Annotated in this window: 81 protein-coding genes, 2 tRNA genes and 1 pseudogene (1 of these 84 cut by a window edge); 45 read left to right on the forward strand and 39 right to left on the reverse strand. The window is 37.3% G+C overall.

What is annotated here, in order from left to right:
* The 4 genes from AC2S94_RS15195 to AC2S94_RS15210 all read left to right on the forward strand — a co-directional run.
* On the forward strand, positions 1-879 hold the 3' portion of the coding sequence (locus tag AC2S94_RS15195) for a DUF368 domain-containing protein (protein WP_484629395.1). The gene continues 138 nt to the left of window position 1, outside the view; the window shows 879 of its 1,017 coding nt (coding positions 139-1,017); its start codon lies beyond the left edge, outside the window; it ends in the stop codon at positions 877-879.
* A complete protein-coding gene (locus AC2S94_RS15200; protein WP_484629396.1) occupies positions 876-1,604 on the forward strand; it encodes a shikimate dehydrogenase family protein in 729 nt (242 codons plus the stop codon). The genes AC2S94_RS15195 and AC2S94_RS15200 overlap by 4 nt, the downstream gene beginning before the upstream one ends.
* Positions 1,605-1,723: 119 nt before the next feature.
* Positions 1,724-4,051 (forward strand): DUF349 domain-containing protein, encoded by a 2,328-nt coding sequence (locus AC2S94_RS15205; protein ID WP_484629397.1) that lies wholly within the window; start codon positions 1,724-1,726, stop codon positions 4,049-4,051.
* An 8-nt stretch (positions 4,052-4,059) separates the two neighbouring features.
* On the forward strand, positions 4,060-4,686 hold the full coding sequence (locus AC2S94_RS15210; protein ID WP_484629398.1) for a class I SAM-dependent methyltransferase: 627 nt from the start codon (positions 4,060-4,062) through the stop codon (positions 4,684-4,686).
* Here AC2S94_RS15210 and mazG read toward each other — a convergent pair whose 3' ends face one another.
* The 4 genes from mazG to AC2S94_RS15230 all read right to left on the reverse strand — a co-directional run bounded on the left by mazG (position 4,687) and on the right by AC2S94_RS15230 (position 7,576).
* Positions 4,687-5,460: a nucleoside triphosphate pyrophosphohydrolase gene (gene mazG, locus AC2S94_RS15215; RefSeq protein WP_484629399.1), complete on the reverse strand. Its 774-nt coding sequence runs from the start codon at positions 5,458-5,460 to the stop codon at positions 4,687-4,689.
* 95 nt (positions 5,461-5,555) lie between these two features.
* Positions 5,556-5,631, reverse strand: a tRNA-His gene (locus tag AC2S94_RS15220).
* Positions 5,632-5,691: 60 nt separating this feature from the next.
* The gene (gene bshB1 / locus AC2S94_RS15225) at positions 5,692-6,408 is read right to left on the reverse strand and encodes a bacillithiol biosynthesis deacetylase BshB1 (RefSeq protein ID WP_484629400.1); all 717 of its coding nucleotides are present in this window, start codon (positions 6,406-6,408) and stop codon (positions 5,692-5,694) included.
* A 19-nt stretch (positions 6,409-6,427) separates the two neighbouring features.
* Positions 6,428-7,576 (reverse strand): trans-sulfuration enzyme family protein, encoded by a 1,149-nt coding sequence (locus AC2S94_RS15230; RefSeq protein ID WP_484629401.1) that lies wholly within the window; start codon positions 7,574-7,576, stop codon positions 6,428-6,430.
* Between the two features lie 173 nt (positions 7,577-7,749).
* Between AC2S94_RS15230 and AC2S94_RS15235 the strand changes: the two genes are divergently transcribed.
* The 4 genes from AC2S94_RS15235 to AC2S94_RS15250 all read left to right on the forward strand — a co-directional run bounded on the left by AC2S94_RS15235 (position 7,750) and on the right by AC2S94_RS15250 (position 11,563).
* The gene (locus AC2S94_RS15235; protein WP_484629402.1) at positions 7,750-8,796 is read left to right on the forward strand and encodes an NAD(P)-dependent alcohol dehydrogenase; all 1,047 of its coding nucleotides are present in this window, start codon (positions 7,750-7,752) and stop codon (positions 8,794-8,796) included.
* A gap of 2 nt (positions 8,797-8,798) precedes the next feature.
* On the forward strand, positions 8,799-9,176 hold the full coding sequence (locus tag AC2S94_RS15240) for a PH domain-containing protein (RefSeq protein WP_484629403.1): 378 nt from the start codon (positions 8,799-8,801) through the stop codon (positions 9,174-9,176).
* A 154-nt stretch (positions 9,177-9,330) separates the two neighbouring features.
* Complete coding sequence (hutI, locus tag AC2S94_RS15245) at positions 9,331-10,566, forward strand: imidazolonepropionase (protein ID WP_484629404.1); 1,236 nt, start codon at positions 9,331-9,333, stop codon at positions 10,564-10,566.
* 1 nt (position 10,567) lies between these two features.
* Positions 10,568-11,563: a formimidoylglutamase gene (locus AC2S94_RS15250; protein ID WP_484629405.1), complete on the forward strand. Its 996-nt coding sequence runs from the start codon at positions 10,568-10,570 to the stop codon at positions 11,561-11,563.
* On the opposite strand, the gene AC2S94_RS15255 is transcribed toward AC2S94_RS15250, so the two are convergent.
* On the reverse strand, positions 11,564-11,932 hold the full coding sequence (locus AC2S94_RS15255) for a DUF1622 domain-containing protein (RefSeq protein ID WP_484629406.1): 369 nt from the start codon (positions 11,930-11,932) through the stop codon (positions 11,564-11,566).
* Positions 11,933-11,935: 3 nt separating this feature from the next.
* Positions 11,936-13,561, reverse strand: coding sequence for an alpha,alpha-trehalase TreF (gene treF / locus AC2S94_RS15260; protein ID WP_484629407.1), 1,626 nt, complete (start codon positions 13,559-13,561; stop codon positions 11,936-11,938).
* Between the two features lie 101 nt (positions 13,562-13,662).
* On the opposite strand from treF, the gene AC2S94_RS15265 reads away from it, so the two are divergent.
* Positions 13,663-14,121, forward strand: a complete 459-nt coding sequence (locus AC2S94_RS15265; RefSeq protein ID WP_484629408.1) for a GNAT family N-acetyltransferase — start codon at positions 13,663-13,665, stop codon at positions 14,119-14,121.
* A gap of 62 nt (positions 14,122-14,183) precedes the next feature.
* Positions 14,184-14,993, forward strand: coding sequence for an MBL fold metallo-hydrolase (locus AC2S94_RS15270; RefSeq protein WP_484629409.1), 810 nt, complete (start codon positions 14,184-14,186; stop codon positions 14,991-14,993).
* Positions 14,994-15,684: 691 nt separating this feature from the next.
* Here AC2S94_RS15270 and sucC read toward each other — a convergent pair.
* Positions 15,685-16,878, reverse strand: a complete 1,194-nt coding sequence (sucC, locus tag AC2S94_RS15275; protein WP_484629410.1) for an ADP-forming succinate--CoA ligase subunit beta — start codon at positions 16,876-16,878, stop codon at positions 15,685-15,687.
* Between the two features lie 225 nt (positions 16,879-17,103).
* Here sucC and AC2S94_RS15280 point away from each other — a divergent pair, with 225 nt between their 5' ends.
* The 6 genes from AC2S94_RS15280 to AC2S94_RS15305 all read left to right on the forward strand — a co-directional run bounded on the left by AC2S94_RS15280 (position 17,104) and on the right by AC2S94_RS15305 (position 22,849).
* The gene (locus AC2S94_RS15280) at positions 17,104-18,282 is read left to right on the forward strand and encodes an MFS transporter (protein ID WP_484629411.1); all 1,179 of its coding nucleotides are present in this window, start codon (positions 17,104-17,106) and stop codon (positions 18,280-18,282) included.
* Between the two features lie 91 nt (positions 18,283-18,373).
* Positions 18,374-19,609, forward strand: a complete 1,236-nt coding sequence (lysA, locus tag AC2S94_RS15285; protein ID WP_484629412.1) for a diaminopimelate decarboxylase — start codon at positions 18,374-18,376, stop codon at positions 19,607-19,609.
* 192 nt (positions 19,610-19,801) lie between these two features.
* Positions 19,802-20,464, forward strand: a complete 663-nt coding sequence (locus AC2S94_RS15290) for a hypothetical protein (protein WP_484629413.1) — start codon at positions 19,802-19,804, stop codon at positions 20,462-20,464.
* A gap of 113 nt (positions 20,465-20,577) precedes the next feature.
* On the forward strand, positions 20,578-21,474 hold the full coding sequence (locus AC2S94_RS15295; RefSeq protein WP_484629414.1) for a CHAD domain-containing protein: 897 nt from the start codon (positions 20,578-20,580) through the stop codon (positions 21,472-21,474).
* Positions 21,475-21,506: 32 nt separating this feature from the next.
* Positions 21,507-22,286, forward strand: a complete 780-nt coding sequence (locus tag AC2S94_RS15300; RefSeq protein ID WP_484629415.1) for a cyclase family protein — start codon at positions 21,507-21,509, stop codon at positions 22,284-22,286.
* A gap of 5 nt (positions 22,287-22,291) precedes the next feature.
* Positions 22,292-22,849, forward strand: a complete 558-nt coding sequence (locus AC2S94_RS15305; protein WP_484629416.1) for a 2'-5' RNA ligase family protein — start codon at positions 22,292-22,294, stop codon at positions 22,847-22,849.
* Positions 22,850-22,854: 5 nt separating this feature from the next.
* Here the strand turns inward: AC2S94_RS15305 and AC2S94_RS15310 are convergent, their stop codons facing one another.
* From AC2S94_RS15310 to AC2S94_RS15330, 5 genes are all read right to left on the reverse strand, one after another.
* A complete protein-coding gene (locus tag AC2S94_RS15310) occupies positions 22,855-24,102 on the reverse strand; it encodes a cation:proton antiporter (RefSeq protein WP_484629417.1) in 1,248 nt (415 codons plus the stop codon).
* 53 nt (positions 24,103-24,155) lie between these two features.
* Complete coding sequence (gene trhA, locus AC2S94_RS15315) at positions 24,156-24,821, reverse strand: PAQR family membrane homeostasis protein TrhA (RefSeq protein WP_484629418.1); 666 nt, start codon at positions 24,819-24,821, stop codon at positions 24,156-24,158.
* Between the two features lie 86 nt (positions 24,822-24,907).
* Positions 24,908-26,020 carry a sensor histidine kinase gene (locus AC2S94_RS15320; RefSeq protein ID WP_484629419.1) on the reverse strand — a complete coding sequence of 371 codons (1,113 nt, stop codon included), beginning with the start codon at positions 26,018-26,020 and terminating at the stop codon, positions 24,908-24,910.
* A 1-nt stretch (position 26,021) separates the two neighbouring features.
* Positions 26,022-26,786: a LytR/AlgR family response regulator transcription factor gene (locus AC2S94_RS15325; RefSeq protein WP_484629420.1), complete on the reverse strand. Its 765-nt coding sequence runs from the start codon at positions 26,784-26,786 to the stop codon at positions 26,022-26,024.
* Positions 26,787-26,989: 203 nt separating this feature from the next.
* Positions 26,990-27,553, reverse strand: coding sequence for a hypothetical protein (locus tag AC2S94_RS15330; protein ID WP_484629421.1), 564 nt, complete (start codon positions 27,551-27,553; stop codon positions 26,990-26,992).
* 312 nt (positions 27,554-27,865) lie between these two features.
* On the opposite strand from AC2S94_RS15330, the gene AC2S94_RS15335 reads away from it, so the two are divergent.
* Positions 27,866-29,233 carry a short-chain fatty acid transporter gene (locus AC2S94_RS15335; protein ID WP_484629422.1) on the forward strand — a complete coding sequence of 456 codons (1,368 nt, stop codon included), beginning with the start codon at positions 27,866-27,868 and terminating at the stop codon, positions 29,231-29,233.
* A 359-nt stretch (positions 29,234-29,592) separates the two neighbouring features.
* Here the strand turns inward: AC2S94_RS15335 and AC2S94_RS15340 are convergent, their stop codons facing one another.
* Both AC2S94_RS15340 and serA read right to left on the reverse strand, forming a co-directional pair.
* Positions 29,593-31,428: a DNA/RNA non-specific endonuclease gene (locus tag AC2S94_RS15340; protein WP_484629423.1), complete on the reverse strand. Its 1,836-nt coding sequence runs from the start codon at positions 31,426-31,428 to the stop codon at positions 29,593-29,595.
* Positions 31,429-31,587: 159 nt separating this feature from the next.
* Complete coding sequence (gene serA, locus AC2S94_RS15345; protein WP_484629424.1) at positions 31,588-33,480, reverse strand: phosphoglycerate dehydrogenase; 1,893 nt, start codon at positions 33,478-33,480, stop codon at positions 31,588-31,590.
* Positions 33,481-34,018: 538 nt separating this feature from the next.
* Here serA and AC2S94_RS15350 point away from each other — a divergent pair.
* The 5 genes from AC2S94_RS15350 to AC2S94_RS15370 all read left to right on the forward strand — a co-directional run bounded on the left by AC2S94_RS15350 (position 34,019) and on the right by AC2S94_RS15370 (position 41,004).
* Positions 34,019-34,867, forward strand: coding sequence for a universal stress protein (locus tag AC2S94_RS15350; RefSeq protein WP_484629425.1), 849 nt, complete (start codon positions 34,019-34,021; stop codon positions 34,865-34,867).
* A gap of 159 nt (positions 34,868-35,026) precedes the next feature.
* Positions 35,027-35,167, forward strand: a complete 141-nt coding sequence (locus AC2S94_RS15355; RefSeq protein ID WP_484629426.1) for a hypothetical protein — start codon at positions 35,027-35,029, stop codon at positions 35,165-35,167.
* A gap of 233 nt (positions 35,168-35,400) precedes the next feature.
* Positions 35,401-39,348, forward strand: a complete 3,948-nt coding sequence (locus AC2S94_RS15360; protein ID WP_484629427.1) for an AsmA family protein — start codon at positions 35,401-35,403, stop codon at positions 39,346-39,348.
* Between the two features lie 54 nt (positions 39,349-39,402).
* A complete protein-coding gene (locus AC2S94_RS15365) occupies positions 39,403-40,122 on the forward strand; it encodes a class I SAM-dependent methyltransferase (RefSeq protein ID WP_484629428.1) in 720 nt (239 codons plus the stop codon).
* Positions 40,123-40,326: 204 nt separating this feature from the next.
* Positions 40,327-41,004, forward strand: a complete 678-nt coding sequence (locus tag AC2S94_RS15370) for a type 1 glutamine amidotransferase domain-containing protein (protein ID WP_484629429.1) — start codon at positions 40,327-40,329, stop codon at positions 41,002-41,004.
* Between the two features lie 75 nt (positions 41,005-41,079).
* Here the strand turns inward: AC2S94_RS15370 and katG are convergent, their stop codons facing one another.
* Positions 41,080-43,377, reverse strand: coding sequence for a catalase/peroxidase HPI (gene katG / locus AC2S94_RS15375; protein WP_484629430.1), 2,298 nt, complete (start codon positions 43,375-43,377; stop codon positions 41,080-41,082).
* Between the two features lie 74 nt (positions 43,378-43,451).
* Here katG and AC2S94_RS15380 point away from each other — a divergent pair, with 74 nt between their 5' ends.
* The 9 genes and pseudogenes from AC2S94_RS15380 (at position 43,452) to AC2S94_RS15420 (ending at position 49,226) form a co-directional block, all read left to right on the forward strand.
* Entirely contained in the window at positions 43,452-43,601 is a 150-nt protein-coding gene (locus tag AC2S94_RS15380) for a hypothetical protein (protein WP_484629431.1), read from the forward strand.
* A gap of 351 nt (positions 43,602-43,952) precedes the next feature.
* Positions 43,953-44,696: a phage integrase SAM-like domain-containing protein gene (locus AC2S94_RS15385; RefSeq protein WP_484629432.1), complete on the forward strand. Its 744-nt coding sequence runs from the start codon at positions 43,953-43,955 to the stop codon at positions 44,694-44,696.
* A 39-nt stretch (positions 44,697-44,735) separates the two neighbouring features.
* A pseudogene (locus AC2S94_RS15390) lies at positions 44,736-45,227 on the forward strand (tyrosine-type recombinase/integrase); the annotation flags it as partial.
* On the forward strand, positions 45,227-46,150 hold the full coding sequence (locus tag AC2S94_RS15395; RefSeq protein WP_484629433.1) for a hypothetical protein: 924 nt from the start codon (positions 45,227-45,229) through the stop codon (positions 46,148-46,150). The pseudogene AC2S94_RS15390 and the gene AC2S94_RS15395, both read left to right, overlap by 1 nt.
* Before the next feature lie 32 nt (positions 46,151-46,182).
* Positions 46,183-46,563: a hypothetical protein gene (locus tag AC2S94_RS15400; RefSeq protein ID WP_484629434.1), complete on the forward strand. Its 381-nt coding sequence runs from the start codon at positions 46,183-46,185 to the stop codon at positions 46,561-46,563.
* An 82-nt stretch (positions 46,564-46,645) separates the two neighbouring features.
* A complete protein-coding gene (locus AC2S94_RS15405) occupies positions 46,646-46,921 on the forward strand; it encodes a helix-turn-helix domain-containing protein (protein WP_484629435.1) in 276 nt (91 codons plus the stop codon).
* 39 nt (positions 46,922-46,960) lie between these two features.
* On the forward strand, positions 46,961-47,752 hold the full coding sequence (locus AC2S94_RS15410; protein WP_484629436.1) for a protein rep: 792 nt from the start codon (positions 46,961-46,963) through the stop codon (positions 47,750-47,752).
* A gap of 6 nt (positions 47,753-47,758) precedes the next feature.
* Positions 47,759-47,983 (forward strand): hypothetical protein, encoded by a 225-nt coding sequence (locus AC2S94_RS15415; protein ID WP_484629437.1) that lies wholly within the window; start codon positions 47,759-47,761, stop codon positions 47,981-47,983.
* Positions 47,984-48,128: 145 nt separating this feature from the next.
* Positions 48,129-49,226: an acyltransferase family protein gene (locus tag AC2S94_RS15420; protein ID WP_484629438.1), complete on the forward strand. Its 1,098-nt coding sequence runs from the start codon at positions 48,129-48,131 to the stop codon at positions 49,224-49,226.
* 260 nt (positions 49,227-49,486) lie between these two features.
* Here AC2S94_RS15420 and AC2S94_RS15425 read toward each other — a convergent pair.
* A tRNA-Ser gene (locus AC2S94_RS15425) sits at positions 49,487-49,571 on the reverse strand.
* 273 nt (positions 49,572-49,844) lie between these two features.
* On the opposite strand from AC2S94_RS15425, the gene AC2S94_RS15430 reads away from it, so the two are divergent.
* Complete coding sequence (locus AC2S94_RS15430; protein WP_484629439.1) at positions 49,845-50,870, forward strand: M28 family metallopeptidase; 1,026 nt, start codon at positions 49,845-49,847, stop codon at positions 50,868-50,870.
* 58 nt (positions 50,871-50,928) lie between these two features.
* Here the strand turns inward: AC2S94_RS15430 and AC2S94_RS15435 are convergent, their stop codons facing one another.
* Entirely contained in the window at positions 50,929-51,570 is a 642-nt protein-coding gene (locus AC2S94_RS15435) for a protein-L-isoaspartate(D-aspartate) O-methyltransferase (protein WP_484629440.1), read from the reverse strand.
* A 136-nt stretch (positions 51,571-51,706) separates the two neighbouring features.
* Between AC2S94_RS15435 and AC2S94_RS15440 the strand changes: the two genes are divergently transcribed.
* From AC2S94_RS15440 to miaA, 7 genes are all read left to right on the forward strand, one after another.
* Positions 51,707-52,672 (forward strand): Gfo/Idh/MocA family protein, encoded by a 966-nt coding sequence (locus AC2S94_RS15440; protein ID WP_484630922.1) that lies wholly within the window; start codon positions 51,707-51,709, stop codon positions 52,670-52,672.
* A gap of 115 nt (positions 52,673-52,787) precedes the next feature.
* Positions 52,788-53,678: a 3-hydroxyacyl-CoA dehydrogenase family protein gene (locus AC2S94_RS15445; RefSeq protein ID WP_484629441.1), complete on the forward strand. Its 891-nt coding sequence runs from the start codon at positions 52,788-52,790 to the stop codon at positions 53,676-53,678.
* 3 nt (positions 53,679-53,681) lie between these two features.
* Positions 53,682-54,917: a DUF1015 domain-containing protein gene (locus AC2S94_RS15450; RefSeq protein WP_484629442.1), complete on the forward strand. Its 1,236-nt coding sequence runs from the start codon at positions 53,682-53,684 to the stop codon at positions 54,915-54,917.
* 69 nt (positions 54,918-54,986) lie between these two features.
* Positions 54,987-55,646: a YggS family pyridoxal phosphate-dependent enzyme gene (locus AC2S94_RS15455; protein ID WP_484629443.1), complete on the forward strand. Its 660-nt coding sequence runs from the start codon at positions 54,987-54,989 to the stop codon at positions 55,644-55,646.
* Between the two features lie 15 nt (positions 55,647-55,661).
* Entirely contained in the window at positions 55,662-57,035 is a 1,374-nt protein-coding gene (locus tag AC2S94_RS15460) for an exonuclease domain-containing protein (protein WP_484629444.1), read from the forward strand.
* 132 nt (positions 57,036-57,167) lie between these two features.
* Complete coding sequence (locus AC2S94_RS15465) at positions 57,168-57,977, forward strand: ion transporter (protein WP_484629445.1); 810 nt, start codon at positions 57,168-57,170, stop codon at positions 57,975-57,977.
* A complete protein-coding gene (gene miaA / locus AC2S94_RS15470) occupies positions 57,970-58,878 on the forward strand; it encodes a tRNA (adenosine(37)-N6)-dimethylallyltransferase MiaA (RefSeq protein WP_484629446.1) in 909 nt (302 codons plus the stop codon). Before AC2S94_RS15465 ends, miaA begins: the two co-directional genes overlap by 8 nt.
* Here the strand turns inward: miaA and AC2S94_RS15475 are convergent.
* The 15 genes from AC2S94_RS15475 to AC2S94_RS15545 all read right to left on the reverse strand — a co-directional run bounded on the left by AC2S94_RS15475 (position 58,868) and on the right by AC2S94_RS15545 (position 76,926).
* Positions 58,868-63,505: an HYR domain-containing protein gene (locus tag AC2S94_RS15475; protein WP_484629447.1), complete on the reverse strand. Its 4,638-nt coding sequence runs from the start codon at positions 63,503-63,505 to the stop codon at positions 58,868-58,870. The genes miaA and AC2S94_RS15475 overlap by 11 nt on opposite strands.
* 191 nt (positions 63,506-63,696) lie before the next feature.
* A complete protein-coding gene (locus AC2S94_RS15480) occupies positions 63,697-64,419 on the reverse strand; it encodes a response regulator transcription factor (RefSeq protein ID WP_083642999.1) in 723 nt (240 codons plus the stop codon).
* A 4-nt stretch (positions 64,420-64,423) separates the two neighbouring features.
* Positions 64,424-66,004, reverse strand: a complete 1,581-nt coding sequence (locus tag AC2S94_RS15485; RefSeq protein WP_484629448.1) for a sensor histidine kinase — start codon at positions 66,002-66,004, stop codon at positions 64,424-64,426.
* Between the two features lie 64 nt (positions 66,005-66,068).
* The gene (gene coaE / locus AC2S94_RS15490; protein ID WP_484629449.1) at positions 66,069-66,662 is read right to left on the reverse strand and encodes a dephospho-CoA kinase; all 594 of its coding nucleotides are present in this window, start codon (positions 66,660-66,662) and stop codon (positions 66,069-66,071) included.
* A complete protein-coding gene (locus tag AC2S94_RS15495) occupies positions 66,659-67,600 on the reverse strand; it encodes a YbbR-like domain-containing protein (protein WP_484629450.1) in 942 nt (313 codons plus the stop codon). The genes coaE and AC2S94_RS15495 overlap by 4 nt, the downstream gene beginning before the upstream one ends.
* Positions 67,593-68,603, reverse strand: coding sequence for a glycosyltransferase family 2 protein (locus AC2S94_RS15500; protein ID WP_484629451.1), 1,011 nt, complete (start codon positions 68,601-68,603; stop codon positions 67,593-67,595). The genes AC2S94_RS15495 and AC2S94_RS15500 overlap by 8 nt, the downstream gene beginning before the upstream one ends.
* A gap of 79 nt (positions 68,604-68,682) precedes the next feature.
* Positions 68,683-69,504 (reverse strand): enoyl-ACP reductase FabI, encoded by an 822-nt coding sequence (locus AC2S94_RS15505; protein ID WP_484629452.1) that lies wholly within the window; start codon positions 69,502-69,504, stop codon positions 68,683-68,685.
* A 119-nt stretch (positions 69,505-69,623) separates the two neighbouring features.
* Entirely contained in the window at positions 69,624-71,276 is a 1,653-nt protein-coding gene (recN, locus tag AC2S94_RS15510; RefSeq protein WP_484629453.1) for a DNA repair protein RecN, read from the reverse strand.
* A 58-nt stretch (positions 71,277-71,334) separates the two neighbouring features.
* A complete protein-coding gene (gene porD / locus AC2S94_RS15515; RefSeq protein WP_484629454.1) occupies positions 71,335-72,225 on the reverse strand; it encodes a type IX secretion system protein PorD in 891 nt (296 codons plus the stop codon).
* A complete protein-coding gene (gene coaBC / locus AC2S94_RS15520) occupies positions 72,218-73,426 on the reverse strand; it encodes a bifunctional phosphopantothenoylcysteine decarboxylase/phosphopantothenate--cysteine ligase CoaBC (protein ID WP_484629455.1) in 1,209 nt (402 codons plus the stop codon). The genes porD and coaBC overlap by 8 nt, the downstream gene beginning before the upstream one ends.
* A 14-nt stretch (positions 73,427-73,440) precedes the next feature.
* On the reverse strand, positions 73,441-73,767 hold the full coding sequence (locus tag AC2S94_RS15525) for a DNA-directed RNA polymerase subunit omega (protein ID WP_309561327.1): 327 nt from the start codon (positions 73,765-73,767) through the stop codon (positions 73,441-73,443).
* 11 nt (positions 73,768-73,778) lie between these two features.
* Positions 73,779-74,588, reverse strand: a complete 810-nt coding sequence (locus AC2S94_RS15530) for an outer membrane protein assembly factor BamD (protein WP_484629456.1) — start codon at positions 74,586-74,588, stop codon at positions 73,779-73,781.
* A 127-nt stretch (positions 74,589-74,715) separates the two neighbouring features.
* Entirely contained in the window at positions 74,716-75,591 is an 876-nt protein-coding gene (gene dapA / locus AC2S94_RS15535; protein ID WP_484629457.1) for a 4-hydroxy-tetrahydrodipicolinate synthase, read from the reverse strand.
* A gap of 3 nt (positions 75,592-75,594) precedes the next feature.
* Positions 75,595-76,104: a DUF6913 domain-containing protein gene (locus AC2S94_RS15540; protein WP_484629458.1), complete on the reverse strand. Its 510-nt coding sequence runs from the start codon at positions 76,102-76,104 to the stop codon at positions 75,595-75,597.
* Positions 76,105-76,227: 123 nt separating this feature from the next.
* Positions 76,228-76,926 carry a hypothetical protein gene (locus AC2S94_RS15545; RefSeq protein ID WP_484629459.1) on the reverse strand — a complete coding sequence of 233 codons (699 nt, stop codon included), beginning with the start codon at positions 76,924-76,926 and terminating at the stop codon, positions 76,228-76,230.
* Between the two features lie 233 nt (positions 76,927-77,159).
* Here AC2S94_RS15545 and AC2S94_RS15550 point away from each other — a divergent pair, with 233 nt between their 5' ends.
* Both AC2S94_RS15550 and AC2S94_RS15555 read left to right on the forward strand, forming a co-directional pair.
* Positions 77,160-77,915: a 5'-nucleotidase C-terminal domain-containing protein gene (locus AC2S94_RS15550; protein WP_484629460.1), complete on the forward strand. Its 756-nt coding sequence runs from the start codon at positions 77,160-77,162 to the stop codon at positions 77,913-77,915.
* Between the two features lie 3 nt (positions 77,916-77,918).
* On the forward strand, positions 77,919-78,830 hold the full coding sequence (locus AC2S94_RS15555; protein ID WP_484629461.1) for a metallophosphatase: 912 nt from the start codon (positions 77,919-77,921) through the stop codon (positions 78,828-78,830).
* On the opposite strand, the gene AC2S94_RS15560 is transcribed toward AC2S94_RS15555, so the two are convergent.
* Genes AC2S94_RS15560 through AC2S94_RS15585 form a run of 6 tightly spaced genes read right to left on the reverse strand, consistent with a single transcriptional unit; the run spans position 78,831 to position 84,181 of the window.
* Positions 78,831-79,514 (reverse strand): M15 family metallopeptidase, encoded by a 684-nt coding sequence (locus AC2S94_RS15560; RefSeq protein ID WP_484629462.1) that lies wholly within the window; start codon positions 79,512-79,514, stop codon positions 78,831-78,833.
* A gap of 6 nt (positions 79,515-79,520) precedes the next feature.
* A complete protein-coding gene (ligA, locus tag AC2S94_RS15565) occupies positions 79,521-81,518 on the reverse strand; it encodes an NAD-dependent DNA ligase LigA (RefSeq protein WP_484629463.1) in 1,998 nt (665 codons plus the stop codon).
* Positions 81,519-81,533: 15 nt separating this feature from the next.
* The gene (locus tag AC2S94_RS15570) at positions 81,534-82,205 is read right to left on the reverse strand and encodes a VOC family protein (RefSeq protein WP_484629464.1); all 672 of its coding nucleotides are present in this window, start codon (positions 82,203-82,205) and stop codon (positions 81,534-81,536) included.
* Positions 82,205-82,807, reverse strand: coding sequence for an LOG family protein (locus tag AC2S94_RS15575; RefSeq protein ID WP_484629465.1), 603 nt, complete (start codon positions 82,805-82,807; stop codon positions 82,205-82,207). The genes AC2S94_RS15570 and AC2S94_RS15575 overlap by 1 nt, the downstream gene beginning before the upstream one ends.
* A gap of 3 nt (positions 82,808-82,810) precedes the next feature.
* Positions 82,811-83,656: a peptide chain release factor N(5)-glutamine methyltransferase gene (gene prmC, locus AC2S94_RS15580; RefSeq protein ID WP_484629466.1), complete on the reverse strand. Its 846-nt coding sequence runs from the start codon at positions 83,654-83,656 to the stop codon at positions 82,811-82,813.
* 36 nt (positions 83,657-83,692) lie between these two features.
* Positions 83,693-84,181: a GNAT family N-acetyltransferase gene (locus AC2S94_RS15585; protein ID WP_484629467.1), complete on the reverse strand. Its 489-nt coding sequence runs from the start codon at positions 84,179-84,181 to the stop codon at positions 83,693-83,695.
* Between the two features lie 28 nt (positions 84,182-84,209).
* On the opposite strand from AC2S94_RS15585, the gene ribD reads away from it, so the two are divergent.
* The 4 genes from ribD to AC2S94_RS15605 are packed head-to-tail and all read left to right on the forward strand — an operon-like array spanning position 84,210 to position 87,328.
* A complete protein-coding gene (gene ribD / locus AC2S94_RS15590; RefSeq protein WP_484629468.1) occupies positions 84,210-85,253 on the forward strand; it encodes a bifunctional diaminohydroxyphosphoribosylaminopyrimidine deaminase/5-amino-6-(5-phosphoribosylamino)uracil reductase RibD in 1,044 nt (347 codons plus the stop codon).
* Positions 85,246-85,854, forward strand: coding sequence for an HAD family hydrolase (locus AC2S94_RS15595; protein WP_484629469.1), 609 nt, complete (start codon positions 85,246-85,248; stop codon positions 85,852-85,854). The genes ribD and AC2S94_RS15595 overlap by 8 nt, the downstream gene beginning before the upstream one ends.
* Positions 85,851-86,723: an EamA family transporter gene (locus tag AC2S94_RS15600; RefSeq protein ID WP_484629470.1), complete on the forward strand. Its 873-nt coding sequence runs from the start codon at positions 85,851-85,853 to the stop codon at positions 86,721-86,723. Before AC2S94_RS15595 ends, AC2S94_RS15600 begins: the two co-directional genes overlap by 4 nt.
* Positions 86,720-87,328 (forward strand): IMPACT family protein, encoded by a 609-nt coding sequence (locus AC2S94_RS15605; protein ID WP_484629471.1) that lies wholly within the window; start codon positions 86,720-86,722, stop codon positions 87,326-87,328. Before AC2S94_RS15600 ends, AC2S94_RS15605 begins: the two co-directional genes overlap by 4 nt.
* Here AC2S94_RS15605 and AC2S94_RS15610 read toward each other — a convergent pair.
* Positions 87,325-87,723 (reverse strand): acyl-CoA thioesterase, encoded by a 399-nt coding sequence (locus tag AC2S94_RS15610; RefSeq protein WP_484629472.1) that lies wholly within the window; start codon positions 87,721-87,723, stop codon positions 87,325-87,327. The two genes, AC2S94_RS15605 and AC2S94_RS15610, sit on opposite strands and share 4 nt — an antisense overlap.
* Positions 87,724-87,928: the final 205 nt, after the last annotated feature.

Genomic DNA, 87,928 nt, shown 5'->3' on the forward strand with positions numbered 1-87,928 from the left:
TCACTGCAAAAAGTGAATCTAAAAGCATTTAAACTGCTTATTTCAGGAAGATTTAGAAGTCTTTACCAATATATCAACGGGAAATTTATTTTCCTGCTGATCCTGGGTATGTTGATAAGCTATTTCAGTGTTTCAAAAGTTCTGGATTACCTCATAGTTCATTACGAATTATATGTCTGGTCTGCTTTCTTCGGAATGATTATCGGTTCCATTTATTACATCAGTAAGGATTTTGATGAATGGGATCGCAATTCCGTGATCTGCGCGCTTGTTGGCGTTATCGTAGGAATAGGAATTAGTTTCCTGGAACCTGCACGAGAGAACGACAATCTTTGGTTTGTTTTTGTGTGCGGAATGATCAGTGTTTCTGGTATGACGCTTCCGGGTCTCTCAGGAAGTTTTATTTTAATTCTTCTGGGAAATTATGTGTTATTATTAGTGGATTCGGTAAACGCGCTTTACGATACCATGGCGCAAATAATCCTTTGGGATTTCAGTTTTATGGCCGATCCTGAAAGAATGCGCATGTTACAGGTACTTACAGTATTTGCAGTTGGTTCCCTTGCCGGACTTGTTTCGTTAAGTCATTTACTGGGTTATGTACTGAAAAAACGAAAAAAAGAAACCTTTGCCGTGATCATTGGTTTTATAACCGGATCCCTTGGCGTAGTATGGCCATGGAAAGAAAAAGTGTATAAACTTACAGAAGCCGGCGAACCTCTGATAGATCGTGAAGGCAATAAAATCATTGATAATTATGACAGGTTCTGGCCTTCTTTTGAAATTGTTGAAACCTGGCTAGCTATATTCTTCGTTCTCGTTGGAATTTTTATAGTTCTTGGTCTCGCCTGGTATGAAAAAAGAAAATCTAAAGCATGAGAACTTTCGGATTAATAGGAAAAAATATAGACTACTCTTTTTCCAGAAAGCATTTTTCTGAAAAATTTGATAAGGAAAACATAGATGCGGAATATAAAAATTTTGACATACAGGATATTTCGCGATTTCCGAAGATGATCAAGAATAAGGTTATTTCCGGCCTGAATGTCACTATCCCTTACAAAGAAGAGATCATGCCATATCTGGATCACCTTGATGCGCATGCGAAAAGGATCCAGGCAGTGAATACTATTAAATTTGAAAAAGATGGTAGTTTATGCGGATACAATACAGATTACTGGGGATTCCTGGAGTCTATAAAACCTCATCTTCAAGAACATAATTCAAAAGCTCTAATTTTAGGAACTGGCGGAGCTTCCAAAGCTATAGCTTATGCTTTTGAGATACTCAATATTGAGTTTAAATTCGTTTCGAGAAACCCTAAGGAAAACGAATTCAGCTATTCAGAGCTAGATGAGAAGATTTTAAAAGATCATCAACTAATCATTAATTGCACTCCCCTTGGTACAGTACCAAATACGGATAAATGCCCGGAAATCCCATTTCAAAATATTTCTGAAAAACATCTTATTTACGATCTCATCTATAACCCTTCAGAAACTAAACTGATGAGACTCGCCTCGGAAAAAGGAGCTAAATGCATCAACGGACTTCATATGCTGGAACTTCAGGCAGAAAAGGCCTGGGATATCTGGAATTCATAATTACGGCCGTAAAATACCGGATTCCATCCTCATAAATAAAACCATTCCCTTGTTCAATTTTAGGGGAGTTGTTATCTTTCAGAATTAATAGAGCATGAGGAACCTTAACATTGAAAGATATGTCACAGCAAGAAAATGAAAACAAGAAGAAAAACCTTTCCCCCGAAGATTTAGACAAAACAGAGAATACCAAAAGATCTGAAGATACACCTTCTGCGGAAAGCAATGCGGAAAAGACTGATAAGCCTGTGGGTCAATCAAAAAAAGAGGAATCTAAACCATCTGATTCAGAAAAAACTGCAGAAGAATCAACAGATCATGAAGATGCCATGCTTCAGGAATCTGAAACAGGAAAAGCCACTTCAGACAAAATTTCCAGAGAAAAGAAAAATCCCGATGAAGATCCATATACTCATATGGAAGAAACTGAAGATGTGGAAAATCCTTTCTTTAAAGAACCTAAATTCACCGGCGAAAAATCTAATAAAAAGAAAAAGAAAAAAGAAAAACTTTCTGAATCTACAGATCATGAGGATGCCATGGTTTCAGAATCTGAATCCAGAGCGCTGGCTAAGGAAAATGATGATGATGAAGAGGACGATATAGATAGCGATCTTGGTGACGCCGTGGTTGGTGAGAATAAAAAATCATCTGGAAATTATGAAGAAGATATGGATGATGCTGTCGCTGAAGACAGTGAAGATGAAAGTGCCAACGAGCGTCATGATATAGAAAAGAAAGACTATCATTCCATGAGCAAGGATGCTCTGGCTGATGAGCTGGAACGACTTCTAAAAAATGAAAAGATCCAGGCGATCAAGGAACATGTCGCGGAAATTCGTGCTGAATTCAATGCGAAGTTCGATGAGGAAATGGAAGAGAAAAAAGAAGAATTTCTTGCTGATGGCGGGAATATCATCGACTTCCACTACTCTACACCGCTAAAAAAGAGATTTAACTCATTATATTTCGATTATAAGGAACAACGTAATAATTATTACAAACGCCTCAAAAAGGACCTGAACGAAAACCTTCAGATTCGACTCGATCTTATTGAAGAGCTCAAAGGATTGATAGACGTTGAGGAAAATATCAATACCACCTATAATCACTTTAAGGAAATCCAGGATAAATGGCGCACCGCCGGACCTATACCGCGTGACCGCTACAACAATGTCTGGAATACCTATCACCACCATGTAGAGAATTTTTATGATTTTCTGCACCTGAACAGGGAGTTCAGAGATATGGATTTTAAACATAATCTTGAACAAAAACTGAAGGTGATAGATCGTGCTGAAGAGTTGCTTCAAGAGAAAGATGTAAACCGAGCATTCAGAGAACTTCAGATGCTCCACAAAATGTGGAAAGAGGAACTGGGACCTGTAGCCAAAGAATACCGCGAAGATATTTGGGAAAGGTTCAGCACAGCTACTAAAAGTATACATGACAAGCGCCAGGAATATTTCAGCCAGTTAGACGACCAGTATGAAAAAAACTGGGAACGAAAGCAGGAGATCATCGAAAAGATCAAGGAAATAGCAGATCAAGACTATGATAGTCATAACAAATGGCAGCAAAAGATCAAGGAAATTGAAGCGCTTCGAGAAAAATTCTTTAATGCAGGAAAAGTGCCGAGGAGTAAAAACCAGGATACCTGGACTGCTTTTAAGGAAAATGTTCGCAGTTTCAACAGGAAGAAAAATGCTTTTTATAAGAATTTAAAAAAGCAACAATATGATAACCTGGAAAAGAAAAAAGAATTAATCCAGATTGCTGAAGATAATAAAGACAGTGACGATTTCAAGACGGTGACGCCGTTAATGAAAAAGATTCAGTCTGACTGGAAAAAAGTTGGACATGTACCAAGAAAGGATAGCGACAAGGTTTGGAAACAATTCAAAAAGGCCTGTAACCACTATTTTGACAGGTTGCATGCCCAAAAAAATGAAGACAATAAAGAAGAAGTCGAAGCTTTTGAAAAGAAGAAGGAAATTCTTGATAAAGTAAAGGCCATGGAACTTTCAGGCACCAAGAAAGATGATCTTGCCAAGATCAAAGAGCAAATCAACGCCTGGAAAGAAATTGGTAAAGTTCCTTACAACAAACGATTCATCGAAGGTAAGTTCAATAAGGCCCTGGATCAATTATTCAAGAAAATGGATATTGACAACACCAAGGCTGAAATGATGAAATACGAAAATAAAGTTCAAGCTTTGGATGATGCAGATGATGACAAGCGGATTAGAAACGAACATTATTTTCTAACTAAAAAGATTCAGGAAACGAAGGCAGAAATAAGACAGCTGGAAAATAACCTACAATTCTTTTCTAATGTGGATGACGATAATCCTCTGGTAAAAGAAGTTCATAAAAATATCGCAAATCATAAAGCAGATCTGGAAGTCTGGAAGGAAAAACTGGAAAAGATCAAATCGCTTTATTAAAATAAAATATGCCTTGCAGTCTTTGCAATAGCTCCACTCATGATTTTGAAATTTTGAAAGATCGGGCTTACGTGCAATGCACAGGTTGTAAGGCAATTTTTTTGAAACCTGAATATCATCTTTCTCCACAGGCAGAAAAGCTGCGATATAAACTTCATAATAATGACATTGATGATCATGGTTATATCGAGTTCGTTCAACCAGTTATAGACAGCATCAAATCTGATTTTGAAAATGAAAGCCTGGGATTGGACTTTGGATGCGGAACCGGTCCCGTGATTAGCAGTCAGCTCAATAAATCAGGTTATAGCATCAACCTCTATGATCCTTATTTCAGGCCAGATAAGGACGTTCTGAAAAAGAAATACGATTTTATAATTTGCTGTGAGGTCATGGAACATTTTCAGGATCCATATAGGGAATTCCAGTTATTGCACTCTTTGCTCAAACCAAATGGAAAATTGTATTGTAAAACTGCATTATGGGATGAAAGCATCGATTTTCAGAATTGGCATTATAAAAATGACCTTACCCATGTGATATTCTATAATGTCGATACCTTAAAATGGTTGAAAGAACATCTCAAATTTTCAAGCCTTGAAATTGCCAAAGATCATTTCATGTTCTCGGCGTGATCATTGCTTTTTGGCTTCGTTCCAGAAGACATCCATTTCTGCAAGGGTCATATCTTTTAAAGCTTTATTATTTTCTTTCGCTTTTGATTCCAGATATTGAAACCGTTTAATGAATTTCTTGTTCGTCCGTTCTAAGGCGTTTTCCGGGTTTATATTAAGAAACCTGGCATAATTTATCATGGAGAACATGACATCGCCAAATTCAGCTTCTATTTCATCAATATTATCAGAATTGATCTCGTGCTGAAGCTCTCCAAGTTCTTCCTGTAACTTTTCAAATACCTGTTGTGGTTCTTCCCAGTCAAATCCTACTCCGGCAACCTTATCCTGAATTCTATTAGCTTTCACTACAGCCGGTAAAGATCTGGGCACTCCTTCCAGAACACTTTTTTTACCTTCTTTTAGCTTGAGATTTTCCCAGTTCTTTTTAACATCCTCTTCATTTTCAACTTTAACGTCGCCGTAAATATGAGGATGCCTGTCAATTAATTTATCACAGATGCTGTTAGCAACATCGGCGATATCAAAATCATTGGTTTCACTTCCTATTTTGGCGTAAAATACCAAGTGTAAAAGAACGTCACCCAGTTCCTTCTTGATCTCTTCCATATCCTTGTCCAAAATAGCATCTCCAAGCTCGTAAGTTTCTTCAATGGTTAGATGCCTCAAGGATTCCATGGTCTGCTTGCGATCCCAAGGGCATTGCTCTCTAAGCTCATCCATGATGGTTAACAATCTATCAAAGGCTTTTAACTGATCTTCGCGGTTGTTCATAAGGAAAAATGATTTTGGTAAAAGTAAAATTTCATCTTTGGAAATTTGAATTTATTCCACAAAAAAAGCCTCTCTAAGAAGAGAGGCTTTTACAAGGGTGGAAGACCGGTTTCGAACCGGCGACCTCCGGAACCACAATCCGGCGCTCTAACCAGCTGAGCTACAACCACCATTTGATTAGCGGATGCAAATGTAAGTTATTTCAACTATTTCGCAAAGAAAAAATTTCAATTAAATAAGGTCGAATATTGAATTTACCGCCACATTTCTCTCCACATTAAATCCCTCGGCATGGTCTGTATTAATAAGTCTTCCCATATCCTGAGCACGGTAAGTAATGCTATCCAGAAAGTTACTGCTGGAAATTGGTGTTTGAGGCTCCTTGCTATTTTCATCAAAAAACTGTGATTGGTATGCCTTAACCGATTCTAATTTTTTATCTAAATAACCAGAAATATCCACGACAAAATCTGGTTGAAGGTTTTTCCACTGTATATAATGGAAAACATGCTTTGGCCTCCAGGCATCCTGGTTATTCCCATCAAGGATAGTTTCAATTTTTCTGAGTCCGCTTAAGAAACAGGCATCACTAACCAATTTAGCAGCTTTTCCATGATCTATATGTCGATCTTCCACAGCATTACATAAAACTATTTCCGGCCTGTATTTCCTGATGATCTTGATGATCTCCAATTGGTGTGAAGTGTTATTTTCAAAAAAAGCATCACTGAATTCAAGATTATGTCTCATTTTCACTCCAAGAATTTCAGCTGCAGCTTTGGCCTCTTTGTCTCTGATCTCAGCAGAACCTCTCGTCCCGAGTTCTCCCCTTGTAAGATCCAGTATACCTACTTTCTTTCCTCTATCAACTTCCTTGGCGATAGTTCCTGAGCAGCTAAGTTCCACATCATCTGGATGTGCACCAACGGCCAGTATGTCTAATTTCATATCTGTTTATTCTAATATTCTACTTTACTTTTTCAATCGCCTGAGTCAGATCTTCGATCAGGTCTTCTGCTTCTTCAATTCCTACGGAAAATCTTAAAAGATTATTCTTAATCCCCTGTTTTAACCTGTCTTCTTCGCTCAAAAGTCCATGAGAAGTTTTGGAAGGCAGCAGAATGGTGCTTTCCACTCCTGCAAGGCTCATGGAAGGTTTGATCAGGTTCAAAGCTTTCATGAATTTTGAAGCATCTATTTTATCGTTTAATTCAAAAGATAACATTCCCCCAAAACCCTTCATTTGTGATTTCGCCAGTCCATGATCTGGATGATCTTTTAAACCAGGATAAAAAACATTGGATACATCTGCATGATCATTAAGAAATTCGGCGAGTTTTTGGGCATTATCATTTTGAGCTTTTACGCGTATACCCATGGTTTTGATACTGCGCTCCAGGAGCCAAACGGTGTAATCGCTTAAGCTTCCACCGAAATTCTTCGCCATTTGGAAGATCCTGTCTATATATGCTTCGGTAGAAATAACCGTTCCTGCAAGAATATCACTGTGACCTCCCATATATTTAGTCGCAGAATGGATTACTACATCAATCCCGAAATCTATCGGATTTTGATTCACCGGGGAAGCAAAGGTATTGTCTATCATGCTCACCAGGTTATGCTCTTTAGCGAGTTCAGCAACTGCTTTCATATCGGTGATCCTCAATAAGGGATTGGAAGGAGTTTCAATATAGATCACCTTCGTATTATCCTTTATTTCGGCTTGTAGAGATTCAGCTTTCGCATCTTTTGCAAAACTATATTCGATTCCAAATTTTTCGAATTCTTCCGTAGCCAAATTACTGGTGCCTCCATAAAGCGAATCCTGGAAAACAACGTGATCACCAGCTTTCAGAAAAGCCATTAAGGAAGTGCTCACAGCAGCCATTCCGCTTCCGAAGATCAAAGAAGCCTCTCCATGTTCTAGGGCAGCCATCTTTTTAGCCAGAGCTACCTGGTTTGGAGTATTAAAATATCTTGGATATCTCTTGGTTTCAACATCTTCAAAAGCATAAGAGGTAGACATATACAAAGGAGAAACAGCTCCTTTAAACTCATTATCTTCAAGCTCACCTATGTGCGTGCAAATTGTATTGATCCCTTTTGAATTATTCATATAGTTTTTTATAAAATTTGGAGCCCTAATGTACTAAGAATTCTGATAAATGTAATTATGTGAAACTTTTGACAAACTACCATGAATACAGCTGTTAATTAAAGTTAAACCTTCTTGGCGACTCTGGTGATGCTCTCGAATTTGGGTAACTTACCAACTATAAAAATTGAACTATGAAAAATGTAAATGCATACGCAGCAAAATCTAACGATGCCGATCTGGAACCGTTTGATATCGAAAGAAGAGAACTGCAAGATGATGATGTAAAAATTGAAATTGATTACTGCGGAGTTTGTCACAGTGATATCCACCAGGTTAGAAACGATTGGGGAAACAGTAAATATCCTGTAGTTCCTGGTCATGAGATCATTGGCCGTGTAACTGAAGTTGGTAAGAATGTAAAAAAGTACAAAGAAGGTGATCTTGTTGGTGTGGGATGTATGGTAGATTCATGCCAGGAATGTCAATCCTGTAAAGATGATCTTGAACAATATTGTGAAAAAGGAATGACGGCTACCTACAACGGAAAAGATAAACATCTTGGTGGTCACACTTTTGGAGGTTATTCTGAAATGATCATCGTAAAGGACAAATTTGTATTAAAAGTACCTGAAAACCTGGACACCAAAGCTGTAGCACCCCTTCTTTGTGCTGGAATCACCACGTGGTCTCCACTAAGACAATGGAATGTAAAAAAGGGTGATAAAGTTGGCGTAGTAGGTCTTGGCGGACTCGGTCATATGGGGATTAAATTTGCCAGCGCTCTGGGTGCACATACCGTTATGATCACTACATCTCCAGAGAAAGCTGAAGATGCAAAGAGATTAGGTGCTGATGAAGTTCTTATTTCCAAAGATCAGGATGCCATGAAAAAGCATAGAGGAACTTTTGATTTTATCCTGAATACAGTGCCGGTTGGACATGATACCAATCCATACATCGCATTATTAAAACGTGATGCAACCATGACCGTGGTGGGTGCTATCGATGAGATTGACATTCACGGTGGTGGACTAATCATGGAAAGAAAAAGATTAGCCGGTTCCTTGATCGGCGGAATTAAAGAAACCCAGGAAATGCTTGATTTCTGTGGAGAACATGAAATTGTTTCTGATATTGAAATGATCGATATTCAGAATATTAATGAAGCCTATGACAGGGTGATAAAATCTGATGTGAAATATAGATTTGTTATTGATATGAAATCTTTAAAAAATTAAAAATGAGTATACTTTCCTCGTTATTAGGAAATGCCGGAGCTATAGACAACAAAGAGCTTCAGGAGAAATATGGAAAATTACTGATCCCTTCTGAAAAGATCGAAGCCGGGTTTAAAATTATCAGGGATACTTTTGTTTTTACTAATAAAAGATTGATCCTGATAGATGTTCAGGGTCTTACAGGTAGTAAAATTGAATACTTTTCGGTTTTGTATAAAAGCATCACGAGATTTAGTGTTGAAACTGCCGGAAGTTTTGATCTGGATGCAGAATTGAAGATCTGGATTTCAGGAGAACAGGTTCCTTCCATTTCCAAGAAATTCAACAAGAAAGTTGATATCTATGAAGTTCAGAAATTACTAGCGCAGTATACGCTATAGAGCTTTTGAAGGATATTCAGAAAAATTAAAAGCCGCCTTTCCTCTAATTGAAAAGCGGCTTTCATATTTAAAGATATCCCTGGAAAAGACGAATTCTAAACTGAGTTCATATCTTTGTTTTCTAGCATTTGTTGAACGATCAATCCAAAAAAATATGAGATTACTTCTAACCAATATCAAAGAATTACTGCAGGTTAGGGAAAATAATATCCTGAAACTTTCAGGAAGTGAGATGAGAGAACTTCCAACCATAAAAAATGCCTGGCTATTAGTAGAGAATGATGAAATTGCTGATTATGGCTCAATGGATAAATTGCCAGATTTAGAAGCAGATGAAATTATTGATGCAGCCGGAAAGATCGTACTTCCTACATGGTGTGATTCCCATACCCATATTGTTTATGCCGGTAATCGTGAACTGGAATTCGCTGATAGGATCAATGGCCTTAGCTATGAAGAGATTGCCAATAAAGGAGGTGGTATTCTGAACAGTGCTAAAACCCTTCAGGAAACTCCGGAAAGTGAGGTTTATGAACAATCAGCTAAAAGGTTGGAAGAAGTAATGAAATTAGGAACGGGAGCGGTTGAAATTAAATCGGGTTATGGACTTACGGAAGAGGCCGAATTGAAAATGCTAAGGGTGATCAAAAAACTCAAGAAGAATTACGACCTGCCTATTAAAGCAACTTTTCTTGGCGCCCACGCAATCCCGACTGACTATAAAAATGATCCAGATGCCTATATGGATCTGGTTATAAATAATATTCTCCCCAAAGTGGCAGAGAAAGAACTCGCAGAATATATAGATATTTTTTGCGAGCAGGGATATTTCAGCGTGGAAGACACCAACAAACTACTCAGCGCCGCCAGAAAATACGGTTTGAAACCAAAGATTCACGTAAACCAATTTAATGCTATTGGTGGTGTTAAAGCAGGTGTGGATCATAACGCGCTCAGCGTAGATCATCTGGAAGTAATGACTCCAGAGGATATTGAGGCTTTAAAAGGCTCTGATACCATGCCGGTAGCACTTCCCTCCTGCTCGTTGTTTTTGAGTATTCCGTACACACCTGCACGGGAAATCCTTGATGCTGAATTGCCGTTAGCGCTGGCCACAGATTTCAATCCGGGAAGTACACCAAGTGGTAATATGAATCTGGTAGTATCACTGGCCTGTATTAAAATGAGAATGACTCCTGAAGAAGCGATAAATGCGGCCACTATTAACGGAGCGTATGCCATGGAATTAAGTGAAACCCATGGTAGCATTACTAAAGGAAAAAAAGCTAATTTTATTGTAACCAAAGAAATACCGTCCTATACCTTTTTACCTTATGCTTTCGGAACAAATTCTATAGAATCGGTTTATATCAACGGAAAACTTGTGTAATATGAAAGGTTTAAAGCTCTATCATCCTTCAGATATCAAAGATCTGATCTCGAAAAGAAAAGGAGAAGTGAAATTTGGTGAGCAAATGCACTTTGTTCGCGATATTGATAAAATTGATGAGCTTTCATCTGAATATGTTTTGTTGGGGATCAAGGAAGATATTGGAGTGAGTGCTAACCATGGGAAGTCTGGAACTTCTGGAGCATGGGATGTAGCGCTCCAGGCAATAGTCAACATTCAGGTGAACCGGTTTAATGACCCAGAAAATCTCATACTTCTGGGCGAACTGGATTGTAAGGAATTAATGGAAAAGGCTTCTTATTTTGATGATTCTGATCCTAATTATTTTCAGAAAATGGGTGATCTGGTTAAGCAGGTTGATCAGCTTCTGGCAGATATCATTCAGAAAATTATTTCAAAAGGGAAGATCCCAATTATTATTGGAGGCGGACATAATAACGCTTACGGTAATATTAAAGGAGCGGCAAAAGCTTTGAACGACCCAATAAATGTGGTCAATATTGATGCGCATACAGATTTGAGACAACTGGAACATAGACATAGCGGGAATGGTTTTAGCTACGCGATAGAAGGTCAGTTTTTGAGAAAATATACGGTTTTTGGTTTACACAAAAATTACACACCGGAATACATTTTTGAAGAAATGGATAGCTCAGAAAACCTGGAGTATTACCTAATTGAAGACCTGATGAGATTTCCAGACGAAATTTTGAGACGATTTCAGCAATGCCTCGAAATGACAGATCATAAAAAATTTGGATTGGAGCTGGATTGCGACGCGATTGCTGATTTTCCGAGCAGTGCGAAATCGCCTGCGGGATTTTCGGTGAATGCTATCAGGAATTTTATTCAGAGTGCTTCAAAAAGTGGAAACTGCTGTTATTTTCATATCTGTGAAGCTGCACCAGATAAAGCCAATTCGGTACAGGTTGGAAAAGCCCTGTCTTATTTTATTTCAGATTTCATAAGATCCTAATCAGGAATTCTGATCCAATCTGTTTTCTGAAGGTTTTCGCTGCCAGGGAAATCTACCTTCAATTTCCATTTCAATAGAGATGCTCAAAAATGTTCTGATGATCACGATCACTCCCAGCGTTAATACTTTGTTCATCGTTGGTTCAGTAACCACTGTCGCGATAATATCTGCTGCTACAAGAATTTCCAGGCCTAACAAGATACCTTTACCCAATTCCTGCCGTAATAATTTATAAGATCTTATATTCCCATTTTGGCGTGCTGTTATAAATTTCACCAGGGATAAAATGGTTCCGATCAAAATTGTAAGCACTCCGGCAACTTCAATGATCCTGGCTATATATTCAATGTATAATTTAATGTTCTCCATAATTTATTTTTCAGCAGATAATTTCTGATAAACTCCGTTGGTCCAGCCAAAACCATCCTGTGTAGGATATTCTCCACCTCCACTCTCCTTGCTAAGATCTTCCACATTATATTTCTCCAGCATTTTATAAGTACGTTTATAAACGTCTTGATTTAGTTTCAGCCATTTGGAAGTAATATCGGCCGCTAGGTCGTTTTGATCATAATTTCTAAGACCTTTTATCGCCAGCCATTGTAACGGAGCCCAGCCATTGGGTGCGTCCCATTGCTGCCCGGTATGATAAGGAGTTGAAACGAGTCCGCCAGGCTTCAGAAAGGTTTCTTTTATTTTTGAGGCAACCAGCTCTGCCTGATCCTGGCCTGCAATTCGAAAAAATAAGGGACATACTCCGGCCAAAGAAAGCTGCCCTGTAGTCTGACTATTTTTGAAATTATAATCCATGAAAAAACCTTCATTTTGGTCCCAGTAATATTTCAGGATTGCTGCTTTACGCTTTTCAGCCTTAGTTTTAAAATCTGTTGCTTTCTCCTGGTTTCCTGAAATATTTGCAGCTTCAGAAATGGTCATTTCAAGATTATAAATTAGGGAATTGAGATCAACCGGTACAATATCTACCGTATGAATTGTAGACAAATTGAATTCTCCATCTGAATCCTTTTCTAACCAGCGACTGGAGAAGTCCCAACCAGATTCGGCTCCTGCCCTTAAATTTCTATAAACATTCGCTTTGGTAAGATCAGGGTTTTGCGCTACAGCCTCTTCAGCAGTTTTTACATCCTCACGGTAGCTCTCCGGTCTCGGAGTATCATTGTTATCCCAATAGCGATTCATAATTTCACCGCCTGGCATTTTGACCACTCTCATAGTTGCCTTTTCGTTTACCAGGTCCATGCTACCTTTCATCCAAAAATCATATTCGCGTTCCAGCTCTGGAAGGTATTTTGCCAAAACCTGTTCTCCCTTTGCATCTGCCAGAACTTTTACCATCATGGCAAAAAATGGTGGTTGAGATCTGCCCAGGTAATAAGTTCTGTTACCATTTGGAATAAAACCATATTCGTTGATGAGATACGCGAAATTATCTACCATGTTTTGAATCGTTTCGATTTCACCATCTTCCTGAAGGCCCAGCATAGTGAAATAGCTATCCCAATAATAGATCTCTCTAAAACGGCCACCAGGAATAATATATGGATTTGGAAGTGGTATCAATGTTCCTGAAACTTGTTTATCTGCTGGTTTTTTAAGAACGCTCCATAATTTTCTGATATGAGAATTTATGGAAGAGGAATCTGTTTTAAATTCAAAATCGTTTGCCGGTAATTCAAAATGCTGTTTTACAAATTCTGAAATTCCATTTTCTGTGGTATCGTCCAGCATATTATAACGCTGTCTTATCAGGCTAACGTTGTACTGCGGCTTAACATCTACAAAGGTTTTACTATCGCTGAAGATCTCCTGGGTTTGAACATCATAAAAAAGATCACCGTAAAGTTCATCAGGTGGTAATATCTCAACTTCGTTTTCATTTTTTTTCAGCTCCTGTTCGGGATCGGGACCGGATTTGCAGGAAATCAATAGAGATAAAATCAATAGGTATTTGAGGGAAAATAATACAGATCTATTCATACAATTCAATTTGTTCCCCATAAATATAAGTGAATTTAAAGTTTCACAGGTTTAATCTGAATTCTGAAAGTATTTAATAATTTTGAGCCAAAATTCGATTTATGGAAATCATATCGTGGAAGCCAGCATATTCTGAAGAGTTTAAAAATATGAATCTCTACTGGTTGGAAGAGTTCTTTTGGGTGGAACCACATGATGAAGACGTGCTTGGAGATCCGGAAAAATTTATCATCGAACCAGGTGGAACGATTTTCTTTGTCCAGGACAAAGATGAAATTGTTGCCTGTGTTGCTTTAATGAAAATTGAAGATAAAGTATTTGAATTAACTAAAATGGCAGTCAAGCCCGCACATCGAGGAAAAAAGATTGGCCACGATCTTATGAAACACACCATAGATTTTGCTCGTAAATCTAATTGGACAGACTTAATTATTTACAGTAATCGCAAGTTAGAAAATGCTATACACCTTTATCGAAAATTTGGATTTGAAGAAATACCCATAGAACATAATAATCCTTACAGCCGTGGCGATATTAAAATGCAATTAAAGCTTTCATAAATCTTTATTAATTGGGAAGCCACTCCTGCCAGCCTTTTTTACTTTTAGTCAAAATTTTGATTATGAGAAAAATAGCTACTCTATTTGCAATCAGTATATTTATGATTGGTTGTAAAAATGAAAAGAAATCGGATGAACTGAAAGCCGAAAAAGAAATTGCTGAGAACAGAATGTCTCAGGAGATAGAATCTGATTCTAGTTCAATTGAAATTTCTCCAGTATCGCATGCAACGGCGGTATTTAAATGGGGAGGTAAGACATTTTATACAGATCCTGTAGGTGGCGCAGCTGCTTTTGAAGGAATGGATAAACCTGATTTTATTTTGATCACCGATATTCATGGAGATCATTTAAACGCCGAAACTCTGAAAGCTTTGGAACTTGGCGAAACCAAAATGATCGTTCCTGAGGCGGTTCAGAAAAAATTACCTGAAGAATTCCAACCAAATCTTATTGTGATGAACAATGGCGATTCTAAGGATTTGATGGGTTTTAATATTAAAGCGATCCCTATGTATAATCTACCGCAAAGTCAAGATGCCATGCATGTTAAAGGTCGTGGTAATGGTTATGTTCTCGAAATGAATGGAGAAAGACTTTATATTTCAGGTGATACTGAAGATATTCCGGAAATGAGAAATCTCGAAGACATTGATGTTGCTCTAGTTTCAATGAATTTGCCGTATACCATGCCAATTGATCAGGCAGCAGAAGGAGTTCTCGCGTTTAAACCTAAAAAAGTTATTCCTTACCATTATCGTGGAAAAGATGGATTTGCTGATGTAGATAAATTCAAGGAAATGGTAAACGAAGGAGATTCAAATATTCAGGTGGAATTAATGGAATGGTATCCTGAAGGAAATAAAAAATAGACTTCAATTAAGAAGCCGTCTTTCTTTATATTTTTGCATACGTAGCTTGCAAAATTATTGTTGGCTAATTCAAATTTAACAGTATTTCAACGCAAATGCTTTTATGAGAAAGACGGCTTTTCATATTTTCAAAAAACCTTACTTAAATATAGATACTAAATAATTATTTAACAAAATAATTATGGTATAAATCACTGATTATCACATATATTTAACTTTACAACAGTATTTATATTACATCGGAATTTATCTCCCTTATTCCAATTTTTTCTTATCTGCCCCATTGTTTATACATGACAACAGACAACTGTCCTCACTGAACAGCTTCGGCTAAAATTTTCTTTATTGAACTGTATATGATTTATTTTGTATTTAAAAAAGTGATCTAAGCTTTCAGGTCTGGTTTCATTTGATAAGGCCGCCATCTTCACAGTTTCTGATTCTACCAAACTAGCCTGACCAGCAATGGAACAAAAAATAATCGCGATAAGTAAAAAATAGATCCTTTTCATAATTTCGGTGGTTTATTCTATTTAAATGACGAGCGAAAAAATTATTCGTTACAATTATTTTTTATAATTAACATATTGATAGTCAGACAACTTAAATTTGAAAACGTTGAGAAGGAAATTTAATTGCACAAAAAAAGCCCGACATTCCTGTCGGGCTTTTTCATTATATTTTATAAGGACTAGGAAAGTACTTCCTGTACTTTATCTGCAGCTTCCTGAAATTGTACAGCACTGTACACTTTAAGTCCACTGTTATCGATAAGTTCTTTCGCGATATCTGCATTTGTTCCCTGTAAACGAACTATGATTGGCACGTTCATAGCGTCTCCCATATTTTTAGAGGCATCTACAATACCTTGTGCTACACGGTCACATCTTACGATTCCACCAAAAATATTTACAAGGATCGCTTCTACTTTATCATCTTTCAAGATCAATCTGAAAGCTTCTTCAACTCTCTTCGCATCAGCTGTTCCTCCAACATCTAGGAAATTCGCAGGTTCTCCACCAGCTTGCTTAATAAGGTCCATGGTCGCCATTGCAAGTCCGGCACCATTAACCATACAACCAACGTTTCCATCAAGATCTACATAGTTAAGCCCAACTTCTCTTGCTTCAACTTCAGTTGGATTCTCTTCACGAACATCACGCATTTCAGCATAATCTTTGTGACGGAAAAGTGCATTGTCATCTAATGTCACCTTTGCATCAACGGCCATGATAAGATCGTCACTCGTTTTTAAAACCGGGTTGATCTCGAAAAGTGAAGAATCAGATTTTTCGAAAGCTTCGTAAAGGGACATTACGAATTTGGTCATTTCTTTAAATCCTTTTCCGCTAAGTCCAAGGTTAAACGCAATACGGCGTGCCTGGAACCCTAGAAGACCTGTAGAAGGATCTATTTCTTCAGTGAATATAAGGTCTGGAGTTTCTTCTGCAACAGTTTCAATATCCATTCCACCTTCAGTAGAATACATAATCATGTTACGACCAGTAGCACGGTTAAGCAGCACTGACATATAGTACTCTTCCGGCTCGTTATCTCCAGGATAATAAACATCTTCAGCTACAAGAACCTGGTGAACTTTTTTACCTTCAGCAGAAGTTTGAGGAGTAACCAGGTTCATCCCAATGATCTCTCCAGCAATTTCTTCAACTTCTTTTAGGTTTTTGGCCAGTTTTACACCGCCACCTTTTCCACGACCACCAGCGTGCACCTGTGCTTTGATCACGTGCCATCCAGTTCCGGTCTTTTCAGTTAGTTCTTTTGCAGCTTCAACTGCTTCTTTGGCATTTCTTGCCACGGTCCCACGTTGAATGCGAACCCCGAAGCTGTTTAAAATCTCTTTTCCTTGATATTCGTGTATATTCATAATCAGCTATTTCTTCTGTATTAATTATGGAAGGCAAAAGTAACAAATACATACTATTGTACCAATCTTTTTTGAGCTTCTTAACGCTTGACGAATCGTGGAAATACAATATTTCTCAAGGCTTTGCGAAAAACAGTCTCTACACGAAAAGGTTATCGTAGAAAAAACCTTAATTTCTGGTTTAAAAAAGCTTTCTCCTTTAAATTAGACTTTTAATCATTGCTTATGAAAAAGGCTTTACTGGCATTGGCCATTGGTGGATTTGGGATTGGAATGACGGAGTTTGTGATCATGGGAATTTTGCCGGAAGTAGCAGAAGCCTTAGACATATCTATTCCGCAGGCAGGACATTTCATATCTGCCTATGCTCTTGGAGTTGTAGTTGGAGCTCCATTACTCACGATCTTCGGAAATAAATTACCTCCACATAAAGTATTATTAGGCTTGATGGTCTGGTTCACGGTATTCAACACGCTGTCTGCCTTCTCCAGCTCTTACACGCTATTATTGATCTCCAGGTTTCTGTCCGGACTTCCTCACGGGGCATTTTTCGGAATTGGTGCCGTAGTAGCAGGAAAGCTTGCCAAACCCGGTAAGGACGCACAAGCCATCGCAACCATGTTTACGGGATTAACCGTAGCGAATGTAATTGGTGTACCGCTGGGAACCTATCTCGGTCAAAATTTTGAATGGGGTGTTGCCTTTCTTGCAGTTGGAGTTGTTGGTATTTTGGCAGTTTTAAGCGTGAAATTCTGGATGCCAGAATTACCTAATAATGAATCTAACGGACTTAAGAAAGACCTGATAGTTCTTAAAAAACCAGAACTATGGATGGTAATTTTATTGACTACTATTGGCACCGGAGGTTTTTTCGCCTGGTATAGTTATATCGCTCCTTTAATTACTGATGTTGCCGGCCATAATGAAGACATTGTAAGTTATGCCATGATCCTTGCCGGACTGGGAATGGTTGCCGGGAACTTTTTAGGTGCAAAATTAGCTGAAATGTTCAGTCCTATTAATGCGGTGATCATCGCGTTGATTCTAATGGTGATCGCTTTGATTTCCAACACATTTCTGGCTTATGATCAAATAGGTGTTTTGGTGATGACCTTTATAATTCCAGTTATCGCATTCTGTATCGCCACTCCCATTCAAATGGCGGTGATCAATTCAGCAAAAGGGTCTGAAATGCTGGGATCTTCATTGAATCAAAGTGCTTTTAATATGGGAAATGCTAGCGGAGCTTATCTCGCCGGACTTCCCATTGCCTATGGATACGGAATTGTTTCTGCGCAATATGTGGGTGCGGCCATGGCAGGAATCGGAATATTTATAGGGATTGGTGTTATCATGATAAGAAGACAGCAAAAAGCTCGGGTGGAACTTAGTTCATCTTCATAAATAACAAAATGTATAAATCGGTTATATTTGATACAAGCCTTATTCTCTACTGAATAAGAAATTTATTTTTGCTGAAAATATTTAAGAAGAAATGACCCAGAAAGATCTGCTTTCAATTACAAAAGAATTTGACAGCCCGGTATACGTTTACGACGCTGATAAGATCATCTCACAATACCAGAGATTGACCAATGCATTTAAAGTAAATGAACTTAGAATTCATTATGCTGTCAAGGCGCTTTCAAATATCTCCATTTTAAAATTACTGAATTCGCTTGGCTGCGGGTTAGATACTGTTTCTATTCAGGAAGTAAGACTGGGATTAAAAGCTGGTGTAGATCCTTCTAAAATCATTTATACCCCTAACGGTGTTTCTCTTGAAGAGATCGAGGAAGTTGTAAAACTAGGAGCGCAGATAAATATTGATAATCTTTCAATTCTGGAGCAATTTGGAAGCAGGCATCCGGAAATCCCTGTTTGCATCAGGATCAATCCTCATGTGATGGCTGGTGGAAATTCTAAAATTTCTGTAGGTCATATCGATTCAAAATTCGGGATTAGTATTCATCAAATGCCTCACTTAATGAGGATCGTTGAGAATACGGGAATGCATATCAACGGTATACATATGCATACCGGAAGTGATATTCTTGATATTGGAGTTTTTCTTCATGCTTCAGAAATTCTGTTTGAAGCCGCGAGAAACTTCAAGGAACTGGAATTTATTGATTTTGGTAGCGGATTTAAAGTTCCTTATCGCGAGGGAGATATAGAAACAGATATTGAAGAACTTGGAACGCAGTTAACCCAAAAATTTGAAAATTTCTGCAAAGAGTATGGAAGAGAACTTGCCTTAGCTTTTGAACCGGGTAAATATCTGGTTAGTGAAGCCGGAAAATTCCTGGCTAAGGTTAATGTGATCAAGCAGACAACCTCAACTGTATTTGCAGGGATTGATACTGGATTCAATCATTTGATTAGGCCAATGTTTTATGGTTCGCATCATGAGATCACCAATATTTCTAATCCGGAAGCAAAAAACAGGTTCTACAGTGTGGTAGGATATATTTGCGAAACCGATACCTTTGGAAATAATCGTAGAATCGCGGAAATTAGGGAAGGCGATATTTTAAGTTTCAGCAATGCCGGCGCTTATTGTTTTTCCATGGCCAGTAACTTTAACTCCAGGTACAGGCCTGCAGAAGTATTATGGTATAATGGCAAAGCCCATCTCATTAGAGAACGCGAAACCTTTGAAGATCTTACCAGGCATCAGGTGGAAATGAATTTTGATACCTCTCCGAAAGTACTTGCGGAAAAAGAGTAAACATGAGCAGCTGATAAGCTGCTTTTTTATTTATAATCGGATATTTTTATCAGCTAAAAAAAAATTATTGTATAAATCTAATAATCAGATTTTTATAATATAATGCATGAATTAAGTCAGTAAATTTTAGCTCTAAGGGTGAATTTTTCTTTTTTTTGTTAAAATATTTAACAATTAAACCTATTTATCTAAATGAAAATTTTCAAACTAATCCTGGTTCTATCCTGTGCTTTTTATTTAACAAGTTGCGCTTCCGGATACAAACACATTCAACCAGAAAATTTAAACTACAATTCTCAAAAGTCTCAGAAGGACGGAGTTTCATTGGAATACAAATACGACCTTTTACCCAAGAAATACGCAAAAAAAGAAAGAAAATCTGATGTACGCCTGGTTGCCTTTGGAGTAACAAATAATACAGACCGCCAACTTATATTTGGAAGAGATTTCAAATTAGCATTCGAAAGTGGTGGTAATGTAGTTTCACTTTCCAAAGAAAAAACTTTCAAAGAACTAAAGCAGCAGGGTGCCTGGCATTTACTTTATTTACTATTGACTACGGTAAATATTCAAACTTATGAAAGCAATGGAAGGTCTACCTCTACCACTACTATTCCGGTTGGATTGGTTATTGGTCCTGGACTGGCTGGATATAACCTGATCAAGGCTGGCTCCGCAAATAAGAAATTCAAGAAAGACCTTGAAAAATATGATCTAAACGATGCGACTCTCAATCCTGGAGAGGAAAAATTTGGACTCATGGGCATCAGAGCTGATGGTTATGATTCCTTAATGATCAATTACATAGGGAATCCAGAAACTACAGAAGAAGAAATAGATTCTGAAGTAGAATAAACTCATTTTTCTTATAAATCAAGGCCCTCTTTCTAATTCAGATCGAGGGCTTTTTTAATATAATCCTAACCAAAAACTATTTTCTAATAAGTAATTTAAGTGAAAAGTTTCAGATGGATTATAAACTCGACAAAGCACAATCAATACCAGATAATATCAATGCTATTTTCAAGGAAGAAATTTTAGAAAGTATCAAGTCTATTGAGGAACTTGAAATTCACCCTGCTATTCACGACATTAGAAAAAGGTTAAAAAAACTTCGCGCCATGGCCAGATTGTTTCGTGATGAAATGGGTGAAGAAAAATACAAATCCTTAAACACGAGATTCAGGGATCTAGGTCGTGAAATTTCAGACCTGAGAGATCTTACTGCATATTTGGAAACGCTCGAAAAACTCAAATTGAGGTATGGAAAATATTTGTATAAAAGCTTCTTTAATTCTGTCGAAAGAAAACTAACAAATGAAAGATCTGAAATGACCGACACACTGGTCAAAGAAGACTTTTTCCAAAGTTACCTGAAAAAGGAATTACAGAAAATTGAAGATGAAATTGAAGAATGGCCGGTAAGCCGCAATAAAATCGAAATGATCCTGCCGAGTCTAGAAAGAGTTTACCGGCGTGGTAAAAATGCCATGATTAAGGCTTTAAAATCTGGGACTACAGAAGATTACCATGAATGGCGAAAACGAGTTAAATATTTATGGTATCAATTCCTATTACTCCAGGAAACCTGGCCTGAATTTTTTGAGACTCTGGAAGCGGAAGTTCATCTATTAGCTGATTACCTGGGGGACGATCATGATCTTATGCTTTTCCGGAAAAAAGTATTATCTGAAGAATTTGATCTTCAGGACGATGAGCAAAAGGAAATGTTTGAAGCTTTAATCGCTGAATTCAGTGATCAATTAAGAAAAGACGCCCAAACAAAAGGTAAGTTGATCTATGCAGAATCGCCGGAAGAATTTACCAAGAGAATCGGTAAGTATACCAGCATCAACTGGAATTGATTTTATAACTTATAGTATTAAATTCTAAGCTCATGAAAAATGCAATTAAACTTCTGTTTCTGCTGGTTCAGAATATACTTTTTTCACAAAATAGTTTTGAAGATTCTGAAATAATAGATCTTACCCATTCCTTTTCCAGCGAAACTGTGTATTGGGTAACTGCTCAGGAATTCGATCTGGAGGAAGTAGCCAACGGAAAAACAGAAAGAGGATATTTTTATTCTGCCAACAACTTTTCCACAGCCGAACATGGAGGTACTCATATAGATGCACCGATTCATTTTGCGGAAAATAAACAAAGTGTTGATGAGATACCGCTAGAAAACCTTTTAGGAAATGGCGTAAAAATCGATGTTTCGAATAAAGTTAGCTCAAACGCGGATTACCAGATAAGTATTGATGACTTACTCAGCTGGGAAAAGGAAAATGGAACAATAGAAAGTCAAAGTATTATTCTTTTTCAGACCGGTTTTGGCAATTATTATCCTGATCCTATGAAATATCTCGGCACTGAAAATAGAGGTGCTGAGGCAGTAAAAGAGCTGCACTTTCCGGGATTATCCAAAGAAGCTGCGATTTGGCTAATCGAAAATAGAAATATTAAAGCCGTAGGGCTGGATACGGCAAGTATAGACCACGGACAATCCTCTGAATTTGAAACTCACGTGGCCCTAATGACCAGAAATATACCCGCTTTTGAGAATGTCGCTAATCTGGATAAATTACCAGCAAAAGATTTCCAGGTGATAGCTCTTCCTATAAAAATCAAAGGAGGAAGTGGCGGACCACTCAGAATTATCGCAATTATATAAACTTCGTGAATCCACCTAAGCATCCATTATATTTTATCGCAATTCTACCAAATCCTGAGATCACTAAAGAGATTAGAAAATTAAAGGAATACATTCGTGATGAATTTGATGTAAAACACGCTCTAAAATTGCCAGCGCATATCACTATTCAAATTCCTTTCAGGTTTCCAGAAGATAGGCAATCAGAACTCACTCATATACTAGAAGATTTCGCTCGAAGACAGAAAAAATTTCAGGTGAAATTGGATGGTTTCGGGAGATTTTCCAAGAATGTAATTTTCGTAAAAGTCGTAGAACATCAAATTTTCAAATATTTACATGCTGAATTGCAAGAAAGGGTAGACTCTTTTATAACGCTGAAAAGCCATGAGAAATCTTTAAAAATTCATCCGCATTTAACCATTGCGGTCAGGGATTTAAAAAGAACAAATTTCCCAGCGATCTGGGAGAAATTTGAAATGCAGGAATATCAGAATTCTTTCGAAGCAAATAATATGGTTTTACTTAAACATAATGGCAAAACCTGGGATGTGCTTCAGTATTTTAACTTCTCAAAGAACTAAGCAATTCAATCCTCCTTTACGCCAAGTTTTTCAAGTATTTTCCCAACACTAAGTCCCTGTACAAGAATTGAAAACACTACTATAAAATAAGTTACTGTTAAAAATAATTCACGGTGCATTTCAGATGTTAAGCTTAACGCGAGAGCGATGGAAATTCCACCTCGCAAACCGCCCCAGGTCATTATAAGATTTGTATTTCTTACAAAATTTAATTTCTTCTGGAAAAATTTTATTGGAACGAGTAAAGAAGCATATCTGCATATTAAAACCACTGGAATGGTAAAAAGGCCTGCCAGTACAAATTCACCTTCAAAGCTTAACACAAGCATTTCCATACCTATTAAAACGAAAAGGATCGTATTCAAAAGAATATCTATTAATTCCCAGAACTTATCTACATACGTTTCGGTGATCTCAGACATGGTGCTTGACCTCACGGTATCATTTCCCACGATCAAACCTGCAGTTACCATGGCAAGCGGAGCAGAAAAATGATAATGATGTGCTATGGCAGTTCCGCCCATAACTGCAGCCAGGGTGATTATTACCTCAATGTCATAATCATCTATAGATTTCATCAGCCTGTAAGTGATAAATCCGAGGATGCCTCCCACGGCAATTCCGCCTATCACTTCCAGACCAAACAATTCAAGAATCTGGGTAAATCCAACTTCTCCAGTACCTGAAGCTGCAATCTTATAAATGGTTAAGAATACCACTACTCCAACTCCGTCATTAAATAAGGATTCACCCACGATTTTGGCCTCCAGTCTTTTGGGTGCGCCCGCTTTTTTCAAAATTCCCAATACAGCAATAGGATCGGTTGGAGAAATTAAGGCTCCGAATAGCAAACAGTAAATGTAATCTACCTGTAAATTAAATGCCTGAAGTATGTAGAACATGGCTGTACCAACCAAAAAAGTTGATACAAGGACACCAATCGTAGAAAATACCAGCACAGGCCAGCGCTGCACCCTGAGCTGCTCAAAGTTTGTATGAAGTGCTCCTGCAAAAAGAAGAAAGCTAAGCATAACGTCCAGTAATACTGTTTGAAAATCTATGCTTGTAATGATCTCTTTTTCGGCATTTAACAGCGTATCATCAAAGGCGCTTAATCCTAAAACTATCAGACTGAAAACTATCGTGATCAGCATCAAGCCTATACTATTGGGAAGCTTTAAAAATTTGACATTTATAAATCCAAAAAATGATGCCAGGCAAACCAGGATCGTGGTAATTAAGAAATACTCCATTCAAATATTAATATTAATTCAGAAATGACCTGGAAACTTTGAAAAAACCTCTTTCAGGCCACTTTTCCGGAAGGTAAGATATAGAAATAAATGCTCACAAAATGAGCGAACGTTCCCAGAAGTACGAAAATGTGAAAGATCGCATGATTGAAAGGAATTCGATTCTGCATGAATAAAATAGCCCCTATCGTATATGAAATTCCTCCCCCGATAAGCCACCACAATCCAGCTGTAGATAAATTTTCAATGAGTGGATGTATGGCAAATATGATAAGCCATCCCATCGCCACATACATAATGGTTGAAATAAGCTGAAATCTTCCCGCATAGAATAATTTCAGGATTACCCCAATTAGGGCCATGCCCCAGACCACCCATAAAATGGTCCAACCAGTAATTCCATTTAGAGTTACCAGTGCAAAGGGAGTATAGGTCCCGGCGATCAGGATATAAATGGCAGCATGATCCAGGATATTCAGCCTTATTCTTAGTCGGTGTGATTTTGCGCTGTGATAAAATGTGGAAGCTGCATAGACTAAAACCATACTTGCCCCAAAAATTATAAAGCTTACCAGGTATTTAGCATCTCCTATCCTATTCGCTTTTAGTATTAGCAAGACTAAAGCAACAAGACTTAAAATAAATCCAACACCGTGAGAAATGATATTAAGTCTTTCCTCTTCAGGAGAATAATATTTTGGTTTTTTAATCCTGCTCATTTTCATTTAGAAAGATTACTTTAATTTAACTGAAATTGAGCGATTATGCAATAGAAAGCTTAGGTTTATCTTAGAAGTAAATTTATTTATTCAGGAATTTTTATCAGAGTTTCCACACCGTTTCCATCTTCTTTATTTCTTATTTCAAAAAAATAGTTGTCCTTATAAAGATTATGAAGTCGGTCATTGATATTCTTCAGGCCAACGCCTTTTTTCATAAGTTCAGCATGACTCTCGGTAACCTGTGCTCCATCATTTTCCACCTTTATTACGAGCATTTTATCTTCCTGATAAACGGAAACCTCTATCTTAAGATCTGTATGATCATAAGAATAACCATGTTTTATAGAGTTTTCAATTACTGGCTGTAGAAGCATGGCTGGAACTTTTTTCAGCATTAAGGAATCATCAATATTTTTATGAATGCTCAAATGATCTGAAAATCTAACATTGACGATATTCAGATAATATTCCAGGATTCTTAGTTCTTCATCCAAAGTTATCCGGTTACGATCACTGTTATAAAGTATCTCACGAAGAAAGTCGCTGAGATCTGCGATGGTATCCTTTGCCTTGCTGGTATCCATATCAGTTAGAACAGCAATGGAATTCAGGGTGTTAAATAAGAAGTGTGGCTGTAATTGGGAAGAAAGCATTTTCATTCGGGTATTTACCAACTGAGACTCTAGCTTGGAATGTCTCTTTTCAGCTTCTTTCACCTGTCTTAAGTAATAATAAGTGTAGATGATAAAAACCATTGCGAAATAGATCAGAAAATTTAGATCTATCACGTAGATAAAAGCATTGATACTCTTACGTAAATTGAAATCGGCAATATCAATTCTTCCAGCAACAATAGAATAAAAATCAAAGATCAACCTAATAATGAGCCCGATTAAAATGGAAAAAATGGTGTGTATAGAAATGATCTTGACCCATGGATAATTCTTGTTCAAAAATCGCTTGGTACTAATGGCGATTAGCGTCATATAACTCACCACGATTATAAAATCAAATAATAGATTATGTATCAGGAATTCAGACCAAACGAAATTCTCACCACCTTCGTCTGCTTTCATATATATACGCATATAAGCAACCTTTACCACGAGCACCAGGTCAAACATTAAATAAAAACCAGCCAGCAATAAAACCAGTTTAAAATCTATATACTTCTTTTTGATAGTTGAAAGGCTCATCTTAAATACCTATTTTTTCCAGGAATTCCTTTTTGTGGGATTTACTTACGTGGAGTAATTTTCCGTCGGTCATTTTAGCATCGATCTCAGAATAATCTGAATGTATGATCTCGTTCACAAAATTTAAATTGGCGATCGTGGACCTGTGAATCCTCACAAATACATTACTATCCAGGATTTCAGAAAGATTGTTCAGAGATTCTCTGAGAACATATTTTTTTGAGTCCACGAAGATCTCTGCATAATAACCTGATGCCTGTATATATAGTATCTGGTTCGGGTCTACCAACGCCGTTTTATTCCCTTGTTTTACCGGTATTTTTGAAACCGAATTTAGCTGAAGTCCGCCTTTTGAATATTCATGGAAAAATTCCACTAATCGTTTTTCAAAATTATCATTGGCTTCCGTTTTTGTAGTTTCTAACACTTTATTGATGGTTTTAAAAAATCGCTGATCCTTGAATGGTTTTAAAAGGAAGTCGAATGCTTCCACGTCAAAGGCTTTTAAGGCATAATTATCATAGGCGGTGACAAAAATAACAATGGGTTTAGGCGATATTTCCACTTTTTTAAGCACTTCAAATCCATTCATATCTTTCATATTGATATCCAGGAAAATTAGATCTGGCTTATCAGAGTTTATTCTTTCAATGGCCGTGCGACCATTTGAACACTCCCCGATAACTTCAATGGCTTCCACATCTTCAAGAAGATTAAGAACTCTCTTTCTAGCCAGTTCCTCGTCGTCAATTACAAGTGCTTTCATGCTTTACACATCAGTTAGATTATTACAATTTAAAACTATTTGAACATTTTTACTGAATATTTATCACTTTCAGGAAGTTGCAATTGTTTTTCTGTAATGTTTTATCATAATATTCGCTCTTTTTATTCCCATTAAAGGGCTATCAAAATTGAGATTCTGATAGCCCTTACTAAAGCTCAAACTACTAAATTTGAAATTCAACCCTACTCATTATACGCTACTGTAGTTCTCGCCACAGATCTAGGATCAAGCTTAATGTTTCGTTTTTGATTTCCGTTTTCAAGTTTGATCTTGTAAACTTCTTTTTCCAATAAATCCCCGCTTCCTGAAGCGATATATTTATTCGAAGTCATTGTCCAACCTTTATTAGACTTATAAACTTCCCTTCTTACGTCCAGAGGTAACACGATGTCTACGAATTTCTGGTACGTTTTAATCAGTTCGCCTTTGTGATTGAAATCGGCTGATAAATGACCCTTACTACTTTTAAATGTTACCAGGTAAGAGGTATACTTGTCACCATCAAATTCTGCGATGAAGTTATTGATGTCAAAATTAGACTTCATAAATGCGATGGGATCTTCAGAAAATTCTCCTGAATATTCCTCTTCTACAGTGTAAGCGAAACTGTCTCCAATTCGAGTGATCTTGGCATCAAGTGGAGTAAAGCCAACTTTAGCTTCTTCCAGTTGAAGAATTTCTTGTTCCTGAGCGTGACCAACAAAGGTCACAGCAATTAGCAATAAAGAAAAAATGAATGTTTTCATGATGAATGTTTTAAATGATTAATGATTAAACTGTCAATTAATTGATTAATGAAATAATTATAGCACTAATTTACAGCAGATTAACTTTCATTATTGAGGAATGAATCAGAATGACCGCACTAAAGAACAGGACGCATGGAAAAAGATTTAAGCATCAATAAACGAAGCCGATTCAAGTATTAGGTTTGTTTATAGCCATTCGCCGTTCGAATAAGACGTTCGCCGCTTTTTGAAATTATTCTACTGCAAAATGTTCATTTAGGATTGGTTAGAATTACATTTTTTATCTTCCCAAAGAATTACTGAAATATCATGAACACTACCAGATATATTGAACTTATATTTAAAAGATTAATTCCGGCTCCATTCACGCTTGCAGTTCTTTTAAGCCTATTTGCCATCCTTATCGCTTTCTTTTTTACAGGCTCATCTAATGCTGAATCTATGTTGGACATTTTGAGCTACTGGCAGAATGGAATGTGGGATCCGGCGTTACTCGTTTTCGCTGTTCAGATGATGCTCATCCTGGTATTGGGACATGTGTTGGTGCTTTCCAAGCCAGTTTCCTGGATCACCGGAAAATTAACTGGATTGGTTCATGGGAATGCCAGCGCCGTGATCATGGTTTCCGTTTCTACTATGTTGGTCGCTTTCTTCAATTGGGGATTGGGACTCATTTTCGGAGCAATAATGGCCCGGAAAGTTGGAGAGGCTGCGAGAGATAGAGATTTTAAAATTAATTACCCATTAATTGGCGCTGCGGGTTACGGCGGATTTATGGTCTGGCATGCAGGAATTAGTGGAAGCGCTCCTTTAAAGGTTGCTGAACCTGGACATATTAATTCTCTGTTTACTGGTGATAATAGCAGTTTCTTACAACAGTTACCAGATCACATTTCTACCGATGAAACAATTTTTGCCAGCTGGAATCTATTGCTATTCCTGATTTTGTTAATATTAGTGCCTTTGGTTTTATGGTTAGTTAGCGTGAAAGCCGGAAATTCTAAGATCGATCTTCCAAAAGAAAAACCTCAGAAATCGAGTAAACTGATTGAAGGCGCTGAAAAACTCGATAATTCAAAATACCTCAGCTTAATTTTCGGATCGCTATTGATGGCTGCATTCCTGGTGAGTTACGGTGCCAATCTTTTATCTGCCAGTCTTACTCCTAATATGCTGAACTTTTTCATGCTAGCATTATGCATTCTTCTTCATGGTTCATTCGCCTCTTTTCTAAATGCGCTTGACGCAGCGATTGGAGGAGCCGCGGCTATTCTTATACAATTTCCTATCTATTTCGGAATCATGGGGATAATGAAAGAAACAGGACTGGTTGGCGATATCGCTGGATTTTTCTCCAGTATTGCTACGGAAGTTAGTTTACCCGTCTATACTTTTTTTAGTGCGGGGCTGGTCAACATTTTTGTCCCAAGCGGTGGTGGTCAATGGGCTATTCAGGGGCCTATAGTTCTGGAAAGTGCAGTAAAGTTAGGTGTCCCGTTAAATAAAGCAATTATGGCCTTCGCTTATGGTGATCAGGTTACCAATATGTTACAGCCATTCTGGGCATTGCCTTTGCTGGCCATTACCAGGCTCAAAGCCAGAGAAATCCTTCCCTATACATTGATATTAATGCTTTTGGGAATGTTGGTTTATATTACGGGCTTGTTATTGATTTGAGAACTGGAAATAAAAAAGGCTAACTAGAATATTTAAACCATTTTCCAGTTAGCCTCAACAATTATTGTTTAACCAATAACTGTCCTATAAAGATAGGATTAAAAACCGTTTAACTGAGTTAATAAATTGCCAAAATAACTGATTATCAAATTTTTATATAAAAAAAAGGGCCGTGACTATCATTTCAGAATTGACCCTTTTTTCTTTTTCTTAGCTATTTAGTTCAAAAATAAAGGCTTACATTCTATGTGAGATTAAATTAACATGAACTATCTGCTAACAACACATTAAGTTATATTAAAAAGGCCACGTTTTCACGTGGCCTTTACCTTATCTAAGTTGTGTATTGTGTTGTTGTTTTAAAGAGTATCAATGTTAGATTCAATCACATTCTCTATTGCATCCGGGACAAGATCAAAAAAGTCGTAACCGGTAGCTGCTTCAATATCATCTACGGTGGTAAGATATTGAGTCCAGTCTGAAGTTACAGAATTACTATTAGGCATATCTATGGCGATCACCCTGGTAGAAGTAGTCACTCGGTTAACATCATCATCGCCATCAGGTATGATCATAATTACTTTCCAGGTGTTTGATGGAATCTGGATCTTTCCATCAGCCAGATATTCAGCATAACCATTAGAACCATCACCTCCAAGACCATATCCTCCGGAAATGATGTAGATCTCATTTCCGCCAGCTAACATAGATCTGCAATAGCTTTCCAGATTAGCCCAGGCATATCGGTTGTTGCTTGGTGCCTGAGGCATCATATTGGTCATGTAGAAAGTATTGGAATTATCATCTACAGATAAAGTTCTGTCGGCAGATGGGCACATATGCCCTCGGTCAAAACCACTATATTGATAATCTGTTGCTCCAACCTGGTACCATGATGCTGGTAAACTGCTATCTGATCTAAAATCATCCTGTCTTGAAGCACTTCCCAACCAGGCCTCATCCAGATGCCAGCTTACCCAGTTCGCAGTTCCTTTGTCACGGCTATAAGACATCACGTACTCTTCTTTTTCCAGCAGATAGTTATTTGGAAAGTTTATATCTGTAATTGCTGCAGAAGGATTTCCCATGGTTAAGTGAACAGCTCCTGAAATAACGGGATCGCCTCCTCCACCTCCACCAGTGTTTCCTTCAGTTTCTTCAGTCCCGAAAATTGTAAAATCGTCTATGTTGATACGATCTCCACTTCCGGAAAGTTTTACGATTCTGAATCTAACGTTTTCAGAAATATTGATGTCAAAATTTACCGACTGAAGATTTGTAGAAGTTGAAGACTGAGTTCCTCCCACAGTTGTCCAGTTGCTACCCTGGTCAGTAGACATCTGAAATTCCCAGTTACTCGCTCCATCAGTACCGTAAACTGCGTGATTGAAACTTACAGATTGTGCTCCTATTACATCGTAATTCATGGAAAGCATCCCCAAATCCCTAATTCTTACAGATTTAGTTCCGGTTTTTCTATCGTTATCCAATGAGCCTATAAGCGCTTCCTCGAGATACCACGTTCCGGACTGAAGATCAACCGTTCCAGCTGAGTAACTCCCTTTTGAACCGGCTTCATAATCTTCTGTGATATCGATAAGATTACCTGTTGTAGTAACTGGATTTGGCTCTACTACGATATCGTCAAGATTTAATCTATTGCTAGAACCATCAGTTTTACGGATCTCAAATCGAACATTTCCAATTACGTTCAATGGAAAAGTTACCGTTTCAAAAAAACCTTTCTTCACAGAAACTTCTGATCCCAAGGCATTCCATGAATTTCCGGAATCTGTAGAGTAATAAACATGAAATGAAGTCTGCCTGTCTTTATTGTACTTCGCGTATTGCAAGCTGAGTGATTTTGCTCCTTCAGGTAGATCGTAATTCATGGTGATAACCGCATTGGAAACCATTCTTACAGACTGACTTCCATTTTTGTTATCAGAACTTAAATTACCTGTTAAAGCATCAGCAAAATACCAGTCACCACCGGCAAAACTTACTATATCACCAGCGTAGGCATTTTTAGATCCGCTTTCAAAATCCTCGACATAGTTGCCTTCAGCGTTTATAGTAAAATTGACTTCAGAATACGGACTTTTAGAAATATTGGTGTCATCCGTTGAACACCCGATAATAAACAAGAATACCTGCAACGAGAGCAGGTATTTAAAAAAGATAGATTTTTTCATCGTTTGGTTAAATTATTAGATAAGGTTTTAGGCCTGTGAATTTATCTAATTGATAACCAAAGTGAAATATGCTGTAAATTTACTTATTAAGAGTTTATTAACGTATTTAATCGATGATTCTATTCCTAGTTAAAAGCATAAAATCATTTTGTAGGAATTTTAATACAAAACTCGGAATTTAATAGTTCCCTGAATTTCCTTAAGCTCCTTAATGACATCTGCATCATATTCCTTATCAATATCAGTGATTACGTAACCAATGGTTTCATTGGTTTTTAAATATTGCCCAACAATATTGATATCATGTGCAGCGAGGATCTTATTTATATGTGCAATGATGCCTGGCTTATTGTGGTGAATATGAATAAGCCTGTGTGCATTTTCAAGGATTGGCAACTGCAAATTCGGGAAATTCACAGAATTCGTGGTTCCACCAGTGTTGATATAATTGATGATCTTTCCTGGAACAAAATTTCCAATATTCTCCTGTGCTTCTTCCGTGCTTCCGCCAATATGAGGAGTAAGAATAACATTAGGTAATCCTCGTAACGTAGATTCAAATTCTTCCTGATTGGTTTTAGGTTCTTTAGGAAAAACATCTACTCCTGCCCCGGTGATCTTCCCAGATTCCATATTCTTTCTTAATGCATCAACATCAACCACCTGTCCCCTGGCAAGATTCAGGAAAATAGAACCATCTTTCATCCAGCCAAATTCTTTTTCGCTGATCATATTCTTATTCTCCTTTCTACCATCCACATGAAGTGTCACAATATCAACTTTTTCAAAAAGTTCCTGCAGACTGTTGCATTTGGTTGCATTCCCTAGCGCCAGCTTTTCAACAAGATCATAATAATAAACATCAAAACCGATCGCTTCAGCCACTACAGATAATTGAGACCCTATATTCCCATAACCAACAATTCCCAGCTTTTTGCCTCTTACCTCGTAACTTCCTTTGGCAGATTTGTTCCACTCGCCATTATGCATTTCTGCGATCCTGTCCGGAAGGTTTCTCATTAAAAAAATGATTTCGCCAATGGCAAGCTCTACCACAGATCTCGTATTGCTAAATGGAGCGTTAAAAACTGCAACCCCTTTTTTTAAACAGGCTTCCAGGTCTATCTGATTAGTACCAATACAAAAGGCTCCAACTGCAATTAGTCGATTGGCATTTTCAAGAACTTTAGCCGTTAGATTCGTTTTTGATCGAATACCCAAAACGGAAACGTCCTTGATCTTTTCAGCCAGCTCATCTTCATCCAGCGCTCCGGAAATTGTGGTAACGTTATAACCTTCATTCTTCATGATGGCTACAGCATCTGCATGTACATTTTCCAGTAATAATACTTTGATCCTGTTCTTAGGGTAAGAGATTGCTTTATTCATTTTATGAAGGTATAAGAATTCATCCAGACTTGGCGTAATATGATCTGCTTTGTCCAGTACATCATCGCGTTCTACATTTTCAGTGAAAGCGTAAAATTTGTTTGCAAGACCAGCTGCTTTGATTTCATAGTCATTATAGCCATCTCCAATCACATAGACATCGCCTTTAAGACCCATTTTTTTCAAAAGTTCCACTTTTCCATTATTGGAAGATAGCACGTTATTCTGATCAAATCCGGTAATATTCCCATCTGCATCAAAAACAAAAGTGTTGGCATAAACATTCTCTTCTTTTACTCCAAGCTCCTTTACGATTGGAACGATCACTTCCTTGAATCCGTTTGAAATTATATAAATATTGTCTTTGTATTCCTTGAAAAACTCTTCATTTCTCACAAAGGAAACCGAAACTTTATTTTTCAATTCTTCTACCAGCTGAGGAATAGCGCTCTTGTTTGCTTCCAGAATTGCAAGTCGTCTCTCCAACGATTCCCTAAAAGCAAGTTTCCCTCCCATGGCAAGGTCTGTAAGATCTTTTAATTCCTGAAGTTTTTCCTTCTTTTTTGGATTATTCGCCAGGGAGATCTCACCTAAAACATCAAGCGCTTCTACCTGAGTGAAGGTACTGTCGAAATCAATTACAAAATGCTTTTTATTTTCCATATCAGTTTTTGAAATTCCAGAAATGCAATAGTAAAACTAAGTCTTTTTGCTGCATTAAAAAACAATGTTTTTTAGAGCTCCAGATCGCTTTTATACTATTTTCAGTAATTCCCTGAAAAATTCTGAAATTCGAAATTAATCTGTTCTTTCTTATTTTTTATTGAATAAAATTTAGATTTCAGAATTAAATAATTTGGAAATAAAAAAAGCCGGATCCCTGTCCGACTTTTGTTAGGCTAATTCAATGATTAAAAATTAATAATTGAACAAATAGTGTTTTCTAAATTTTTTTTCTCATTCATACCTCCTTTTTTTCCGTTCAATATATTTACGACAAATTATATTCCACAGTTTAAAGGATAAGGACACTATTGGGTAAATGATTAACGTAATCACATCAATTTTTCTAAAGCATCGATTTTAATTCGAATCATTGATGTAAATACCCATAATATTAAATTAGAAAAAGATTGTTTTTATGTGAAATGCTTTATTCACAGTATCTCTTTAGTATATTTAGGAACTCAATTGAACATATATGGAAAAAAAGATCCTGATTCCTACAAACTTCTCGAAGCATTCCTGGAATGCGCTCATTTTCGCAATGAACCTGTATAAGAAGTATTCCTGCACTTTTTACCTCATCAATGTTTATCATTCCCAAAGATTTTTAAGCGAGGCGATTCCGTTAGGAAAAAGTGACGATGACCAGGCAAATCCTAAAGAGGTTTCTGAAAGTGGCCTGGAAAGGATCATGCAAGGTCTTAGTTTCAGGAAAGAGAATCAGAATCATAAATTTGAAATTATATCCTACCAGGGAAATCTGGTAGAAGGAATTCAGGAGAATGCTGATAAATTTGGTGTGGACATGATCGTTCTTGGTTCCAGGGGTGACTCAGTTCATATCAATACTTCTGAAGATATTTCCAAGATCACGGAAGATGTGGAGCAGTGCCCTATTCTCGTGATCCCTGAAGATTATGAATGGGAAGAACAATCCAACGCTGAAATTGTATTTCCAACCAATCTCCGCATTCCTTTTAAACAGAAAGAATTATTGGCACTTATTGATTTCTCCCGCAGCCTGGGTGCGTCGGTTAGAGTGCTTTATATCAACAGTGAGAATAAAAAACTGAATCCTGAGCAGGAAGAAAATAAGGAAGAACTGGTAAACCACCTTACCGGGGTAAAAAACAGTTTTCATATGTTAACCCAAACGAGTCCTGCTACCGGAGTACATCTTTTTATTGAAAGCAGGGACAGTAATTTCCTGGCCCTGTATCAAAGAAAGCAAGGTTTCTTTTCCCGGCTTTTTTCAAAATCTGTAGTGAGTGAAATCGCCTTTGATCCTAAATTACCTGTATTGATTCTTAAAGAGATCAACTAATATTTATGACAAACTGTTTTTAGTCGTTTTTGTCTGAATAGAACACTTCTCTATATTATAGCTCCAGACTTTTATTTTTTTGAGCGATCTCAAGAATACCGAATGGTTTCAAGATCAATCGCGGAACAAAAACTGATTTTTTCCAATTGAGCCCGCGCTATGATTATAGAAATCATCCAGAAAACAGGTATCCTAATCAAGATTAAAAGGATCTATTCTTTCACATCGTTCTACCTCAACATGGTCATCACTAAATTCAAAAATGTTCGATTGAAAAAGCAAGTAAAGGATGATGATTAGAACAATAAGGAAGGTGATAAAATTACTGATCTAATTACATAAATTCTGATTTCTAAAAGATCTGAAAATGATAAAGCTTAATAATTAACTGGAAATAGTTTTAATAACTCTCATATGGATAGATTTGAATGTTATAAAAAGAAATAAATTTTACGATCTTTCCCGGAAGATTTATTTGCTATAAAATTCGATTAGCAATTTAATCAAGAAATTAGATAGCTTAACCTGCTAAAGTGGAAGCCAAAGCCAACATAAAGAAGAAACCCAAAAAGAAACTGCTGAAACGAGCAGGAATGATCTTGGCCTTTATATTACTGGCTCCAACCATCCTATTTACTATAGGCTGGTTCAACAGGGATACGTTAATTGACGAATTGCAGGACTGGTATGAAAAAGATGGTCTTGGAAAGCTGGAAATTGGCCATGTTGACGCTTCGTTTATAAAAGGTTTTCCAAATGTTGGCTTTACAATAAATGATATTCAACAGTCAAGTTCTGATTCAATTCTGGACAAAAGATCTGCTGTTTCCATCCAAAAGGCACAGGTTACCGTTGGGGCATCAGATCTTTTGAGAGGCAGGCTTAGGTTCAAGAAAATCAGGATAAATAATGCTGAGATAAAAAGCGAGGTGATTTCTGAAAAATCACGGCAGGAATATATTCGCTTAAAAATTGAAAAACAGGCAACTCCTTCAAATGGAATAAACCTTCCGGAGTGGATATCAGATCATACAGATTTTACGCTCAGCAATGTACGCTTCATCTCTAAAGATTCTATGTTGAACAAAGCTTTCGACCTGGAAGTTAAAAGTGCAGCCGGAAGTTTTGACCGAAAAGATGAAATTATTACTGGTAATCTAAATTTCGAGATCCTGGTAGAAAAACTGGGATTTAATACTAAAAAAGGTGGTTATCTTAAAAATACACTGGTCATAGGAAAACCGGATTTTCAGTTAAAAGAAAATAACAACATTCTTGAAGTTTCTGAATTCATTTTAAATATAGACGATCAGAATTTCACCACAAACGCCAGTTTCAATTTCAAAGGCATTAATTCTTACCATATAAGCCTCGAAAATCCTGAAGCAGATTTTCAAAAGATCAAGAAACTTTTGGCTGATAGCATTTCAATTAAACTTAAACCATATAAAATATCTGAGCCAATCCCAATAAACCTCAGCCTGGATGGAAAGTTTGAATATGGAAATACTCCTTTTATAGATGGTAAATTCAGCACTACCAACAATCATGGATCTGTTCACGATAGTTTGAATCTTGAAAATTTGAATTTCAACGGGTTTATAACGAACTCGCTTGATAAAAATTCCGGCGATAGAAAACAACCTGATAAGAAGGATATCAAGGTTTATTTTGAAGATTTCAGTGCAGAGATAGAGGATATTGAGGTTACCGCTAATGATTCATATTTTCAATCTTCACGAGAAGCAGCCAATTTCTTAAATGTCAACCTGGAGATGTCTGGTTCTAATCAAACCCTGGCCAGACTGGTCAAGGCGAGTAATTTTGATTTTCAGGGTGGACGTTTTCAATTAGAGGCTAAAATTAATGGAGATGCCACCAATACTTATGACATTTTCAATTCGGCTGATGGTCGCCTCAGCATACAAAATACCCAGGTCATCCTTCGAGAGAACGGACTTCAATTACCTGTGAAAATTTTAGATATAAAACTTCGCGATAGAAATTCGATTCTTGAAAATCTAACTATCAATCTTGCTGAAAATGATCAAATTGTGGTTAGGGGAAATCTGCGTAATATTTCATCTTTAATGGAAGATAATCCAACGCTTCCCGCCTCGGCAGATGTGATGATAGCTTCGGAAGAGCTGAACATCAATAATCTCATCAATACCGCGATGAAGTTTGTCCCTGATACAGATAAACCGAAAAATGAATTAAAAACACTGCACCAGACTTTTGAAGCTGTTTATAAAAAGTTTCAGCCCAGAATTCAACTGGATATCCAGTCTGTATTTTATGATTCCAATCAATTTGATAATTTAAAGGCTGATGTTGAACTAACTGATGCCGAGACGGTAAATTTCAGAAAATTGAATTTTGATTATCAGAATTCTTCAACCTCTTTAAACGGAATTCTGAAAATACCTAAACCGGAAACCGATCTTTTTGAACCGATTTTCCTGAATGTAGATACCGAATCTTCCGGCTCAATAAGTGTATTTCAGGATCTTTTTAATATTCAACTATTAGACATCACTAATGGTGAGTACAGTTTCACCGGAAATGTTACCGGGAATGTCCAGGAAATTGAGCAGTTATTAAACAATACCAGCGGAGACTTAAAACTGCTGGATGCAAAATTCTATTACCCCGCGGGAGATCTGAATATCGAACTGGATTCTCTTAAAGTCGCTGTGCTTAATTCAGATATTAGGCTGGACAAATTCCTGGTGGAAATTGATGAGCTTGACCCATTCTATATAAACGGAGAAGTTCAGAATTTTCCAGGTTTTCTCTTAGATACCTCAGAGCCTACGGGAAAAATTTCAATAGGCCTGGATGCGGTACTTTTGGATATCGATAAATGGATGGGCACGATCGAGTCCATGGATCTTGAATCGGCGAATAAGTCTGTGGGCAAACGTGACCTGGACGCTATTTTTGCCGATATCTACTATTTCCATCCTGAACTTAGTATCATCGTAGATTCATTAAAATACAAGGATCTTTTATCTGAGAATATAGCCGCGAATATATACTTTGAAAACGACTCCATATTGAAATTGGATGATCTGAAGATTAGTTTTAAAGAGTCTAACGCTTCGATCAATGGTGAATTACAAGCAAGAAATGTACGTAATGCTTCCAAAAATAAAAATCCTTTTAATTTTAAATTTTCGGTTCAGGGATCAGGGAAATCGCAAGATCTAAATGACCTTTTACAAACGGTGAACTTCGACCTTAAATCTGGAAATTTTAGAATTGACGGTAGTTATGAAGGTAAAGCGCAGGATCTCAAAATTTTGAGTTCAGACATCAAAACCGATCTCACGCTGGGTGAGACCGTTGTGGACATAAAAGGAACAGAAATTAAAATTCCTGTAGACAGCCTGCATTTATACATTGAAAACAACCTCGCCACTCTGGAGCGGCTGGATGTACAATTACCTGGGAAAAGTTCCATAGACATTACAGGGCAGATCGATAATTTTTCAAATTTCATTAATAACGATCAAGCAGTAGATTCTCATAATTCTTCCTTTATGATCAATTCCCCTTACCTGGATAGTAGAGATATCAAGGAATTTATTGGTACAAAAAATAATGAAGAAAAAGATAAATATTCTAAAGGATTCAAAACAAGAGATCTTAAGGACATTCTCAGCAATTTGAACTATACCTATTTTCCTTCAGCTAAAATTGCTATCGACACGCTGATCTATGATAATCTACCCGTGGCAGAATTTTCATCTGAAATTGGTTTTGATGACAGCGGAGATATACTTATCGAGAATACAAAGCTGAAATATCACGAGGGACAGGCCGAGATCAACCTCAAAGGAGGTTTAGGTACCGCAAATGAATTACCCGTGATGATCAAAATGGGACTGAGAGATATTGATCTCAAAGAAATCGTGGTAGATCTTAGATTTTTCGAGAACGAAGCACTGAAAAACACGGAAGAATTAGGCGGAATTTTAGATATGGATTTCGATCTCACCGCTTCTTTCGATGAAAATGGGAAAATAAAAATGAATTCTCTTAATGGAACAGTCTATTTAAATTTAAAAGAACTGGTGCTTCACGAATTTCAGCCGCTTCTGGACAACGTCAAGATTTTAAAAGAAGAAAGATTTAAAAAACTCGAATTTCAGCCTATTGAGCAAACCTTTAAAGTTGAAGATGGCGAAATCATTATTCCAAGAACCCAAATTCAGTCTACGGCTGTTCAGGTTTTTGTGGAAGGCGACATGAAGCCCGGTGAATATTACGATCTATGGATTTCGGTACCGTGGAACAATATTTTCAAATCTCGTGACGGGATAACGCTTCCAGAAAAAGTGAGTTTTGATGAATCTGGCGCTAAATTTTATCTTCAGCTGGTGCAGGATAAAAACAGTGAAAATCCGAGAAGGCAAGAGTTTAGAACCAAATTCAGACTCGGCAATCGAAAGCTGGAAAAGAGTAAAAAAAATTAAAAAATTGAAATTACTCCAAGGTTTAATTAAATTCGTGACTATTAACTACTCTTTATGAAGATCAGCCTCTTTTCGATTGTCGTGATGATTCTAAGCCTGAGTTTGTTCCAGTGCGAAGGACAAAGCAAAAAAGAAAATTCACGATATACCTATAAAACCGAAAGCGCCGATGGTATAGGTAAATTTTATATGGGTAGGGAAATTTCCCGGGTTATGGGTTATCAGGGAATCCAATGGTTGGAACGCCCTGAGCGAGAAAAGGAAGAAAATACGAGCCAGTTAATTGAGAATATGAGGATCGCTCCAGATGACACCATAGCCGATATTGGTGCAGGTTCCGGTTATCATGTTTTTAAGATGGCTCCCCTGGCGAAAAAAGGGCTTATTTATGCTGTGGATATTCAGGATGAAATGCTGAATGTTATACAGGAGCAAAAGGAGAAAAAGAATATTAAAAATATAGAAATCTTCAAAGGCACTGAAAAAGACGCGAACCTATCGGAAAATTCGGTGGATAAAATACTGATGGTTGATGTATATCATGAATTCAGCTTTCCTGTAGAAATGCTAAGTTCTATGCGGAAAGCCCTACGAAAAGACGGTAAAATCTACTTAGTAGAATATCGAGGAGAAGATGAATCGATTCCTATCAAAAAACTTCATAAAATGACCGAAGCCCAGGCAGAAAAAGAGTTCAATGCCAATGGGTTTGTTTTAAAGGAAAACTTCTTTATACTACCATGGCAGCATTGTATGGTATTCATGAAAGAATAAATTCTTAGATGTTTTTTATATGACCGGATTTCTGTAAGACTCTCCTCACTTTCTCATAAGCATTTCTGAGATAATTCCTCGGGATATATCAACCAACACTGATGCTTTCAAAAAATCCTTTCTTTCAATCAAAAACCTTAGTTTTTCTATAACACAAAACCCCGCAGATATTGAGTAGCTTGCTATATAAAGAAATCAAAAGCTATGAAAGTATTATTTGTATTAACCTCTCACGACAAACTGGGAGACACAGGAAACAAGACGGGATTCTGGATTGAAGAATTCGCCAGCCCTTATTACAAACTTTTGGATAAAGGCGTTAATATCACGGTAGCTACACCAAAAGGTGGAAAGGCTCCCATAGATCCAAGTAGTGATACTGAAGATGCACAAACTGAAGACACTAAACGCTTTAAAAAGGATGAAGATGCACAAAAGGTGATCAACAACACCAAAGTGCTATCAGAAATGAATCCGGCAGATTTTGATGCAGTATTCTATCCAGGAGGGCATGGTCCGCTTTGGGATCTTTCAAAAGACAAAGATTCAATTGAACTTATAGAAAAGTTCAATGCTTCCAAGAAACCAATAGGTTTTGTTTGCCACGCACCGGCAGCATTGAAAAACGTAAAAGGTGAAGATGGCGAGCCCTTAGTAAAAGGAAAAAAAGTGACAGGTTTCACCAATAGTGAAGAGGAAGCTGTTGAGCTCACCGATGTAGTGCCTTTTTTGGTTGAAGATATGTTGAAAGAAAAGGGTGGAATATATTCTAAAGCGGGAGACTGGGAAGAGTATGTTCTGGTTGATGGACACCTGGTAACCGGACAGAACCCGGCATCTTCCAGCCTGGTAGCTGAAGAATTATATAAGTTGCTTAATTAATAAAGCCACTTTAGAAAAATAAAAAAAGCACTGCTGATAGCAGTGCTTTTTTTATGCAATTATTAGCAGGTTAGACTATTCGTCCTTCACGTCATATCTATCTAACATCATCACTTTATCCCATGCTTTCACGAAATCTTTGACAAAGCGTTCTTTTCCATCTCTGGCTCCATAAACTTCAGCAATATTTCGTAATTGCGCATTAGATCCAAAGATTAAATCACAGCGAGTTGCTGTATACTTCACAGAACCGCTGTTACGATCTTTAATATCAAACAGCATTTCTTTATCATTCTGTGGCACCCATTCGTAATCCATGCTTAACAGGACTTTAAAGAAATCGTTGCTTAAAACTCCAGGTCTATCAGTGAAAACACCATGTTTAGAATGATCAAAGTTTTGATCTAATACTCGAAGTCCGGCGGTTAGAACAGTCCATTCTGGAGCGCTCAGAGTTAGCAATTGAGCTCTATCAAGAAAAATTCTTTCCGGAGGAACACGATAACCAACTTTATCATTGTGATAGTTTTTAAAACCATCTGATACAGGCTTCAGCCAGTCAAAGCTTTCTACATCTGTTTGTTCCTGCGTGGTATCTGTACGTCCAGGTGTAAAGGGAACTTCTATATCAAATCCAGCATCTTTGGCTGCTTTCTTTACAGCTACGCATCCACCTAGAACTACAAGATCTGCCAGAGAAACTTTTTTATTTCCAGACTGACTATTATTAAAATTGTCCTTGATCGTTCTAAGTCTATTAAGAACTTTGTTTAATTCCTGAGGTCTATTAATATCCCAATTATTTTGAGGTTCTAAAGCAATTCGTGCTCCATTGGCTCCTCCCCGCTTGTCAGTATCGCGATAAATGGCCGCTGCAGACCAGGCTGCAGAAACTAATTCTGAAACTCCAAGATCACTCTCCAGGATTTCCTTCTTTAGCCTTGTAATATCCTGCTGTTCAATTACGTCATAATCTCTTTTAGGAACCGGATCCTGCCAGATCATATCTTCTTTCGGAACTTCCGGCCCCAAATAACGATCTTTAGGTCCCATGTCTCTATGCGTCAATTTGTACCATGCCTTTGAAAAAGCTTCCGTGAAATAATCAAAATCATTCAGAAACTTTTCACAAATTTCTCGGTAAGCGGGATCTACTTTTAAGGCGATATCAGAAGTCATCATCATCAAATCGTTCATTTTTCCTTCCTCGTGAGCATCTGGAGTTTTTGGAGCATTAGGATCTACCGGCGTCCACTGGACTGCTCCGGCAGGGCTTTCAACTTTTTTCCATTCAAATTTGAATAGGTTGATAAGATAATTATTGTCCCATTGCGTAGGGTCTGGAGTCCAGGAACCTTCAATACCATTGGTCATGGTATATTTTCCAAAACCAGTTCCTTCAGGATTTTGCCATCCCATACCCATGGCCTGAATAGGAGCAGCTTCTGGTGCAGGTCCTATTTTATCTGCGCTTACCATTCCGTGGCTTTTTCCGAAGGCATGTCCACCGGCGATTAGGGCTACCGTTTCCTCGTCATTCATGGCCATTCGTTTAAAAGACTCCCGAATTGCCATTGCAGAATCTTTAGGTTCTCCATTTCCTCCCGGTCCTTCAGGATTCACGTAAATAAGCGCTTGGTGTGTAGCAGCAAGTGGATTCTCAAGATCACGATTTGGATCTGAAGGATCCCCTTTCCAACGAAGTTTTTGAGTTACCATTTCATCTGGATGCCCATCGTAATATTCTCCAACATTTGATTCTTTGAAGGGTTTTCCATTCCAGAATTCTGGTCCCCAATAGGTACTACGGTCTGGCTCCCAGCAATCACGACGTCCACCTCCATAGCCAAATGTTGGGAAGCCCATAATCTCTAAAGCGCAATTTCCGGTAAGTATGATAAGATCTGCCCAGGAGAGGGATGCTCCATACTTTTCCTTTATTGGCCAGATAAGTCTTCTGGATTTGTCGATATTTCCGTTATCCCACCAGGAATTGATAGGAGCAAAACGCTGCATTGCCTGCGCTGCGCCTCCACGACCATCTGCGATACGATATGTCCCTGCGGAATGCCAGGCCATTCTTATCATCTGTGGACCGTAGTTATCATAATCTGCCGGCCACCACTCTTTAGAATTCACCAGCAATTCTTTGATTTCTTTTTTTAATTCCTCAAGATCGATCTTGCTAAATGCCTCTTTATAGTTTTCATCCCTTAACGGATTTGCGGCAGGTGGCTCCTGGTGAAGTAATTCCACCTGCAGGCGATTTGGCCACCAGTCGTCAATTTGTGGAGAAGTACCTATCGCACCGCCTACACGTGTCCCTCTAAAAGGACATTGAGCTAGATTATCAGGATTATCCATGTCTTTCATAATAATAAGATTCTAGTATTAATTAATAAGGTTACTAATGAACGGCGTTTTTCTTGTCACACATAACTAAATAAATGGCAGGGAAACTTCACCTGATAATCAAATTACCAGGTATAACCTGTGTTCTTTATTATATAGATATTGAAAATGAGGAAGAAAATATTGACGTTACTTTTACTTTGATTTTTCAAAGTAGAATTTATGAAGATGCTGATGAATATTAGCCGGAAGGGCGTTAAACTTTCTTTAAAAAAACCTATTTAACTTCTAGTAAATATTCTAAATAGAAATAATATTGAGAGGTATTAGCTTCTTCAGAAATGAACAGTACGAAAGAATATTATTATGGAAGAGTCAATTCAGGGTCAGACATAAAAACAAAGCCCCGTTACCATAACGATACGGGGCTCTTGAGCGGAGAAAGAGGTATTTGAACCTTTTAGTTTTTGATATACCCTGTTTTAGATAAACCCTTAATTAATAAGGTTTTGTTAATAATTACATTGCTTATTTATATTCCTAAACGTTAATAAATATATCTTTACTGTCAACTATTCTGTCAACTGGTAAAGTTTATGAGATCTACTTTTAATTTGAAAGAACCAAAGAAAGACGGGGATTCATTAATCCTGTTTTCTGCTTACTTTAAAAACGAAGGGAGAAAATTTGTCTACTATACAGGAGAATTGATTAATCCTATAGATTGGGATTTTGAAAACAGGCAACCGAAGAACCTCAACGGTAGAACTGCAAAAGCGGATCAGCAAAGAACTATTAAAAGGCAGTTAGACAGATATTCTAATTTCTTCACAGATACCATTAACTCTTTTAAGCTTTCGAATAGGGACTTATTGATCGCTGATATTAAAGATGAATTTGATATTGAGTACAAACGTACAAAGGCAATCTCAAATAAGTTCTTCAGCGTTTATGATAGCTTCCTGGATATGAAGAAAAGTGATTTCACGGATGAAGCTAATTCTGAAACTACAATTAAGCGATATGAATACAATAAAAAGCTATTGGAAGATTTTCAGGATCATAGAAAGAAGAAGATTCACTTCAACCAGATAAATTTTAATTTTTATAATAAATTCATTCAGTATTATATTGATAAAAAAAAGCATTCAGCTAATACGCTTAGAAGAAATGTAGGGTTACTAAAAACTTTTCTCTATTGGTCATTAGAGAACAACCACACTTATAAAACCGATTTCCAGAAATTCAAAGCTCCCAAAGCCCAGCAAACCGATGAAATTGCTCTTACAATGGATCAGGTTCAGAAAGTCTTTGAATATGATCTTACCAAAAAGCCCTAATTAGAGCGTGTTAGGGATTTATTTGTCTTTGGGTGTGTTACTGGCTTGCGAATAAGTAATTATTCTAAAATCAAAAAGAATGATATTCAGAATGGGATTATTAAAGTCCGGGATCAAAAAAATAAGGATAAGTCTTTGGAAATACCTCTAAATGACTTTTCAAACTACATTCTAAAAAAGTACGAATACAAATTACCTATTATCTCAACCCAAAAATTCAATTCCTATATCAAAGATGTTTTTGAAGAAATGGAATATAAAAACCGAATAAAGAAAACTATTAAGATAGGTAAGGAACTAATTGAGAAAGAGAATTTCTTTTATGAGCGTATTTCTTCACATACGGCAAGAAGAAGCTTTATTACGATAATGAAGAATAAAAAGATCCCAGATAAGATAATTATGGGCTATACCGGACATAGGAGTGTAGAAGTCTTCAATAAGTACTATAAGCCTAATAATGAAGATAAAAAGGATTTTATGCAGACGGTTTGGAAAATGGATAATTCACCACTTAGAAAAGCGAAATAATGCATAGAAGGAAAAAATTATTTGTAGATAAGATTGAAGAAATTAATTTTTGTGGTAATCAAATGTTTCAATTTACTGGAGGTGAATATGAAACTCCCTTTTCAGTAAAACCAACCGAATGCGCTCACAATTTTGATAACTGCGAAAATTGCAGAAACTATCATGAAGCGTTAATGAAAAAAATTAAACCGCTAACTGATAAATTCCCTTTTTGCTGCGATGCCTATTCAAAACTCACTGAATTTCCTGATTTTAAAATAGAAGATTATAAGAATTTAGAACAAGATATAGCTGATAAAGTATTTTTCACACATCATCATATTATTGACCGAATTGATAATGAAAATTGGTATGAAGATATTACAGATTACATCTCGTATATTACTGAGAGTTTTGGCACATTACCACCTCAATTTGGAGGTTCTTTTCAATTAGGTAGTTACTTTGAGTACGTTCTGGAATTAATTAGAACAGTTGAGAATATTATTACTTCCAATAAAATATCTAATAAAGAAATCAAGGTTAGAGTTGAAAAAATAAAAGCATTCTTAAATAGTTTTAGAAAAGATAACCAACAAAAAAAAGACACTGACCTAAATCTACTTTTAAGTACTTATGATAGGTGGTTCAAAATATTCCCTTTTGATTTATCATACTTCGATAATATACGGGAGAGATATAGAACTAATATTCCTATCCTCGCAGAGCCTTTTCATTTAAATAAATATTCTAAAGTAAAGGTTGCTAAACTTCACACAAAAGAATCCCTAACACAAGCTCTAATAAAAACGACTAAAGATATTTTGAGCCAAGTCAATGGTGCTTCCCTATTAAATAAAGGTTTACTGACAAATACTGATAAAATCAAGTATGATCTGATTATAAAGCAAAGAGAAACTGAATTAGCGGAATTACAACTATAGATAATTCTAAACAGTCAGGTTATATTAAAGTATTGAAGAAATGGTATAATGGTGAAAAGAAATTCATAGATGAAATAACTCCATATTTAAAAAAGCAATCTTCACAAAATCGAGATTCTTATAACAGAACAGATTTAGCTTACTACATATATTATTTATATAACTCCGGTTATAATATTTTAGAAAATAGATTTCCAAGTGATGCAGCTTGGAAAGAATTAGGAGAAAAACACGGCAAAAATTGGAAAAATATCCAATCGAAATACAATGAAATCTGTAATAGTAAAGAAGAAAGGCTTAAAAAAGATCGTAAAAGGAATATCGAAAAGGTTATTTCCTGTTTACTTAAAAACTATCCAAATGCTGAAACTTTAGCTAAAGACGAATTAAAAATAGTTGAATTAAATTCATAGTACCTACTACGTAGTTACTATTGAAGCTATAAAATAGTCTTATCAAATAATATTGTTAACTGTAATTCTAAATCAGTTAGCAATGAACAATCCATTTGAAACGCTTAATCAAAGATTAGCGAATATCGAAAGTCTTCTTCTGGAGATCAAACATAAACCGGAAGAAAAAGAAAAACCTGAAAATCTTACCGTAAAGGAAACCGCCAAACTTCTAAAAGTTTCCGAACAGTCAGTTCACAATTACATTAAAAAAGGTTTCATCCCTGCTAAAAAAATGGGCAGAATTCTGCTTATCAATCGCACCGATATAGATAATTCTTTAGAAGGTGTAAAATCCCTAAAATACAAACGAAGCTAAGATTCTTCTAACGGAATTATCCACTCAAAAATTAGGTATATGTATACATTAGCAGAAAACAGGACAGATAAAAAGGGACAGAATCACATATTTGTAACCGGTGAAGGTTCAGATCTCAGCAATAAAGAAGCTTTAAAAGGAAGGGCAAAGAGAAAAACTATTACTCAGTCTATGGCTTTAAGTCTTATAGATGTGGTTAAAGAAAATGGTGATTCTGAAAGAGAAAAAGCTTATTGGAATACATACTATTGTCAAAGTTCCATAACTACTTCAAACGGGAAACTTTATGGAAAATATTGTAAAAACAGGTTTTGCACGTTATGCTGTAGTATTCGCAAAGCGGAAATCATTAATAGATATTTACCTATAATAAAAGAATGGGAAGATCCTCACTTTGTAACCTTAACCGTAAAGTCCTGTAAACATACTCAGCTAAGGTCTTATATAAGATCAATGAAAGCTACTTTCAAACGTGTTATTGATAAGTATAAAAAACAGGATCAAAGAGGAACCGGTACAAAATTAATAGGTGTAAAATCTTTAGAATGCTGTTTCAATCCGCAGAGAAGAACATATAATCCTCATTTTCATTTGATAGTTGCTAATAGCAATATGGCTGATATAATTGTTTCTGAATGGATTAATAGAAGTAATAAAGGTATGGTTTCACCCAAAGCTCAACATATTAATAGATCAAATAATATTGAAAGAAATCTCATAGAGATCATTAAATACGGAAGTAAGATCTTTACTGAACCAGACTTAAAAAAGCGTTCCAAATCCAATGATAATGAACGGCAGATGTATGTTGCCGCCTTGGATACAATATAGGCGGCTATGAAAGGGAAAAGAATATTTGACCGCTTTGGTTTCAACTTACCGAAAAAAGCAAAAAATAATCTTTCCACTACTCAATTGCTTAGTGATTTTAAGCAATGGGAATTTAATCCTGCTTTAGCAAATTGGCAGAATGTATATAACGCTGAGGTACTTACAGATTATAAACTTCCTTCAGATCTGGCTGCTATGTTATCCAACAATGTAAACAACGACCTTTTATAATTCTTTCTCTATATTTGGTTACCAAATTTTGCTCTAACCAAATCAATCAAATAATAAACACTTTCTTTCATAGCTTTTCTCTTTCTTTAGAATACTAGGGAAAGTATATTCTCTAACTGTTTTTTCCATATTTAGGTTTTAATTTATGTTTAAATACTTTTTCCCTCACGACCACAAACCAGATCATATTAAAAGCCTTGATGGACTTAGAGGTTTGGCGGTTCTATTAGTAATATTTGCACATTCACATCATATTTTTAATTTCATTCTGCCAGTACGTTTTTATGGTATTGTTGGAGTTTATCTTTTTTTCATTTTATCTGCATTCCTTTTAGACTTGCAAATCATTAAAGTTCTAACCTCTGAAAGATCTTCCTTGAAATATTGGATTAATTATATAATCAGGAGATTTTCTAGAATTTATCCATTGTTAATATTCAGCCTGTTTTTTTATTATTTATTAAGTTTCACTCCTATTTTTAGTTTTATTACTACTATCTCAGAAATTAAATCTCATTTAATATTACAATCAGGAGAAAGAATGTATTGGTCTATCCCTGTTGAATTTAAGTACTATATTATTTCACCTATCATTTTAATTTTTATTTATAAGGTTTTTAATTTTGAATGGAAGCGTTCTATAATTCTGGTACTATCCTTAATATTTGTTTCTTTCATTTATCAGTTATTTTTTGAACTTTCTTGGCTATCTACATTCAAATTTTTATCCGCTTTTTTGACTGGAACTTTATTAGCATTAATAGATCATTTTAGGGATAAAATTTTTATGAAAACTTTTAAGTCAATTCAAATAATTTCAATACTTATAATCATTTTTAGTCTGCCATTTTTTTCTAATAAACTTGGATTTTATCCTGAGCCTCATAGTCCTTTAAGACTTACATTACTGCCTTCTATCTTGGCTATATTGTTTATCAGTTCAAAAACTGGAATAATTAAAAGATTAACTGAATTAAAATTTTTAAGATTTATTGGAAACATCAGTTTTAGTATTTATTTATTCCATATGGCTGTAATATTCTTCGTTCAGAAATATGGATTTGAAAATTTATTTTTACGGTATATAGAATTTTTAATTCTGACGCTTGCCCTATCATCTTTTACTTATATTTTTATTGAGTATCCATCTTCAAAAATTAGATTAGATGCCAATAGGTATTATATCAAATTCAGTGAAAAGAATATAAATAAAGTGATCAGAAAAATAAAAAAAGAAATCTAGGAGGATTGGAAAAGGGATAGTGTAAGTTTATATTGATTCTTACCAAAATCTTTGGCGCTCGCAAATAGTTCTATTATTTTCATTTTTAGAACAAAATTGTAACGACTCTGTGAACACCCTAGATAAAACATCGGCGCTTATTCAGAAGATAATAAAAAAAAATTATAGGAGCTACGACTTCTTAAAAATAGACTATTGTCAACTCTATTGTCAACTAAAAAAGAAAAGCCCCGTCATCATTGCGATACGGGGCTTTTAAGCGGAGAAAGAGGGATTCGAACCCCCGGAGGTGTGACCCTCAACAGTTTTCAAGACTGCCGCATTCGACCACTCTGCCATTTCTCCTGAGTGCCTCATCAGCTATTTGCTGAATGCGGGTGCAAATATAACAAGCTTTTTCAATTTAAAACAACTTATTTCTAAACTTTTTTAAGCTAATTTTTATCACTTTAATAATCAACAAGTTTCAAAAACAAATTTCCGGCTTTTTTCCCTAAGATTCATTCAAATCAATTTTAAACCTTCCCGCATCACAAGAGTCTATATTTATGAATCTCTTATAACTAATTAACCTCAAAACCGCTATATTGGCGGCTATTATTAAAATCGATGATTAAAATGAAGAAAATCTTAATTCTGGCAATTCCTGCGCTTCTGGCTGCCTGCAGCGCTCAAAACAAGAAGATAGAAAATGCCGATCCTATGGAATATGCGAAAACAATAACAGCTTCAGATCTTAAGGAGCATTTATACACTTTCGCCAGTGATGAATTTGAAGGTAGAGAAACCGGAGAACCGGGCCAGAAAAAAGCCGCAGAATATCTGAAAAAAGAATATAAAAGCCTGAAATTACCCTCTCCTATTGGTGGGGATGATTACTTCCAGGAAGTTCCTTCAGATTATTTTAAAAGAGGAAAAGTGAAACCTACAGAAAATGTAGTTGCATTTTTAGAAGGATCTGAAAAGCCGGAAGAGATATTAGTGATATCTTCTCACTATGATCATGTTGGAATGAATGATAAAGGTGAGATCTATAATGGTGCTGATGATGATGGCTCGGGAACTGTTAGTGTATTAGAGATCGCTGAGGCTTTCGTTCAGGCGAAAAAAGATGGTTATACTCCAAAAAGATCTATATTATTTTTAAATGTTACCGGAGAAGAAAAAGGACTGGTAGGTTCAAAATATTATACAGACAATCCGATTTTCCCACTTGAAAATACGGTAGCAGATCTTAATATCGATATGATTGGTAGAATTGATCCATTTCACGAAGGAAAAGAGGATTATGTTTACCTAATTGGAAGCGACAAATTGAGTACAGATCTTCACGAATTAAGCGAGATGGTGAATTCTAAATACACCAAATTGGATCTGGATTATAAATACAATGATGAGAATGATCCAAACCGTTTCTATTATAGAAGTGATCACTATAACTTCGCCAAGAATAATATCCCGATCATTTTCTATTTCAACGGAACTCACGCAGATTACCACAAACCAACAGATACGCCAGATAAGATTGAATATGATCTTTTAGCTAAAAGAGCGCAGCTGGTATTTTTAACGGCATGGGAAATCGCTAACCGTGATGCCAGACTGGTAGTTGATAAAGCTGAAGAGAAAGCGGCTTCAAAATAATTACGACAGCATTGTAAATAAAAAAGCCCCTTTTTTGGGGCTTTTTTATATCCGATTTTTAGTTTTTATCTTCCAGCAAGGGCACAAATCTGAATTCACCGTACTCTTTTTTATCAAATTCTTTCGCCGATTTTCTAACAAATAATGTCATGGTCTGTACATCGGTACCCACCGGTATCACCAGCCTTCCCCCTACTTTTAACTGACTCAGCAAATCTTTCGGAACCTCCGGTGCACCTGCAGTAACGATAATTTTTTCATAAGGAGCATATTCCGGTATCCCTTTGTAACCGTCTCCAAAACTTAAATATTTTGGTCGGTATCCAAGCTTCCCCAGGAAAGTTTTGGTTTTCTTGTACAATTCTCTCTGGCGCTCGATGCTGTACACCCTAGCCCCGAGTTCGCAAAGTACAGCGGTCTGGTAACCACTTCCTGTTCCAACTTCAAGCACTTTTTCCCCTCTTTTGATTTCCAGAAGTTCAGACTGAAAAGCTACCGTATAAGGCTGAGAGATAGTTTGATCTGCTGCAATGGGAAAGGCTTTGTCCTGATAGGCATGATCTTCAAAACTACTATCCATAAAAAGATGTCGCGGAATCTTTCCAATAGCAGCCAGAACCTTGTCATTAGTGATTCCCTTCTTTTTTACGGTTCTCACCAATTGCTGCCTTTTTCCCTGGTGTCTAAAAGTATCCTTCAAGTTTTGTATGCTTTTGTCTGGCTATAAAATTAGTTAAAGCAGCTGATTTATCCCAAGTAAATAGGCTTCGGGATTTGGCCTTATTTTATAAAGTATTTAATATCAAAATGCTATTTTTGTGAAAAATGCAAAAAATATGCTGAAAGCGGGAGTCCTGGGCGCAGGCCATCTGGGAAAAATTCATCTAAAATTACTGAATCAGTCAGAAGAATATGAGTTGATCGGTTTTTATGATGCGAATAAGGAGAATGCCAGAAAAATAGCTGAAGAATTCGGTTATAAAATGTATGAAAATCTTGATGACCTTATCGCTGATGCTGATATGATTGATGTGGTAACTCCTACCCTTTCACATTTTGAGGTTGCCAAACAAGTGATCTCCGCAGGAAAACACCTTTTTATAGAAAAGCCTATTACCAATACTTATGATGAAGCCAAAAAATTGATAAGGCTAGCTGCTGAAAATGGTGTTAAAGGCCAGGTAGGTCACGTAGAAAGATTTAACCCGGCTTTTCAGGCAGTTTCAGAACGCATAGAAAATCCAATGTTTATTGAAGCACACAGGTTGGCAGAATTTAATCCGCGTGGAACAGATGTTCCTGTAGTGCTGGACCTTATGATTCATGATATCGACGCCGTAATGAGTGTGGTAAAATCTGAGGTTAAGAAAATCAACGCTAGCGGAGTTTCGGTAATTAGTGACACTCCGGATATCGCTAATGCCAGGATAGAATTTGAAAATGGCTGTGTGGCAAATCTTACGGCCAGCAGGATCTCTATGAAGAATATGAGAAAATCGAGGTTCTTTCAGCGTGATGCCTATATTTCAGTTGATTTTCTGGAAAAAAAATGTGAAGTAGTAAAAATGAAAGATGCACCGGAAGATCCAGATGATTTTGCTATGATCCTTCAAAATGCGGAAGGAATTAAAAAACAGATCTATTTTGACAATCCTGATGTTTCACCAAATAACGCGATCCTGGAGGAACTGGAAAGTTTTGCCGATGCTATAAATAATAATAAAGAACCTGTGGTAACCATGGAGCAGGCTGCTAAAGCACTTCAGGTAGCCAACCAGGTGATTGCTAATTTTAATGTATAATTATAATCGGGAGTTTCTTTCAAGTTAGTGAAGTTGAACACGTTTTAGCTTTTCAATTAATGATCCTGAACCAAGTTCAGGATGACGCAAGGAAAATCCCTGAAAATCTAGTAAAATGAAAAATATTGCAGTAATAGGAGCCGGTACAATGGGGAATGGTATTGCACATACTTTTGCTCAAAGCGGTTATAAAGTCGATTTGATCGATATTTCTGAAGACAGTCTGAAAAGAGGGATGGACACCATTACCAAAAATCTGGACAGAATGCTGGCCAAGGAAAAGATTTCTGAAGATGATAAGAAATCGACTTTGGATAATATCACAACTCACACAAATATTTCAGAAGGTGTAAAAAATACTGACCTTGTGGTTGAAGCAGCTACTGAAAATACAGAATTGAAGCTTAAGATCTTTAAGGATCTGGACAAACAAACTTCTGAAGATACGATTCTCGCTTCAAATACCTCTTCCATTTCTATCACCCAGATCGCTTCCGTGGTATCAAATCCGGAAAGAGTGATCGGGATGCACTTTATGAACCCGGTGCCAATTATGAAACTCGTTGAGATCATTAGAGGTTATAATACCTCAGATGAAGTTACGAGCAAGATCATGGATCTTTCAGAAAAACTGAACAAAGTTCCGGTAGAAGTAAATGATTATCCAGGTTTCGTAGCCAACAGGATTTTGATGCCGATGATCAATGAAGCGATCGAAACACTGTACAATGGTGTTGCCGGCGTTTACGAAATAGATACCGTAATGAAACTTGGTATGGCCCATCCAATGGGACCACTTCAGTTAGCAGATTTTATTGGGTTGGATGTATGTCATTCTATCCTGGAAGTTATGTATGACGGGTTCAAAAATCCGAAATATGCTCCTTGCCCTCTATTAACCAATATGGTTAGAGCCGGGAAAATAGGAGTAAAATCTGGAGAAGGATTTTATGATTATTCTGAAGGTAAAAAAGCAGAAAAAGTTTCAGCTCAATTTAGCTCGTAAGGCTTGAGTAAGATATTTCCATTTAAAGCTGTGAGACCAACCCGTGCATATGCCGGGTTGGTAGCATCACGCTCTTATGAAGATTATAGTGAGGAAGAACTAAAGGCTCAACTGGAATTCAATCCTTACTCCTTTCTTCATATTATAAATCCCGGATATAAATTTCAGCATGAGATTGGCGGAGAAAAACGCTTCGGCATGGTGAAAAACCGCTACCTGGAATTTAAGGAAGAGCATATTTTTGAGCAGGATGAGCAGCCTTGCTATTATATCTATAAGATCCAGACCAGGGAAACCACCTGCTGCGGAATCATCGCCGCCGCAAGCGCAGAAGATTATGAGCAGGAAGTGATTCGGCGCCATGAAGATACCATCGCACATCGCGAGGAACTTTTCAAAGAATATCTGAAGGTTGTAGGTTTCAATACCGAACCGGTTTTACTTACGTATCCAGACGATCCGTTAATCAATGATCTTCTGGAGAAGCGCATGAAATCCAGGCCAGAGTATGAATTTGCGACTTATAATAAGGAAATTCACTCTTTATGGCTAATTGATGAACCGGCAAATATCGAAAAGATTCAACAGCAGTTTGCCGCGATGGAAAAACTCTATATCGCAGACGGGCATCATCGTAGTGCCTCTTCGTGGTTATTGGCAAAAGAAAGCAAGGAGAACAATCCCAACCATACCGGAAAGGAAGCTTATAATTTCTTTATGAGCTATCTTATCTCTGAAAGCAACCTTAGAATCTTTGAATTCAGCCGACTCATAAAAGATTTGAATGGACATTCAAAAGAGGAGTTTTTGATACTGCTGGATGAATGGTTCAGAATTGAAAATCGCGGTTATGAGGTTTATAAACCTTCAAAAAAGCATCATTTCAATATGTATCTTGATGGAGAATTTTATTCGCTTTACCTGAGAAAAACCAATTATGAATTCACAGATTCATTGAGTGAGCTCGATTCTTATATTCTTTATGAAAAAATCCTGAAACCGGTCCTGGGAATCAAAGATCTTAGGTATGACAAGCGTATCGCTTATATCCACGGTAGAAACGACCTAATTGAGCTAAAAACCCGTGTGGATAAAGGTGAATTTGCAATTGGTTTTGGGATGTTGCCTGCAGGAATTGAAGAAATTAAACAAATTGCAGATGAAAATTTGACCATGCCGCCAAAAAGTACTTATATTGAACCTAAGTTGCGTAGTGGTCTTACAATTTACGAATTCTAAGCACGTTAGATAAAGAACCCTCTCCTTACAGGGCTTATTTAATCCTTAATTTAAAAGACAGAATAAAGGATGGAGATTTCCGAAAATATCAAGAAATATAAAAATGAACTTCCTGAGAATGTGAAGCTGGTCGCTATTTCTAAAACCAAGCCGAACGAGGATTTAATGGAAGCATATAACGCAGGTCAACGCATTCTTGGTGAAAACAAGATCCAGGAAATGACCGATAAATGGGAAGAACTTCCCAAAGATATTGAATGGCACATGGTTGGTCATGTTCAAACCAATAAAGTGAAATATATGGCTCCTTATGTTTCCCTGATACATGCAGTACATAAAATGAAGCTGCTGAAAGAGATCAACAAGAGAGCCGAAGAAAATGATAGAACTATAGACTGCCTGCTTCAGATTAAAATTGCTGAAGAGGATTCTAAATTTGGAACAACGGCCAAGAAAGCCCGTGAAATTCTGGAATCTGAAGAATATCAGAAAATGGAAAATGTAAAGATCATTGGTTTGATGGGAATGGCCACTTTTACTGATGATGAAGATCAGGTTAGATCTGAATTTCAATTTCTTCAAAAAACCTTTAAGGAATTTCAGAAGGATTTCCCTGAATTGAAGGAGCTTTCCATGGGAATGAGTGGTGATTACAAAATCGCCGTAGAATGTGGAAGTACAATGGTACGAATAGGAAGTAGTATCTTTGGCGAAAGAAATTATAATTAACGAAGGAGAGAGTATTTGTACGCGATATTAGACATAGAAACCACTGGTGGTAAATACAATGAAGAGGGAATTACCGAAATTGCAATTTATAAGTTCGATGGTCAGAAAGTAGTGGACCAGTTTATAAGTCTTGTAAACCCCGAACAACCTATTCAGCCGTTCGTGGTGAATCTTACCGGAATCAATAATGACATGCTTCGCAATGCACCTAAATTTTACGAGGTGGCCAAGCGAATTGTGGAAATCACAGAAGATTGCATACTGGTGGCACATAATGCAAAATTTGACTACAGGATCTTACGTACCGAATTCCGCCGACTTGGATTTGAATACGAGAGAAAAAGTTTGTGCACGGTAGAACTTTCTAAAAAACTAATCCCGGGCCTTCCCTCCTATAGCTTAGGAAAACTGGTAAGGTCATTAGGGATACCTTTAAGCGACCGCCATCGCGCTGCCGGAGATGCTCAGGCTACGATTAAACTCTTTAAAATGCTGCTGGCCAAAGATATTGAAAAAGACATCATGAAAGAGCATGTTAGAAAAGAGCCGAAAAAAAACATGGATACCAAGCTGGTTTTTATTCTGGAAGAACTGCCTTCAGAAACCGGTGTTTACTATTTTCATGATGAAAATGGCGAAATCATTTATGTTGGTAAATCTCGAAACATCAGGAAAAGGGTGAATCAGCATTTCACCAATGATAATCCAAAATCAAGGGAAATGCAGCGCAAAGTTGCTTCAGTTTCTTTTGAATTAACCGGAAATGAACTCATCGCGCTACTCAAAGAAAATCAGGAGATCAAGGAGATCAAACCGAAATATAACCGTGCCCTGAAAAGAGACATTTTCAGCCATGCCATTTATAAGTTTCAGGACGATAATGGCTACATAAACCTGAAAATTGGCCGCGCCAATAAAAACAAAGAAAATATCACCACTTTCAGTTCTCTTAGATCTGCCAAAAACTCTTTGGAAAAATGGGTGGTGGAATATGAGCTCTGTGAACGTCTTGCAGGTTTACATGGTGGCACCGGGAACTGTTTCGCTTACACCATTAAAAGTTGCCACGGTGCCTGCATCGAAGAAGAATCTGTTGAAGAATATAATACACGAGTTTTGACCTTGTTAGACAGGCATTCTTACGAAAATCAGAATATGCTGTTGATAGGCAAAGGCCGTGAGGTCGATGAAAAAAGTGCTCTGCTAATTGAAGAAGGAGAATTTAAAGGCGTTGGTTATTTCAACCTGAATCATCAGATCAACAACCTGGATATCATAAGATCTATTATTACTCCTATGAATAATAATCGGGACGCCCAGCATATCATCCAGAGTTTCTTGCGCAGAAAGCATAATTTTAAAATCATCCAGTTGTCTGTTCAGGACTAAGCTAACTATCAGTATTTACTCTTATGCTGAAAGGCAAAACTTCGAAATTCAATCGCAATCCTTGATCGTACTCGAAGAAATTATTTAAATTTGAACAACTCCATTTAATTCAATTTGAAGGAAAACAAATCAATGCCACACTGGAAATTCAAACTTCATGAAGTGATTTATGAGGCTGATACTCCTGCGGGCAAGATTTTTGACATTGCCTTACTTATTGTGATCTTAATAAGCGTCGCGCTTGTGATGATGGAAAGTGTTACCGAACTGCTCGTAAAATATTCCTGGGAATTTTATATCGCTGAGTGGGTCATTACCGCCATCTTTACAGTGGAGTATATCCTGAGGATCATCGCTATTAATAAACCCAAGCGGTATATTTTTAGCTTCTACGGAATGGTGGACCTCCTCTCCACCCTCCCAAGTTATATTGGTTTCATCTTTGGCGGCGCAAACCTTTTATTTGCTATTAGAGCGCTTAGATTACTAAGAGTTTTCAGGGTATTAAAGGTAACCCGTTATATCGGTGAATCCAGGAAACTAATAGATGCCCTTCGAAATAGTAAAGCCAAGATATTTGTTTTTCTCTTTGCCGTACTCATCATTTGTATCATCGCCGGTACGCTAATGCATCTTGTAGAAGGAAAAGGCGGTGGATTTGATAATATTCCGCTAAGTATTTACTGGTGTATCGTAACGCTTACTACAGTTGGTTTTGGAGATATTGCCCCGGTTACTCCATTGGGAAGACTTATCGCATCTCTAATTATGATTACCGGTTACGGTATTATTGCCGTACCTACAGGGATCGTTAGTGCCGAATACAGCAAAGCTACCGACAAGCCGATTAAAAACACGCAGGTTTGCCCTAATTGTAATGAAGGCAGACATCTGGATGACGCCGAATTTTGCCATAATTGCGGATTCAAATTAAATGGATAATTACCTCATCAATATTCTTGGACCAACCGCAATTGGAAAAACTGCGCTTTCCATTAAAGTTGCCAAGCATTTTCAAACCGAAATCATCTCAGCAGATTCAAGACAATTCTTCAAAGAAATGAAGATTGGAACTGCTGTTCCCGACAAGGATGAGCTGGCTGCTGCTCCCCATCATTTTATTCAGCATATTTCTATTGAAGAAAACTATTCGGTAGGTGATTTTGAAAGAGAAGCCATTGCAAAACTGGAAGAATTATTTCCAAAATATAATCCAATAGTTATGGTTGGTGGCAGCGGACTTTATGTGAAAGCGGTAAATGAAGGCCTCAACGAATTTCCACAAGTTGATCCCGAAATAAGAAAAAATCTGAATGATCATCTGGAAAAAGATGGTATTGACTGGCTTCAACAAAAACTATTTGTGCTGGATCCCGAATATTATAAAACTGCTGATGTCCAGAATCCGCACCGGCTCATCCGAGCACTGGAGATATGCATGGAAACAGGAAAACCTTTTTCTGAATTTTTAGAACAGGATAAGCCTGAAAGAAATTTCAAAAGCATATCTATTGGTTTAACGGCAGATCGCGAAAGGATCTACGAGCGCATCAATGAGCGTGTAGATATCATGATAGAAAATGGTTTACTGGAAGAAGCCAGAAAGCTATACCCAAAAAGAGAACTCAATGCCCTAAATACGGTTGGATATAAAGAGTTATTCCAGTATTTAGACGGAGAAATTGACCTTGAAACTGCGGTTTCAGAAATTAAAAAGAATACGCGAAGGTTTGCCAAAAGACAGCTCACCTGGTTTAGAAAGAATGATGATATCAAATGGTTCGACTATAATGAATCAGCTGAAAAGATCCTTGATTACCTGGATTCCAGGATCAATACTTAAAAATCATCCGGCGGGTAAGTGTTTCTTCGTTGGTAATTATTTTCAATACATAGACGGCTTCCTGCAATGGCCCGACATCCATAGCATACTCAAGATCTCCAGCTTCAAAATCTTTAGCCGCGATGAACCTTCCGCGGTGATCAAAAACTTCTATTCTTTCAATACTTACTCCTGTTGGAGTAGAAACCTTAAAGCTTCCCACATTTGGGTTTGGATAGATATAAACGTATTCAATTTCTTCAAATGGTGGTATTTCGCATACCAAATTGGTATCGGTAACATTTACCGTAACAGTTGCAGAAGTAGTATTTCCACTAGTATCTGTTGCTACAACCTCAACCCGGTTACTACCAATCTCTTTACACGTGAATCTCTCTTTGCTGATGGTGTACGTTACATTTTCATCACAGGCATCAAAGGAACCATTATCCAGATCTTCAAAACTAATGATCGCAGTTGCATCTGCATCGAGGTTTACTGTTAGATCTTGTAATTGAAGAACCGGAGGAGTTTGATCTTCAGGAAAAACCATAAAACTGCAAGACCTGGAATTATTTCCATTTATCAGGTTCAGAGTGACCTCTACCTGAGAAGAAGCGATTTCTGTACCCGGAGCAGGTTGCTGGGTAACTTCGAGTCCGTCTCCATTAGAAACCTGCGCATCTGAAGTATAATCCGGCATTATAAAAGTGCACTCGTCATTTATAGCTACGGTTTTATCTGAGGGACAGGAGATAGAAGGTTCATTTCCGGAAACAATCTGTAAGTTAAAACTACAGTCGGTAGAATTTCCGGCGGCGTCGCTGGCGGTAATAGTGATCATTGTATCATTAGAAACCATCGAATCTGGCGCAGGAGTCTGACTTACCTGTACAACACCGCAATTATCCTCAGCTTCTGCGAGATCGGTAAAATCTGGGATTGGAACAGAAGATCCATTATTTGCCTGTATTATCTGTTCGCCTGGACAATTTAGCGTAGGAGCGATATTATCATCAAAAACCAGTGATATAGTACAGCTTTGAGATTCAACGTCTAAAATTGCCGTAACCGTGATATCTGTTTCAGCATTTAAAATATTTCCTGCAGCTATGGACTGGCTAATCGCTGCAGATTCTGGATTGTATGTTAAGATCTGAGCAAAATCTGGCACCAAATAATTACAATCTTCATCGGCTTCAATAGTATATTCATCTATACAATTCAGCATCAATTCATTTTCCTGGAACACCATGATCTCCACCGGAACTATACAAGTAATTCCATTATTGCTTGAATCTGTGGCAGTTATAGTAATATCAAAAGTTTGCCCGTCATCTGCATCGGTAAATTCGGTTCTGTTTAATTCAAGGCTAATGTTCTCGCCATCACAATTATCCCTAAAAGAATTTAAAAGATCTTCAGCGTTAAGAATTCCTGTACTGCCACTTTGAAAAGCCAGAGTATAAGAATCTAAACATTCGATCACCGGAGGCTGATTATCGATAACCGTGATATCGAAACTACAGGTTGCTTCATTTCCGGCTTCATCTGTAGCTCTATAGGAAAGGGTAATAGTTCCAACAGGAAATACTCTTCCGCTATTCAAGCCTGTATTGTCTGTTCTTTCTACCGTCACATTACCACTGTTATCGCTAGCAGTAGGCTCTGAAAAGTTCACAACCGCACCACAAACACCGGTATCGTTAGAAACGCTAATATTTTCCGGACATGAAATTACAGGCGGTTCGTTATCTGTATTATCCACCAGCCTGTAGGTTACTTCGCAGGTCGCCACATTGTCATAAATATCCGTCGCGGTTATGGTTATAAGGTAATCACCTGCCTCTGTAAACTCGGCACCAACTGGTGGATCCTGAACGATCACCAGATCCTCATAAGGTGTACAATTATCAATTATGCCATTAGGACCCACAACATCTGGCAAAATAAAAACTCCATCCGATGGTATTTCCCTGGTCTGAACATCTGCAGGACAAATAATCAAAGGTTCACCGACATCTATTACAGTTACATTTACCGTACACGAATATGCTTCTCCGGTTTGGTTATTGGTAGCTCGAATTACCAGAGGATTAGTACCTATATCTTCGCAGGTGAATTGTTGAACTCTTAATTCAAAATCTATAATTGAAGTATCGCTCGTAATAAAATCTTCTGTTGGAATTTCAGTTACTGGAGAATTAATAGCGTCTTCACCTAATTTTACGGTTAGATCGCCAATACATTCAAATAAATATTCTTCTGTTGTAGAAATATTGATTCTAGTCGAGCAATCAACACTTAATCCTGCATCATCTGTTATGGTTATTGTTACCGTAGTGGTTTCGGTAATCTCTTCACCGGCAGCCGGACTTTGAGAAAATTCAAGATCTGAGTCACAGTTATCGCTAAAATCTACTTCAGATTTATAATCTGGTACAGTATACGTATATCCCTCTAAAAGATTAATATTTCTTTCAGCCGCACAGGTTGAAATTTCCGGCGGAGTATCATCCTTTACAATTACCGCAAAAGTGCAGGATTCTCCCGTTTCACCTTCTCTAACCGGCGTTAAAGTAACTGTTGTATTACCTGTAATACTTATTCCTGGAGCGGGTGTTTGTTCAATAATGGCGTCCTCGTAATTCGTAGAAAAATCATCACGGTAATCTGCCAGGCTTGCCGTACAATTTTGATCTGCGGAGACATTGATGGTTTCAGTACTGCAGTCAATAATTTGCAGTGGTTCTTCAGGGGAAATTTCAATTAAGGTGGTACAGGTTACGAATTTACCAGCTTCATCCGTTACCGTAACTGTAATCGTAGTGGTTTCGTAAATCCTAGACCCTGCTACTGGTACCTGAGTAATATCCAGATCGGCTGTAGCCGTGCAATTATCAGAAACGGTTACCTGTGAGCTTAGATCTGGTACTTCGTAACCGGTATCCGGATCAAAAGTATCTGTGATATTTTCTGGACATGAGATCTCAGGGGCGATTTCGTCAACCAATTGAAAGGTATATTCACAACTTCCCACTTCGGAACCTCCTGCGCCATCACTTACCCGAACGGTTACCTCTACGCGGCTTCCTAATTCTATGGTAGTTATATTAAAACTTGGATCATTACTGAAATTTTCAGTGATTATAAGTGCTTCAAAATCTGCTAAGGTAAAATCACAGTTTTCATCCAATGTTAATGTTGTATCGAGATCAGGACAGGTTATAGAAGGATCGGGTTCATCAGCTGCATTTACGGTGATTTGAAACTCACATTTAGATTCATAACCACAAACATCAGTTGCTGTATATACTATAGTGTATGTATTTGCACTAAGAGACGATCCAGATGCCGGGCCGCTGGTACGCTCTAAAGTATAGTTATTCTTATCGCTAACTGTTGGATCGTCATAAGTGATAGTGGCCGTTGTTTCACCTTCTGCAATATCGAATGAGTTAGACGGCGGGCAAAATGTAAAGACTGGGGCTTCGTCGTCGAATGCCGGAGTTCTTTCGTAAATTTCGAGATCGAAATCGATTGATGCATTTCCATATGTTGAAGCATTAATACTGAACATTTTGTTGCAATTATTAAAGGCTAAATCCACTGGAAATTCGATATTAAGGTAATTAGAATCGTTGTCAGTCAAAGTCTTTTGAAGATTTCCAAAAGAGTCAAAAACTTTTATTTGAAACTCATTCTTATCAATACCTTCATCTATTTGCGAATAAAGGTCTAGGGTTTCTTGGGTACCTAAATTTTCATAGTTTATGAATTTCTGAAAGTTAACTCTATTCCGATACTCTAAAATATGAACATACCCAAATTCGTCAATTACTATACTACCTGGTGAGGTTATGTTTGGTAGCAATACAGGATTTTTTAACGACGAATTAAATTTTAAAACTTGAGGGTCAGCATTTTCTTCCGTAGTGGATATATTAGCGTGACTCACATAGATTTCTTTATTTGAATTTACAGCAATTCTATATGGAGCGGAAATATTTTCGGTTTCATTTATTGGAACTTTTGAGTTTTTATCATAAATCCGAATCCTACTCATTTTTTCAGGCTCAGGGCCTTGATTTCCATCATTATATTCAGCTACGTAAATGTTTTTCTCATCGACATCGAGACCTAATGGCCTATAAAATGAAGTAAATATTGTTCTACCAGGTAAAAATTTTCCTTGTGGATCAAATATTTTAATTTTACCATTATCTCTAAAATCTCCACTTGCTATATAATCTGCTACATAAATATAACCTTCTTCATCAATTGCTAGATCTAAGGGATTATCTAAATCACTTTCTGGTATAAAATTACCATTCAACAAGTTTCCGTCACTATCATATTTATCAACTCCTTTACCGAATGAAAGAATGTACACATTATTTTTAGAATCACTATCTATAGCTATTCTAATATCCTCTGTATTTACCACAACTTTAGGTAAAGGATTAAAAATAATTCTTGGAACAACCTCTGCTATATCCTTTCCATCCAACCAATCATACGAAGGTACAATAGTAGCAGAATCCTGTCCAAAAACATTTCCGGTAAATAAAAATAAAAGAATGAGGTAAATGCAGGCCTTCTTCAGGGAAGAGCCCTTAAAATCACATATTTCGGCTGCACTTATCAATCTGGGCAAATTAGGTATATGCCATAAAGATAAGTATTGTAAGAAAACCGATCTTAAATTTATGCTAAGATTACGGCACGGACTGCAATTCAGTCCGGAAAGAAAAAAATAACCGGGACTATTCGAGATAGATTACTGCATCATGGCGATTTTCACCACGATGCAGTACATCCCGGAAACTGAAATTTTGATTAAGCTTCGGTTTCTTCCTTGTTCTTAACAACAAGTCTGAATCCTTCTCCGTGGATATTCAGTATCTCCACATTCTCGTCTTTTTTCAGATATTTTCTAAGCTTGGCGATATAAACGTCCATACTTCTTGAAGTAAAGTAGTTATCGTCTCTCCAGATCTTAGTAAGCGCAAGCTCTCTTGGCATTAGATCGTTCTCATGCAACGCCAATAATCTTAATAATTCGTTTTCCTTAGGAGACAATTTCTGCGGTTCCTCATCTCTGAAAGTAAGGAATCTCAATTTTGAATTCAGGTGAAAATCACCGATCTCGAATTCAAATTGTTTAGAATCTGCAACACTATCTGTAGCTTTACGCTGCATAATAGCTTTGATCTTCATTAAAAGAACTTCACTATCAAATGGTTTGTTCAGGTAATCATCTGCCCCAACTTTGTAACCTTTAAGCACATCTTCTTTCATCGCTTTCGCAGTTAGGAAGATGATTGGAATTTCTTCGTTCTTATCACGAATCTCTTTTGCAAGAGTAAATCCATCTTTATAAGGCATCATCACATCAAGGATACAAAGATCGAAATCGTCTTTTTTGAACTTTTCGAATCCTTCCATTCCATTTTTTGCATGAGTCACCTCATAGTCGTTCATTGCGAGGTAGTCTTTTAGGACCGTTCCGAAATTCGGATCATCCTCGACTAATAAAATTTTCTTGTTTTCAGTTTCCATATATTTAAGATATTAGTGGTAGTTTAATATAAAAGGTACTTCCTTTTCCTTTTTCGCTGCTAACGGTAATGTCACCATGATGATCTTCAATGATTCGGCGGGCATAAGCCAATCCTAATCCGTGACCTTTGACATTGTGAATATCACCGGTATGCTCACGATAAAATTTTTCAAATATTTTCTTTTGTACCAGTTTGCTCATTCCCACTCCCTGGTCTCTAATTTCACAACAGATATAATTCTTTACGTTCGTGGTGTAGATATCTATTTTTGGCGCATCTTCTGAATATTTAATTGCGTTATCCAGGATGTTCACGATCACATTGGTAAAATGATCCTGATTTGCCAAAATAGAGGATCTCAAAGCTCCAAAATGCGTCTGGATATAACCTCCACGATCTTCAATGATCAGTTCTACATGCGTTACCGCATCATAGATGATATCATGCAACTGATGCCTTTCCTTTTTCAGGTCCAGCTCGTTCTTTTCCAGTTTAGAAATTCGTAATACATTTTCTACCTGGGCATGCATTCTTTTATTTTCATCACGTATCATTTGCAGGTAACGTGAAACCTTCGAACGGTCTTCTATAACCTTTGGGTTCTTGATTGCATCTAACGCAAGATTGATCGTGGCGATAGGCGTTTTGAACTCATGGGTCATGTTATTGATAAAGTCGGTTTTTATCTGTGAGATCTGTCTTTGTTTGATCAGCTGTGATAATGCACTGGAATATGCGATCACAATAATCAAAGTAAAGATGATAGACAGTGAAGCCATCAGGATCACCGAAGATAAAACCGCCTGTTTCTTATCTTTAAAATTCACCAGCAATTGATATCCGCTATTTCCCACGCTATCCATGAAAAGAGGCACAGCATAAGTGGCAGGATGATCAAGGCTGAAATTATCTGAATGAACATTGGTGGCAATAGAGTTATTATAAATTCCGAATTCAAATCCAGATTCAACATTTCTGTCTTTTAATTCCTCTTCCAGTAGTTCTGAAATGGTTTTTTCTGAAACTCTTTTATGAATCGGTAGCCTTACTACTAATTCTGAAATTGCTGAACGCAAAATATCCTTCTCCACCTCTTCCATTCGGGACAGCCTTTCAATATGCTCTATTCGCTGTCTGGCACTAAGGTTATCACCATTGTCAAGCTGATTATTCCGAACAATATCTGTCACCTTTTTATTGATCATTTTGGTGAACTGGATACTATCCTGTGCGAATTGCAGAAAGCCAGAAGAAACTTTATAATCTTCTTCCAGGATTATTTCGCTATTGAAATAAGTTTCGTTTCTGCTATCGTCACGGTTGCTATAAAAATATTCGGTTAAAGTTCTATCGCTAAGTTTACTGTTGAGGCTGTCTGGGTTTTTAAATTGAAAATAATACCTCTCGAATTCCCGGCTTTGTATCTCTTCTGATACGTCTAATAAAGCCTGCTTTGCGTTATAAGAAAACTGTTCCTCACGATCATCTATAGTGCTTTTAATCCAGTATCCCTGAACGAAAATAATACCGATTAGGGATAAGCTCATCAGCGCAACTAGAAGGACAAAAAGCTTCTTATTCATGCGGTCAAAAGTAATATTTTAACATTTAGACACTAAAGTGTTTAACCAAATGTTAACAGAACTTCTAACGATTTTTGCCTGCTTTTAAGATTTCCTGATGAATATGTTCAACCTGTAGTTTCGTTTGAGCTAATTCCTCATTATTTATTAGGAAATCGGCCATTTTAGATTTTTTTTCATCGCTCCACTGGTTGTTCATTCGCTCCTGAATTTCTTCAACAGAGCTATCATCCCTTTTTTGAAGTCTTTGAATTCTTAATTTTTTTGGAGCTTTTACCAGGATGCTGTAATCGCATTTTTTATAACCACCCGCTTCGAATAAAATAGCAGCTTCGTAGATCACATATTCAGAAGATTGATTTGAAAGCCATTGCTGAAAATCTTTTTCCACCGCCGGATGAATTATCTGGTTAAGTTTGGAGAGTTTTTCTTTATCATTAAATACTTTGGAAGCGATTAACTTACGGTCTGGAGTATCACCTTTATATGATTCAGCACCAAAAAGTTCAATGATAGAATTCCTGATCTCAGCAGAAGTATTCATCAGTCTTTTCCCGGCATCATCTGCGATATAAACCGGAATTCCTCTTTCCTTGAAAAAACCGGCCACCGTGGTCTTTCCGCTACCAATTCCGCCTGTAAGTCCAATTACCATCATCGCTTGATTACAAATTGGATCCTACGCTCATTCAATCTGATGTTATTAATGAAGTCTGGTTTTTCAACGATCTTGGCGATCATATAATCATCACCTTTCTTAATGTCCTTATAATCGCATACCACCCTGAAGTCTGCTGCGCTGATATTTTCAAATTCTTTTAGATTCACCTGGTAATAGACAACGACAGTTTTTGGGAAATAGGCCAGGTTTAGATTTTCCGGCACATTCACCACCTCTACAGCTATCTCAGCACTTCCTTCGGTGAATTTCTCCACCTTTTGCGTATACCGAACACTATTCTCATAAAAACTAACTTCTCCCAGTCCCGAAGTATCAATGCTTACGATGCCATCAAGGTCTGAATTTACTTTATTCAGGCTAATCGACCTCGTAGGAACACTTACTATGCTATCTATGATCTTTTCCGGTCCGCTAACTTTTACAGAATCTGGTGTCACCTTAACGCTGTCTTTCGCGGAAAAACCTACAGCATAATTCACCTCGATATTAGGAATGACCTTCAGCATCTTTTCTTTTTTAAATTGAAAAGGCACCACGATCTCTTCCTGAATGATCCTGGAATTTTCAAAATCGATCTTTAATTGCTGCTCAATATCGGTAAGGTGATTCTGAAGAGTGTAAACCAGTTGTTTATCTGCTTCCCTGGCTTTAGACAAATCTATAACCAGTTGCGGATTGAATATCTTATAATAATAAATACTGAAACCATTGTCCTGCAATTGCAGGTCTACATGATCTGGTTTTTGATCTGAAATACTCTTATCCAGAGGGGTGTTGGTATAGCTTACGGGAATCTCAATTAACTGCGTGTAGGTTTTAGAAAATTGAACAAGCACCCACACAATGGCAGAAAAGATCAGAAAAAAACTGAACGTCTTTACACTGGACTTTTTAAATCTTGGTTTTCTAGCCACCTGTATTTTTTTTAAAGAATAGATTTGGGAATACCTCTTCAGGCTCCCCGTTCAGAATCCGGGTTTTATAAGATGAGATCAAAAATCCCATTCCATATCCAGTAAACTGAACAAATACTGCCTTTATTGCAAGTAACCCAATATAAATACTTTTATTTTTTATAGCAGCATCTATCCCAATAATTAGGAAATAAATAAGGTAAAAACCTATATAAAAGAACTCTCCAAAAAGAGCCAATATTATGGAAAAAATGAATCCCAGGATGAAAACACTGGGAAACCAATAGGTCATTTTAGAAGATTCGGGATGCCATTTATTCAGAATAGGTCTTACGAGTCCGAACTTCTTTACCTGCATATAGAATTTATCCCAGTCAATTCTACGCTTGTGAAAAACCTTCGCTTCCGGAATCAAACATATCTGGAATCCTGATTTTTTCAATCTCAGACTTAGATCAGGATCCTCACCGGGATGGATCTGCCCAAAACCTCCACTGGCTTCAAAAGCTTTTCGGCTGATTCCCATATTGAAACTTCTGGGCTGAAATCCCTTTTTTGAACCACCACGAATTCCGCCGGTAGTAAAGAAAGAGGTCATGGTGTAATCAATTGCCTTTTGTACGTCACTAAATGATTCGTGGGCCGCATCCGGACCTCCGAAACAATCGCAATAATCTTCTAATAAAAACCGGTTTACTTCATTCAGATAATTTTCAGGAAGCAATACATCAGAATCCAGGATCAGGAAATAATCGGCTGTAGCTTTTTTCATTCCATAATTCCTGGAATCGCCAGGACCGGAATTGCTTTTGTAGTAATAGCTGATAGTAAGCTCTTCTGCAAAATCTTTTACAACCTCATCAGATTTTATATTTGAACCATCTTCCACGATCACCACTTCAAAAGAAACTTTTGAGTCAAGTTTCCTCATACTTTCCAGCAACTCCCTGATCTCATCAGGTCTATTGTATACCGGAATCACAAAGGAATATTCTGGTTGCATGTGAAGTGATTAAAAAAGAAACTGCCGAAATCTGCTCTTTTCAAGATACAGTCTTCCGGCAGTAAAATATATATGATTCTTAGTCTTCGTCTTTCGTGAATGCCTCCATTACTTCCTGGCTTACACCCGTATTAGAGAATCCACCATCATGGAAAAGGTTTTGTAAAGTTACTTTTCTGGTAAGATCTGAGAATAAGGTCAGCGTATAGTTAGCACATTCTTCTGCAGTCGCATTTCCAAGCGGAGACATTTTTTCAGCAAAAGCGATGAACCCGTCAAAACCTTTCACTCCCTGTCCTGCAGTGGTCGGAGTCGGCGATTGAGAAATGGTATTCACTCTTACTTTTTTGTCTTTTCCGAAGAAATAACCGAAACTACGAGCAATAGATTCCAGATAGGCCTTGTTATCTGCCATATCATTATAATCCGGGAATACTCTCTGGGCAGCCATGTAACTCAAAGCTACGATACTTCCCCACTCGTTCATCGCATCCTTTTTATAAAGAACCTGCATGGTTTTATGAAAAGATACCGCTGAAACGTCCCAACCTTTCGTGGTATAATCGTAATTCATATCTGTATAGTGATTACCTTTTCTTACGTTTACAGACATTCCAATAGAATGCAATACGAAATCAATTTTGCCTCCAAGAATCTCAACAGCCTTTTCTACAAGGTTTTCAAGGTCTTCAACTTTTGTTGCATCAGCAGGAATGATCTCTGAACCGGTTTTTTCAGCCAGGTCTTTAATACTTCCCATTCTCATGGCGATAGGTGCATTTGTAAGCACAAATGTTCCACCTTCTTCATGAACTTTTTCTGCAGTTTTCCACGCGATAGAATTTTCATCTAAAGCTCCGAAAATAATTCCTCTTTTACCTTTAAGCAGGTTATATGACATGTGATTTATATTTTGTGGTTGTTAAGCTTGTAAATATAGCAAAGTTGATGGAAATACTTTTTATGTAAAGCCTCAAGATTTACAGACATTTCCGGCATTTTGATGTGTTCAGACAGAGATCAATTCAATAATGCCCTGGCATGGGCACGTGCAGAATCGCTTTTGGTATTACCGCCCAGCATTAGAGCAAGCTCTTCTATCCTGTCGTTTTCTTCAAGTCTAACAATCTTGGTTTGGGTAGCAACCTCATTATCTTCTTTGAAAATTTTAAAATGAGTAGCTCCTTTTCCGGCGATCTGTGGCAGATGAGTAATCGCAATTACCTGCATATTATTTCCCATTTTCTGTAGTATCTCCCCCATTTTCTTGGCAATCTCACCAGAGACTCCGGTATCTATCTCATCAAAAATAATGGTAGGAAGATTACTTTGTGCCGCAAGAATACTTTTCACCGCCAGCATGATCCTGGAAAGTTCACCTCCGGAAGCCGCTTTTTTGATTTCCTTGAAATCTCCACCTTTATTTGCCGCCAGGAACCAGTCCAGTTTATCGCGACCATTGGCAAGAAATTCCTTTCCCTGTTCAAGTTGAATATCCAGACGGGCATTTGGCATTCCAAGATCTTTCAGGATCTGTTCTGTTTGCTCTATAAAAGCTGGCACTATTTTTTTACGATTTTCATGCAATTGATCTGCCGTTTTGGACAAAGTTTGCTCCTTAGTTTTTATCGCTTTCTGGATTTCCTTCAGTGCCGACTCAGCATTCTCGGTCACGGAAACTTTTTGCTGAAGACTTTCAATTATTTGAAGCAGTTCTTCAACATTTTCCGCATTATGCTTTTTCTGAAGATTATAGATTAGCTGTAATTTTTGATTTACTATTTCCAGTTCCTCAGGATTTGCCTCTATTCTTTCCAATGCGTCTGTCATTTCAGCTTCCAGGTCATCAAGCTCGATAATTGCGCTCTGTATCCTGTTATGAAAATTCTCATAATTAGCCGAAAACTTAGAAATCCGTAAAAGATTGGCTCGAACAGCCTTCAGGCTTTCCAAACTTCCTATTTCGTCCTGCTGCAATAAGTTGATCGCAGAACTAAGATTTTCCGTAAGTTCTTCAACGTTATTCAACTCCTCATATCTTTCTTCCAGCTCCTCCAGCATTCCTGGTTTCAGCTTCGCTTCTTCGAGTTCATTCAGAAGAAAAAGGTTATAATCGTATTCTTTGGCTGCCTGCGATTGCTGCTCCTTTAGTTCTTCATGTCGGTTGAGAAGAACTTTATACTCTTTCAATTCATTTTTATACTGCAGAATTACCGATTCATTTTTGGCAATGGTATCAATCACACTGAATTGATAGTCGACATTTCCAAGACTCAGAGTTTCATGTTGGCTGTGAATATCGATCAAATAATCACCAAGCTTCTGCAGGGCAGTGATCTTAACTGGAGTATCATTTATAAAAGCCCTCGATTTCCCTGAAGGTAGAATCTCTCGTCTGATAATACTCTGAGATTCATAATCCAGGTCTTCTTTCTTGAAAAAGCTTTCAAGCTTATAATTTGAAATTGAAAAAGTCCCTTCTATCACACACTTCTTTTCAGTATTTCGGATTGAACTGAAATCGGCACGATCTCCCAATAGTAGACCAAGAGCGCCAAGCATGATAGATTTACCCGCTCCTGTTTCACCAGTAATTATGGTAAATCCAGGCTGAAGACCAATATTAATATCTTCAATGAGAGCGTAATTTTTTATAGAAAGAGATGTAAGCAAATCGGTTAAAATTTGTGCTAAATATACGGGAGAAAAAAATTGAAATCAACCTAAATACCTACTGAATATTTCTCCAGTTCCTGGCATATCTTGGAGCGATATTATTCAGGGTTTCCATCAGCTCGCGACTGTCTTCCACCGCAGGACCACCGGAATAAACAGAAGTAATCTCATCTGCCTTGGAATCAAGAAATACTCTTAATAGCAGTGAATTATTACGACGGTTATTCATTACCTCCAAATCATTCAATGCTTCTGCTATGGAGTTCTTACCGGCAAGCACATCTTCATGCATGACGTCCAGGCCTAAACGGTGGTATTTATAAAGCGCTGTTCTGTATTCAGCATAGGTGTTTGCGAGAAGATCTGCATTTAATCTAAATCTGGACCTCTGACCGTCTGAACCTCTCCAACCCTGGGAATTTCCCTGCTGCGCGTTCGTCACGACACGATTAGCTTCTTCGTAATACGCGGTTCCACCTTCAGGAGCAAATGTATCGGCATCCATCCCCATGATCGTATATACATAAAATGAAATTACCGAGATAAGATTAGAATTAAAGCTATTCTGGCTATAGTTCAATGGCTGGTACTCCCTGTAACTAAAGCTAAATTGCTCATCGTTAAAATTGAAGACCGGCGTTATTAGTGAAGTTCCGTAAACTGGCCTAGAAGATTGTACCTGGATAGTTCCGTTGAAACTTTCCCCTTCAAAACTATTGATAGTAATGAACATACTGCAATTGATACGTTCATGATTCTGAAATCTCTTGTCGGTCCAGACCGTTTGATTAACGAACTCATTTAAGGCTCTTTCAAGAGTTTTAAATACTGAAAGATTCGTTTGACCTGTCTGCTCTGCATTTACAATAACCTCGCAATTCAACTGTTGCGCCTGGGCAAATTGAATAAAACTCAAAACTAGGATTAATGTAAAAATCTTACGCATCAAACAATTCTATGATCTCGTTTAAAATATCTCTGGCAACTTCCTTTTTAGATTTCAGTTCAAAATCCTTTTTTCTATCAGGATATATGATACTAATTTTATTAGTGTCACTTTGAAAACCTGCACCTTTATCATTCAGTGAATTTAAAACAATAAAATCCAGATTCTTCTTTTTTAATTTTTTTCTGGCATTTTCCTCTTCATTATTCGTCTCTAAGGCAAAACCAATAAGCTTTTGAGTAGATTTCTCCCTTCCTAAGCTGGCAAGGATATCTTCCGTTTTTGTCAATTCTAGCGTAAGAGAATCATCATTCTTTTTGATCTTCTTGTCTGCTACAAATTTAGGCTTGTAATCTGCTACCGCTGCGGCAGAAACAAAAACATCTGTATTTGGAAAATGTGCATGAGTTGCTTCATACATATCCCTGGTACTGGTTACCCTGATCAGATGGATATTATTTTCATCAATACTCAAATGAGTCGGCCCAGAAATCAGGGTTACCTTAGCGCCTAATTTCATGGCGGCTTCAGCAATCTCATAACCCATTTTTCCGCTGGAATGATTTCCTATAAAACGAACAGGATCTATAGCTTCGTATGTGGGCCCCGCAGTAATCAGGATCTTTTTACCTTTTAAAGGCAGATCTTCAGAAAAATGATCTTCAATAAACTGAACGATCTCTTCAGGTTCAGCCATACGGCCTTCGCCATGGAGTCCGCTAGCAAGTTCACCTTCGCCTGCCGGGATCATGATATTCTCGTATTCCTGAAGTTTCTTTAAACTATTCTTAGTAGATGGGTGCTTATACATATCCAGATCCATTGCCGGGGCAAAAAACACAGGACATTTAGCAGATAGATAGGTTGCCAGCAAAAAATTGTCACTATTGCCCGATGCCATCTTGGAAAGACTGCTGGCTGTAGCAGGGGCTATAAGCATGAAATCGGCCCAGAGGCCGAGTTCAACGTGATTGTTCCATTTTGCATTCTCGTCTTCCTCGTCTGTAAATGAAGAAAAAACTTCATTCTTAGAAAGCGTAGAAAGTGTAAGCGGAGTGATAAATTCTTTAGCCGAAGGAGTCATTACAACTTTAACCTCGGCACCTGCCTTCACAAATAAACGTACTAAAGCGGCAGTTTTAAAAGCGGCGATACCACCGGTAATACCCAATAAAACTTTTTTGCCTTTAAGTACAGACATATTTATGCGCAGATCTATTCTTCGATATCTTTTGTGTTACGGTAGTAGATCTTGTCTTCCAACCATTCCTGGATCGCTAGAGACTGTGGCTTTGGCAATCTTTCGTAGAATTTAGATACCTCGATCTGCTCCTTGTTTTCGAAGATCTCATCTAGAGAATCGTTGTAAGTAGCAAATTCATCAAGCTTCTCCAGTAATTCCTTTTTTATTTCACCATTGATCTGTCCAGCTCTTTTAGCAACTATTGAGATCGCTTCATAAATATTTCCGGTTGGAGCATCTACTTTATTTCTGTTAATAGTAGTAGTGTTTACCGGTGCATCAATTTTCTTAAAATCCATCATTCCTAATATTAAAAATTCTGTAACCTTTTATCAATCTCTGACAGTGAATCTTCCAGTTGCGGAATATATTCTCCTTCAGGATAGTATTTTATGTATGACTTGTAAAGTTCTTTTGCTTCGTTTAGCCTGTCTTCCATTAAAACTTCAAAACTATTAATGGCCAGTCTGTAAGCAGAATCAAACCTGTAATAATAAGCTGCTTCTCTAAATGGAGAACCAGGATAATCTGCAATAAAGTTATTAAAAGAAGCGATAGCCGCCTTGTAATATTCGGTATGGTGATATTGCTTGGCAATCTCGTAGGCTTTCTTTTCCAGCTTTACTCTAAGCTCAGTGGCCATGTTATTGGCCTCTTCAGTAAACTCACCGTCAGGATAAGTATTCAAATAAACCTGAAGTTCCTCTACTGCTTTGTGAGTATCTGTCTGGTCCAAATTATATCTCGGTGAGCGGTAAAAATAGCTGGATGCTGCTTTGAAGGAAGCTTCTTCAGCCTTCTGGCTATTTGGATATAATTGCAGGAATCTTTCAAAATGAAAAGGAGAATTATAATAATCTCCTAGCTGGTAATACGTATCGGCAAGAATGAAAACCAATCTTTCACCCTGAGGTTTTCCACGAAACTGAGGCTCTATCTGTTCCAGTAATCTTAAAGCTTTACGTAGCTTCTTATTACTATCTTCTTCCTTTCCTTCGTTATATAATTCTTCTGCAGCGGTATATTTTGGTGCAGTTTCCTCACTTTTAAGCAACTTCTGATACTCTCCACATGAGACAGTCACCATTAGCAAACCTAAAATGAGAAATCCTTTTTTCATGATACGTAAAAACATCTGGCAAAAATACATTTTTTGTTACTATAAAAAAAACTTTCCTAAACTACTCAAATAACCCTGAAATCAGGACTTTATTGCAGTAAGAAAGTTCTTTTCGAAAAATAAACTCCTAGAATTTATCTACAAAATCGTTGATACGGCTCTTTAAATTTTCACTTGCCTCTACTAACGGAAGCCTTAATGTATTTTTGATCATCCCCTTTTTTGCCAGCAATGCTTTGATCCCTGCAGGATTCCCTTCAGCGAAGATAAGGTCTATAGATGGCGCGATCCTGTAGTGTAATTCGTAGGCTTCAGCAACTTTACCATCCAGCCCTGCTCTTACCATATCTGAAAATTCCTTCGGTAATCCCTGTCCTATAACCGAGATCACTCCTTTTCCACCAGCGAGGGTCATTGGTAAAGTGAGCATATCGTCTCCAGAGATCACTTTAAAATCGTCCGGCACTATGCTAATCAATTTCATTGCCTGTACAATATCTCCCGCAGCTTCTTTCACACCTATCACATTCTTACAGTTTCTCGCAATTCTGTTAATTGTTTCCGGAAGCATATTAGAAGCAGTTCTTCCCGGAACATTATAAAGAATTATGGGAAGTGGAGATGTTTTTGATACCGCCTCAAAATGACGGAAGATTCCCTCCTGTGTTGGTTTATTGTAATATGGTGAAACAGATAGGATCGCATCAAAACCGTCGAGATTGGCAGATTTAATTTCATCGATCACTCCTGAAGTATTATTTCCTCCAATCCCCAGTACCAATGGTAATTTACCTGCATTAGCCTCAATAACGGTCTTTTTTATAAGTTCCTTTTCCTCATTCGTAAGTGTTGCACTTTCAGCAGTTGTCCCAAGTACCACAAGGTATTCGATCCCGTTTTTAATCTGGTCTTTTACCAGGTGGCTTAAAGCACTGGTATCTACAGATAAATCCTCTTTAAATGGAGTGATTAAAGCTACTCCGGTTCCTATAAAGGCTTCCATCAACTATTTTATTTTTAAGATTTTAATATATTTTATTATCTCCTGCTGAAAAACCGGTACTTCCTGCGCGTCGATCTCAACATCATAAATTCCATAATCATCAGGACTATTACCAATTTTCACGGCAGCTTTTGTTTCTGCAGCGAGAAGAGATCCTGCCTTGCTAGATTTAGAAAAATGGCAGACCAGGAAATCAAAATTCTCTTCCCTGAATTTAAGAATCGATTCAGATTTGAATTTACCTTTGGCGCTTATCTCTTTTGGATGAAAAACTTCGGTTTCAAATCCTTCAAACGTGTTGACCTTTGTGCCACAAATAACAATTTTCAGATCACGTTTCTCAAAACCTATTTCTTTATAAATATGAAACAGGCTTTTTTTCTCTTCAATATTTTCAGCATCAATGATCACTCCTATTTTACCTGAATTTTGTTCCGAACGAAAATCATCTCTGTGAAGAGCTTTTTTTATCCTTCTTGAAAACATCAAATCTTTCAGTTTACCGGCGATCATTTGTAAATTTCAGTGGGGCAAATGTAAATAATTTCCATCAGGAAAAAAGTGGTTTCAGAGACTGTGAGAATGTCAGTAGGTTCAGATTTAACAGGTTTATTTATTTTGTGAAATGAGAGACGGTCATACCAGGTTGATCAGTCTCAATTTCTTTTCCCTTGTAGTGAAGAACTGAAAAGATAATATGATTGCGCAAATACTCAAAAAGTTCTTCATTAATAAAACACTGGTATCTGGCAAATAGAAGAGTGCCATATCCCTAAGTATATCCGAAACTATCAAAGCCATGACCAGTGTAATGAATAAAACAGATTTCCGGGAATAAGAATTAAGGTAATAGATAAGAGCTACAATAGATACCACAAATAAATTAAGGTAATAGATGGTATACACCCAGAAATCCACGATTCCGGCCATATAAATTTCCAGCTCCTGCATATGCTGATACACGAAATATACGTTACCAATGATCAACACAAAGAAAAACAGCAGCATAAGATTATTTGCAGACTTCCTTTCAGTATGTTTCAAAGCTTCCCGGCTAAGAAAACCGTAAGCAATAAGGCTCAGCATTATATTAATAAGCGGTATTGAATCGATCTCATAAAAGAAAGTGGATAGACTGGCCAGCAGGCTCAGGGAAAGAAAACCAACCAGATTCCAATTTCTGAAATCTAACTTTTTATTATATGCAATTAACAAAGGGATAAAAACAAGAATCTGGCAAAGTTTTGCAACCCAAAGGTTTTCAAAATATACCGCCAAAAAGTTTACTAATACCAAAAGCAGGCAGATTAGCAAATAAAGCTGTCTAGGTTTCATAATTTAGAAATGGGGCGGCAAATATATAAATAATTGGCTTTGATTATCATATATGCAACAAAACTTATTCTTTACATCAAAATAAATATCGAATTGATTTAAATTCTGAGATTATTTAAATCATTAGGCCGCTTTTGAGCTATTTTTCAAATAGAATTATTATTCTTATTGGCTGGTAAAAGGGCCTTCATCAACCTGATTAGTTTTTTATCTTTGCTGCTCATTCTTTAGATATGAATTTTATAAAATACACTTTGATTGTCTCCGCGGCAATCATCCTTTCCTGTAAAACAGAAAAAACTGGTGTTTCAAAAATAGAAGCAGACCGAATTTCAGTTGACACTTCATTGACGGAAGACAGGGAAATTGCAGATTTCATTGAGCCTTACAAAAAGCATTTGAATACAACGCTGGATTCGGCTCTGGCTTATAACCCTGAATATTTATCCAAAAGCGATGGTGATCTGAATACCGCTATTGGTAATTTAATGGCAGATGCGGTGTATGTTCAGGCAAACCCAGTATTCAAAAAGCAAATCGGCAAGAATATAGATATGGTGTTGTTGAATCACGGCGGGATCAGGGCTGAAATTCCTGACGGAAAAGTTTCAGCAAGAACTGCTTACCAGATCATGCCATTTGAAAATGAGATCGTAGTGGCTGAATTAACCGGATCAAAAATGAAGGAGATGCTGGATTACCTGGGGAGAGCAAAATCTGCTCATCCTGTGAGCCATATAAAACTGGTGGCTGATAAAGACTACAAGATCATCAAGGCTAGCATTGACGGTAAGGAAATAAAGGAGGAAAAAAATTATTTCGTTGCAACTTCAGATTACTTAGTGAACGGTGGTGATAACATGAAGTTTTTTGAAGAGCCGGTGAATCTTTATAATACCGGCTATAAGATTCGAAATGCCATGATTGACTACTTTACCAAAGTAGACACGATCAAGACCAAAATCGATGACCGATATATTAGAAATTAGACCATGAAAAGAAAAGATTTTATTCAAAACACGGCAGCAGCAACGGCTTTTATCGGTTTAGGTGGATTATCCTCCCTGTCTTTTAAACCTGCGGCAAAAAAACATATTACCATTCTGCATACCAACGATGTGCACAGTCATATTGAAACCTTTGGTCCCGATGCTGGAAGAAATGCGAATATGGGCGGGGTAGCCAGGCGTGCAAGCTTGGTTGAAAAAATCAGGCAGGAAAATCCTAATACTCTTCTATTAGACGCCGGAGATATTTTTCAAGGAACCCCTTATTTCAATTTTTACGGAGGAGAGCTGGAATTCAAGCTCATGAGTATGCTTAAATACGACGCAGCCACCATCGGAAACCATGACTTTGACAATGGTATTGACGGATTATACGCGCAATTGCCACACGCAAAATTCCCTTTTATAAACTCTAATTATGATTTCAGCAATACGATCATGGACGGGCAGGTAAAGGATTATAAAACCTTTGTAAAAGATGATGTAAAAATTGGTGTTTTTGGTCTTGGAATAGAATTAAGTGGGCTGGTAAGCGATAAACTTTATAAGGAAACGAAATATCTGGATCCCATTGAAATTGCCAAAGACAAATCCAGGATTTTAAAGGAAGAAGAAAAATGTGACCTGGTGATCTGTCTTTCTCATCTTGGATACGAATACAAAAGTGATAAGACTTCAGATATTAAATTGGCTCGAAGTACTGAAAACATTGACCTCATCATTGGAGGTCATACCCATACTTTCCTGGAGAAACCTACGGTAGAAAAAAATAAGGCGGGTAAAACCGTTCTCGTGAACCAGGTTGGCTGTTACGGAGTTTATCTAGGCAGGGTTGATTTCTATTTGGATGACGAAAAAAACATTGAGGCTGATGGGGCTAAAATTGCCATTCAATAATTACTTCACTGGAAAATCGAAATAAGAGTAAGGATACGGTTCTGCATTGAAAGTGTAATGCCACCACTCTTCGGAATAAGATCTGAAGCCATATTTTCTCATGATAAGTCGCAGCATTTTCCTGTTATCTTTTTGCTTTTTGGTTATCTGGTTTGTGTTGTGATGAGAAATCTCTCCGAAGAAGTCGTAAGGACTTCCCATATCAACTTCTTTACAATCTGAAACCCTTACCAAGGTAAGATCTACAGTGCCACCCCTGGAATGTCCTGATTTGGTTGCTATGTATCCTAACTGGAAAAGATCTTTTTTGGCAACTTCCGGATAAAATTCCTGTTTCATAAGAGTGTCGTCCCTTTCTCTCGCCCATTCCATAAACTGATTTACTGCTCGCTGCGGCCTATATGCATCAAATACTTTCAGCATATAATCTTTTGAAATCAGCTCCTGTTGAACTTTCGCCAATGCCATGGCAGCAGGTTTACTTAGAATAGCCTGAGGTGCTTCGTAACCATCGATCGGTCTTCCCACGAAGTTATGTTCACCAAAATAGCGTATCTCGTAAATGATATCCGGGATCAAATCATCAATATGCACAAAATTATCTGGTATTTCCTGGGCTTTACCAGGAGTTACTAGAAAACTTATAAATAGTAATAATATGGAACTTTTTGAAAAAGTTTTCATCAAGATTTATTGATCCAGCATTTGAAGAAAATCATCTTCGCTAATAATATTTGTTCCTAATTTCTCGGCTTTGGCAAGTTTACTCGGACCCATATTATCACCGGCTACCAGGTAATTGGTTTTGGAAGAAATAGAACTGGAAACTTTTCCGCCGTTATCCTCGATCAGTTTTTTAAGATCATTCCGTGAAACTTTTTCAAAGACTCCTGAGATCACAAAAGTATTGCCTTCCAGTATATTGGTTTGATTAGCCAATTTTTCGGCAGAAATCTCCAACTGAATTCCGTAATCCTTTAGCCTGGAAATATTTTCCCGGTTAGCGTCTATTTTAAAGAATTCAACTACGCTCCATGCGATACGTTCACCTATTTCATCCAGATTGACCAACTCTTCTTCTGAAGCTGCCATCAGGGCATCAACACTTTTAAAATGCTTGGCGAGTTTTTTCGCTACTGTTTCACCAACATACCTAATTCCCAGTGCGAATAGCACACGTTCAAAAGGAATTTCTTTTGACTTTTCTATCCCTGAAATTAAATTATCTGCCGATTTTTCTGCCATTCTTTCCAATGGAAGAATATCTTCTTTTTTCAGTAAATATAGATCGGCATAATTTTCAATAAGTCCTGCATTTACGAGGAGAGCTACAGTTTCACCACCTAAACCTTCAATATCCATAGCCTTTCTGGAAATGTAATGCTGAATTCTTCCAATGATCTGTGGCGGACAGCCATTTACATTCGGGCAGTAATGTTGAGCCTCCCCTTCATTTCTTACCAGCTCTGTATTACATTCCGGGCAGGTAGAAGCGTATTCTGTAGGTTCAGAATCGGGATCACGTTTGGTAAAATCCACACCTACGATCTTTGGGATAATCTCACCTCCTTTTTCCACGAAAACAGTATCTCCTTCCCGAATATCAAGTTTTTCGATCTGGTCTGCATTATGTAGTGAAGCCCTTTTAACCACTGTTCCTGCCAACTGCACTGGATCAAGGTTTGCCACCGGGGTGATCGCACCAGTTCTTCCCACCTGGTAGGTAATCTTATTCAATTTAGTCGATTCCTGCTCTGCCTTGAATTTATAAGCGATTGCCCATCTTGGAGATTTCGCCGTATGCCCTAATTCCTCCTGCTGATAAAAATCATTAACCTTTACCACCACTCCGTCGGTTTCGTAAGGCAAGTCATGACGATTCTCATCCCAGTAATTGATAAACTGAAGTACCTCTTCAATCGAATTTTTTAATTCAGATTCGCCGGGAACTTTAAACCCCCATTTTCTGGCTTTTTCAAGTCCGTCAAATTGTGATTTTATGCCTGTATTATTTCCAACGATACTATACAATAGACACTCCAGAGGTCTTTTGGCAACTTCCGCACTGTCCTGTAATTTCAAACTCCCTGAAGCTGTATTTCTAGGATTCGCATAAGGTTCTTCACCAATATCAACCCTTTCAGCGTTCATTTTCGCAAAACCTTCATAAGGAAGTACGATCTCACCACGAATATCAAATTTTTCAGGAAAATCACCTTTCAATTTAAGAGGAACCGACCGAATTGTTTTTACATTATTGGTTACATCGTCGCCCTGAAAACCATCTCCTCTAGTCACCGCACGTTTTAAAAGGCCATTTTCATAAGTAAGGCTGATGGACGCACCATCATATTTTAATTCACAAACAAACTGCACTTTTCCTTCAACCACTTTACGCAGTCTCGTTTCCCATTCTTCCAGTTCCTCTTTGGAATAGGAATTTGAAAGCGAATACATTCGGTGTTCATGAACTACAGTATCAAAATTTTTGGTGATCGCCCCTCCTACTCGTTGTGTTGGTGAATTAGGATCTTCAAATTCAGGATTCTTTTCTTCAAGTTCCTGAAGCTCCTTAAGCTTCATATCAAAATCATAGTCGCTTATCTGAGGATTGTCTAAGACATAATAGTTGTGATTATGCTGCTGAAGTTCCTCACGAAGTTCCTGAATTTTCTTTTTCACGTCCATTGATATAGCCTTTATTTAGATAGCCGAGATCTTCAATTCATCATTACTGAAGATCATATTATATTTTTGATCTTTATGCTCAAAATCCATTTCAAAATCTGAAGCAAATGCCTGGTCTTCCGTTGGAAACCATTTTTTCTCGTTCTTATCAACCGTGATAACCAAACCTGAAGCTTCTCCTATCGCACAAAATTTTTCCAGGTCCCCATCGAACTTCGAAATTTGACAATCTAATTTCATCTGTTCAAATTTTTGCTGAACATTCTCAGTAGCCAGTCCTATTTCTGCAAGTCCAACGATGCTATCAGCATTAAATATTGCCGACTCCGGTCTGCTGAAACTTCTCCTGGAAATAAATTCCATAATGTTTTTATCCTCATCATAAAAATACACCGACTTTGCCTGCCAGTTACTGAAATCAATGATCTTTTCATCATTAAATTCCTGTATTTCCCTTTTATCATCAAGCCATTTCACCGCTTCTTCCTCCTGCCGGTCTGGAATATGAAACGCAATATGATAAGGTGTAGCATCCTGCCTGTACTCAAACTTCAAAATTGAATATCCCGTCTGAATCTCAAAACTGTCTTCAGAATAATTTTTTATTGTAAAACCAAGATCATCCCTATAGAATTTTAACTGAGATTCAATATTGCTGGTATAGATTTTAAGCCTGAGAATCTTCATTACGTCTGGTTTTTATTCATCCATTTTGGCGCCGGTATCGGTTCAAAATTTCTCATTTTATATAGAAGATCATCAAAATCGTCAGAAACCAATAAAATATCAAGATTTTCTTGCTTTAATAAACCTTTCGAAGTCATTTTTTTCAACATCTGGAGAAGGTTATCATAAAATCCATCGATATTCAGCAATCCAATCGGTTTTTTATGCAACCCTAATTGCGCCCAGGTAACAATTTCAAATAACTCTTCAAAAGTACCAAAACCGCCGGGCAAGGTTACAAAAGCGTCGCTCAATTCATTCATGGTAAGCTTTCGCTCATGCATATCCTGTGTAGTAATAAGTTTATCCAGGCCGGTATGCACCACCTCTTTAGTTTTAAGAAAATCAGGAATTACCCCGGTAGCTTTCCCGCCATGATCCATAACTCCGCTAGCCACCTGGCCCATTAATCCAAGCTTGCTTCCTCCATAGATGAGCCGTAAATTTTCTTCAGCGATCTTTTTTCCTACAGCATAAGCCGTATTAAATATATTTTTATCATGACCATCGCTGCTCGCACAAAAAACCGCCACGGAATGAATTTTATTTTCGATTTTGCTCATCACTTATTTTTTGATCGCCTTCAACATTCTGTAATTCCCAAAAATATCCTTTTTGAGCTCAGTCTCAAAACCGAATTGCTCTACAAGATTTCTGGTTTCTTCAGATAAATACTGGTTTATTTCAAAATAAATTTTTCCACCTGATTTTAAAGAATCCTGAGCCAACAACGTGATCTTTGCATAAAATATCAAAGCATCATTATCAGGAACGTATAGCGCCAATTCCGGTTCATGCGCCAGCACATTCCTGTGCATAGCTGCTTTTTCAAGCTCTCTTACATACGGAGGGTTCGAAACAATAATATCAAATTGAGTATTTAAACTGTCTGTTTCTAGGATATTCAGTTCTTTAAATTTCACCTCAGCAGCATTCAATTCTGCATTTTTCCGGGCCAGTTCCAGTGCAGATGGAGAAACATCGAATGAATAAACTTCAGCATCTTTCAGTCCAAGTTTTAAACTAATCGGAATACAACCCGTCCCGGTCCCAATATCCAGAATTTTGAGACCTGTTTGGTCTTTATGGTCTGTTATAATCCATTCCACTAATTCTTCAGTTTCCGGCCTGGGAATAAGAACATTCTTATTTACCAGAAATTTATTTCCATAAAACTCAGTATTTCCGGTGATATACTGAATAGGCTCATGCTCTTTTAAGCGTTTTAGGGCATCTTTAAACTTCAGAATTTGTTCATTCGTAAGTTCTTTTTCCGGATTCATTGCTACATCAATCCTGCGCATATCCAGGAATTCTTTCGTGAGAATATAAAAAAAGGAACTAATCTCAGTAGAAGGGAACTCTGCATTTAGTTCCTGCTCAAACTGAAATTTAAATTTTGAAAGTAACATGAATAGATTTTAAGATCGAATAGATTTCGATTAGTCTTAGACCAATTCTTTGGTCATAAATACCGTACAATTATAATGTCCCGTGTCTCCCAACGGCTTTTCAATTACTTTAAAACCATTTTTATCATAAAGTTTACGGGCATTTTCCATGTATGGTAATGTTTCGATATAACATTTTTTGAATCCACGCGATTTTCCAAATTCTATACATTTGGTGATCATTTTCATTCCGATTCCGCGACCTCTCGCCTCTCCTAGAAAATACATTTTCTGAAGCTCGCAAACCTCCTCTTCCAGACCGGTTAAGGGAGCAATTCCTGCACCGCCAATAATTCGCGAATTTTCTTCCACCACAAAATATTCCCGACGATCACCAGCATAAGTCGCCGTCATATCATCCAGTGCTTTATCTTCATACGCAGTTCCAACTTTTGGAACTCCCATTTCCACAAGAACGGTTCTTATTAGATCTTTAACCTGCTGATTATCTTCCGGTTTGATTTCCCGGATTTTCCATGTGCTCATTCTGCCTAATTAATTCTATTTTTGTGAGGTGAATATACACGAAAAATACATAAATCGCTGTATCCAATTGGCGCAAAACGGGCTTGGAACCACCTATCCAAATCCCATGGTTGGAAGCGTTATTGTTTATGAAAACAAGATCATTGGTGAAGGCTGGCATCGCAGAGCCGGAGAGCCTCATGCCGAAGTGAATGCTATTAATTCTGTAACAGATAAAAGTTTACTGAAGAAAGCTACAATATATGTGAGCCTTGAGCCATGCAGTCATTTTGGAAAAACTCCTCCGTGCAGTGATCTTATTATAAATAAAGAAATCAGCAAAGTAGTCATTGGTACTATGGATCCATTTGCCAAGGTTGCCGGTAGAGGTATTAAAAAATTAATGGACGCAGGTTGCGAGGTACAGGTTGGGATCCTCGAAAAAGAGTGCCTGGAATTAAACAAACGTTTCTTTACTTTTCACAAAAAGCAACGTCCTTATATCATATTAAAATGGGCGCAAACGCAAAACGGTTTTATCGCTCCCAAACAGAAAGACACTAATAGACCTGTCTGGATCACCAATAAGTATAGTGGCGAACTGGTTCATAAATGGCGAAGCGAGGAAGCTGCGATCCTTGTTGGTACGAATACCGCACTTCAGGACAACCCATCACTGAATGTTAGAAGATGGACCGGCAACGACCCGGTAAGAATTGCTATTGATAAAGAACTAAAGATCCCTAAAAATCATTCTATTCTGGATGGCTCTATAAAAACAATAATTCTACACGATAAAGCAACTGAAATCAAGGACCAAAAAAACCTAATTTTTGAGAAGATTAAGTTTACTGAGAATTTGTCACAGCAAATTTGCGAGGTTCTTTATAAACATGAGCTTCAATCTGTAATAATTGAAGGTGGAACAAACACTATTCAGCAATTTATCGATTCCGGATTATGGGATGAAGCCAGAATATTTTCTGGAAATGCAAATTTTAAGGACGGCATAGCAGCTCCGCAGATTAAAGGGAAATTAGCTGTTAGAAAGAATATTTCAGGTGACGAATTAAAAATTTACAGAAATGATTAAAACGATCATATTCGATTTTGGAGATGTTTTTATCAATCTCGATAAAGAAGGGACGAATAAAAAACTGAAGGAGATAAATATTCAGGATCTTCCTGAAAATATTATCTCAAAAAACAGGGAATATGAGCAAGGCTTTGTGACTTCAGACGAAATATCTGAATATTACAGAACTGAATTTCCCCAAATTGATAACGAAGTATTTATTGATTCATGGAATTCCATGTTGCTGGATTTTCCGGAATACAGGCTGAGATTTATTCAGAAACTGGCAAAGGAAAAGAACTTTAAACTGATTCTCCTTAGCAATACGAATGAACACCACATTGAGCATATAAAGAAAAATGTTCTCTTTTTTGAGGAATTCAGGAGTTGCTTTGATGCATTTTACCTTTCACAGGAAATTGGAATGCGTAAACCTGATCCGGAAATCTTTGAATATGTGCTGGATCAAAATGATCTCAAAGCCGAAGAATGTCTTTTCATCGATGACACTGCTGAAAATACAGAAGCAGCTGCGAGACTCGGATTTCACACTTGGAACATTGAACCTACCAGGGAAGATGTTATAGATCTATTTACCACCAAAAGCGATCTATTTTGATATACTTGCTTCTGAGCGTACTCTCGTCTACGATAATATTTATCGTTTTCAGATTATACAAAAAATTTGAGGTCAACACCCTGCAAGCCATCATCGTAAACTATTTTATAGCCTGCACCGTGGGCTTTTTTGGATATATAGAAGGTTCAGATTTTTCTCAGGTTCCTACGGAAAAATGGTTTCCAGGAGCATTGATGCTGGGAGTACTATTTATTACCGTTTTCAACCTTGCGGCAATCACCACTCAAAAAAGCGGATTGTCTGTAGTAGCGGTAGCTACAAAGATGTCGGTTGCAATTCCCGTTTTCTTCGGAATATTTCTATATAATGAAAGTACAGGAGTTCTAAAGATCATTGGGATTCTATTTGCCTTGGTTGCGGTATACCTGACATCAATTAAAACTGAAGAAGGAATTAGTATTAAAAAGGAAAACCTGGTATTTCCTTTACTAGTATTCCTTGGAAGCGGAATTATAGATACTAGTATAAAGTACCTTGAAACAAGCTATGTCTCAAAAACAGATGTTGGTCTTTTCTCCTCAACCATTTTTGCTACAGCAGGAACTTTAGGAATTCTAATTCTTATAGGGCAGGCTATCATGGGGAAATTAAAAATCTCTTACAAAAATATTCTTGGCGGAATAGCCCTGGGCATTCCCAATTATTATTCTATCTATTTCCTGGTGATGGCGTTGCGTACAGAAGGTTTTGACAGTTCCACGATATTTACCATGAATCACGTAGCTATTGTGACTATTTCAACCTTAGTGGGAATTCTGTTATTTAAGGAAAAGCTGATCAGGAAAAACTGGATTGGCCTAATCCTGGCTGTAGTTAGTATAATTCTTGTAGCAAATTCGGCGATATGAAAGATACTTATCAAAGCATAACGAAAGCATCACCAGAGGTACTCTTTAAGGACAGAAATTCAAAATTTTTTGGATATGCTTTTCCGATCAAAACTGAGGAAGAAGCGAATCAACATTTAGAAGATTTAAGGGCGAAGCATCATAAAGCGAGGCATTGGTGTTATGCCTGGCAGATAGGAAAAGAAGATTATCAATATCGGGCGAATGATGATGGAGAACCTTCAAATTCTGCCGGTATGCCTATTTATGGACAAATTCAGAGTTTTGATGTAACCAATATTCTCATCGTCGTGGTTAGATATTTTGGAGGTGTAAAACTTGGCGTGGGCGGTTTAATTAATGCCTACAAGACTGCTGCACAAATGGCGCTTGAGGAGTCTGATATTATCAAAAGGACAATAGACGAAATTTTCATCGTGAAATTCGACTATCCGGAAATGAACAAAGTGATGCAGGTTATCAAAAAGAACAACCTCAATGTTATTGACCAGAAGCTGGAAATAGATTGTAAGATCTTTATCGCTGTAAGAAAGAAAGACGCAGAAAGTATTTACGAGAAATTTGACAACACCTATAAAGTGGAAATTTCCAAGCTGGAAAATTAAGAATTTAACCTGTCATGAATATATTGAGGGCAGCGTATTGGCTTGCGAGATTTTGAATCCATAAATACTAAAATTGTGGTAGCCGACGTAACCTTTTCACCTGCTTCATTGTATATCACGTAGTCGAATATAATTTTAACATTTGGGGTTTCCCGTAATCTCGTTTCGATCTTCAGATTTTCATCAAATTTGATTGGTTTATGATATTTCAAATTTAATTCGAATACCGGCAACATTATCCCTTCCTGTTCCATACTTTTGTACGAGACCCCTAAAGAGTCTAACCACTCAATTCGCGCTATTTCAAGGTATTGCGGGTAGTTTCCGTGGTGTACAACACCCATCTGGTCAGTCTCGGCATATCGGACTTTAACAAAAGTTTCGTGTGATTTCATGTAATTTTAATAGCCTTTCTGGGAAAGGTTTTTTATATTCAGGCTCGGAAGTAAGTATGCATAAAATTTTCTTAAAATTCAACACCAAAATGGTTTTTTTTTTACATTTTTTGTTCACATATTTGTTCCGCTCAAGTTGGGTAACCAAGTTTATTCAATTGCCACTTAGAACTTACTACTAACCTAAATTAACGTTTAACTAATA

The organism is Christiangramia pacifica, assembly GCF_057221535.1.

Excerpts from the sequence above, each read along its gene's own strand:
- AC2S94_RS15385 (WP_484629432.1), top strand. The coding sequence starts at position 43,953 with ATGAGATCTACTTTTAATTTGAAAGAACCAAAGAAAGACGGGGATTCA.
- AC2S94_RS15430 (WP_484629439.1), top strand. The coding sequence starts at position 49,845 with ATGAAGAAAATCTTAATTCTGGCAATTCCTGCGCTTCTGGCTGCCTGC.
- AC2S94_RS15295 (WP_484629414.1), top strand. The coding sequence starts at position 20,578 with ATGGATTATAAACTCGACAAAGCACAATCAATACCAGATAATATCAAT.
- AC2S94_RS15500 (WP_484629451.1), bottom strand. The coding sequence starts at position 68,603 with ATGCAACCAGAATATTCCTTTGTGATTCCGGTATACAATAGACCTGAT.
- AC2S94_RS15395 (WP_484629433.1), top strand. The coding sequence starts at position 45,227 with ATGCATAGAAGGAAAAAATTATTTGTAGATAAGATTGAAGAAATTAAT.
- AC2S94_RS15330 (WP_484629421.1), bottom strand. The coding sequence starts at position 27,553 with ATGAAAACATTCATTTTTTCTTTATTGCTAATTGCTGTGACCTTTGTT.
- coaBC (WP_484629455.1), bottom strand. The coding sequence starts at position 73,426 with ATGTCTGTACTTAAAGGCAAAAAAGTTTTATTGGGTATTACCGGTGGT.
- AC2S94_RS15540 (WP_484629458.1), bottom strand. The coding sequence starts at position 76,104 with ATGATCGCCGGTAAACTGAAAGATTTGATGTTTTCAAGAAGGATAAAA.
- AC2S94_RS15415 (WP_484629437.1), top strand. The coding sequence starts at position 47,759 with ATGAAAGGGAAAAGAATATTTGACCGCTTTGGTTTCAACTTACCGAAA.
- AC2S94_RS15550 (WP_484629460.1), top strand. The coding sequence starts at position 77,160 with ATGAATTTTATAAAATACACTTTGATTGTCTCCGCGGCAATCATCCTT.
- AC2S94_RS15545 (WP_484629459.1), bottom strand. The coding sequence starts at position 76,926 with ATGAAACCTAGACAGCTTTATTTGCTAATCTGCCTGCTTTTGGTATTA.
- AC2S94_RS15525 (WP_309561327.1), bottom strand. The coding sequence starts at position 73,767 with ATGGATTTTAAGAAAATTGATGCACCGGTAAACACTACTACTATTAAC.
- hutI (WP_484629404.1), top strand. The coding sequence starts at position 9,331 with ATGAGATTACTTCTAACCAATATCAAAGAATTACTGCAGGTTAGGGAA.
- AC2S94_RS15595 (WP_484629469.1), top strand. The coding sequence starts at position 85,246 with ATGATTAAAACGATCATATTCGATTTTGGAGATGTTTTTATCAATCTC.
- AC2S94_RS15300 (WP_484629415.1), top strand. The coding sequence starts at position 21,507 with ATGAAAAATGCAATTAAACTTCTGTTTCTGCTGGTTCAGAATATACTT.
- AC2S94_RS15605 (WP_484629471.1), top strand. The coding sequence starts at position 86,720 with ATGAAAGATACTTATCAAAGCATAACGAAAGCATCACCAGAGGTACTC.
- AC2S94_RS15290 (WP_484629413.1), top strand. The coding sequence starts at position 19,802 with ATGAAAATTTTCAAACTAATCCTGGTTCTATCCTGTGCTTTTTATTTA.
- AC2S94_RS15380 (WP_484629431.1), top strand. The coding sequence starts at position 43,452 with ATGGCAGGGAAACTTCACCTGATAATCAAATTACCAGGTATAACCTGT.
- AC2S94_RS15505 (WP_484629452.1), bottom strand. The coding sequence starts at position 69,504 with ATGTCATATAACCTGCTTAAAGGTAAAAGAGGAATTATTTTCGGAGCT.
- AC2S94_RS15445 (WP_484629441.1), top strand. The coding sequence starts at position 52,788 with ATGAAAAATATTGCAGTAATAGGAGCCGGTACAATGGGGAATGGTATT.
- dapA (WP_484629457.1), bottom strand. The coding sequence starts at position 75,591 with ATGGAAGCCTTTATAGGAACCGGAGTAGCTTTAATCACTCCATTTAAA.
- AC2S94_RS15570 (WP_484629464.1), bottom strand. The coding sequence starts at position 82,205 with ATGAAGATTCTCAGGCTTAAAATCTATACCAGCAATATTGAATCTCAG.
- AC2S94_RS15485 (WP_484629448.1), bottom strand. The coding sequence starts at position 66,004 with ATGAATAAGAAGCTTTTTGTCCTTCTAGTTGCGCTGATGAGCTTATCC.
- trhA (WP_484629418.1), bottom strand. The coding sequence starts at position 24,821 with ATGAGCAGGATTAAAAAACCAAAATATTATTCTCCTGAAGAGGAAAGA.
- AC2S94_RS15350 (WP_484629425.1), top strand. The coding sequence starts at position 34,019 with ATGGAAAAAAAGATCCTGATTCCTACAAACTTCTCGAAGCATTCCTGG.
- AC2S94_RS15230 (WP_484629401.1), bottom strand. The coding sequence starts at position 7,576 with ATGAATAATTCAAAAGGGATCAATACAATTTGCACGCACATAGGTGAG.
- AC2S94_RS15320 (WP_484629419.1), bottom strand. The coding sequence starts at position 26,020 with ATGAGCCTTTCAACTATCAAAAAGAAGTATATAGATTTTAAACTGGTT.
- AC2S94_RS15265 (WP_484629408.1), top strand. The coding sequence starts at position 13,663 with ATGGAAATCATATCGTGGAAGCCAGCATATTCTGAAGAGTTTAAAAAT.
- sucC (WP_484629410.1), bottom strand. The coding sequence starts at position 16,878 with ATGAATATACACGAATATCAAGGAAAAGAGATTTTAAACAGCTTCGGG.
- coaE (WP_484629449.1), bottom strand. The coding sequence starts at position 66,662 with ATGATGGTAATTGGACTTACAGGCGGAATTGGTAGCGGAAAGACCACG.
- AC2S94_RS15310 (WP_484629417.1), bottom strand. The coding sequence starts at position 24,102 with ATGGAGTATTTCTTAATTACCACGATCCTGGTTTGCCTGGCATCATTT.
- AC2S94_RS15480 (WP_083642999.1), bottom strand. The coding sequence starts at position 64,419 with ATGGAAACTGAAAACAAGAAAATTTTATTAGTCGAGGATGATCCGAAT.
- AC2S94_RS15530 (WP_484629456.1), bottom strand. The coding sequence starts at position 74,588 with ATGAAAAAAGGATTTCTCATTTTAGGTTTGCTAATGGTGACTGTCTCA.
- treF (WP_484629407.1), bottom strand. The coding sequence starts at position 13,561 with ATGAATAGATCTGTATTATTTTCCCTCAAATACCTATTGATTTTATCT.
- AC2S94_RS15365 (WP_484629428.1), top strand. The coding sequence starts at position 39,403 with ATGAAGATCAGCCTCTTTTCGATTGTCGTGATGATTCTAAGCCTGAGT.
- AC2S94_RS15270 (WP_484629409.1), top strand. The coding sequence starts at position 14,184 with ATGAGAAAAATAGCTACTCTATTTGCAATCAGTATATTTATGATTGGT.
- AC2S94_RS15560 (WP_484629462.1), bottom strand. The coding sequence starts at position 79,514 with ATGAAAACTTTTTCAAAAAGTTCCATATTATTACTATTTATAAGTTTT.
- AC2S94_RS15340 (WP_484629423.1), bottom strand. The coding sequence starts at position 31,428 with ATGAAAAAATCTATCTTTTTTAAATACCTGCTCTCGTTGCAGGTATTC.
- AC2S94_RS15355 (WP_484629426.1), top strand. The coding sequence starts at position 35,027 with ATGATTATAGAAATCATCCAGAAAACAGGTATCCTAATCAAGATTAAA.
- AC2S94_RS15200 (WP_484629396.1), top strand. The coding sequence starts at position 876 with ATGAGAACTTTCGGATTAATAGGAAAAAATATAGACTACTCTTTTTCC.
- AC2S94_RS15235 (WP_484629402.1), top strand. The coding sequence starts at position 7,750 with ATGAAAAATGTAAATGCATACGCAGCAAAATCTAACGATGCCGATCTG.
- prmC (WP_484629466.1), bottom strand. The coding sequence starts at position 83,656 with ATGTTACTTTCAAAATTTAAATTTCAGTTTGAGCAGGAACTAAATGCA.
- AC2S94_RS15585 (WP_484629467.1), bottom strand. The coding sequence starts at position 84,181 with ATGAGCACATGGAAAATCCGGGAAATCAAACCGGAAGATAATCAGCAG.
- AC2S94_RS15255 (WP_484629406.1), bottom strand. The coding sequence starts at position 11,932 with ATGGAGAACATTAAATTATACATTGAATATATAGCCAGGATCATTGAA.
- serA (WP_484629424.1), bottom strand. The coding sequence starts at position 33,480 with ATGGAAAATAAAAAGCATTTTGTAATTGATTTCGACAGTACCTTCACT.
- AC2S94_RS15240 (WP_484629403.1), top strand. The coding sequence starts at position 8,799 with ATGAGTATACTTTCCTCGTTATTAGGAAATGCCGGAGCTATAGACAAC.
- AC2S94_RS15325 (WP_484629420.1), bottom strand. The coding sequence starts at position 26,786 with ATGAAAGCACTTGTAATTGACGACGAGGAACTGGCTAGAAAGAGAGTT.
- bshB1 (WP_484629400.1), bottom strand. The coding sequence starts at position 6,408 with ATGAAATTAGACATACTGGCCGTTGGTGCACATCCAGATGATGTGGAA.
- AC2S94_RS15420 (WP_484629438.1), top strand. The coding sequence starts at position 48,129 with ATGTTTAAATACTTTTTCCCTCACGACCACAAACCAGATCATATTAAA.
- mazG (WP_484629399.1), bottom strand. The coding sequence starts at position 5,460 with ATGAACAACCGCGAAGATCAGTTAAAAGCCTTTGATAGATTGTTAACC.
- AC2S94_RS15610 (WP_484629472.1), bottom strand. The coding sequence starts at position 87,723 with ATGAAATCACACGAAACTTTTGTTAAAGTCCGATATGCCGAGACTGAC.
- AC2S94_RS15280 (WP_484629411.1), top strand. The coding sequence starts at position 17,104 with ATGAAAAAGGCTTTACTGGCATTGGCCATTGGTGGATTTGGGATTGGA.
- ligA (WP_484629463.1), bottom strand. The coding sequence starts at position 81,518 with ATGGACGTGAAAAAGAAAATTCAGGAACTTCGTGAGGAACTTCAGCAG.
- AC2S94_RS15210 (WP_484629398.1), top strand. The coding sequence starts at position 4,060 with ATGCCTTGCAGTCTTTGCAATAGCTCCACTCATGATTTTGAAATTTTG.
- AC2S94_RS15455 (WP_484629443.1), top strand. The coding sequence starts at position 54,987 with ATGGAGATTTCCGAAAATATCAAGAAATATAAAAATGAACTTCCTGAG.
- AC2S94_RS15405 (WP_484629435.1), top strand. The coding sequence starts at position 46,646 with ATGAACAATCCATTTGAAACGCTTAATCAAAGATTAGCGAATATCGAA.
- AC2S94_RS15440 (WP_484630922.1), top strand. The coding sequence starts at position 51,707 with ATGCTGAAAGCGGGAGTCCTGGGCGCAGGCCATCTGGGAAAAATTCAT.
- AC2S94_RS15370 (WP_484629429.1), top strand. The coding sequence starts at position 40,327 with ATGAAAGTATTATTTGTATTAACCTCTCACGACAAACTGGGAGACACA.
- AC2S94_RS15205 (WP_484629397.1), top strand. The coding sequence starts at position 1,724 with ATGTCACAGCAAGAAAATGAAAACAAGAAGAAAAACCTTTCCCCCGAA.
- lysA (WP_484629412.1), top strand. The coding sequence starts at position 18,374 with ATGACCCAGAAAGATCTGCTTTCAATTACAAAAGAATTTGACAGCCCG.
- AC2S94_RS15335 (WP_484629422.1), top strand. The coding sequence starts at position 27,866 with ATGAACACTACCAGATATATTGAACTTATATTTAAAAGATTAATTCCG.
- katG (WP_484629430.1), bottom strand. The coding sequence starts at position 43,377 with ATGAAAGACATGGATAATCCTGATAATCTAGCTCAATGTCCTTTTAGA.
- porD (WP_484629454.1), bottom strand. The coding sequence starts at position 72,225 with ATGCGTAAGATTTTTACATTAATCCTAGTTTTGAGTTTTATTCAATTT.
- AC2S94_RS15575 (WP_484629465.1), bottom strand. The coding sequence starts at position 82,807 with ATGAGCAAAATCGAAAATAAAATTCATTCCGTGGCGGTTTTTTGTGCG.
- AC2S94_RS15410 (WP_484629436.1), top strand. The coding sequence starts at position 46,961 with ATGTATACATTAGCAGAAAACAGGACAGATAAAAAGGGACAGAATCAC.
- miaA (WP_484629446.1), top strand. The coding sequence starts at position 57,970 with ATGGATAATTACCTCATCAATATTCTTGGACCAACCGCAATTGGAAAA.
- AC2S94_RS15465 (WP_484629445.1), top strand. The coding sequence starts at position 57,168 with ATGCCACACTGGAAATTCAAACTTCATGAAGTGATTTATGAGGCTGAT.
- AC2S94_RS15250 (WP_484629405.1), top strand. The coding sequence starts at position 10,568 with ATGAAAGGTTTAAAGCTCTATCATCCTTCAGATATCAAAGATCTGATC.
- AC2S94_RS15555 (WP_484629461.1), top strand. The coding sequence starts at position 77,919 with ATGAAAAGAAAAGATTTTATTCAAAACACGGCAGCAGCAACGGCTTTT.